Origin of the sequence: Psychrobacillus sp. NPDC096623, from assembly GCF_044762655.1 — a bacterium.
GTDB lineage: Bacteria > Bacillota > Bacilli > Bacillales_A > Planococcaceae > Psychrobacillus.
Window position 1 is genome coordinate 576,715 of record NZ_JBIWER010000002.1, and the last position, 115,343, is coordinate 692,057.

Annotated in this window: 106 protein-coding genes and 1 other RNA gene (2 of these 107 only partly in view); 75 read left to right on the forward strand and 32 right to left on the reverse strand. The window is 35.9% G+C overall.

All coding sequences use genetic code 11. From position 1 onward, the window contains the following. The 5 genes from rnpB to ACIQX2_RS07645 all read left to right on the forward strand — a co-directional run. An RNA gene (gene rnpB / locus ACIQX2_RS07625) (RNase P RNA component class B) lies at positions 1-334 on the forward strand; it begins 50 nt to the left of the window's first position. Positions 335-437: 103 nt separating this feature from the next. Continuing rightward, a complete protein-coding gene (locus ACIQX2_RS07630) occupies positions 438-2,159 on the forward strand; it encodes a putative bifunctional diguanylate cyclase/phosphodiesterase (RefSeq protein ID WP_402848143.1) in 1,722 nt (573 codons plus the stop codon). Then, complete coding sequence (locus ACIQX2_RS07635) at positions 2,159-3,286, forward strand: THUMP domain-containing class I SAM-dependent RNA methyltransferase (protein ID WP_402848145.1); 1,128 nt, start codon at positions 2,159-2,161, stop codon at positions 3,284-3,286. Before ACIQX2_RS07630 ends, ACIQX2_RS07635 begins: the two co-directional genes overlap by 1 nt. A 58-nt stretch (positions 3,287-3,344) precedes the next feature. Continuing rightward, positions 3,345-5,243 (forward strand): ATP-dependent DNA helicase, encoded by a 1,899-nt coding sequence (locus tag ACIQX2_RS07640; protein WP_402848147.1) that lies wholly within the window; start codon positions 3,345-3,347, stop codon positions 5,241-5,243. A 20-nt stretch (positions 5,244-5,263) separates the two neighbouring features. Beyond that, positions 5,264-6,763 carry a carboxypeptidase M32 gene (locus tag ACIQX2_RS07645; protein ID WP_402848149.1) on the forward strand — a complete coding sequence of 500 codons (1,500 nt, stop codon included), beginning with the start codon at positions 5,264-5,266 and terminating at the stop codon, positions 6,761-6,763. Between the two features lie 244 nt (positions 6,764-7,007). Here the strand turns inward: ACIQX2_RS07645 and ACIQX2_RS07650 are convergent, their stop codons facing one another. The 4 genes from ACIQX2_RS07650 to ACIQX2_RS07665 all read right to left on the reverse strand — a co-directional run bounded on the left by ACIQX2_RS07650 (position 7,008) and on the right by ACIQX2_RS07665 (position 9,950). Then, entirely contained in the window at positions 7,008-8,675 is a 1,668-nt protein-coding gene (locus ACIQX2_RS07650) for a b(o/a)3-type cytochrome-c oxidase subunit 1 (protein ID WP_402848151.1), read from the reverse strand. Next, positions 8,676-9,152 (reverse strand): cupredoxin domain-containing protein, encoded by a 477-nt coding sequence (locus ACIQX2_RS07655; RefSeq protein ID WP_402848153.1) that lies wholly within the window; start codon positions 9,150-9,152, stop codon positions 8,676-8,678. It abuts the gene before it with no gap. A gap of 22 nt (positions 9,153-9,174) precedes the next feature. Beyond that, positions 9,175-9,297, reverse strand: a complete 123-nt coding sequence (locus tag ACIQX2_RS07660) for a cytochrome c oxidase subunit 2A (RefSeq protein WP_402848155.1) — start codon at positions 9,295-9,297, stop codon at positions 9,175-9,177. Positions 9,298-9,497: 200 nt separating this feature from the next. Beyond that, a complete protein-coding gene (locus ACIQX2_RS07665) occupies positions 9,498-9,950 on the reverse strand; it encodes a chemotaxis protein CheX (RefSeq protein ID WP_402848158.1) in 453 nt (150 codons plus the stop codon). A 579-nt stretch (positions 9,951-10,529) separates the two neighbouring features. Between ACIQX2_RS07665 and ACIQX2_RS07670 the strand changes: the two genes are divergently transcribed. The 3 genes from ACIQX2_RS07670 (at position 10,530) to rlmN (ending at position 16,127) form a co-directional block, all read left to right on the forward strand. Further along, complete coding sequence (locus ACIQX2_RS07670) at positions 10,530-14,120, forward strand: dynamin family protein (RefSeq protein WP_402848160.1); 3,591 nt, start codon at positions 10,530-10,532, stop codon at positions 14,118-14,120. A 12-nt stretch (positions 14,121-14,132) separates the two neighbouring features. Then, positions 14,133-14,945, forward strand: coding sequence for a sulfurtransferase (locus tag ACIQX2_RS07675; RefSeq protein ID WP_402848162.1), 813 nt, complete (start codon positions 14,133-14,135; stop codon positions 14,943-14,945). 108 nt (positions 14,946-15,053) lie between these two features. Continuing rightward, positions 15,054-16,127 carry a dual-specificity RNA methyltransferase RlmN gene (rlmN, locus tag ACIQX2_RS07680; protein WP_402848164.1) on the forward strand — a complete coding sequence of 358 codons (1,074 nt, stop codon included), beginning with the start codon at positions 15,054-15,056 and terminating at the stop codon, positions 16,125-16,127. A gap of 402 nt (positions 16,128-16,529) precedes the next feature. Here the strand turns inward: rlmN and arr are convergent, their stop codons facing one another. Both arr and ACIQX2_RS07690 read right to left on the reverse strand, forming a co-directional pair. Further along, positions 16,530-16,946 (reverse strand): NAD(+)--rifampin ADP-ribosyltransferase, encoded by a 417-nt coding sequence (gene arr / locus ACIQX2_RS07685; RefSeq protein ID WP_402848166.1) that lies wholly within the window; start codon positions 16,944-16,946, stop codon positions 16,530-16,532. Positions 16,947-17,362: 416 nt separating this feature from the next. Continuing rightward, the gene (locus ACIQX2_RS07690; protein WP_402848168.1) at positions 17,363-19,111 is read right to left on the reverse strand and encodes a GGDEF domain-containing protein; all 1,749 of its coding nucleotides are present in this window, start codon (positions 19,109-19,111) and stop codon (positions 17,363-17,365) included. A 238-nt stretch (positions 19,112-19,349) separates the two neighbouring features. Between ACIQX2_RS07690 and ACIQX2_RS07695 the strand changes: the two genes are divergently transcribed. From ACIQX2_RS07695 to ACIQX2_RS07705, 3 genes are read left to right on the forward strand one after another with little or no spacing between them, the layout of a single operon-like run. Further along, positions 19,350-20,342, forward strand: a complete 993-nt coding sequence (locus tag ACIQX2_RS07695; RefSeq protein WP_402848170.1) for an ABC transporter substrate-binding protein — start codon at positions 19,350-19,352, stop codon at positions 20,340-20,342. A gap of 18 nt (positions 20,343-20,360) precedes the next feature. After that, positions 20,361-21,392, forward strand: a complete 1,032-nt coding sequence (locus ACIQX2_RS07700) for an ABC transporter permease (protein ID WP_402848172.1) — start codon at positions 20,361-20,363, stop codon at positions 21,390-21,392. After that, positions 21,385-22,182: an ABC transporter ATP-binding protein gene (locus ACIQX2_RS07705; RefSeq protein ID WP_402848174.1), complete on the forward strand. Its 798-nt coding sequence runs from the start codon at positions 21,385-21,387 to the stop codon at positions 22,180-22,182. Before ACIQX2_RS07700 ends, ACIQX2_RS07705 begins: the two co-directional genes overlap by 8 nt. Before the next feature lie 299 nt (positions 22,183-22,481). Here ACIQX2_RS07705 and ACIQX2_RS07710 read toward each other — a convergent pair whose 3' ends face one another. Together ACIQX2_RS07710 and ilvA are read right to left on the reverse strand one after the other, a co-directional pair. After that, positions 22,482-23,960 carry a catalase gene (locus ACIQX2_RS07710; RefSeq protein ID WP_402848176.1) on the reverse strand — a complete coding sequence of 493 codons (1,479 nt, stop codon included), beginning with the start codon at positions 23,958-23,960 and terminating at the stop codon, positions 22,482-22,484. A gap of 164 nt (positions 23,961-24,124) precedes the next feature. Then, the gene (ilvA, locus tag ACIQX2_RS07715; protein WP_402848179.1) at positions 24,125-25,387 is read right to left on the reverse strand and encodes a threonine ammonia-lyase IlvA; all 1,263 of its coding nucleotides are present in this window, start codon (positions 25,385-25,387) and stop codon (positions 24,125-24,127) included. 232 nt (positions 25,388-25,619) lie between these two features. Here ilvA and ACIQX2_RS07720 point away from each other — a divergent pair, with 232 nt between their 5' ends. The 6 genes from ACIQX2_RS07720 (at position 25,620) to ACIQX2_RS07745 (ending at position 32,445) form a co-directional block, all read left to right on the forward strand. After that, positions 25,620-26,384, forward strand: a complete 765-nt coding sequence (locus ACIQX2_RS07720) for a DeoR/GlpR family DNA-binding transcription regulator (RefSeq protein ID WP_402848183.1) — start codon at positions 25,620-25,622, stop codon at positions 26,382-26,384. Next, on the forward strand, positions 26,381-27,682 hold the full coding sequence (locus tag ACIQX2_RS07725) for a four-carbon acid sugar kinase family protein (RefSeq protein ID WP_402848185.1): 1,302 nt from the start codon (positions 26,381-26,383) through the stop codon (positions 27,680-27,682). Before ACIQX2_RS07720 ends, ACIQX2_RS07725 begins: the two co-directional genes overlap by 4 nt. A 3-nt stretch (positions 27,683-27,685) precedes the next feature. Continuing rightward, complete coding sequence (pdxA, locus tag ACIQX2_RS07730) at positions 27,686-28,699, forward strand: 4-hydroxythreonine-4-phosphate dehydrogenase PdxA (protein ID WP_402848187.1); 1,014 nt, start codon at positions 27,686-27,688, stop codon at positions 28,697-28,699. A 72-nt stretch (positions 28,700-28,771) separates the two neighbouring features. Then, positions 28,772-30,148: a GntP family permease gene (locus ACIQX2_RS07735; protein WP_402848189.1), complete on the forward strand. Its 1,377-nt coding sequence runs from the start codon at positions 28,772-28,774 to the stop codon at positions 30,146-30,148. A gap of 617 nt (positions 30,149-30,765) precedes the next feature. Beyond that, positions 30,766-31,665 carry a DMT family transporter gene (locus ACIQX2_RS07740; protein WP_402848191.1) on the forward strand — a complete coding sequence of 300 codons (900 nt, stop codon included), beginning with the start codon at positions 30,766-30,768 and terminating at the stop codon, positions 31,663-31,665. A 15-nt stretch (positions 31,666-31,680) separates the two neighbouring features. Next, positions 31,681-32,445 carry an IclR family transcriptional regulator gene (locus ACIQX2_RS07745; RefSeq protein ID WP_402848193.1) on the forward strand — a complete coding sequence of 255 codons (765 nt, stop codon included), beginning with the start codon at positions 31,681-31,683 and terminating at the stop codon, positions 32,443-32,445. Positions 32,446-32,454: 9 nt separating this feature from the next. Here ACIQX2_RS07745 and ACIQX2_RS07750 read toward each other — a convergent pair whose 3' ends face one another. Together ACIQX2_RS07750 and pxpB are read right to left on the reverse strand one after the other, a co-directional pair. Continuing rightward, the gene (locus ACIQX2_RS07750) at positions 32,455-33,435 is read right to left on the reverse strand and encodes a 5-oxoprolinase subunit C family protein (protein ID WP_402848195.1); all 981 of its coding nucleotides are present in this window, start codon (positions 33,433-33,435) and stop codon (positions 32,455-32,457) included. Then, complete coding sequence (pxpB, locus tag ACIQX2_RS07755) at positions 33,432-34,160, reverse strand: 5-oxoprolinase subunit PxpB (RefSeq protein ID WP_402848197.1); 729 nt, start codon at positions 34,158-34,160, stop codon at positions 33,432-33,434. The genes ACIQX2_RS07750 and pxpB overlap by 4 nt, the downstream gene beginning before the upstream one ends. Before the next feature lie 249 nt (positions 34,161-34,409). Here pxpB and pxpA point away from each other — a divergent pair, with 249 nt between their 5' ends. Genes pxpA through ACIQX2_RS07770 form a run of 3 tightly spaced genes read left to right on the forward strand, consistent with a single transcriptional unit; the run spans position 34,410 to position 37,210 of the window. Further along, positions 34,410-35,171 (forward strand): 5-oxoprolinase subunit PxpA, encoded by a 762-nt coding sequence (pxpA, locus tag ACIQX2_RS07760; protein WP_402848199.1) that lies wholly within the window; start codon positions 34,410-34,412, stop codon positions 35,169-35,171. Between the two features lie 12 nt (positions 35,172-35,183). After that, positions 35,184-36,401, forward strand: a complete 1,218-nt coding sequence (locus ACIQX2_RS07765) for an NRAMP family divalent metal transporter (RefSeq protein ID WP_402848201.1) — start codon at positions 35,184-35,186, stop codon at positions 36,399-36,401. A 35-nt stretch (positions 36,402-36,436) separates the two neighbouring features. After that, positions 36,437-37,210 (forward strand): putative hydro-lyase, encoded by a 774-nt coding sequence (locus tag ACIQX2_RS07770; protein WP_402849150.1) that lies wholly within the window; start codon positions 36,437-36,439, stop codon positions 37,208-37,210. A 286-nt stretch (positions 37,211-37,496) separates the two neighbouring features. Here ACIQX2_RS07770 and gltC read toward each other — a convergent pair whose 3' ends face one another. Beyond that, on the reverse strand, positions 37,497-38,399 hold the full coding sequence (gene gltC, locus ACIQX2_RS07775; protein ID WP_402848203.1) for a glutamate biosynthesis transcriptional regulator GltC: 903 nt from the start codon (positions 38,397-38,399) through the stop codon (positions 37,497-37,499). A gap of 121 nt (positions 38,400-38,520) precedes the next feature. On the opposite strand from gltC, the gene gltB reads away from it, so the two are divergent. The 4 genes from gltB to hisF all read left to right on the forward strand — a co-directional run bounded on the left by gltB (position 38,521) and on the right by hisF (position 46,038). Next, a complete protein-coding gene (gene gltB, locus ACIQX2_RS07780) occupies positions 38,521-43,053 on the forward strand; it encodes a glutamate synthase large subunit (protein ID WP_402848205.1) in 4,533 nt (1,510 codons plus the stop codon). A gap of 17 nt (positions 43,054-43,070) precedes the next feature. Then, on the forward strand, positions 43,071-44,555 hold the full coding sequence (gene gltD, locus ACIQX2_RS07785; RefSeq protein WP_402848207.1) for a glutamate synthase small subunit: 1,485 nt from the start codon (positions 43,071-43,073) through the stop codon (positions 44,553-44,555). Positions 44,556-44,648: 93 nt separating this feature from the next. Then, entirely contained in the window at positions 44,649-45,260 is a 612-nt protein-coding gene (gene hisH / locus ACIQX2_RS07790; RefSeq protein ID WP_402848209.1) for an imidazole glycerol phosphate synthase subunit HisH, read from the forward strand. 1 nt (position 45,261) lies between these two features. Beyond that, entirely contained in the window at positions 45,262-46,038 is a 777-nt protein-coding gene (gene hisF, locus ACIQX2_RS07795; RefSeq protein ID WP_402848211.1) for an imidazole glycerol phosphate synthase subunit HisF, read from the forward strand. A gap of 173 nt (positions 46,039-46,211) precedes the next feature. Here the strand turns inward: hisF and ACIQX2_RS07800 are convergent, their stop codons facing one another. From ACIQX2_RS07800 to ACIQX2_RS07820, 5 genes are all read right to left on the reverse strand, one after another. After that, complete coding sequence (locus tag ACIQX2_RS07800) at positions 46,212-46,874, reverse strand: HAD family hydrolase (RefSeq protein ID WP_402848213.1); 663 nt, start codon at positions 46,872-46,874, stop codon at positions 46,212-46,214. Between the two features lie 91 nt (positions 46,875-46,965). Then, the gene (locus ACIQX2_RS07805) at positions 46,966-47,604 is read right to left on the reverse strand and encodes a spore coat protein (protein ID WP_402848215.1); all 639 of its coding nucleotides are present in this window, start codon (positions 47,602-47,604) and stop codon (positions 46,966-46,968) included. Between the two features lie 135 nt (positions 47,605-47,739). Further along, entirely contained in the window at positions 47,740-48,204 is a 465-nt protein-coding gene (locus tag ACIQX2_RS07810; protein ID WP_402848217.1) for a branched-chain amino acid aminotransferase, read from the reverse strand. Beyond that, entirely contained in the window at positions 48,201-48,764 is a 564-nt protein-coding gene (locus ACIQX2_RS07815) for an SLOG family protein (protein ID WP_402848219.1), read from the reverse strand. The genes ACIQX2_RS07810 and ACIQX2_RS07815 overlap by 4 nt, the downstream gene beginning before the upstream one ends. A gap of 348 nt (positions 48,765-49,112) precedes the next feature. After that, positions 49,113-50,276 (reverse strand): pyridoxal phosphate-dependent aminotransferase, encoded by a 1,164-nt coding sequence (locus ACIQX2_RS07820; RefSeq protein ID WP_402848221.1) that lies wholly within the window; start codon positions 50,274-50,276, stop codon positions 49,113-49,115. 84 nt (positions 50,277-50,360) lie between these two features. On the opposite strand from ACIQX2_RS07820, the gene ACIQX2_RS07825 reads away from it, so the two are divergent. The 3 genes from ACIQX2_RS07825 (at position 50,361) to ACIQX2_RS07835 (ending at position 52,445) form a co-directional block, all read left to right on the forward strand. Further along, positions 50,361-51,137, forward strand: a complete 777-nt coding sequence (locus ACIQX2_RS07825) for a carbon-nitrogen family hydrolase (protein ID WP_402848223.1) — start codon at positions 50,361-50,363, stop codon at positions 51,135-51,137. A 70-nt stretch (positions 51,138-51,207) separates the two neighbouring features. Beyond that, positions 51,208-51,687, forward strand: a complete 480-nt coding sequence (locus tag ACIQX2_RS07830; RefSeq protein WP_402848225.1) for a PaaI family thioesterase — start codon at positions 51,208-51,210, stop codon at positions 51,685-51,687. A gap of 302 nt (positions 51,688-51,989) precedes the next feature. Then, positions 51,990-52,445 carry a hypothetical protein gene (locus ACIQX2_RS07835; protein ID WP_402848227.1) on the forward strand — a complete coding sequence of 152 codons (456 nt, stop codon included), beginning with the start codon at positions 51,990-51,992 and terminating at the stop codon, positions 52,443-52,445. A 38-nt stretch (positions 52,446-52,483) separates the two neighbouring features. Here the strand turns inward: ACIQX2_RS07835 and ACIQX2_RS07840 are convergent, their stop codons facing one another. After that, complete coding sequence (locus ACIQX2_RS07840) at positions 52,484-53,764, reverse strand: MFS transporter (protein WP_402849153.1); 1,281 nt, start codon at positions 53,762-53,764, stop codon at positions 52,484-52,486. A gap of 189 nt (positions 53,765-53,953) precedes the next feature. On the opposite strand from ACIQX2_RS07840, the gene ACIQX2_RS07845 reads away from it, so the two are divergent. Then, positions 53,954-55,498, forward strand: a complete 1,545-nt coding sequence (locus ACIQX2_RS07845) for a Ppx/GppA family phosphatase (RefSeq protein ID WP_402848229.1) — start codon at positions 53,954-53,956, stop codon at positions 55,496-55,498. A 1-nt stretch (position 55,499) separates the two neighbouring features. Next, positions 55,500-57,602, forward strand: a complete 2,103-nt coding sequence (locus ACIQX2_RS07850) for an RNA degradosome polyphosphate kinase (RefSeq protein WP_402848231.1) — start codon at positions 55,500-55,502, stop codon at positions 57,600-57,602. A 38-nt stretch (positions 57,603-57,640) separates the two neighbouring features. Here ACIQX2_RS07850 and ACIQX2_RS07855 read toward each other — a convergent pair whose 3' ends face one another. Further along, positions 57,641-57,916, reverse strand: a complete 276-nt coding sequence (locus ACIQX2_RS07855) for a hypothetical protein (RefSeq protein WP_402848233.1) — start codon at positions 57,914-57,916, stop codon at positions 57,641-57,643. A 12-nt stretch (positions 57,917-57,928) separates the two neighbouring features. After that, on the reverse strand, positions 57,929-58,798 hold the full coding sequence (locus tag ACIQX2_RS07860; protein WP_402848235.1) for a TetR/AcrR family transcriptional regulator: 870 nt from the start codon (positions 58,796-58,798) through the stop codon (positions 57,929-57,931). Positions 58,799-58,978: 180 nt separating this feature from the next. On the opposite strand from ACIQX2_RS07860, the gene ACIQX2_RS07865 reads away from it, so the two are divergent. From ACIQX2_RS07865 to ACIQX2_RS07875, 3 genes are all read left to right on the forward strand, one after another. Further along, positions 58,979-60,460, forward strand: a complete 1,482-nt coding sequence (locus ACIQX2_RS07865) for a DHA2 family efflux MFS transporter permease subunit (protein ID WP_402848237.1) — start codon at positions 58,979-58,981, stop codon at positions 60,458-60,460. 907 nt (positions 60,461-61,367) lie between these two features. After that, a complete protein-coding gene (locus ACIQX2_RS07870) occupies positions 61,368-63,674 on the forward strand; it encodes an ABC transporter permease (protein ID WP_402848239.1) in 2,307 nt (768 codons plus the stop codon). A 4-nt stretch (positions 63,675-63,678) separates the two neighbouring features. After that, a complete protein-coding gene (locus ACIQX2_RS07875; RefSeq protein ID WP_402848242.1) occupies positions 63,679-64,437 on the forward strand; it encodes an ABC transporter ATP-binding protein in 759 nt (252 codons plus the stop codon). A 244-nt stretch (positions 64,438-64,681) separates the two neighbouring features. On the opposite strand, the gene pepF is transcribed toward ACIQX2_RS07875, so the two are convergent. Next, a complete protein-coding gene (gene pepF / locus ACIQX2_RS07880) occupies positions 64,682-66,496 on the reverse strand; it encodes an oligoendopeptidase F (RefSeq protein ID WP_402848245.1) in 1,815 nt (604 codons plus the stop codon). Positions 66,497-66,922: 426 nt separating this feature from the next. Between pepF and ACIQX2_RS07885 the strand changes: the two genes are divergently transcribed. From ACIQX2_RS07885 to ACIQX2_RS07910, 6 genes are all read left to right on the forward strand, one after another. Next, on the forward strand, positions 66,923-68,104 hold the full coding sequence (locus tag ACIQX2_RS07885; protein ID WP_402848249.1) for an ABC transporter substrate-binding protein: 1,182 nt from the start codon (positions 66,923-66,925) through the stop codon (positions 68,102-68,104). 86 nt (positions 68,105-68,190) lie between these two features. Next, on the forward strand, positions 68,191-69,066 hold the full coding sequence (locus ACIQX2_RS07890) for a branched-chain amino acid ABC transporter permease (protein WP_093060953.1): 876 nt from the start codon (positions 68,191-68,193) through the stop codon (positions 69,064-69,066). Between the two features lie 13 nt (positions 69,067-69,079). Beyond that, a complete protein-coding gene (locus tag ACIQX2_RS07895; protein ID WP_402848254.1) occupies positions 69,080-70,030 on the forward strand; it encodes a branched-chain amino acid ABC transporter permease in 951 nt (316 codons plus the stop codon). Further along, positions 70,020-70,808: an ABC transporter ATP-binding protein gene (locus tag ACIQX2_RS07900; RefSeq protein WP_402848257.1), complete on the forward strand. Its 789-nt coding sequence runs from the start codon at positions 70,020-70,022 to the stop codon at positions 70,806-70,808. The genes ACIQX2_RS07895 and ACIQX2_RS07900 overlap by 11 nt, the downstream gene beginning before the upstream one ends. After that, positions 70,801-71,508, forward strand: coding sequence for an ABC transporter ATP-binding protein (locus ACIQX2_RS07905; protein WP_402849156.1), 708 nt, complete (start codon positions 70,801-70,803; stop codon positions 71,506-71,508). The genes ACIQX2_RS07900 and ACIQX2_RS07905 overlap by 8 nt, the downstream gene beginning before the upstream one ends. Positions 71,509-71,618: 110 nt before the next feature. Beyond that, positions 71,619-73,154, forward strand: coding sequence for a sensor domain-containing diguanylate cyclase (locus ACIQX2_RS07910; RefSeq protein WP_402848259.1), 1,536 nt, complete (start codon positions 71,619-71,621; stop codon positions 73,152-73,154). Positions 73,155-73,178: 24 nt separating this feature from the next. On the opposite strand, the gene ACIQX2_RS07915 is transcribed toward ACIQX2_RS07910, so the two are convergent. Continuing rightward, complete coding sequence (locus tag ACIQX2_RS07915) at positions 73,179-73,556, reverse strand: hypothetical protein (RefSeq protein ID WP_402848262.1); 378 nt, start codon at positions 73,554-73,556, stop codon at positions 73,179-73,181. Between the two features lie 87 nt (positions 73,557-73,643). On the opposite strand from ACIQX2_RS07915, the gene ACIQX2_RS07920 reads away from it, so the two are divergent. Further along, a complete protein-coding gene (locus tag ACIQX2_RS07920) occupies positions 73,644-74,090 on the forward strand; it encodes an OsmC family protein (RefSeq protein WP_402848265.1) in 447 nt (148 codons plus the stop codon). 35 nt (positions 74,091-74,125) lie between these two features. Here ACIQX2_RS07920 and trhA read toward each other — a convergent pair whose 3' ends face one another. After that, the gene (gene trhA / locus ACIQX2_RS07925) at positions 74,126-74,773 is read right to left on the reverse strand and encodes a PAQR family membrane homeostasis protein TrhA (RefSeq protein WP_402848268.1); all 648 of its coding nucleotides are present in this window, start codon (positions 74,771-74,773) and stop codon (positions 74,126-74,128) included. 134 nt (positions 74,774-74,907) lie between these two features. Here trhA and ACIQX2_RS07930 point away from each other — a divergent pair, with 134 nt between their 5' ends. The 7 genes from ACIQX2_RS07930 (at position 74,908) to ACIQX2_RS07960 (ending at position 79,460) form a co-directional block, all read left to right on the forward strand. After that, positions 74,908-75,474, forward strand: coding sequence for a DUF1836 domain-containing protein (locus ACIQX2_RS07930; protein WP_402848271.1), 567 nt, complete (start codon positions 74,908-74,910; stop codon positions 75,472-75,474). Then, complete coding sequence (locus ACIQX2_RS07935; protein WP_402848274.1) at positions 75,474-76,991, forward strand: amidohydrolase; 1,518 nt, start codon at positions 75,474-75,476, stop codon at positions 76,989-76,991. Before ACIQX2_RS07930 ends, ACIQX2_RS07935 begins: the two co-directional genes overlap by 1 nt. Positions 76,992-77,042: 51 nt before the next feature. Further along, positions 77,043-77,351 (forward strand): DUF4870 domain-containing protein, encoded by a 309-nt coding sequence (locus tag ACIQX2_RS07940; protein ID WP_093060962.1) that lies wholly within the window; start codon positions 77,043-77,045, stop codon positions 77,349-77,351. Between the two features lie 26 nt (positions 77,352-77,377). Next, positions 77,378-78,208 carry a type II pantothenate kinase gene (gene coaW / locus ACIQX2_RS07945; protein WP_402848278.1) on the forward strand — a complete coding sequence of 277 codons (831 nt, stop codon included), beginning with the start codon at positions 77,378-77,380 and terminating at the stop codon, positions 78,206-78,208. A gap of 154 nt (positions 78,209-78,362) precedes the next feature. After that, the gene (locus tag ACIQX2_RS07950; RefSeq protein WP_053589685.1) at positions 78,363-78,563 is read left to right on the forward strand and encodes a cold-shock protein; all 201 of its coding nucleotides are present in this window, start codon (positions 78,363-78,365) and stop codon (positions 78,561-78,563) included. Positions 78,564-78,619: 56 nt separating this feature from the next. Beyond that, entirely contained in the window at positions 78,620-78,961 is a 342-nt protein-coding gene (locus ACIQX2_RS07955) for an MOSC domain-containing protein (protein ID WP_402848280.1), read from the forward strand. 22 nt (positions 78,962-78,983) lie between these two features. Beyond that, complete coding sequence (locus ACIQX2_RS07960) at positions 78,984-79,460, forward strand: hypothetical protein (RefSeq protein ID WP_402848283.1); 477 nt, start codon at positions 78,984-78,986, stop codon at positions 79,458-79,460. Between the two features lie 33 nt (positions 79,461-79,493). On the opposite strand, the gene ACIQX2_RS07965 is transcribed toward ACIQX2_RS07960, so the two are convergent. Continuing rightward, complete coding sequence (locus ACIQX2_RS07965) at positions 79,494-79,892, reverse strand: reverse transcriptase-like protein (RefSeq protein WP_402848286.1); 399 nt, start codon at positions 79,890-79,892, stop codon at positions 79,494-79,496. A gap of 114 nt (positions 79,893-80,006) precedes the next feature. Between ACIQX2_RS07965 and ACIQX2_RS07970 the strand changes: the two genes are divergently transcribed. Continuing rightward, the gene (locus tag ACIQX2_RS07970) at positions 80,007-80,192 is read left to right on the forward strand and encodes a zinc-finger domain-containing protein (protein ID WP_402848289.1); all 186 of its coding nucleotides are present in this window, start codon (positions 80,007-80,009) and stop codon (positions 80,190-80,192) included. A 39-nt stretch (positions 80,193-80,231) separates the two neighbouring features. Here ACIQX2_RS07970 and ACIQX2_RS07975 read toward each other — a convergent pair whose 3' ends face one another. The 4 genes from ACIQX2_RS07975 to ACIQX2_RS07990 form a co-directional block, all read right to left on the reverse strand. Further along, positions 80,232-80,435: a cold-shock protein gene (locus tag ACIQX2_RS07975; RefSeq protein WP_093060968.1), complete on the reverse strand. Its 204-nt coding sequence runs from the start codon at positions 80,433-80,435 to the stop codon at positions 80,232-80,234. A 378-nt stretch (positions 80,436-80,813) separates the two neighbouring features. Next, positions 80,814-81,020, reverse strand: a complete 207-nt coding sequence (locus ACIQX2_RS07980; protein ID WP_402848294.1) for a spore coat protein — start codon at positions 81,018-81,020, stop codon at positions 80,814-80,816. A gap of 196 nt (positions 81,021-81,216) precedes the next feature. Then, entirely contained in the window at positions 81,217-81,645 is a 429-nt protein-coding gene (locus ACIQX2_RS07985; RefSeq protein ID WP_402848297.1) for a spore coat protein, read from the reverse strand. Positions 81,646-81,673: 28 nt separating this feature from the next. Beyond that, positions 81,674-82,180 (reverse strand): spore coat protein, encoded by a 507-nt coding sequence (locus ACIQX2_RS07990; protein WP_402848300.1) that lies wholly within the window; start codon positions 82,178-82,180, stop codon positions 81,674-81,676. 315 nt (positions 82,181-82,495) lie between these two features. Between ACIQX2_RS07990 and ACIQX2_RS07995 the strand changes: the two genes are divergently transcribed. The 4 genes from ACIQX2_RS07995 (at position 82,496) to ACIQX2_RS08010 (ending at position 86,680) form a co-directional block, all read left to right on the forward strand. Then, complete coding sequence (locus ACIQX2_RS07995) at positions 82,496-83,128, forward strand: HD domain-containing protein (RefSeq protein WP_402848303.1); 633 nt, start codon at positions 82,496-82,498, stop codon at positions 83,126-83,128. Continuing rightward, positions 83,125-85,005, forward strand: coding sequence for an ABC-F family ATP-binding cassette domain-containing protein (locus tag ACIQX2_RS08000; protein WP_402848306.1), 1,881 nt, complete (start codon positions 83,125-83,127; stop codon positions 85,003-85,005). The genes ACIQX2_RS07995 and ACIQX2_RS08000 overlap by 4 nt, the downstream gene beginning before the upstream one ends. 24 nt (positions 85,006-85,029) lie before the next feature. Then, a complete protein-coding gene (locus ACIQX2_RS08005; RefSeq protein ID WP_402848309.1) occupies positions 85,030-86,145 on the forward strand; it encodes a conserved virulence factor C family protein in 1,116 nt (371 codons plus the stop codon). Between the two features lie 124 nt (positions 86,146-86,269). Beyond that, positions 86,270-86,680 (forward strand): GNAT family N-acetyltransferase, encoded by a 411-nt coding sequence (locus ACIQX2_RS08010; RefSeq protein WP_402848312.1) that lies wholly within the window; start codon positions 86,270-86,272, stop codon positions 86,678-86,680. Positions 86,681-86,699: 19 nt separating this feature from the next. On the opposite strand, the gene ACIQX2_RS08015 is transcribed toward ACIQX2_RS08010, so the two are convergent. Then, positions 86,700-87,575: a LysR family transcriptional regulator gene (locus ACIQX2_RS08015; RefSeq protein WP_402848315.1), complete on the reverse strand. Its 876-nt coding sequence runs from the start codon at positions 87,573-87,575 to the stop codon at positions 86,700-86,702. 137 nt (positions 87,576-87,712) lie between these two features. Between ACIQX2_RS08015 and ACIQX2_RS08020 the strand changes: the two genes are divergently transcribed. The 3 genes from ACIQX2_RS08020 (at position 87,713) to ACIQX2_RS08030 (ending at position 89,521) form a co-directional block, all read left to right on the forward strand. After that, positions 87,713-88,462 (forward strand): alpha/beta hydrolase, encoded by a 750-nt coding sequence (locus ACIQX2_RS08020; RefSeq protein WP_402848318.1) that lies wholly within the window; start codon positions 87,713-87,715, stop codon positions 88,460-88,462. Between the two features lie 117 nt (positions 88,463-88,579). Beyond that, positions 88,580-89,005 (forward strand): hypothetical protein, encoded by a 426-nt coding sequence (locus ACIQX2_RS08025; protein ID WP_402848321.1) that lies wholly within the window; start codon positions 88,580-88,582, stop codon positions 89,003-89,005. Between the two features lie 24 nt (positions 89,006-89,029). Continuing rightward, complete coding sequence (locus ACIQX2_RS08030; protein ID WP_402848324.1) at positions 89,030-89,521, forward strand: GNAT family N-acetyltransferase; 492 nt, start codon at positions 89,030-89,032, stop codon at positions 89,519-89,521. A 96-nt stretch (positions 89,522-89,617) separates the two neighbouring features. On the opposite strand, the gene ACIQX2_RS08035 is transcribed toward ACIQX2_RS08030, so the two are convergent. Next, complete coding sequence (locus tag ACIQX2_RS08035) at positions 89,618-89,794, reverse strand: hypothetical protein (RefSeq protein WP_402848327.1); 177 nt, start codon at positions 89,792-89,794, stop codon at positions 89,618-89,620. Between the two features lie 714 nt (positions 89,795-90,508). Here ACIQX2_RS08035 and ACIQX2_RS08040 point away from each other — a divergent pair. The 10 genes from ACIQX2_RS08040 (at position 90,509) to msrB (ending at position 97,463) form a co-directional block, all read left to right on the forward strand. After that, positions 90,509-90,946, forward strand: coding sequence for a BrxA/BrxB family bacilliredoxin (locus ACIQX2_RS08040; protein ID WP_402848330.1), 438 nt, complete (start codon positions 90,509-90,511; stop codon positions 90,944-90,946). Further along, positions 90,943-91,725: a class I SAM-dependent methyltransferase gene (locus ACIQX2_RS08045; RefSeq protein ID WP_402848333.1), complete on the forward strand. Its 783-nt coding sequence runs from the start codon at positions 90,943-90,945 to the stop codon at positions 91,723-91,725. The genes ACIQX2_RS08040 and ACIQX2_RS08045 overlap by 4 nt, the downstream gene beginning before the upstream one ends. 297 nt (positions 91,726-92,022) lie before the next feature. Further along, a complete protein-coding gene (locus tag ACIQX2_RS08050; protein ID WP_402849159.1) occupies positions 92,023-92,598 on the forward strand; it encodes a YpjP family protein in 576 nt (191 codons plus the stop codon). 41 nt (positions 92,599-92,639) lie between these two features. Next, positions 92,640-93,584 carry a thymidylate synthase gene (locus tag ACIQX2_RS08055; protein ID WP_402848336.1) on the forward strand — a complete coding sequence of 315 codons (945 nt, stop codon included), beginning with the start codon at positions 92,640-92,642 and terminating at the stop codon, positions 93,582-93,584. Positions 93,585-93,603: 19 nt separating this feature from the next. Beyond that, complete coding sequence (locus ACIQX2_RS08060; protein WP_402848339.1) at positions 93,604-94,092, forward strand: dihydrofolate reductase; 489 nt, start codon at positions 93,604-93,606, stop codon at positions 94,090-94,092. Positions 94,093-94,229: 137 nt separating this feature from the next. Further along, the gene (locus ACIQX2_RS08065) at positions 94,230-95,069 is read left to right on the forward strand and encodes a DegV family protein (protein WP_402848341.1); all 840 of its coding nucleotides are present in this window, start codon (positions 94,230-94,232) and stop codon (positions 95,067-95,069) included. Positions 95,070-95,127: 58 nt separating this feature from the next. Next, entirely contained in the window at positions 95,128-95,934 is an 807-nt protein-coding gene (locus tag ACIQX2_RS08070; RefSeq protein ID WP_402848344.1) for a GDSL-type esterase/lipase family protein, read from the forward strand. Positions 95,935-95,946: 12 nt separating this feature from the next. After that, positions 95,947-96,519: a YpmS family protein gene (locus ACIQX2_RS08075; protein WP_402848347.1), complete on the forward strand. Its 573-nt coding sequence runs from the start codon at positions 95,947-95,949 to the stop codon at positions 96,517-96,519. Positions 96,520-96,530: 11 nt separating this feature from the next. Then, entirely contained in the window at positions 96,531-97,052 is a 522-nt protein-coding gene (msrA, locus tag ACIQX2_RS08080; protein WP_402848349.1) for a peptide-methionine (S)-S-oxide reductase MsrA, read from the forward strand. After that, positions 97,053-97,463: a peptide-methionine (R)-S-oxide reductase MsrB gene (gene msrB, locus ACIQX2_RS08085; protein WP_402848352.1), complete on the forward strand. Its 411-nt coding sequence runs from the start codon at positions 97,053-97,055 to the stop codon at positions 97,461-97,463. It abuts the gene before it with no gap. 837 nt (positions 97,464-98,300) lie between these two features. Here msrB and ACIQX2_RS08090 read toward each other — a convergent pair. Then, entirely contained in the window at positions 98,301-100,166 is a 1,866-nt protein-coding gene (locus ACIQX2_RS08090; protein WP_402848354.1) for a methyl-accepting chemotaxis protein, read from the reverse strand. 120 nt (positions 100,167-100,286) lie between these two features. On the opposite strand from ACIQX2_RS08090, the gene ACIQX2_RS08095 reads away from it, so the two are divergent. From ACIQX2_RS08095 to ACIQX2_RS08120, 6 genes are all read left to right on the forward strand, one after another. Further along, positions 100,287-100,511, forward strand: a complete 225-nt coding sequence (locus tag ACIQX2_RS08095) for a YozE family protein (RefSeq protein ID WP_402848357.1) — start codon at positions 100,287-100,289, stop codon at positions 100,509-100,511. Positions 100,512-100,579: 68 nt separating this feature from the next. Beyond that, the gene (deoD, locus tag ACIQX2_RS08100) at positions 100,580-101,284 is read left to right on the forward strand and encodes a purine-nucleoside phosphorylase (RefSeq protein WP_093060992.1); all 705 of its coding nucleotides are present in this window, start codon (positions 100,580-100,582) and stop codon (positions 101,282-101,284) included. A gap of 144 nt (positions 101,285-101,428) precedes the next feature. Beyond that, the gene (locus tag ACIQX2_RS08105; protein WP_402848361.1) at positions 101,429-102,910 is read left to right on the forward strand and encodes a lmo1851 family serine protease; all 1,482 of its coding nucleotides are present in this window, start codon (positions 101,429-101,431) and stop codon (positions 102,908-102,910) included. Between the two features lie 61 nt (positions 102,911-102,971). Then, positions 102,972-103,877, forward strand: a complete 906-nt coding sequence (locus ACIQX2_RS08110) for a CobW family GTP-binding protein (protein WP_402848364.1) — start codon at positions 102,972-102,974, stop codon at positions 103,875-103,877. Further along, entirely contained in the window at positions 103,870-104,130 is a 261-nt protein-coding gene (locus ACIQX2_RS08115; protein ID WP_402848367.1) for a hypothetical protein, read from the forward strand. Before ACIQX2_RS08110 ends, ACIQX2_RS08115 begins: the two co-directional genes overlap by 8 nt. Positions 104,131-104,289: 159 nt before the next feature. After that, entirely contained in the window at positions 104,290-105,150 is an 861-nt protein-coding gene (locus tag ACIQX2_RS08120) for a CAP domain-containing protein (protein ID WP_402848370.1), read from the forward strand. A 195-nt stretch (positions 105,151-105,345) separates the two neighbouring features. On the opposite strand, the gene ACIQX2_RS08125 is transcribed toward ACIQX2_RS08120, so the two are convergent. Next, positions 105,346-106,695: an MATE family efflux transporter gene (locus tag ACIQX2_RS08125; RefSeq protein ID WP_402848373.1), complete on the reverse strand. Its 1,350-nt coding sequence runs from the start codon at positions 106,693-106,695 to the stop codon at positions 105,346-105,348. 47 nt (positions 106,696-106,742) lie between these two features. Between ACIQX2_RS08125 and ACIQX2_RS08130 the strand changes: the two genes are divergently transcribed. Continuing rightward, positions 106,743-107,819, forward strand: a complete 1,077-nt coding sequence (locus ACIQX2_RS08130; RefSeq protein WP_402848377.1) for an undecaprenyldiphospho-muramoylpentapeptide beta-N-acetylglucosaminyltransferase — start codon at positions 106,743-106,745, stop codon at positions 107,817-107,819. Positions 107,820-108,028: 209 nt separating this feature from the next. Here ACIQX2_RS08130 and ACIQX2_RS08135 read toward each other — a convergent pair whose 3' ends face one another. Further along, positions 108,029-108,574 carry a GNAT family N-acetyltransferase gene (locus ACIQX2_RS08135; RefSeq protein ID WP_402848380.1) on the reverse strand — a complete coding sequence of 182 codons (546 nt, stop codon included), beginning with the start codon at positions 108,572-108,574 and terminating at the stop codon, positions 108,029-108,031. A 357-nt stretch (positions 108,575-108,931) separates the two neighbouring features. Here ACIQX2_RS08135 and ACIQX2_RS08140 point away from each other — a divergent pair, with 357 nt between their 5' ends. The 4 genes from ACIQX2_RS08140 to ACIQX2_RS08155 form a co-directional block, all read left to right on the forward strand. Continuing rightward, positions 108,932-110,584 carry a sensor domain-containing protein gene (locus tag ACIQX2_RS08140; protein WP_402848383.1) on the forward strand — a complete coding sequence of 551 codons (1,653 nt, stop codon included), beginning with the start codon at positions 108,932-108,934 and terminating at the stop codon, positions 110,582-110,584. 53 nt (positions 110,585-110,637) lie between these two features. After that, complete coding sequence (locus tag ACIQX2_RS08145) at positions 110,638-111,312, forward strand: response regulator transcription factor (protein ID WP_402848386.1); 675 nt, start codon at positions 110,638-110,640, stop codon at positions 111,310-111,312. Next, positions 111,309-112,688: a HAMP domain-containing sensor histidine kinase gene (locus ACIQX2_RS08150; protein ID WP_402848390.1), complete on the forward strand. Its 1,380-nt coding sequence runs from the start codon at positions 111,309-111,311 to the stop codon at positions 112,686-112,688. The genes ACIQX2_RS08145 and ACIQX2_RS08150 overlap by 4 nt, the downstream gene beginning before the upstream one ends. Before the next feature lie 259 nt (positions 112,689-112,947). Next, positions 112,948-115,343: the 5' portion of a 2-oxoglutarate dehydrogenase E1 component gene (locus tag ACIQX2_RS08155; RefSeq protein WP_402848393.1), read on the forward strand. Its footprint extends 406 nt past the window's final position; 2,396 of the gene's 2,802 nt are visible here — the first part of the coding sequence; its start codon is at positions 112,948-112,950; the stop codon falls past the right edge of the window.

Sequence of the window (115,343 nt, forward strand, 5' to 3'; positions counted from 1 at the left end):
TCACACAATTCTGAGATGAATGTAGTGTTCGTGCTTAGTGAAAAAATAAACTAAGGCAGCTAGATTTAGCTGACGGCGGGATGAAGGCCTAAGTCTTAGGATATGGCTGAAAGTCTCTGAAAGTGCCACAGTGACGGAGCTGTATAGGAAACTATACAGGTGGAACGAGGTAAACCCCACGAGTGAGAAACCCAAATTATGGTAGGGGCATCTTCTTGAAGGAATTGAACGGATAGAAGAACAGATTTATTCTGTAGATAGATGATTGCCATCCACATACGTACGAGGTAAAGCACCGTTTGAGTACCGTGGAAACAAAACATGGCTTATTGAGTGTATGAGTGGCTATATTTAATAACTAAGAAGCTCTCCAGAAACGGAGAGCTTTTCTATTACATAAATGATTATTAAAGTACGTTATATGGGAGGGAAGGATTGTGGAAAAACTACAACCACCCACAAAAATACAGACATTTCCCGTTGAATTGGTGGAACAGATTTTTCAATCGACTGTAGAAGGTATAATGATTACAAATGAGAATATGCAAATAACACTTGTAAATAAAGCTTTTGAAACAGTAACCGGCTATAAGTCTTCCGAAGTGCTTGGGAAATTTCCAAGTATTTTGCAGTCAGGTAAACAGGATGCGGACTTTTATAAAGTAATGTGGTCCGAAATTCGTACGAAAGGATTTTGGAAGGGCGAAATCTGGAATAGACGAAAAAATGGAGAGGTATATCCAGAAAATCTCGCAATTTATAGTGTTATAGATGAAACTGGTACACTAACAAATTATTATGGTATATTTTCAGATATTTCCTTTGAAAAAGAGACTGAAAAAGAACTAGAAGAACTTAGTCAAAACGACTTTTTAACAAATATAGCGAATCGACATGCCTTCCATGAATTACTATTTGACAAGGTAAATTATTCAACTGAAAGTCATGCTATTTTATTTATTGACTTAGATCGTTTTAAACAGATAAACGATACGTTGGGAAATGAAATAGGTGACCTTATTTTAAAAGAGGTTGCAACTCGTATTAACTCGCTTGTAGGTCCATCTGATATTTTTGGTCGTTATGGCTCTGATGAATTTATATTTTCCAGATCTAATATTTTTTATCAAAAAGATGCTGCAGTTCTCGCTAAGGAAATAACGAAACTCTTCAGTAAACCATTTTTTGTATGTGGTTCAGAGGTTTATATTAGCGTAAGTATAGGAATTAGCTTATTTCCGCAAGATGGTAAACAGATTGGGAAGTTAATATACAAAGCGGACAAGGCAATGTATTTTGCTAAACAAAATGGCAGAAACCAATATGCCTTTTATTTTGAGGAATTGAAAAAGGATTCCAAGATAGAAATAATCATGGAAGCAGAGCTAAGGAAAGCCATACAAAACAAAGACTTTTTTATCCAATACCAGCCTAAAATTGACCTAGAAAAACATGAAATTATAGGTGTAGAAGCTTTAGTAAGATGGAAAAATGATCAGTTAGGTTTTGTTTCACCCGCTGAGTTTATACCTATTGCTGAGGATACAGGTCTTATAATTCCTTTAAGCGAAGTTATTTTAGAAAAAGTTTGTATGGATATACTAGAGGCAAGATCCCGAGGCAAAATACATATATTGCCCGTATCTATTAATATTGCTTCGCTCCATTTTCAGCAGGATGATTTTATCGAGCGTATAAATTCTATCCTAATGCAGTATAATTGTAGTCCTCAGCTTTTGGAGCTAGAGCTTACAGAACGCACAGTTATGAAGGATTCCATCGATATAGTAAGTAAACTGGTAAAACTAAAAGGGATGGGATTCAAGATTTCTATTGATGATTTTGGAACTGGATATTCATCCCTAAGTTATTTAAATAGATTTCCGCTCAATTATTTGAAAATTGATAGAAGCTTTGTCCAACAAATTACTAATTTACAAGACAAGCAAGCTATAGTAGAAGCAATCATTTTAATGGCTCATCGTCTGCGTATAAAAGTAATTGCAGAAGGCGTAGAAACTGAGGACCAAGCGAAGCTTTTAAAAGAGATGGGCTGCGATATCATTCAAGGGTTTTATTATAGTAAATCTCTTGCGATTAATGAGCTTTTGGATTTTATCGAGTTATGGGAAATTTATAAACAAGAAAGGAATATATAATGACAACTTTTAAATTAGTAGCAACTTCAGCTATGGGGCTAGAATCCATCGTTGCAGATGAAGTAAAAGCACTAGGATATGAAACTACAACAGAAAACGGCAAGATTTATTTTGAAGGGGACGAGCGTGCAATAGCACGAGCAAATATTTGGTTACGTGTTGCAGACCGAGTGAAGATTGTAGCTGCTCAGTTCCCAGCCAAAACATTTGATGAGCTATTTGAACGTACAAAAGCAATTCAATGGGAAAAATTCTTGCCAGTGGATGCAGCTTTTCCTGTTCAAGGAAAATCAGTAAAATCAACCTTATTCAGTGTTCCAGACTGTCAGGCAATTGTAAAAAAAGCAGTAGTGGAACGCTTAAAATTAGCTCATAAAAGAATAGGTTTTTTAGACGAATCTGGCGCAACATTTAAACTGGAAATTAGTATATTGAAAGATATTGCTACTATTACAATTGATACAAGTGGTGCAGGCCTTCATAAACGTGGATATCGTCACGGCCAAGGGGAAGCTCCATTGAAGGAAACACTTGCAGCAGCTTTAGTGAAAATTTCAAAATGGAGTCCCAACCGACCATTTGTAGATCCTTTTTGCGGTTCTGGTACTATTCCGATTGAAGCAGCAATGATTGGACAAAATATTGCACCAGGCTTTAATCGTGACTTTCATAGTGAAGCATGGCCATGGATGCCAAAAACAATTTGGGAAGAAGTGCGTAATGAAGCAGAATCATTAGCTAATTATGATCAAGAGCTTCAAATTATTGGATCAGATATTGATCATAAAATGGTTCAAATTGCTGAGCAAAATGCATTTGAATCTGGATTTGCTGATTTAATCACATTTAAACAAATGCATGCAAAGGATTTTACTACTACTTTGACGGACGGAGTAATGGTCAGTAACCCACCTTACGGAGAGCGTATTGGTGAAGTGGAAGTAATTGAGCAGGTAATTAGTGAACTAGGACATTTGATGGAAAAATATCCATCGTGGTCCGTATATATGTTGTCGTCTATGGAAAACTTTGAGAATGTATACGGTAGAAGAGCAACCAAAAAGCGTAAATTATTTAATGGATTTATTCGAACGGATTACTATCAGTTCTGGGGTAAACGTTCATAACAGTAAGGGAGACTGGTTTCTCCCTTGCTGTTATATTATTATTTAAGGGAGTTTTTATATGAAACAAGCTTTACCATTCCAACTATCAAAAGACCGTTCTTTCTTCGAATCATTAGGAGATTGGATGGGTGATGTCTTATATGATGAATTACCTGAAAAAGGTTTTGAATGTCGTGATGAACAAATTTTCATGGCTTATCAGATTGAAAAGACTTTAAAAGAGAAAAATGTACTATTCGCAGAAGCTGGAGTAGGTACGGGTAAAACAATTGCTTATTTACTTCCTGCTATTTCGTATGCTCGTTATACCGGAAAACCAGCATTGATCGCATGCGCAGATGAAACGTTAATAGAACAGCTAGTTAAAGAAGCTGGAGATATTTTTAAGCTTCAAAACTATTTGGATATTAAAATCGATGTACGTTTAGCAAAATCTCGTGATCAATATTTGTGTTTGAAACGACTAGAAGAAGCGCAAAAAGATGATGAGAATGAATACTTTTTAGAAGAAATTGAAGACCAAGTTCCTGATTTTGTTTATGCGCATTCATCTATGCAAAAAATTTATCCATATGGGGAACGCAGTCAATTTGCTGGTGTAAGCGATGAGGATTGGCAAAAAGTAAACTATCATCCTACCCAACAATGTATGGTATGTGATCTGCGAAATCGTTGTGGCCAAACAATTCACCGTCAGCATTATCGTGAGTCTACAGACTTGATCATTTGTTCACATGAATTTTTAATGGAGCATATTTGGACAAAGGAATCGCGTATTAGAGAAGGTCAAATGCCTTTATTGCCAGAAGTATCGATGGCTGTTTTGGATGAAGGACATTTACTTGAATTTGCTGCTCAAAAAGCATTAACGTATGAAATTCAAAGTGAAACACTTATTCGATTATTAGAAAAAGTAATGGTCGATGGTGTAAGAGAAAAAACGTTAAATTTGATGGAAGCTCTACAAGATTTACATGACAAGATTTTTGGATTATTACGTATTGGTAGTAATATGGAAGAAACAGACCGGATGAAGGTTGATAAATCTCCAGAGTTAATGCAATTATGTAAACAGGCTATTAAAGTAACAGATAGCTTACTTGAAGAATTTGTATTCGAGTCGGAGTTATTTACAATTCCAGAATATGAGTTACGTATGGTGGAAGAATTTTTAGAGCAATATACATTCTCACTTCGTTTATTTACCGAAAAAGGGGATGGCATTGAATGGTTAGAAATTATTGATGGTTATGAAACATTAATCATTATGCCTAGATTAGTTACAGATATCTTACATGAGAAATTATTTACTTCTAAAATTCCGATTGTCTTTTCATCTGCTACATTATCTATCGAAAAAGACTTTACGTATATTGCGGATTCATTAGGAATTGAGAAATTCCAATCGTTCTCCGTTGCATCACCATTTGATTATGATGAAGTAATGAAGATATATGCCACGGAAATGGAACAGCAGGAGAAACCTTATCATGTGGAAAAACTATTAAAAGACTCGATGCAAACACTTATTTTGTTTAAATCGAAAGCTGCAATGGCATCCTTTAGAGCAACTATTGGAGATAGAAATGATATCGTCTTTGAAGGTGATCGTGAACTATCAACCATTGTGAAGGAATTCCAAAATGGTGAGTACTCGACTTTATGTTCTTATCACCTTTGGGAAGGTTTGGACTTACCATTAGAAGCATTAACGAGAGTTATTATTTATGATCTGCCCCTTCCACCGGTAGATCCATTATTTGATGCAAAACGATCTTTCTCTAACAATCCATTCGAGGAAGTAGAATTGCCATTTATGCTACTAAGATTACAACAGGGTATTGGACGATTGATCCGTACCTCTAGTGATTACGGGGAAATTCATTTATTGTTAAATGAAGAGGAAGCACAGCTAAAAAACAGATTTACAGGGGTATTACCTACATCTATTTCATAATGATACTAGGGGGAAAAGAAATGTCAGTAGAACAAAGTTTTTTAGATTATGTTAAAAAGATTGGTGCTTATCAAGAAGCATTAGGGGTGCTTTATTGGGATATGCGAACTGGTGCACCGAAAAAGGGAATTGATCAGCGCTCAGAAGTTGTTGGGGTACTTGCAACAGATGTATTTAATTTATCGACTTCAGATGAACTAAAAGGATTACTTGACGAAATGGAAGTGGAGCTAGATTCCGTTACTGAAGTAACTAAACGTGTTTTTGAAGAAGTTAAAAAAGAATATAATTTAAGTAAGAAAATTCCTTCAGATGAGTATAACAAGTTTGTCGTGCTTCAATCTAAATCAGAATCTATTTGGGAAGAAGCGAAAGCTAAAAATGATTGGTCCATGTTCCAACCGTATTTAAATGAAATGGTAACAACTTTGAAGAAATTTGTGGATTATTGGGGAGTAAAAGATAACAATCCATACAATGTGTTGTTAGATCAATACGAACCAGGGATGACAACAGAAATTTTAGATGGAGTTTTTAGTGAATTAAGAGAAAAAATCGTGTCTTTATTGAAGCGGATTTCAGAATCACCAAACCAACCTAAGACTGATTTCCTGTTTGAATCTTTTGATAAAAAGAAACAGGAGGCATTTAGTTTAGATATTCTTAAGCAGCTTGGCTATGATTTTGAAGCTGGAAGATTAGATGAAACAGTACATCCATTTGCAACTGGCTTAAATAGGGGGGACGTACGAATCACGACTAAATATGATGAGTACGATTTCCGTTCTGCTGTGTTCGGTACTATACATGAATGTGGTCATGCAATATACGAGCAAAATGTTGCAGAGGAGCTAACAGGAACTCCTTTAGCAGGTGGAGCTTCCATGGGTATTCATGAATCCCAATCATTATTTTATGAAAATTTTGTTGGACGAAATCCAAAGTTCTGGGAACAAAACTATGAAAAGCTACAAAGTTACTCTCCTGAACAATTTGGAGAAGTTCCGATGGAAGATTTTCTCCGGGCAATCAACGAAGTCAAACCTTCCTTAATTCGTATCGAAGCAGATGAGCTAACATATGCTCTTCATATTATGATTCGTTATGAAATCGAAAAAGGGTTGTTTAACGGAGATTTAAAAGTAGAGGACTTACCAGACATTTGGAATTCCAAATATGAGGAATATTTAGGTGTTAGACCATCTACAAATGCAGAAGGTATTCTTCAGGATGTACACTGGGCAGGTGCAAGCTTTGGTTATTTCCCATCCTATGCACTAGGCTATATATATGCATCTCAGTTTAAAGCAGCAATGCTAAAAGATATTCCACAGTTTGATAGTTTACTAGAACAAGGCGATCTGGCACCTATCAAGGAATGGCTTACACAAAATGTGCATCAGTATGGAGCGCTTAAAAAGCCTTGGGAAATTCTTAAATCAGCAACAGGTGAAGGGCTTAACGGTAAATACTTAGCAGATTATTTAGAAGAAAAGTACACAAGAATTTATAAGCTTTAATAAGAATGGTTAAGCGATTTTGTAGATATTAGAGCTCAAGGCGGCGACTACAGTGGCAAAAGAAAGCTGAAGATCCCACAAGCCAGGCAAGGAGGGTAAAGCAACGCCCGCGGAAATTGTTCGGCCGGAGCGGGAATCAACTTTGCTTGAAATTCACCATTGAAATAGCCTTTTGTAAAATTAGTTATACTAAATAAAATGGTTAGTCTTGACATAAGTCTCGACTAACCATTTTTCAATTTTACTACCAGAATTTATATCCTTTTGAGCCTGGAGGGGCATTTTGGATCATATCTATCACTGGAACTGTATAGGCAAACAAGATTAATGCTATACAAATTGTTAACCAAATTTTCCAGTTTTCCAACCACATAGGTGACTTTTCAGCATGCTCTGAAACTTCTCCAATAGGGAACTCTGTTTCCCCTTTAGGAGCAAAGAATAATAGATTTACGACAATATATAGTACTAAAATAATACCTACGAAAAGAATTGTTCCACCAACTGCTTGTGCAATTTGGTACGGAATCCAATCAGTTGCTTGCGTTGCACCACCATAAGTAGAGAAGTCAGAGCGGCGAGGTGCTCCCATCAAGCCTACAATATGCATTGCAGCTGACATAATAGTCATACCGACTGCCCAAACAATACCTTGAATAATAGCTAATTTGTTCATTTGTTTTGTCAGCACTCTACCAGTTAAGTGAGGTAGTAACCAGTAAGATGCGCCAAAGAAAGTTAGGACTACAGTTGTTGCTACTGTTAAATGGAAATGACCAGTTACCCAGATCGTATTATGAATTAACTGATTCATCTGGTGAGATGCGTTAATAATACCACCTGCACCAGCAGGTACAAACGCGACCATTCCGATGAATGGAACTGTAAATCTAGCATCATTCCACGGAAGTTTTTTAAACCAACCAAATAATCCTTTAGCACCAAGCTGTCTTCCACGTAATTCAAATGAAGCAAACATTGAAAATGCTGTTAATAGGGAAGGAATAACAACCATCATCGTTAATACTACCTGTAAGAACTTCCAGAATGACTGAATCCCTGGTTCTGTTAACTGATGATGGAACCCAACCGGAATAGAGAATAGTAAGAATAGCATAAAAGAAAGTCTAGCTAAAGCATCAGAGAAAATTTTTCCACCAATAATTTTTGGAATGACTACGTACCAAACCATATATGCTGGTAATAACCAGAAGTATACTAATGGATGCCCGAAATACCAGAATAACGTACGAGAAAGCAATACATCTACTTTATCAACCCATCCTAAAGACCACGGTATAAGCTGGAATACTACTTCTACAGCTACTCCTAAAGAACAGATTTGCCACATAGCCATATTGACAACAACCATAAACGACAAAAGAGGACTAGGTTGACCAGGATTCGCTTTACGCCATTCAACGTACTTCATAAATAAAGCAATACCAACAATCCAAGATCCTACAACTACTAATGCCATACCCACATAAAAAATCCAATGTGCTTGAAGAGGGGCGTAGAATGTATACAATACAGAAGCTTCGTTTAATAAAACCATTGTTGCAGCTGCAACCGTACCAATAGTCATTACCCAGAAACCAATCCAACCGAGTAAGCGTTGTTTGTCTGTAAACGTACCAGAAGTTCTGCTCATAGCAGCGATTTGGAAACCAAGAATAAAATATGTTGTTAAAATAAGACCTAATAACACACCATGAACAGTTAAAACTTGATAATACCCAATTTCCCAAGGGAGTGTAAATTTACCAGAGCGTACTAAAACTTGTAGTAATCCACAAAGACCACCGATGAATAATGCGATAAATGCTACATACATATTAGCAAGAGCTAATTTACCATCACGACGATCAACTATAGTAAAACCTAATGCTTTTTCTTTAATCGTTGTCATTTACTCCACCACCTTTAGCATAGACGTCATAGAAGAATGTCCTACGCCACAATATTCATTACATAAGATTAAAAACTCCCCGGCTTTGTCTACTGTTGTTACGTACTCCGAAACATAACCTGGTTCAAGAATCATATTTATATTTGTTCCTGCAACTTGAAATCCATGAACAACGTCTTTAGTTGTAGATATGAACTTTACAGTGGAACCTAATGGCACCTCAATCTCAGGAGGATTATAGAAAAAGACAGAAGCTACTAGAACTACTTCATAGTCCCATTTTTTCCCTTCTACTTTATGAACCCCTGGATTATTAAATGGGGCTATTTCATCCACTCGCTCTGGATCGATGTAAACCTTACCTGTTGGGGGATGTGAACCAAAATGGAATGCACTATAACCAACTATACCTAAAAATAATACCAACGAGCTAATCCCAAAAGTTAGCCACCACTTTTCATACTTATGGATATGCATAAGTCCTAAACCTCCAATTAAATTAAAATCTGTCTATGAATAAGTAAAATGCCATGAACCAAGTAACTAACATAAATATGCCAACAAAACCAACTGAATAAAGAGTACCTTTTAAATCAGAATCTTTTTCTTTCTTTTTTGACATTTACTTACACCTCCTCAAATTCAACTTGTATAATTCCATAATAAATATATTAGTAGTGAGAAGATGTGATAAAAATCACACTCACGCATGTAAACTGTGAATTATATGTGAAATGTGATCGCTAACTTGGATAATTACAAAATTAGAATCATTTTTAAAAATAAAAAAAGAACCTTCCTTCAAATAGGAGGTTCTATTCCTTATTCATCTATTGTTAATATAATTGTCATTGCACCAATATTTTCAATCACTACAGGTAATTTAAATGCATGTTGAAATCCAAATAAACGGGTAGAACCGACAATAACAGTAGGGGGAGTTATATCAACTTGAACTCCACTACTTGCAACCGATGTACATATATTTCCTGCGACCATATTCCCGAGCTCGCCAGTAAAGGACTCGAGCATTTCACCTTCTAATGGCATTCCGAACATAGTTGCACCAATAGCAGAGAAGCTTTCAGCAGTAGAATCAATAATTATTCTTCCTTTAATATCACCGATAATTCCAATAAGTACACCCATTTCTTTTTGTTCAAATGGTTGCACCATCAAGGAAGGGGGTTTAATGTCCATTGAGATTGGTATAACTGATTTAAGGGATTGGATTGTCCCATTTAAAACTGTTTGAATATGTTTAGAAGTACTCATTTTTTCCCCTCCATCTAGTATAGATGTAACAATTTTATCATGTGGGATAGGAAAAAAGAATAGATTTTGTAGAATTTTGAAATATAATGTGGTATCATATGAATGAGAATGAATATCAAATTCAATTGGGAGGATGATTTATATGTTAGCTATTATCATTGGTTCGTCCATTATATTGTATAGTGGAGTAACAGCATATATTTTAAAATCTACCGCACCTAAGGCCAAAATCATATAAATAATCGTGATGACATTATTGGTGAAAGCAAAAAGATAGCAATATACCGTTTCAATTCTGAATAATATTATTATTTACTAGGTGACCGCCGATTTTGGTGGTCTTTTTTTGGTGATTTTTTACTATTCCAACTTACATGTTCATTTTTCCAACTAAATTTAAAAAAATTCCAACTAAACTGCCCATAATTCCAACTAGAGTATCAACCCCTCCAAAAATAGAATTAAAATTTCTCTTTTCGAGATTAAATACTTGCTGAATCGAAGTTTATTGTTATAGACGTTAAAATTTTGCTATGATAGGTATACATTGTCGAATTATGAAGGAGATAAACTTTTTATATGCAGAACTCAAAGGAATTACAAACGATAAAAGAACAAAATGCATTACTTGCAGCTATTTTCCAAAAAAACAATGACGACGAACGTTATCGTAAATCTAAATTATTTGCTAGTAAACTGGAAAAAGGCACATTTACTATTGCCTTCGCAGGTCACTTTTCCGCTGGTAAATCGAGTATGATCAATGCGTTAGTAGACGAACAATTACTTCCAACCAGTCCGATTCCAACATCTGCAAATATCGTAACAGTCCAAAATACGGCAGATAACTATGCACTCGTTCACTTCGTAGATCAGCCGCCTGTCAGATTTTCTGGAGAGTATGATATACAACTAGTAAAAAAATATTCAAAAGATGGCAGCAAGGTTTCTCAAATTGAAATAGGACATGCCACTTCAAAGCTCCCAAAAGGTATCACTATAATGGATACTCCCGGAGTAGACTCAACAGATGATGCGCATCGAATTTCTACTGAATCTGCCCTGCACTTAGCAGATATTGTTTTTTACGTAATGGATTATAATCATGTTCAGTCAGAGCTAAACTTTCAATTTACGAAGCAATTACTTCATTATAATAAAAATGTATATTTAATCGTAAACCAAGTGGATAAGCATCGAGAAGAGGAATTACCATTCGCTGCCTATAAGCAATCAGTCTCAGATGCTTTCAAATCTTGGTCTGTTGAGCCGAAAGCGATTTTTTATACTAGCTTAAAAAATAAGGACTTTATACATAACGACTTTCCACAGGTTCAACAAATCGTGACTAGCTCTATTGAAAACAAAGAGGATTATTATTTAACGCTTGCACAAGCTACGTTAGAAAAATTGAAGGATGAGCATGTAGATTTCCTAGAGGATGAAAAAGCAGCATGTTTTGAAACCTTTGATAACCAGCTTAGTGAAGAGGATTGGAACAATAAAGAAGATATTAAAGAACAATTGGAACTTGCTCAAAAACAAGTAAAACTCCAAGACGTTACTCTATGGAAAAAGACTTTCGAGGAACTTCGTAAAAACATATTAGAAAATGCTTCTATTATGACGTTTGAGATGCGTGAAGCATTGAAATCGTATGCGGAGAGTAAGCAAACAACTTTTAAAGTAGGCTTTTTAGGAAGCAAAAAGAAAACCGAGGAAGAGAGACAAAGAAGACTAAACGATGTAATAAGTCAGTTAGATAAAATTATTTCCACGAATATAACAAATCATTTGAAGTTATTGATGAAGCGGATGTTAAAAGACGTTTCCTTACTAACTGAGGAAAAAACAACCCAAATCGATGAAATCCAATTTAGCATACCAACTAGACTTATCGACAATTCTTTACATGAGGGTGCAAGTACGACCGGTAATGCAATCTTGAATTTTGCTAATCGTGTTACCGAAGCTGTTAATCGTTATTACATCAATGAAACAGATTTATGGAAAGAAGAAAGTATACTTTATATTGAAGAAAATCCGATTGAGGATGAAGACCATATAGCATCAAAAACAAATGAATTAACCGAAAAGAAATTAGCGATACATGCATTAGAAGAAATAGATACACGAATCCAAACATTCGAAAAAACAGTTTCTACTCCATCCTTGCCACTGCGGAAAGATCGAGATGAATTGTTAAAAAACTGGGAACAGGAACGACTTCAATTTGAAAATTCAATTACTGCCTATGAGGAACAAGAACACACTTCGGAGCAGCCAGTTGAAAATGTGGCGCAGGTTGAAGAGGTAAAGAACAAGGAAGTTCTTCTTTCTGCAGAGGCTGTAGTTAGTCGTGCAAAAAGAATTGGAGAAGTATTAGCTGAGTTGCCAGCTTTTGAACAGGCGGCTGCAACTATTAAAAGGAAGGCTTTAAGAGTTGAAAACCAACAATTTACTATTGCTTTGTTTGGAGCATTTAGTGCTGGGAAATCTAGCTTTTCCAATGCATTAATGGGAGCAAATGTATTGCCGGTTTCCCCTAATCCTACAACAGCTGCTATCAATAAAATCCATCCTATATCTGAAAAACATCTGCATAATACCGCTGATGTTGTGTTGAAATCAGAGGGACAAATATTAGCTGATGTGTCGCATGCATATGAGCAGCTTGGTATAACTGTCCATACCTTAGAGGAAGCTTATGAGAAGGCTAGTTCTGTTATGAAAGAGAAAGTAGTTGAAGAGGTTCATAAGTCGTTTGTTACAGCTTTTTATAAAGGATATCCAACATTTAAGGCACAGTTAGGTAATGTTCTACACGTTTCTGGAGAAGAATTCGGCCAATTTGTCGCAGACGAATCCAAAAGCTGTTTTGTTGATTTCATCGATTTTTATTATGATTGTGAACTAACAAGATTAGGCGTTACACTCGTAGACACTCCTGGAGCCGATTCGATTAATGCGAGACATACAGGAGTTGCATTTGACTATATTCGCAATGCGGATGCTGTATTGTTTGTCACTTATTTTAATCATGCATTTTCTAAAGCGGACCGTGAGTTCCTTATTCAGCTCGGTCGGGTAAAGGATGCATTCGAGCTAGATAAAATGTTCTTCGTGGTAAATGCAATCGATTTAGCAGACTCTGAAGAGGAAGCTACTTTAGTAAAGCAATATGTTCAGGATGAACTTCAACGATTTGGCATTCGTTTCCCAAGAGTTTATGGTGTTTCAAGTTTACAAGGATTAAAAGAAAAACTAAGTGGTTTATCGGTCCATAAAGGAATGCAACAATTTGAAGAATCCTTCCATCATTTCCTTGAAAAAGACTTAAAACAAATTTCTATTACTGCTCTCGAAGAGGAAGCGACACGTCAACAATCGAAATTATTAAGCTTAATCGATCAAACAGAAGCAAATCTTGCAAGGAAAGACCAACGATTAATCGAGCTCCGAAATTATGAACAAAATATTCGTAAAAGGTATTCAATTGGGAAGTCCACACAAATTGCAAAAGATGCAAAACAGGAGTTAGATACACTCCTTTATTACGTTTTACAACGTGTATTTTATCGTTTCAATGAATTCTTCAAAGAAGCTTATAATCCGTCTTTATTTGCCAATAACTCTGCATCTGTCGCACTGGACCTTGCCTTAAAGGATATTCTCAAAATGATTCGTTTTGATATTGAACAAGAAATGCGTGTATCTAATTTCCGCATTCTCCAGTTTATTCAACAGCAAATCCTTCAAATGGAAAAAGAAGAAATTCGTGTGCTTAAAGATTGGAACGCAAGCTTTACGTTTAGTCCTCATGAAGTAATGGAGAGAGAGTTGCTAGATTTTGTAGGACCTTTTGAAAGCGTTGCGAAATATGATCAAGTTAAATCCTACTTCAAAAATACAAAAAGCTTTTTTGAGAACAATGAAAAAGAAAAACTTCGCGATGCGTTAGCTGACCTTTCTAAAATAGAAGCAGATGGGTATTTAACGAAGGAAAAAGATCGTTTAGGTAATTGGATTGAACAATATTCAGATATTGAATCTGAGGCATTACGATTAAAGTTATTACAGGAATCGATAACTCAAATAGATGCAGAACGAAAATTATTAGAGCAGGAAGAAACACTTCGTTTGTGGAAATCAATATACGCACGACTATAAAGGAGTGATCAAATGGCTAAAGTTTTTATTGAATTACAGGAGATTTTAGAGTATAACCCCCGTTTTATCGATACTCGATTTGATTTAACTGATAATACCGCTGGACGAAAATCGTATAATGAGGAGCATTTAGAAGGCGCAATCTACTGGGATTTAGAAGAGGATTTATCCGATATGACCAGTCAAAATGGTCGACATCCGATGATCTCGAAGGAAAAAATGACATGTCTTGTTCAGAAATCTGGTTTAAATGTAGATGACTTTATCGTAATTTACGACCAGGGAGCAGCTCCATTTGCATTGCGCGCATATTTTTTATTGGATTGGGCAGGTTTCACTAATGTATATGTATCCCGTGCTGGATTTGGGGATTTAAAGCGTGCGTTGCCAGTTTCAAAAAGCGAACCTGTCTATACAAAGACGACAACTATACCTAATTGGACCAACCGTAAATTACTTACTATGGATGAAGTGAGACAAGTTGTTGCGGGAATTACAGAGGGCCAATTGATAGATGCGAGATCTAATGTTCGTTTTAAAGGTGAAAGTGAACCTATCGATTCAATCGCGGGTCATATTCCTACTGCTATTAACTTTGACTGGGAGTTGCTTAAAAAAGACGGGAAATTTTTAGAGCAAGAAGAGTTGAAGGGAAAATTGGCAGACTTAGCTCCGAAGGACAAACCGGTTATAGCTTATTGTGGAAGTGGTGTTACAGCCGCACCGTTATATAGCTGTTTAAAAGAAGCTGGTTACGAAAATGTTCAACTATACGTAGGTAGCTATAGTGATTGGATAAGAGAGAATGAAGTTGAAACTGAATAATAGAGCATAAATATTTCATTTGAACCTTTTTTCTAGTATAATAAGTTGTCTTGGGTAAATAACTATAGTATAATAGGCAAATTGTATACGCTGAAATGAGGGCTAATAATGAAAAAATCTATATATGGTCTAACTAGAGATCAATTGATCGAATGGTTAATGGAACATGGCCAAAAGAAATTCCGTGCAGAGCAGGTTTGGGACTGGTTGTACATTAAAAGAGTACAAAGCTTTGCAGAAATGACAAATGTAAACAAAGATTGTCTTCAAATTTTAGAAGATAACTTTGTCATTCAAACATTGAAAGAAAGTGTGAAACAAGAATCAGCAGATGGGACGATCAAATTCCTTTTTGAGATGCAAGATGGAAACTTAATCGAAACAGTGTTAATGCGCTTTAAATATGGACTTTCTGTTTGTGTTACGACACAGGTTGGATGTAATATTGGATGTAGCTTCTGCGCTAGTGGATTACTTAAAAAGAGCCGTGACCTTGACGCGGGTGAAATAGTGGAACAAATTATGAAGGTTCAGTTCCATTTAGACCAAATGCAAAAAGAGGATCGTGTTAGTCACATCGTTGTTATGGGTATCGGAGAGCCGTTTGATAATTACAAAAACCTGATGAATTTCTTACGTACTGTGAATGACCAAAAAGGGCTTGCAATCGGTGCTCGTCATATAACAGTTTCAACTAGTGGTCTTGCAAAAAAAATTATGGATTTTGCAGAAGAGGATATTCAAGTGAATCTTGCCGTTTCATTGCATGCACCAAACGATGAACTACGTTCCAAAATCATGGTTATAAATAAAGCATTCCCGATTGAAAAAGTTATGGCAGCTGTAGATTATTATTTAGAGAAGAAAAACCGTCGTATTACATTCGAATATATTCTTCTCAAAGACGTAAATGACCATGTAGAGGAAGCGCAACAATTAGCAAAACTTCTTGAGAATAAACGTCATCTGTCTTATGTAAACTTAATCCCATACAATCCAGTGGATGAGCATGGACAATATCAACGTAGTAGTGAAAAGTCCATTAGTGCTTTCTTCCAAACATTGAAAAACAAAGGGATCAATTGCGGTGTCCGTATGGAACAAGGTACTGATATCGATGCTGCATGTGGTCAATTGAGAAGTAAGCAAATTAAAAAAGATAAAGAAAAGGTTTCTAACTAACAATCAGATATGAAAAAAAACGCATTTGCCATTGTGAACTGCACCCCAATTGTTAGACACATCTAACAAATGGAGGTGTAGTTTTTTATTTAGGCTCTGTTAAACGAAAAGGCTTATTAATCGTTAATGATTTTGGAAAAAAGGGTTCCCGATATAATTTTCCGCTGGATATTTTTGTTAAAATTAATAAAAGATTATGCAAGTGTTCACTTAAATTAGCGCGGCAGTTTAATTCAATAAGAACATTTAATGATGTAACAAATTTACATCTGAATGGTCTATCAATTATGGCGAATATTGAGGGAGGTAACAATTGAAGAAATTTCTGCTCCGGGTTCAGACAGTGTGCCAAAGTAAATTGGTTTTTGGTTTCTTACATCATTACCTTATAGATATTATGGATTAATCGTATATTACATTTTTACCTTGTTCAGTTAACTTTTTTAAAGATGTAAGCATATGATTTATTTCTTCATCGGTATGTCTTTCCCATGAACTTAATTCAGCTTTTATTTTCAAAGGAGATTTAGACCGATAAGAACGTGTTGGGTTTCCAGGAAATCTCTTGTCAGTTAAGTTCGGATCATTTTCAAAAGAACCTATTGGTTCTACAATATAAATTCTTTCTTTTGAATTAGATCTTGCTAATTCAGCACCCCATTTTGCCGCATCTAGTGTTGCAGTAAAATATATATAGTTAGATTTTTTATCTTGGTAATTTGATAAGTGTTGAGCTTCTAATAAATCTCCAATTTTTAGTTCTGCTTTAGTACCATGAAAAAAAGGACCATTATCTAGGACATCTGGTTTGCTATTCATACTGATACACTCCTTATATGTTTAGATTTGTGCATAACAATAACAGTATAGTATGCGATTTATAAAAAGAGTAGTCTATAAATAACCTGTAAGTAATGGTATAATGTAAGTAGAGAGAATGGTATCGAACGAAAATTACCTATTTTTTACGTTTTAATTAGCAGTCTTTTTTTGTGAAAAATCATACTTAAACTACCTTTGTGCTTTAGTAAAAAATAGACAGGAAAAAAGAGCTTGGATCTCCCGGCTCTTTTTTCTATACAAAATCATCTATTAACTTAAACATTTGAAAGTATACTTGTCCGGTAAACACTGAGTGTACATCAAAATGTCTATCCAAAGCCCTTCAAAATCGATAGGAACAGGTTTTGAGTTTAAAGAATCGGGCCTTTTAGTGCACAGTTTTTCTTATTTACCTAATACTGGATTAAATAATTACTTCCTAGCAGCTGTTTGCATTGTTTTTTTACTTTAGTTGCATTCTCAGATAATTCGTAAATAGTTTGAGATTCACGATTTGTTAAGCCTGCTATGGACATTGTTAATAGCGGAAATTGTTCCTCAACTCCGTGCCTATTTTTTGAAATTATAAAACCCCTCATAATATCATAGGCATAGTAGTAATTTTCAATGGCTTTACTGAACCTTTCAATAATCTCTTCACAAATTTCTTTGCATCTTGCTACATCTATAATTAGGATGAAATCATCTCCACCAATATGGCCGATAAATCCATTGGGAGGACAGATATTTTCTAATATTTTTGCGAGATCCGTTATTACCTTATCTCCTTTTTCAAAACCATATACATCATTATATGGTTTAAAATTATCAATATCCAAATACAGTACAATAAGTTCGTTTTTATCTTCAATACATTTTTGTAGCTGCTGTTCAATAATAATATTCCCGGGTAATTCCGAAAGAGGATTTAAGTGCTTGGCATAGTCAATTTCAAGCTGCATACTTTTTTCTAATAAATCCTTAACGGTGACAATTCCAAAATAATACTCGTCTTTCGTAATAGTGATGAAATCATATAAGTGTAATGGATCCCGTTTCATAGCGATTTTCGCAACGACATCAATAGCCGTCCCAGCATCTACCTTCATAAAATGTCTGCTCATGATTGCCGAAACTGGTTTTTTATTGTATAAACTGAAACCGTACGGGCCACTGAATTTCAGATGCAGTTTGTTCCTTGTAATTACACCTATAAGCTTATTGTTTTCCTTAATACAAAAACCAGGTAAGGAATCGTTGGAATCCATTAATTTACTTACTTTGGAAATCGGCATATCACTCGAAATCATATGAAGAGGGGTAGCGATATGTTCAATCGATGTGTCCGTTAAGCGGTTAGAAATAATATTGTTTTTTCTATTATTTTCTTTCTTAATAATACTGATCAATTCACTTCGAACAGGAAACAACATGGAATTTGGCTTTTGAATATAATAGCCCTGACCAAAGTGTACTCCAATTTCGATAAGTGTTTGTAATTCCTCTATTGTTTCGATACCTTCAGCAATTATATGTATTTGTGAATAATTAGCAAATTCACATAGACTTCGAACGAGTAATTGCTTCGTTCTATCCTTATCTATATTACGGGTTAGTTTCATGTCTAATTTAATAAAGTGAGGGCGCACATCCGTTATAATGTTTAATCCAGAATATCCAGAACCTACATCGTCAATTGCTATTTGATAATATTGTTTTTTATAGTGATCTATCGTATTGATAAAATCTTTTAAATTGTTTATAGCCTCTCGTTCTGTGATTTCAAAAACAATGGAGTCAGAGTCCATCTGAAAAAGAGACAAAAACTCTTTCGTAAATCCTTGTTTAAACTTAGGGTCATTCATAATATTTGGGTTAACATTTAGAAAAAGTTTTCCTTCTGCTTGTAATTCGTAAGCACGCTTCAAAGCGTTGGCTCTACAAACATTTTCAAGCTCCCAAAGCTTACCATTTTTCAGTGCATAATCAAATAAATTCTCAGGATTATGCAATACTGTATTGCTAGGTCCTCGTGTTAATGCTTCATAACCGTATATTTGACCAGTTTGTAAAGAAATAATTGGTTGAAAAACTGTTTCTATCGCTTTTTTATCAATTATATAGCTAAAAAGGTCCTGATAAACATCTTCTAAAATCGCCATCCTGTGCTCCTCCTAAAATTAAGCAATATATCCTACCTTATAGTTTATAACTGACTTGTCACTGAGATATGATTCCTATGTTAAGAAATTGTAATAGTTTCATATTAGCTATTGCAGTTGTTGAATAATTCAAAATGTTATTGACTATTCTCCATTTCCAGTGTAATATTGCTATTACTAAATACTTTAGCGAGTTGAATCGCTGATGTATTGGATGTATAAATGGGGGTTTAAAAAGATGAAAAGTAAAAAGAAAAAATTTGGTATGGTTTTATCTGCTGCTGTATTAATATTAGCTGCATGTGGTGGAGAAAAATCCACTTCAACAAATAATACGGGGTCCGAGGATACAAAAATATTTAAAATAGGGGTTACCCAAATAGTTGAACACCCATCATTGAACGCTGCTTTTGATGGTTTTCAAAAAGCGATTGAGGATGCGGGTCTTGAAGTCGAATATCAAAAAGAAAATGCACAAAATGATAATAATTTAAATACAACAATTGCTAATAATCTAGTAAGCTCAGGGGTAGATTTAATATTTGCCAATTCCACACCTAGTGCACAAGCAGTAGCGGCTCAAACAGAAGATATTCCAATTGTATTTACTTCCGTAACAAATGCTGTTGATGCTGAACTTGTAGATTCAATGGAGAGTCCAGGTGGAAATGTTACCGGTACGGTTGATACACAACCAGACGCAATTCCGAGTACGATCGCTTTTCTAAAGGATGAGCTAGGTGCCAAAAATGTAGGGATGGTCTTCAATTCAGGAGAACAAAATTCTCGTTCACAAGTGGACGCAGTAAAAGAACAAATGGCTGAGGCTGGACTAAATGTAGTGGAAGCTTCGGTTTCTACTTCAGCAGAGGTTAAACAAGCAACAGAGTCATTAATAGGTAAAGTAGACTCACTTTACATCATTACAGATAATACAGTTGTGTCGGCACTGGAATCTGTTGTTGAAGTTGCCAACGAGCACAAGCTTCCTATGATGGTAGGGGAGTTCGATTCAGTAAAACGCGGCGGTCTAGGAGCTTATGGATTTGAGTACTACGATATCGGTTATGAAGCTGGTGAAATGGCAGTGAAAATTCTAAAAGGTGAAAGTACTCCCTCAGAATTACCAGTCCAATATCCACAAAACATAAAATTTGTTTTAAACAAAAATACAGTTGATGCCCTTGGAATTGAAGTAAAAGATGAATGGGAATCAGAATTTGTGGAATAGATAGGAGTTTGATGTATTATGTTTTCAGCAATCTTTGGCTCAGTTGAACAAGGATTTATATATGCAATTATGGCACTCGGCGTTTATTTGACATTCCGAGTGCTAGATTTTCCTGACTTAACTGTAGATGGTAGTTTTGTCACAGGAGCGGGAACTGCAGCAGCCATGATTGTGCTCGGTTATCATCCAGCAATTGCAACAGTAGTTGCTATTTTAGCAGGTTTTTTAGCAGGATGTATGACTGGTCTGTTACACACGAAAGGAAAGATCAACCCGTTACTATCCGGAATATTAATGATGATTGCTTTGTATTCCATCAATTTACGAATAATGGGGTTCACTGTTGAAAATTCTGTTGGACGACCAAATATTCCATTAATGAACTCAGAAACGCTGTTTAGTCAATTTTATGGTTGGTGGGGAAGTTTAGGAATAGATGAAGGAATCAATGGTTTCTTGTCTTCATTAGGAGTTCAATACGTACCTAAGACGTGGGGAACTGTAGTAATAGTAGCTATTTTAATAATTATCATTAAAATGGTTTTTGATTGGTTCCTAAAAACAGAAATTGGTTTGGCAATTAGAGCTACCGGAGATAATAAAAAGATGATTCGTAGCTTTTCTGCCAATACAGACATTCTTGTCATTTTAGGTTTAGGTCTTTCCAATGCACTCGTTGCATTTTCTGGTGCTTTAATAGCGCAGTATACGAAAGCTGCGGATATAGGATTAGGTATTGGGATGATTGTAATCGGTCTTGCTTCCGTTATTATTGGAGAAGCGATTTTCGGTACGAAGACAATTGTTCGAACGACGCTTGCTGTAATTGCAGGAGCTATTATTTACCGTATCGTTTTAGCTTTAGCGCTTCGAGTTGAAATAATGGATCCGGGTGATATGAAGCTTATCACGGCGGTCATTGTAATTATAGCTTTAATTTTACCGCAGTATTTTGAAAAACGTCGTGAAAAAAGCAGGAAAGTAAAACGACATGCTTTACGTGAATCTAAACAATTGATCAAGAGTGAGGAGAGTGAAAACCTTGCTTAAAATAAAAAATATTAACAAGATTTTCAATGAGGGTACTGCAGATGAGAAAATTGCATTAGATCAAATAAATTTGCATTTAAACGTTGGTGATTTTGTTACGGTAATCGGTAGTAATGGTGCTGGTAAATCTACGATGTTAAATATGGTTTCAGGTGCTCTTTCTCCAGACTTCGGACAAATGATAATCGATGGAAATGATGTAACAAAACTACCGGAGTTTAAACGTTCACGTTTTATCGGAAGAGTGTTTCAGGATCCAATGTCCGGTACTGCACCTACGATGACAATTGAGGAAAATCTAGCAATCGCCTACTCTAGAAATAAAAAAAGAAGCCTGAAAGTTGGAGTAGATAAGCAAAGAAAAGAATTCTTCCTTCACTCACTGGAAAGCTTGCATTTAAATCTAGAAAATCGATTAAATGCAAAGGTTGGTTTACTTTCAGGTGGCGAGCGTCAGGCATTATCGCTCTTAATGGCTACATTCACAAAGCCTTCTATACTATTATTAGATGAACATACTGCCGCTCTCGATCCTTCCAGAGCCGAGCTAATAACGAATTTGACGGAAAAGCTTGTCAAAAAAGATAATCTAACGACACTCATGGTCACACATAATATGCAGCAGGCATTAGACTTGGGCAACCGTTTGATTATGATGGATAAAGGGCAAATTATTTTGGAAGTTGGAGAAAAAGAGAAGAAAAATCTAACGATTGAAAATCTAATGGAAGAATTCCAACGCATTCGCGGTGAGAAATTTACAAGTGACCGTACATTATTATCATCCTAACGAAGTAATAGAGTAGCCAAGTGCTGCTCTTTTATTTTGCTGAAAAATCGGATAAGATTTCGTTTCCTCGATTAAATAGGATGCAAACGCAAGTAAAAGAGGATGAAGCGAGAGTAACCTATAATGATCAGCAATTATACTCCTTATGAAAGCAAGTAAATATAACAAAAGCATTGGAGTCTGGACAGGTAATGACTTGTAGAAAGTTTTCCACATGCCATAGTATTATAGTCTCCTAAAGAACATAAAAAGTGGCGAGACGTAACATTTGTTACACCCGCCACTTTACAAATTTCAAATTATGCCATTGCAGCTTCGATATTGCCCCATGGAATTTCCATTGCTTGTGCAAGTCCTTGTCCATAAGCAGGGTCAGCTTTGTAACAGTGAATAATGTGACGAATCTTAATAAATTCTTCTACGCCATCCATGTTACGTGTTGTGTTATCAATAAGAACTTCTTGTTGTTCTGGGCTCATCAATCGGAACAGTTTACCAGGTTGCTCGTAATAATTATCATCATCTTCGCGGAAGTCCCAAATGCCAGCGTCCCCGTGAAGTGGTAAACGTGGTTCTTTATATTCTGGTTGAGCTTTCCATTGACCATAGCTGTTTGGCTCGTAATGAAGAGTTGCACCTTTGTTTCCATCCACACGCATTGCTCCATCTCTATGGAAAGAGTGTACTGGGCATTTTGGTGAGTTTACTGGAATTTGGTGATGGTTAACACCTAAACGATAGCGCTGCGCATCTCCATATGAAAATAAACGACCTTGAAGCATTTTATCTGGAGAGAAGCTTATACCAGGTACAACGTTTGCTGGTGTGAAAGCAGCTTGTTCTACTTCTGCAAAATAGTTTTCAGGGTTACGGTTTAGTTCCCATTCTCCAACTTCGATAAGAGGGAAGTCTTTTTTGTACCAAACTTTCGTTAAGTCAAATGGATTGTACGGCATGTTATTTGCTTGCTCTTCTGTCATAACTTGAATGTACATTTTCCATTTAGGGAAGTTACCTTGCTCGATATTATCGAAAAGGTCACGTTGGTGGCTTTCGCGGTCTACACCAACTACTTCAACTGCTTCTTGGTCCGTTAAGTTTTCAATACCCTGTTGAGAGCGCATATGGAATTTAACCCAAACGCGTTCGTTGTTAGCATTGATCATACTGAATGTGTGACTACCAAATCCGTGCATTGTACGATAAGATTTCGGAATACCTCTATCACTCATTACGATTGTTACTTGGTGAAGTGCTTCTGGTAGGGAAGTCCAGAAATCCCAGTTATTATTAGCACTACGCATATTCGTGCGTGGGTCACGTTTAACTGCATGGTTTAAATCCGGGAAATTAAGTGGGTCACGGAAGAAGAAAACAGGAGTGTTGTTACCAACTAAATCCCAGTTACCTTGCTCTGTGTAGAAACGCATAGAAAATCCTCTGATATCACGTTCTGCATCAGCAGCTCCACGTTCACCAGCTACCGTTGAGAAACGAACGAACATTTCAGTTTCTTTACCGATTTCTGAGAAAAGAGCCGCTGAAGTGTATTGTGTAATATCATGAGTTACAGTAAATTTACCGTAAGCACCTGATCCTTTAGCATGCATACGACGCTCAGGTATTACTTCTCTATCAAAATGAGCAAGCTTTTCTAATAACCACACATCTTGTAATAGTAATGGTCCACGTGGTCCAGCTGATTGCGAGTTTTGATTGTCTACTACTGGTGCACCAGCTGCAGTTGTCAATTTGTTGTTGTTTTGATTTTCTGTCATTCAATTTCCCCCTAGATTAGAATATTTATAATACAATAATGATTATATCAAACGGAAGAATATATTGCCAGATTTGAAGTATGGAGATTTAAAAAACTTTAGTTTATTATAATAAAAAATGTAACATCAAATCGTTATAAACGTTGATGCTACACGGGTTTTCGTCAAATAAGTAATTCAAATAATGTACTGTCCTTGTTTACTTCCTTATAAGAAAAACCATTCTCATTCATGCGTGAAAGAATGCCGGAATAATCGTTTTTATTTTTCAGTTCAATGCCTACAAGAGCAGGACCACTTTCTTTATTATTTTTCTTTGTGTATTCAAAAGTAGTAATATCGTCATCTGGACCAAGAACTTTGTCAAGAAACTGGCGTAAGGCTCCTGCTCTTTGAGGGAACTTTACGATGAAATAATATAGTAATCCTTCATAAATTAGAGACTTTTCTTTAATTTCTTGCATACGACCAATATCATTGTTTCCTCCACTAATAATACAAACTACAGATTTTCCTTTAATCTCTTCTCTAAAAAAGTCCAATGCTGAAACGGAAAGCGCACCAGCAGGTTCTGCAATAATGGCATGTTTATTGTATAAATCTAAAATAGTTGTACATACCTTTCCTTCTGGCACAAGGACGATATCATCTACGTATTTTTTACTTAGTTCATAGGATAGTTTTCCGACACATTTTACGGCTGCGCCATCGACAAATTTATCAATTGAATCTAACATGACAGGCCCTTCGTTTTTAAAAGCAGCTTTCATACTAGCAGCACCCGCAGGCTCCACTCCAATAACTTTAGTGGATGGAGAGACGTTCTTTACATATGTAGAAAGTCCAGATATTAACCCTCCACCCCCGATGCTTCCAAAAAGAAAATCTATTGGCACTTCGATATCATTCATAATTTCCACTGCTACAGTAGCTTGACCAGCAATAATATCAAGATCATCAAAAGGATGTATGAAAATTCTATCCTCTGCTTCTGCGTAAGCTGTTGCACTTTCTGCAGAATCATCAAAAGTATCTCCTGCTAGAATAATTTCTACAAATTCACGTCCAAACATTCTCACTTGATCTATCTTTTGTGAAGGTGTTGTTAGCGGCATGAAAATTTTCGCTATGATTCCCAATTGTGCACATGCGTATGCTACTCCTTGGGCGTGATTGCCTGCGCTTGCACAGACTACACCTTTTTCCTTAGCCTCTTTTTCAATGGTTTTAATCTTATAGTAAGCACCACGTAATTTAAAGGAGCGGACATGTTGTAAATCCTCCCGTTTGAAATAAATAGATGCTCCATATTTTTCAGATAAATACTCGTTTTTTTGTAAGGGAGTATGGTAGACGACATCTTTTAAAAACTGATGTGCAATAAGTACGTTTTCGACCTGAATAGATTTTATATCTGTTAATTGCATAATAGGGACGTACCTCCAATTTTTTTGTAAAAATCATTACTATAGTTTAACACACTACATCACTGAAATGCTAGGTTTAATACCAATAATTCTAAATAGTTTAATAAATTTAAAGATTATTTTGTTCGTATTTAACATTTTGTGTATTAATTAAGCAAATTATATTGACATTAATGTTTGAATCGAACATACTATGTTCATAGTAAACGTTTTTATGAAAAGGAGAATAAGTATGACTCCAGTTTTAAGAAAGAAACGTATCCTTGAAGAGCTTGCTGTAAAGGGAAAAGTGGATATTATAGATTTAGTAAATTTACTTGATGTTTCTGCCATGACAATTCGTCGCGATTTAGATGAACTAGAAAAGCAGAAAAAACTTATAAGAACGCACGGGGGGGCTGCAATACCTGAGACTATTATTGCTGAACAGAGCTACCTGCAAAAAATTTCAGAGGCTCACCCACAAAAAGTAGAAATTGCCGAGATAGCTATAAAATTAGTTAAAGATGGCATGAAAGTATTTCTAGATTCTGGAACAACAAACTTTGAGATTGCCAAACGTTTAAAAGGAAAAGAAAATCTTACTATCGTTACAAATGATATCAAAATTGCTGCGGAATTGATGGACAGTAAAGTTGAAGTCATAATGCTAGGCGGAAAAATACAAAATGGTGTTGGAGCCGTTTTTGGAACTTACGCAGAAAACATGTTAAAAGAAATCCATGTAGATATTTTATTTCTGGGTGCACATGCGGTTCATTCAACCTTAGGTATTACTTCTGCTACATTGGAAAAAGCTTCTATTAAAAGAGAGATGATTAATAGCAGTGAAGTAGTTTATCTAGTAGTAGATGCACTGAAGTTTGGAAAGAAAGCGTTTGCTAAAATTGCAAGTATAGATTCAGTCACCGCTATAATAACTGATCAAACACTTCCAGTAGAAGTGGAAGAAATATACAGTGAAATGACTAGCTTTATAAAGGGTGTGAAAAAATGAAAGTTGGAATTATTGCAGATGATTTAACTGGAGCTAATGCAACTGGAGTGCTACTCTCTAAAAACGGGTTTAATAGTGCTACCGTTGTATTTGGTGGGGAAGTACCAACAATCGGTGGGTTTACCTCCATCAGTGTAGATACAGATAGCAGATACTGTGCACCTAGTGCAGCACAAACAAGGGTTTTAAGTGCATATGAACAGCTTTCAACATGGGGTGCAAGTGTGTTTTGTAAGCGTATCGATAGTACTGTACGTGGAAACCTTGGGGTAGAAACTGACACATTATTAGATGCTTTAGGTGAAAAAAGTGTAGCAGTAGTCGTTACTTCTTATCCGGATTCAGGACGAATTGTATCTGGAGGGTACCTATTGGTAGATGGTGTCCCTGTGGAATCTACAGATGTTGCAAAGGATCCGATGAATCCGATTACAATTTCTCATGTACCAACGATTATGACTGAACAAAGCAAGTATCCAGTTTCTCATATTGGATTAGGAAGAGTTTTAAAAGGGAAAAATAGTATTCATTTAGAGATGATGAAACAAATTGAGGCAGGAAATAGAATTATTATTGTGGACGCTGTGACCAATGAAGAGATAGATCATATAGCTGAATCGATGGCCGCTATTGATGGTGTAGTTTTTGTACCAGTAGATCCAGGTCCATTATCCGCATCATACAGTCGTATGATTGCTCATCAACATGTATTAACGAACAAATTCATCGTGACAGTAGGTAGTATAACTCCATTAACTGGTAGACAGCTAAATTACTTAATTGATAAGAAAAATGCTAATCCAGTGTATGTTAATACGGAGGCGCTAGCTTCAATTACTAATACATGGGACGAAGAAATCGAACGGGCGAGGAAAGAAGCAATTAGTAAACTGGATGACCAAGAAGTTCTGATTATCACTACTTATGCACCTGGCGCAGGGAAATTAAACTTAAATGAAATTGCTGCTAGGGAAGGGGTAACAGAAGAAAAGCTTGCCAAACGCCTGACGGAAGGTTTGGCTCGTGTTACTCATAGTGTTATTGACCAAACAGAGCATACAATAGATGGAATGTTTTCCAGTGGTGGAGATGTGACAGCTGCTTTATGTTCTGTCAGTAATGCGCAAGCTATAGGTTTGCAGGATGAAGTACTGCCTTTAGCGGCGTATGGTCATTTTATAGGAGGGGCCTTTGATGGCATTCCTGTAATAACTAAAGGTGGCATGGTAGGGGATAAATACTCTATCTATAAATGTGTAAGGTTCTTAACAAACAAAAAAGAAGAAGGAAGTGTTTAGGAAATGACTACAGTTAGAGAAATTATTGCGATTCCTATGGGAGATGCGGCCGGTATTGGTCCAGAAATTACTGTTAAATCCTTGGCAAAAGAAGAGCTTTATACAATGTGTAAACCGCTAGTAGTTGGAGATGCGAACATTATTCGTAAAGCAATTGAGGTAACAGAAGTAAATTTAAAGGTTAATGTAGTTACATCGCCTGCTGAAGGTTCTTATGAATTTGGAACAATTGATGTAATCGATTTAGCTAATATCAGTATAGATAATTTTGAGCCTGGACAAGTTTCAGCAGAAAACGGACAAGCCGCATTCGAATTTATCAAACGTTCAGTGGAACTTGCGATGGCTGGTGAAGTTAAAGCAATTGCTACTACACCGATCAACAAAGAATCATTAAAAGCAGCTAATGTTCCATATATCGGTCATACAGAAATGTTAGAGGATTTAGGTGGGGCTCCAGATCCGCTTACAATGTTCCAAGTAAATGGAATGCGTATTTTCTTCTTGACTCGTCATGTGTCGGTAGCAGAAGCAATCACACAAATGACAAAAGAAAGAGTTCGTGATTACTTAAACAGATGTGACAAAGCTTTACAACGTCTAGGCGTTGAAAATCGTAAGCTTGCAGTTGCAGGTTTAAATCCCCATGCAGGTGAAGGCGGGCTATTCGGTATGGAGGAAGTGGAAGAAATTAAGCCAGGTGTTGAGCTTGCGAAAGCAGATGGAATTGATGCATATGGTCCAGTTCCAGCTGATTCAGTTTTCTTCCAAGCATTAAATGGGAAATATGATGCGGTTCTTTCTCTATATCACGATCAAGGTCATATTGCAGCGAAGATGACGGATTTCCACCGTACTATTTCTATTACAAATGGTCTTCCATTCCTACGCACATCAGTTGACCATGGTACAGCATTTGATATTGCTTGGAAAAATATTGCATCTGAAGTGAGTATGTACGAATGTATCAAACTTGCTGCTGAATATGCACCAAAATTTACTCGTGAATCATTGTAAGTATTTTAATAGAAGGAAAGCATAAGGCTTTCCTTCTCCTTTAAATAGAGAAATGGAAGGGGTTACATGGGAATGACTTTAGAAATGCAAATGTTACTGGGTTTAGCAATTGGTATTACAGTTCTAATTTTACTTGTATTAAAAACTAAAATTCATGCATTCTTAGCTTTAATAATTGCTGCATCTATTACTGGATTGATAGGAGGTATGGAACCACTTAAAGTTGTAAACTCCATTACTACTGGTTTTGGTAATACTCTAGCTTCAATTGGTATTGTTGTAGGCTTAGGTGTTATGATGGGACGCATTTTAGAAGTTACTGGAGCAGCAGAAAAACTTGCATATTCTTTAATCCGTTTGGTCGGAAAGAAAAAAGAAGAATGGGCAATGGCTATTGCTGGTTATATCGTTTCGATACCGATTTTTGTAGACTCTGCTTTTGTTATTTTAAATCCATTAGTTAAGTCTTTATCACGTAAGACTGGAAAGTCGGTTGTTACTTTAGGTGTTGCATTAGCTATCGGTTTAGTAGCCACTCACCATGCAGTGCCTCCAACGCCTGGTCCTTTAGGAGTTGCAGGGATCTTTGGTGTTGATATAGGGGAAATGATTTTTTGGGGTCTAATTTTTGCTGTGCCAATTATAATTGTTGGGGTCCTATATGCTAAGTGGCTTGGTAAAAGAATTTATCAAATCCCTGAAGAGAATGGAGAAGGGTTTATTCGTAAAGAACCATCTGAAATGGTGTATAACGACTTTTTAACGGCATCTGCTGATCGTGAAAAAGAACTTCCTTCACTATTTAAATCTTTTTTCCCAATTTTATTACCTATTATATTAATTTTCTTAAACACTACTTTGTCTGCATTAGAGTTCACTGGTGGAGCTTGGGATTATGTATTATTCTTAGGACAACCAATTATTGCCTTGGCTTTAGGGTTAGTGGCAGCTATTTACGGCTTGGCAAATTACATGAAGCGTGAAGAAGCACTAGACAGAATGGAAGAAGGCATGACTACTGCAGGTATTATCTTACTTGTAACAGGTGCTGGTGGAGCTTTAGGTACAGTGTTACGTGAGAGTGGTACTGGTGATTACCTTGCTGAAATAATTGCGGGATTACCCCTTCCAGCAATATTAGTGCCTTTCTTCATCGCATCCATTGTACGTTTAATACAAGGGAGTGGTACAGTTGCAATGATAACAGCTGCTTCCATCTCAGCGCCAATTCTTGCAAATTTAGATGTTAATTTGGCTCTTGCTGCACAAGCAGCTGCGCTAGGTGCAATGTTATTCTCTTATTTTAATGACTCCATGTTCTGGGTCGTTAACCGTATGCTTGGTATTTCTAAATTGAAAGAACAAATTTTAGTTTGGTCAGTACCAACAACATTAGCTTGGTTTACAGCATTAATCATGTTAGTGATTGCTAATACAATTGCTGGTTAATGGTATATAAATTCAATGAAGTTGGGATCGCAATATAGTTTGCGGTCCTATTTCTTTGTGTTTGCAACAGCAAGCTCTTTTTATTATAAAATATTGTGTTTATTATTGAATGGAAATGTCATAAGAAATCATACATTATTTTCTTGACTATCACTGTGAGAAGCGAGAAGAAATAAATGATGAAATCGTGAAATTTCTTCTGACGAATATTTGGCATCTCTATTGGGTTTTTTCCTGAATCTCGGTGTAGAATCATAAAAAGTGCTTTCAGGTAATAGTGTAATTTCGCAGCACAAGCGGATCCACTTAGTGCTATAGTAATCTCTTACTTTAGTGATACATTTTTCTGGGTTGTTAACCGTTCTCTTGGTATTACAAATACGAAAGAACAAATTATGGTGTAGTCAGTTCTAGTAACATTAGCATGAGATGCTTCACTAATAGCTATATTAATTGCAGATATTTTTGTTTAACTAATATGACAGAGGACGTTCATTGCGAGCGTCCTTTTTTTGTCGTTTGAAGAAATATTTTATAGATGGTTTGATTTAAAAGGTGTATAGTGTTTTAGAGTGATTATTAAGTTCGGATGTATTTATTGAAAGGAAGTAGTAGGTTTGAAAAACGTTTTTAAAAAGTCCACAATGCTTCTCTTGTTTTTAATCTTTGTTTGGGGAGCAAGTTGGCCAATATATAAAATAGCTTTACCGTTTACACCACCTATATTGTTTGCTGGTATGAGAGCTACACTTGGAGGTGTTTTTTTAGCAATTATTTTATATAACAAAAGAGATAAGATAAAATGGCGTGAAAATTGGCGCTTTTATAGTATTTCTGCATTATTAAATACAACTTTATTTTTTGGGATTCAAACAGTAGGGTTAAACTTTTTACCTGGTGGATTATTTTCCATTCTAGTTTACTTTCAACCTGTTCTTTTAGGTCTCTTTGCGTGGATTTGGTTAGGAGAATTTATGACCCCCGGAAAGATTATTGGGTTGTTAATAGGGTTTATCGGAATTGCCATTGTAAGCCTGGATGGGTTGACTTTTCATGTATCTGTAATTGGTGTAGTTCTAGGGTTAATGACTGCCATCTTTTGGGCATTAGGTGTGATTTACGTTAAGAAAGTGAGTCAGCAGGTTAATGCATTCTGGATGGTTTCCATGCAATGTATAATAGGTGGATTTGTGTTAATCATATTCGGTGGTATTTTCGAAGACTTTTCTGATATCGTTTGGAATAGTGAATATGTTGGGGCATTAAGTTTTGGTTCCATCCTTGGAATTCCTCTAGCTCAGTTAGTTTATTACAAGCTTATTAGAGAGGGGGAAGCTAGTAAAGTCGGATCCTTTACTTTTATGGTGCCAATTATTGCGGTAATTTTAGGAGCGGTATTCCTTGATGAGCCAGTTACCTATCTACTTGTTCTTGGTCTAATTATGGTTGGATTGAGTATTTTTATAGTAAACTATAGAAGTAAAAAGAAACTTATCGATTATAAGAAGATAAGCTAATAAGAAGGTGAGTATATGAAAAATAAGACCGTCGTTCGTTCACTGGATATTTTAAATTTATTTATTGAACATCATGAACTGACTTTCCAAGAGATAATTGAACTCTCTATGATACCAAAAACTTCTGTCTATCGAATGCTGCTTACATTAGAAGAAATGGGTTTTGTGGAAAAAGGTGCTGATTCCAAATATCGTTTAGGTTTATTGTTTCTAACATATGGTAACCTTGTTGCTTCCAGATTAAATCTAAGACAAATTGCTTATAATATCATGCAAGAATTACATAAAGAACTTAAAGAAGCGATCAATTTAATCATTCGTCAGGGGAATGAAGCGATTTATATTGAAAAAGTGGATGTATACCAAAAAGTTCGTTTATATACTGCAATCGGTAGAAGAAGTCCGCTTTATGCAGGTGCATGTGCTAGGGTTATTCTATCCTACTTACCGGATCAAGAAATAAATGAATACCTTAGTCAAGTGGAGATGGAAAAGATTGCGAGTGGAACAATATCCAGCAAAGAAAAATTATTAAATACTATAAAAGAAACTCGGATAAAGGGATATACCATTAGTCATTCTGAGTTAGAAAATTACACATCAGCAATTGCGGCTCCTATTTTCGATTTTAAAGGAGAGATAATAGGAGGTCTAAGCATTGCCGGCATCGAGGCAAATTACCAGAGTGATAAAATTGATTTTTATGCTGATAAAGTAATAAAAGCTGCAGATGAAATTTCGAAAAAGTTAGGATACAGAAAACCCCTCAATAAAAATTGAAGGGTTTTTTCATTGGTTGAGTTTATAATTTATTGCTTTTTTAATTAGATTGATCTTTTGTTCATTTTGCATCATGGCATTCTCAGCTTCTTCTAGTGTGACCTTTTTAAACTGAATAGTCGATGTCGGTTGAAGTTGTGCTAGTGTTGGCAAATCTGCAGTAATCACTTGACCAATTTTAGGGTAACCTCCAGTAGTTTGTCTGTCAGCCATAAGTATAATAGGCTGACCATTTGGAGGTATTTGTATTGTCCCAAATGTAACTCCTTCAGAAAGAAGCTCAAAGTTTTCCGAAAGTGAGAGGGAGGGTCCTTCTAATCTGTAGCCCATTCGATCTGACTGAACAGATACAGTATAAAGTTTTGTCCATAGATTATTTTGGCTTTCTTGATGGAAACGATCATATTCTGTCCCTTGCATAACTCGAATAACTTGGTGTTTTCCAAATTTTATTAAATCATTGTAATTTATACTCCATTGAGCATTATCATTTCTTTTATTCAGCTCATTGTCCAAACTAATGGCCTTATTAAAAGTTAGAATATCACCTTTTTGTAGTGACCTTCCTTTAAAGCCTCCAATATTAGCACGCAAGTATGTGCTTTTACTTCCCATAACCTCTGCTAGATTAAGTCCACCTGCAAATGAGACATAAGATCTGCTTCCTTTAATGGCTGAATGAAATTTTAAAACAGAATCTTTCGTGACAACAACTGGGCTCCATGAAGGTACCGGGACACCATTGAGAGTAGGAGAGAAGTCCCCACCGGTAATTGCGATTTGCGTATCTGTTTTAAAGTGTAGGGTAGTTCCGTACAATGTGATTTCAAGAGCGGCCTCATTTTCAGCGTTTCCTACTATGATATTACCAAGCCTTAATGAGTAAGTGTCCATTGCTCCACCTACAATCACACCATATCTCTGGGATCCATATCTGCCTAAGTCCTGTACAGTAGTCAACAGACCTGGATGGAGTACTTCTATAGTCATTTTTTTCGCTCCTCATATGCTACGTATTCCTCATGTGTAATGGATACAAAATGTATTTGGTCACCAGCTTGTAAAAGAGTAGGAGGGGACTCCGTTGGTAGAAATAAATCAAATGGTGTCCTACCAATAATCTGCCACCCACCAGGTGTTTCTAAAGAATAAATGCCGGTTTGTTTGCCTGCTATTCCAACAGATCCCCTCGGTATAGATAATCTAGGAGTCTCTCTTCTAGGAGTAGCTATTCTTTCATCCATACCACCCATAAAAGGGAATCCTGGTGCGAAACCAAGCAAATAAACTATGCATTCACTATTTGTATGAATATTTATAACATCTTCGGGGGACATACGATGTAATTCTGCTACATGCGCTAGGTCAGGACCATATTCACCTCCGTAGCAAACTGGAATCTCAACAATTCTTTTCTCAGTATTTTCCTCTTCTGTTATTTGCAATGCTAGTTTTTTAATATGGTTTGCTACTTTATCAAAGGCACCAGTCGATCCAGGATAGGAATTGTGCACTACAAAGGGATTGTAATAGACAGTTATATTGTTATAGGCAGGAACAAGTTCGATAATTCCACCAAATGGTGTTCTCGAAATGATAGCTGATAGACTTTTTACTTTTTTATTTAGTGTTAAACTTATTCCTTCTCCTAATTGGACGATTAAAGCTGAATCCCCTAAAGGTTTTATGTGGAGTTCTAATGGCTGATAGTTCATGAAGTAAGGAACAGCTCCTTTAGTTTCGAATTTCGGTACATAGGTTCTTAGAAATGAATTATATAAATTATTATAATTGTCTAAACATAAATTACAAGCTTTGATAATATATCCTATCAAAATAGATTACTTAAAATAATATCTATTCAGAATAATCGAACTGTGTTAAACTTTTTTTAAGTTTCAAAACTATAGTTCCGTAATTCGGAATTAATTATAGGGAGTAGACCAACTAGGAGGGGATTAAAATTGTTTCGAGTAGATTTAAACTGTGATCTTGGTGAAAGCTTTGGTCGTTACAAGCTAGGTGAACAAAAAGAAATATTGAAATATGTTACATCTGCAAATATCGCATGCGGTTTTCACGCAGGTGATCCAAGTGTAATGCGTGAAACAGTAAAACTAGCAATAGAACACAAAGTGAAAATAGGTGCACATCCAGGATTACCGGATTTGAATGGCTTTGGACGCAGAGAGATGAAAACTTCTCCACAAGAGGGTTATGATATGGTGGTTTATCAAATTGGAGCATTGCAAGCATTTTTAGATACCTTTGGTGAAAAGATGCAACATGTAAAACCTCATGGAGCTTTATATAATATGGCTGCAAAAGATAAAGAACTTGCAGAAGCCATAGCAAAAGCAGTTTATGATGTCTCTTCATCTTTGGTACTATTTGGACTAGCTAATAGTGAATTAACTTTAGCTGGTGAAAAAATTGGTTTACAAACTGCTCATGAAGTGTTTGCAGATCGTACCTATCAATCTGATGGTACACTGACATCTCGTCAGAAAAGTGATGCAATGATCACGGATACCCAAACAGCAGTTGAGCAGGTTGTGAAAATGGTCAAGGAGGGGAAAGTTACTTCCCAACAAAACTCCGAAGTACTTATAAAAGCCGATACAGTTTGTATTCATGGGGATGGACAACATGCTGTGGCATTTGCTCAGCAGATTAAAGAAACGTTAGAGAGAAACAGTATTACTATTTCTTCATTAGTAGACTAGGGGGTAAGGAAAATGTCTAAACAAAATATTTTGCCGGTGGATAATAAGAAAGCTACAAATAGCGTCCTGTTAGGCGCAGCCTTTTTAATGGCCACTTCATCCATTGGACCAGGATTTTTAACACAAACAACTGTATTTACTCAACAATTGGCAGCAAGCTTTGGGTTTGTTATTTTAATTTCCTTAATATTAGATGTGTTTGCCCAATTAAATATTTGGCGAATTATTACTGTTTCTGGTCTTCGTGGACAAGAGATTGCAAATAAAGTAGTACCTGGCCTTGGAGTATTATTGGCCATTCTTATTGTAATGGGTGGATTGGCTTTTAATATTGGAAATGTTGCTGGTGCTGGATTAGGGTTGAATGCTATGCTTGGAATCGATCCGATTACTGGTGCGGTAATAAGTGCAGTGTTTGCTATTTTCATATTTGTCGTTAAAGAAGCAGGAAAAGCAATGGATAAAGTGGCGCAAGTTGCGGGCTTTGTGATGATATTGCTTATGCTATATGTAGCATTTACAACTTCACCACCAGTTGGAGAAGCGATTGTTAGAACATTTGTACCTAGTGAAATTAGTATTTTTGCAATCGTTACATTAGTTGGAGGTACTGTTGGTGGATATATTACATTTGCTGGAGGACATAGACTTCTTGATGCGGGTGTAAAAGGAATTGAATCTATACCAGATGTAACGAAGAGTTCGGTAACGGGAATTGCAGTAACCGGTATTATGCGTATTGCTTTATTCCTCGCTGTACTTGGCGTAGTTTCACAGGGGCTGTCAATCGATCCAGCGAATCCACCTGCATCTGTTTTTAATCTAGCAGCAGGTGAAATTGGGTATCGAATATTTGGTGTAATCATGTGGGCAGCAGCTATTACTTCCGTTGTAGGGGCAGCTTATACTTCTGTTTCATTTATTCGCTCATTCCATCCAATGATCGAAAAATATCATAATTGGGTAATTATATTATTTATTATTGTATCTACTTTTACTTTTGCATTTATAGGAAGACCTGTTAACGTCCTATTATTAGTTGGTGCACTTAATGCATTAATTTTACCTTTAGCATTAGGTACTTTATTAATAGGAGCTTATAAAAAAGAAGTTGTGGGAGAATATAAACATCCTCTTTGGATGGCAATCGGTGGGGGAATGGTAACGATAGTTATGGGTGTATTAGGTATTATGACGCTAATCGAACAAATTCCACTGCTTTTCAAATAAATAGGAGTGTGATTTTAGTGAATAGATATAATTCTATGTCACCTAGTGAGATTCGAAGATTGATTCGGACGGGTAAAATAACTGGACCAACAGCGGGTATGTCGAAAGGATACACACAAGCAAATTTAGCTATATTGAAGAAGGAATATGCTTTTGACTTCTTATTGTTCTGCCAACGGAATCCAAAATCATGCCCCTTAATTGATGTGACTGATTTAGGGTCTTTTAGACCAAATGGCATTGCTGATGGCGCAGACTTACGCACAGATATCCCAAGTTATCGAGTATATAAAGACGGTGAATACGTAGAGGAAGTAACCGATATTACAAATTACTGGGAAGATGATATGGTAGCATTCCTTATAGGTTGTAGCTTCACTTTTGAAACACCGTTACTAGAAGCTGGAATTCCTATAAGACATATCGAAGAGAATTGTAATGTGCCGATGTATAAAACGAATATTCAGAGCATAAAGGCGGGTATTTTTGAGGGGCCGACTGTAGTTAGTATGAGACCTATGTCTTCCGAGGATGCAATTAGAGCCGTACAAATTACATCGAGATTTCCTGGCGTACATGGATCTCCTATTCATATTGGGGACCCATCTCAAATTGGAATTACTAACATATCAAAACCAGATTTTGGTGATTCGGTTACGATAAAAGATGGGGAGATTCCAGTGTTTTGGGCTTGTGGAGTTACTCCTCAAGCAGTGGCCATGCAAAGTAAACCTTCGATTATGATTACGCATGCACCGGGTTGTATGTTCATTAGTGATCTGAAGGACGAAAAACTTAGTGTTCTATAATAAGTAAATCAATAATTTCAAAAAATGCTGTTCATGCCAGTAGTGATGAACAGCATTTTTTTTGATACTAGTAACAACGAATAATCCTATGATTTCCGTTACATGTGGACGTTTTTGCAAGATGAGTGATTAGCTATCATCATTTTTTGATTGGAGCACAGGGCGGCGACTCAAGTGGGAAAGCACGAGGGAGAGACTTTAGGCTCGAGCCGTGCCCCACGGAAAGCGACCGACTAGAGCGGAAATCATCGTCATTTAATTTTTATTTATTCAAGGACCAAAGTTACTATTGGTATTGCCCAAGCAGTGAGAAGAAATGAATGACGAAATCGTGGAAAATTTCTTCGGAAGGCGATAGATTGCGTGTCGCTGGGCTTATGATACCGACTGTTCTTCGTATATTTGGCATCTCAATTGGGATTTTCTTCGTAAATCTCGGGGTAGAATCATAAAAAGTGCTTTCAGGTAATAGAGTCAGTCCGATTCCTGCAGCGACTAATCCTTTAATCGCATCCATATCCTCACCTTCCGAAGAAACCTTTGGAGAAAATCCTACAGAATTACAGGCTTCCACAACTAACTTTTGCATAATATAACCCTCGGGAAAAAGAACAAAATCTTCCTTTCGCAAATCAATAAGTGGAATTTTATCTCTTTCAGCAAATGGATGATTGGCATTCACTAAAATCGAGAATTTTTCCGTAAAGAGAATCGTGTTGTTTAAGCTATTGTCCTTTGGAGGCAATGGACCCAGAAAAGCCAAGTTTAATTCTCGCTGCTTCACAGCTTCTATTAAATAGTTGTATGATCCCTGACGCAAATGAAAGGCAACATTTGGATGCTCTTTCTTAAACGCAGAAATTACGGTTGGTAATAAGTGTCCTGCTAAACTTGTTGGGAAGCCGATTTTAATCGTTCCTTTTTCAGGATTTAAATAATCATCAATTTGATTCTTTGCGAAATCAATGGCTTGGAGCGCAGATAGGGTATGCTCTAAGAAAATCTTACCAATAGGTGTAAGCTTTACATTTCTACCAATTCGCTCGAATAATTGTACTCCCAGCTCATCTTCTAAATTCGCTATTTGTCTGCTAACTGCGGACTGTGCAACATGTAAATGGACTGAAGCATCTGAAATATGCTCCCTTTCTGCAACTTCTTTAAAGTACCTCAATTGGCGTAGTTCCATCGAATTCTCCTTATCTATCTCGAAATTAGATGATTTATATCCAAATTATATATTGTTTATATTATTTTGAAAACATACAATATTCCTAAGATATTTTTTTAGTTTAAAAGGAGGTATAAACATGACATTTCACCAACTACCGCAAGCACAAGGTATGTATGATCCGACTTTTGAACATGACGCATGTGGAATAGGTTTATACGCACATATAAAAGGTAATGCAACACACGATATCGTAAAAAAAGGACTTGAGATGTTATGTCGCTTAGAGCATCGCGCTGGAAGAGGTGGAGATGGGAAAACAGGTGATGGAGCTGGATTAATGGTTCAAATACCTGACATCTTTTTTCGTGTTGTATGTAACGAATGGGATTTACCGGAAAAAGGTAAATACGGAGTCGGTATGATATTTTTTACAAACGATTCTAACGAACGTAAACAAATTGAACAAAAAATAAACGAATTGATAGCTGCGGAAGGGCAAGTGCTTATCGGATGGAGAACTGTGCCAATCGATGTAAGTGGTTTAAGTGATAAAGCGAAGGAAACTGCACCATTCGTTCGTCAAATTTTTATCAGGTCAAATGATGAAATGGAATCAATGGCTTTTGAACGTAAATTATATATCATACGCAAACAAGCCGAACATTGGGCTGAACTTCAAAGTCTTAAATTTTATTGTGCTAGCTTTTCAAGTCAAACGATTGTTTATAAAGGACTGTTAACTCCGGAAGAGGTCGATTTGTTTTATGTCGATTTACAGGACGAATTATTCACTTCTTCGTTTTCACTTGTTCATTCTCGATATAGTACTAATACGTTTCCGAGTTGGGAGCGAGCACATCCCAATCGCTATATTGTTCACAACGGTGAAATCAACACATTACGTGGCAATATAAACTGGATGAAAGCTCGAGAACAACAATTTGTTTCAAAAGCTTTTGGTGATGACTTATCGAAGTTGCTTCCAATTATCGATACAAATGGTAGTGATTCATCAATGCTCGACAATGCTTTTGAATTATTTGTTTTAGCTGGCAGAACTCCTGCTCACACCGCTATGATGCTTATACCAGAGCCGTGGACCGAGAATCCCCATATTACGGAAGAAAAGAAAGCTTTCTATGCATATCATAGCAGTTTAATGGAACCATGGGATGGTCCAACCGCAATTTCCTTTACAAACGGAAAACAGATTGGTGCCATTTTAGATCGTAATGGATTGAGGCCAGCACGTTATTTTGTAACAAAAGACGATTATATCGTGTTTTCCTCTGAAGTTGGAGTAGTGGACATAGATGAAGAGAATATTTTGTATAAAGAACGTCTAAGCCCTGGAAGAATGCTGTTAGTTGATTTGGAGCAAGGAAGAATAATATCTGACGAAGAAATAAAAACGGAAATAGCAAAAGCTCAACCTTATCAACAATGGCTCACAGAAAATATGTATAAGCTTCCTGTATCGGAAGAAAAAATAGAACAGCTAGATGACTTGTTATTCCGTCAAAAAGTGTTTGGTTATACGTTTGAAGATGTGCATAAGTATATGATTCCGATAGCAATTGAAGGAAAGGATCCGATCGGGTCGATGGGGAACGATACTCCCTTAGCGGTGTTATCAGATCGTCCGCAGTCGTTGTTCAATTATTTTAAACAGCTTTTTGCTCAGGTTACTAATCCCCCTATTGATTCGATAAGGGAACATATTGTAACTTCAACGATGACACTGCTTGGAGCGGAAGGAGATTTGCTACATCCAAATGCCTCAAATGCTAAAAGGATTTTCTTAGATACGCCTATCTTAACAAATGGTCAATTAGCACAATTAAAAGAGAATAATATAGAGTCCTTTACTAGTACAGTTCTCCAACTAAATATGTCGGAATATTTAGAGTTGGATTTAGAAATTCTTTCTAAAAAAGTAGATGAGTTGATAGAACATGGAACCTCCCTATTCATACTTTCGGATAGACAAATTTCAGAACAGCAGCAAACAATTCCGGTTTTATTGGCAGCTAGTCATATACACCAGTATTTGCTGCGAACCGGCAATCGCACGAAAGTAAGTATTATTTTGGAGTCTGGTGAAGTGCGTGAGGTACATCAGTTTGCTACACTCATTGGATTTGGTGTAGATGCGATCAATCCTTATTTGGCTTATGCCACGATTGGAGAAGCTATACAAGATGGACATATAACGAGTAGTTATTCAGAAGCAGTTGCTAAATATAGTAAAGGAATTGCAGATGGTGTTGTAAAAGTGATGTCTAAAATGGGGATTTCCACTGTCCAGAGTTACCGTGGGGCTCAAATCTTTGAGGCTGTTGGTATTAGTAAAGACGTAATTGAGCGTTATTTTACTGGTACAGTTTCCCAACTAGGTGGAATTGATTTAGCTACAATTGCGAAGGAAGCTATCAATAGACATGAACAAGCAGTTACTTCTGCAGGTAAATCACTAGAATCAGGAAGTGATTTTCAGTGGAGAAGTACGGGAGAACATCATGCATTCAATCCTAAAACGATTCATACGCTCCAATGGGCAACTAGAAGAGGCGATTATGGATTATATAGACAGTATGCAGAAATGGCCAATGAAGAGCGTATTGGTTTCTTAAGAAATCTACTTACTTTTAAAAAAGGGATTAAAAAAATTCCACTCGAAGAAGTAGAATCCGTTGATAAAATAGTTAAACGCTTTAAAACAGGGGCCATGTCATATGGTTCACTTAGTCAGGAAGCGCACGAAACATTGGCTATTGCGATGAATCGAATCGGTGGAAAAAGCAATAGCGGAGAAGGCGGAGAACACCCGAGCCGTTATGAACTTGATGCAAATGGAGACAATCGACGTAGTGCTATTAAACAAATTGCATCTGGCCGATTTGGTGTAAAAAGTCATTATCTCGTTCAAGCAAATGAATTACAGATCAAAATGGCTCAAGGTGCAAAACCTGGAGAAGGTGGGCAATTACCAGGCAATAAAGTATATCCTTGGGTTGCGGATGTCCGTGGTTCTACAACTGGAGTTGGTTTAATCTCTCCACCACCACATCATGATATTTATTCCATTGAGGATATGGCTCAATTAATACATGATTTAAAAAATGCCAATAGAGCAGCTAGGATTAGTGTTAAACTTGTTGCAAAATCAGGCGTAGGAACAATTGCAGCGGGGGTGGCTAAAGGAGCAGCTGACGTAATTGTAATTAGTGGATATGATGGTGGAACTGGGGCATCACCTAAAACGAGCATTAAACATACCGGCCTTCCATGGGAGCTAGGACTTGCTGAAGCACATCAAACGTTAATGTTGAATGGCTTGCGAGATCGCGTAGTGTTAGAAACGGATGGTAAATTAATGACAGGTAAAGATGTTGTAATGGCAGCTTTACTCGGTGCCGAAGAGTACGGGTTTGCAACGGCACCACTAATTGTAATGGGTTGTATTATGATGCGTGCGTGTCATTTAGATACTTGCCCCGTAGGAATTGCCACGCAAAATCCAGAACTACGTGAAAAATTTACAGGAACTGCAGATTATGTCGTTAACTTCATGAAATTTGTAGCGGAAGAAGTTAGAGAATACATGGCATTACTAGGATTTAGAACGGTGGAAGAAATGGTTGGTCGAACTGATGTGTTAGAGGTCAGCGAACGTACTAAATCGCATTGGAAAGCTAAACAACTAAACTTAGATTCTCTGTTGTATCAAGCTAAAGGTCCGAGAACATGGAAAACACAACAGGATCATCAAATTGAAGAATCATTTGATATGAAGATTTTACTACCCAAACTGAAAAAAACAATAGAAAGTCAGTCTAAGGCGGAACTCAATTTCCCTATAACTAATAGAGACCGTGTTGTAGGAACAGTAATTGGAAGTGAAATTTCCAAACAATATGGCGCAAGAGGGTTAGCTGATGATTCCATCGTTTTAAGATTTACAGGGGCAGCAGGTCAGAGCTTTGGTGCATTTGTTCCAAAGGGAATGACGATGTATATTACAGGCGATGTAAACGATTATTTTGGAAAAGGACTATCTGGTGGGAAATTAATTGTAACAGCCCCGATTCAAGGTAAAGCTGAACAAAATGTGATTGCTGGAAATGTTGCGCTTTATGGAGCAACAAGTGGAACTGCATTTATCAACGGACGTGCTGGGGAGCGCTTTGCAGTTCGAAATAGTGGAGTAGATGTTGTCGTAGAAGGTATTGGGGATCATGGCTGTGAATACATGACAGGTGGCCGCGCTGTAATTTTAGGGGATGTAGGAAAAAATTTCGGGGCAGGAATGTCTGGCGGGATTGCGTATGTACTTGTGGATGACGTGAATGGGTTTAAAAATAAGTGTAATACAGAAATGATAGGATTTGAACAAATTCAAACTACAGGTGAACTACACTCTGTACGCCAATTAATAATGGATCATTATTATTACACGAAAAGTACAAAAGCAATGAATCTATTGGATAACTGGGATGAAGCATCTAGTCGATTTGTAAAGGTTGTACCAAATGATTATAAAAAAATGCTGGATAAAATCCAGTCATTTAAAGTGCAAGGGTTAACAGACGATGCTGCTGCTATGCAAGCATTTTTAGCAACTTCAAATGTGAAGAATGAAGATTCGAAAGCTCTAGCAAAAAAATAAGGAGAGGGGAGATACTAATGGGAAAACCTACAGGATTTATGGAATTTAATCGTGAGAAAGGTAAAGAGGTGGCCCCTCTCAAACGTATTAATAACTGGAAGGAATATTCTTCTAAATTGTCGGATGATTCGCTACAAAAACAAGGGGCAAGATGTATGGACTGTGGAACTCCGTTTTGTCATATGGGATTTGAGGTAAGGGGGGCAACTTCTGGTTGTCCTATAAATAACCTAATTCCGGAATGGAATGATTTAGTCTACAGAGGGAAATGGGAGGAAGCATTAGAAAGATTGCTAATGACTAATAATTTCCCAGAATTTACTGGAAGAGTTTGTCCGGCTCCATGTGAAGGATCATGTACCCTTGCTATATCAGATCCAGCGGTATCGATTAAAAATATAGAGCGTACTATAATTGATAAAGGTTTTGAGAATGGGTGGATCGTTCCAAGAATTCCTCTATCGAGAACTGGTAAGAAGATAGCCATAATTGGCTCTGGCCCTGCTGGTCTAACAAGTGCAGATGATCTCAATCAGGCAGGGCATTCAGTTACGGTATTCGAACGAGCAGACCGAGCAGGGGGACTTCTCATGTACGGAATTCCAAATATGAAGCTTGAAAAAGCTATTGTAGAACGTCGAATTCATTTACTCCAGCAGGAGGGTATTGATTTTGTTCTTAAAACAGAAGTTGGAGTGGACATTTCGGTAGAGCAGTTAAAGGAACAATTTGATGCGGTAATCCTATGTATCGGAGCACAAAAACAACGTGTTCTTCATATGGAGGGCAGTGAATCTAAAGGGATACATCTTGCAATGGATTATCTTACAACCACTACAAAAAGTTTATTGGACTCTAATTTTAAGGATGGCCAATTTATCAATACTAAAGGTAAAGATGTCATCGTTATTGGTGGTGGAGATACAGGAGCTGACTGTGTGGCGACAGCACTTCGTCAAAAATGTCGCAGTGTAGTCCAATTTGGTAAGCATCCACAGCTGCCATTAACTCGAGCAGAAGATAATCAATGGCCAACTGATCCAACTATTTATAAACTAGAATATGCTTATGAAGAAGCAGCTGCAAAGTTTGGAAAGGATCCGAGAGAGTATTTAATTCAAACAAAGAAAATCATTGCAGATGCGAATGGAAACGTTAAAGAACTGCATACGATTCAAATGGAAAAGATTCTTGGAGAAGATGAATTTTACTATTTTAAAGAAATTCCAGGTACCGAGAAAGTATGGCCAGTTCAATTCGTATTTATAGCAATTGGATTTGAAGGACCAGAGACTACGTTAGCAGATCAATTTGGAGTTCGGATTACAAATAAAAAGATTGCTGCAACCACTAAAGATTACTTAACAAACGTTGAGGGAGTCTTTACAGCTGGTGATGCTAGAAGAGGGCAAAGCTTAATTGTTTGGGCTATTAAAGAAGGGCAAGAAGTAGCAAAACGTGTAGATGAATATGTTAGTAAAAAACCGGTCATAATTTCATGACCGGTTTTTACTGTGCTAGTGTACTAAAGTTTTTGTTTTATTTTTCATCATCAGATGGCATAATAGAAACATAACGATATTGGGGGCAATTACATGATTGGAATTATTGATTATGGAGCAGGTAATTTACATAGTGTTTTAAAAGCGATTAAACAGCTTGGATATAAAACGAAACTCATTACGAAAGCAAGCGATCATACCGATGAGATTACTAAGTTAATCCTACCAGGGGTAGGAAATGCCAAAGTGGCTATGGATGTTTTGAATAATACAGGTCTGAGTGATTATTTAAAAGCGAGAGTTTCTGAAGAGACTCCACTATTGGGCATTTGCCTTGGTATGCAGCTTTTATTGGAAACGAGCGAAGAAGGAAATGTGCCTTGTCTTGGATTTCTAAAAGGAACTGTACCTGAATTTACTGATGAGTCGGAGAAAATCCCACATATGGGCTGGAATCAAGTGAAAGATGTTCACAATCATTTTCTATTTGAAAATATTCCGGATGAAACCGATTTTTATTTTGTTCATTCCTATTTTGCAAAACCAGAGAATGAAGAAGATATTTTAGGTGAAACAAACTATGGGGTAGATTTTGCATCGGTTATTGGGAATACACAGGTGATGGGTGTTCAGTTTCATCCCGAAAAGAGCGGTAAATATGGCATCCAGCTGCTAGATAATTATTGTAAGCAAGGAGATAAATAATATGTTAAGAAAACGAATTGTACCAGCCATTGATGTATTAAATGATCAAGCTGTGAAATATGTTCAATTTAGAAATCCTACTTTTATAGGGGATCCGGCGGAACTTGGAAAAAAGTATTCCGAAGATGGTGCGGATGAATTAATCTACCTAGATACTACTGCATCGTTGAAAAACCAGGATCTGAAACTGGAATGGATTCAGCGAGTAGCGGAGCAAGTAAATATTCCCTTTTCGGTAATCGGTGGTGTTCGTACAGTAGAAGACTTCAAAAATCTACTAAGAGCAGGAGCAGATAAAGTTGGAGTCAACTCAGCAGCCGTTCAGCGTCCGGAATTACTCAAAGAAGCTGCTGATATATATGGCAAACAATGCGTCGTACTAGGATTAGATGCCATGCCAATTTATAATGACAACGAAGAAATTATTCGATGGGAAGTTTACACTCACTCAGGTCATGAGAAAACGGGAATGGATGTCGTGGAATGGGCGCAGCAAGCTGCTGACTTAGGTGCTGGGGAGATTATTTGTACAAGCATCCATAAAGACGGCATGAAAAATGGCTATGATGTAGCGCTGATCAAGTTATTATCCGAAAAAGTTAATATCCCAATAATTGCCTCTGGCGGAGCAGGGAAAATCGAGCATATAGAAGAGGTTTTTACAGACGGCAAAGCTGATGCTGCGTTAATAGCTTCCATGATTCACTATGGGGATTATACAATAGGGGAAATCAAATCCTACCTGCAAACTAAAAATATTAATGTGCGTCTTACTTAATAGAAACGATCTAGTCTTGGTTCAGACTAGGTCGTTTTTTTACAGCTTTAAATGATGAATCAGACGAATACAATAGTAATCGGTCGAATAGCTCGAACAATCGGTTGAATCCTACTGAAAATCGATGGAAGAGCACGTATAATCGGTCGAAGCTCCTCTTCACATATAAGCATTCAGTCCATAATCTCCCAACCACGCTCACTAGCTAGTTTCTGAAGCTTTTCTTCGGGTCTTACAGCGACAGGATTTCCCACTAGCTCGAGAACTGGCATATCTGAAAAGCTATCTCCATATGCATAGCTGTTATCCCAATCTATTTGGTGACCTTTCAAGGCTTCCTGCACCTTTAGTCTTTTTTGTTCCCCATTAATATGGGTGAGTTCAGTTTTTGTATAAACTTTGTCGTCTTGATAGAATATTTCAGTTCCAATTATTTGATTGAACACAATTCCATCTGTCACACGCTCTAAAAACTGAGTATAGGCACCTGATACAAGGAGAATATGTACGTTTTCTTGCTGATGAAGCTTCAATCTTTCTAACACATTATTATTAAAATCCTGCTGCATTTTAGTTCTGATTTCCTCGAAGTATGCATCCATTTCCTGTTTCGAACGACCTTCAAAAGCTTCTAAATAAAGCTGCATAGAGCGTTTTTTCATTTTGCTAGATGGATATAATTTAAGCTTGTGTGCTATATACGGCGGTACTATTGAACGATAAAAGCTTTTGTAGGATGAACGATAAGTAGGGTGTTCCTTTAAATGCTTCATCAATAATGTAAATGTTTCTTCAGCATAGATAGTTCCATCAAAATCAAAAATTGCAACGCGCATACATTTCACCCTTTTCATAAATAATAATAGATAAAATTATTATACATGAACAAACAAAAAATCGCCCCACACAATGGGGCGAAATGAAATATTAACTCATCATTTTCCCTTGAGCAGGTGCAAAGGAGTTCAACATTGCTTGCATACTTTGCTGATCTAACTGTGGTACTTGATAGTAATGGTGCTTGTTTTGATAAATAGAAAGTTCATAAGCCATTTCTATACAGTTTGGAATAGAATCAGCTAACACACGGCGTACAACGGGATTCGTTGTTTCTAATGCTGCACCGGTTTTAATAGTAGCAGAGGCTTTGGCAGCACCTAGCAGAAAACCAGAGATTATCTCGTCTGAAAGCTCATTGGCAGATTGGATCGGTTTTTTAGGCTGTGAAGGTTTAACCCCATATATAAAATCATTACCTGTTTGCATTTTATAGCTAGTAGTCGGGTGAGATGGGTCTGCACCTGTTTTAAAGCATTCCACAGTAATATTATATTCATCTAATGCAAAAGCATATTGTCTGTCTAAAATAGTGAGCAATTCTTGATCTTTTACATGTGGACGTAGTAACGTTTTTAAGTTTAATCCAGATACAACTGTCGATAGTACCTCATGCACGTCAAAAGCTTCATGCCCACCATGATTCATGTTTTGTGCGATATTGCCAGTTTGCATATTTTGATGAGTTTGACCTTGACCTTGTCCTTGTCCGAATGGGTTTTGTGTCATTTCAGTATTTCCTCCTCATAAAAAGTGTGATGAAACATCCTTTGTAGCTTGAACAAAACCAATCAGAATATGCAACAGAAGTTAAATAAAAAACAATCCCAGCACTATTACTTTGGGATTGTTTGACGGTTAAATTTATTTAATGCTTGCTACTAGCTTAAAGATTATAGCATAAAGAAATTGATATGCTTCTTCAATCGTAAAGGAATCATTGAATCCTTTTAAATAATCGATTGGGAGATTTATTTCCCATAAACCTTCATTACCTGCAAACATTATACTATACTGCATTTTCTCTGCATTGTAATGTTCATCTAAAAATGCTCTAATTTCATTTGTATATTTTTTTTGAATGAATAAACCAAACATTGCTGTATATACTTCAAATACTTCGTCGTATTCAATTGCAATTGCATCTACACTGACATCGTCTAATACTTTTGTCTCTAAAAAAGTATACTCCTGTAAATTTTCTTTATAAAATGTTAAAGGATTTTGTAAAAATTCATTCGTTTCTTTTGCTATTAGTTCATCTGTTTCTTTGTTGTATCGCTCAATAATGGCTTCGTAAAATAAATTTTCTGCTTTGTTTGTAATCATTGAAATTGATTCCTTTCCTCTTCAGCTAATTCTTCTGCTACTACTTGTAAATTGTATGCATCGATAATAATCAATCGATAATCATTTTTTTCAGCGTATTGCTCTGCTAGTTTTTTAATAAACTTTGGTGAGCCCTCATTTTCTTCATCATATATGATTAGCATACCATCTGTATTGCGTATAACGAATTTATTTCGCTCGATAAATTGCCAGGGAGCTTCATACGGTTTTTTCGTAACACTTGTATGATAATCCGCTTGCATTAAGAGGCGTTCATACTTTTCTTTCTTTTGTTCATTCCAATTCTTTTCTTGCTCCAAAAACGGGGTAATAATAGCATATTTTAGATGTGGATATTCATCCTTAAGGTCAATAATTAGTTCGGCAGTCCATGTTTCTATACCTTGTTGACCACCTAGAATAATCCATTCTAATCCTTCATCTAATAACACTCGTAGTTGATTTTCAAGTGCTTTTTTAATGATTGGAATTCCTGCATGTAAATCATTAAATATACCTAATTCATGTGCTTTATAGCCTGTAACTAATAATCTTTTCATTAATTTATCACCCAACTTATTAAAACGTCTTCGTTCATCATAGCATGTTATCGGCAATTCTTGGAGAGGTGATTAAGGATTAGCGTAAAATACTCATTGAAGAGGGAATTCCCTAGTATTCATTTTTTGTTTACAAATTACGATGAGGTTGTAGACATTTAAAGAAAGGAACGAAGTAAAATGACTGTATTATCTGTAGAAGCAAATGTTTCAGAATGTACCGCAAGTACTTCCTGGAGATGTAAAAAACTATAATAACCCATAAACAAATTATCCATTCATCACTTTACCTACAAAGAATGATTGTAATTAATAAAGACCGCAGCCCTTATAAAAGGACTGCAGTTTTTAAAATAAATTAAGATTTCCGATACGCATTACTGCTTCTTTCAACCGATCTTCATCGACTAATAGACCGACTCGAACATAACCTTCGCCGTACTCGCCAAACCCATTACCAGCAGCAACGGCTACATCTGCTTCGTTCAAGAGCAAATCGGAGAACTCTTCACTTGTGTAGTTTGCAGGAACAGGTAACCACGCAAAGAAAGAACCCTTTGGAGCACTTACATTCCAACCTATTTGATGGCATGATTCGATGAGTGCATTTCTTCGGCGTTCATATAACTCGACCAATTCTCTTACACATTGCTGACTTTCATTCAAAGCCACAGTTGCAGCATCTTGAACGGCGGGGAAGAGACTAACAAATAAATGGTCTTGAATAATATTAATCGCTTCAATCATTTTAGCGTTTCCTACGGCAAATCCTACTCTCCAGCCAGCCATATTATACGTTTTAGAAAGAGTATACATCTCTATGCCAATTTCTTTCGCACCATCTGCCTGTAGAAAGCTGACTGGCTTCAAACCATCAAAACCTATTCCTCCATAGGCAAAATCATGAACAATAGCAATATCTGATTCTTTTGCGAGTCGAACAGTTTCTTCGAAAAACTCTTTATTAGCAATAGCACCAGTTGGATTATTAGGATAATTTAAATACATTAGTTTTGCTTTTTGCTTTTGTTCCTCTGTTAAAGAACTGTAATCAGGAAGGAAATCATTTTCCTTGATTAATGGCATTGTATTAAACTCGACATTTGCCAAACTTACTCCAGATAAATAGTCAGGGTAACCAGGGTCTGGTAGCAGCATTAAATCATTATCATTCATTAATGCTAACGGAAGCTCTACTAATCCAATTTTTGTTCCGAATAATATCGCCACTTCTGTTTCAGGATCAATATCAACGTCATATTCTCGTTTATAGAAATTTGCTGCCGCTTTTTTAAAATCACCTGTTCCACGAAATGGGCTATATTTATGATTTAGTGGGTTTGCTGCTGCTTCTTGAAGTGCTTGTACAATATGGTTCGGTGTAGGCTGATCAGGATTACCTTGACCTAAATTAATAACATCTCTGCCTTCTAGTACTGCATTTCCTACTTTTTTTACTAGCGTAGCAAAAAATTGAGGAGGCAGATTTTTTAAACGGTTTGAAAATTCCATGTACATAACCTCGTTTTCTAATAAGTTGCATTTGTTAGTCAAATCTTATAACCTTTTTAGTATTATGTCTATAGGAGTGTCGAGATGAGAATTGCTTGTGTTCAGTTAAATATAGCTTATGGGAACCCTCAAGAAAATTTCAAAAAAGTAGAAGAGAAGATTCGAAAAGCAGCTATGTTAAATGCGGAAGTCGTTGTGTTACCTGAAATGTGGAATACGGCTTATGATCTGAATCGTCTAGAAGAAATAGCCGATGTAGACGGAAAAGAAACGAAAAATCTTCTAATTCGTTTAGCAAAAGAATTACATATTCATATTATCGGTGGCTCCGTTTCAACGAAAAAAGACAATCATTTTTATAATACGATGTACATCGTAAATAGTATTGGAGAAATTATTTCTGAATACGATAAAGTACATTTGTTTAAATTGATGGATGAGCATCTATATTTAAAGGCGGGAACAAATAAAAATATTTTCACGCTAAATGATGTTAAAATGGGTGGTGTTATTTGTTATGATTTACGTTTTCCTGAGTGGTTCCGTGTACATTCATTGGCTGGCGCAAAAGTCATTTTTGTCCCTGCACAATGGCCTTCCACAAGAGTGGATCATTGGAAAATATTATTACAGGCTCGCGCAATTGAAAATCAATGTTTCATCGTTGCGGTAAATCGAGTTGGGGATGATCCGAACAATTCATTTAATGGTAACTCGATGGTAATTGCACCATGGGGAGAGGTTCTTTGGACTGGACCTGACGAGGAAACAATCGGTATAGTGGATATTAACATAGATGAGGTGGAGGAAGTGAGAAACAGAATTCCTGTATTTCAAGATCGAAGAGTGGATATATATTAAGAGAATACGGCTATCTGTATTGACGTACAGGTGGCTTTTTTGTATGGTTTTCTAAAGGGGGAATTTAATAATGGTAGAAAAAATTCACGCGATACAAGATGAGTACCCAGAGGATTTTGCATGGTGCTATGGCTGCGGGAGGATGAACAAAGAAGGGTATCACTTTCGTACAACTTGGGACGGGGAACAGACAGTGACATTATATGAACCAAAGGAAGAACATATCGCTATTCCTGGTTTTGTATATGGAGGACTAATTGGGGCATTAGTCGACTGTCATGGCACAGGTTCGGCATCACTTGCTTTACATAGGAAGAACGGGTTTGAACCAGGTAGTGGAGAAACACCACCTCGTTTTGTCACAGGTTCTTTGCATGTCGACTTCTTAAAACCAACACCTCAAAAGGTTGCATTAAAAGCAATTGGTCAAGTGGAAGAAATCCATCCAAAGAAATTTAAAGTGACTACAGAAGTATTCGCTGGAGACGAGCTTTGTGCACGAGGTGAAGTGATTGCTGTCTTAATGCCTGCAACTTTTGGTAAACAATAAATTATATTTTGAACCTACACTTAAAGCATTTTTTTAGTGTGGGTTCTTTTTTTTAGATTAGAATTTTATAAATTTGGGAATAAAATGAAAAGGAGGCGTTTTCATACTTTATGTATGCAGCTTTATATATAGCATTATTAATATGGGGATTATATGGAATAAGAATGTACGACTTAAAGAAATGAACGAGTGTAATTTATATTGTCATACTCCCACTAATCTATGGTAATGCAATACTTGCAACAGGTAAGAGGATTGGCGAAGGTGAATTATTGGAAAGTTTAAACTTTTCTCGTTTTTGATTGCATGCTTTAATTACACCATTACTTGTTATGTATTCTGTTGGCACATTGCGAGAAAGTGAGATCAGGTGGGCTAAGAAGAAATGGTTAGTTGTTGCTGGAATAATTTATATGACTGGTTTAATCGTATTAGAATTTTCTACAGAGGTTATTGGATTGGAACTCGAAGTCGTGAAGGAATTTGGTGTTGTTAGTTACTCAAACGTAGAAGAGGCAACCGGACCTCCAATTATGGTTCTGTTAGTTACAGTCATTCCTATTGTTGCTAGTGCGATTTTGTGGAAGAAAACGAAATGGCCGGTATTTTTTATTAGTGCAGTAGTAATGACTATTGGAAGTGCTGTACCTATAAATATAAAGAGTGGAGCCGTGACAAATGCCTTTGAACTTTTTCTGATTTTCACTTTGGTCTGGACTAAACGTCGTTTACTCGAAAAACAACTTTATGTTAAATAAATAATAGGCATACTAAATTCTAGTATGCCTTAACCAACTTAAGAGTTTGCTATTACATCTACAGGAGGTGCTTCTTTCGGCTCTGGCACTCTTGTTAGAATGATGAAGCCGATAATGAATAGAATTACTAAACTAAATACACCGTAAGCTGAATTCCCAGTTATTTGAGCGGTAACCCCTACTAGTAATGGTCCCAGAATAGACGCAAATTTACCGAAAATATTATAAAACCCGAAAAACTCATTGGAATTTTCTTTTGGTACTAGTTTACCGAAATAGGATCTACTAAGCGCTTGAATACCACCCTGTGAAGTAGCTACGAGCATTGCTAAGATCCAAAAATCTACAATCGTATCTAAGAAAAATGCATACGTACACACAATAATGTAAACAATGATTCCCACGTAAAGCATTTTCTTCTCAGAAAATTTAGTCGCTAGTTTTCCGTATAAAATTGCAAATGGAGCAGCTACAACCTGAGTGGCAAATAAAACAATCAGTAAGCTCTCAGCACTCAACCCTAAATCAGAGCCATATGCTGTAGACATGGAGATAATCGTTCCTACGCCATCAATATAAAAAAAGTAAGCGATTAAAAATAAAAATAAAGTCCGGTATTGTCTTATTTCTTTAAAGGTATTTCCTAGTCGTTTAAAGCCTTCTACGATTAAATTTCCATCTTTTTCGATAAAGTGAATTTGTTTAACGTTTTTGAACATTGGAATGGAGAATATCACCCACCAGGCTGCAGTGATTATGAATGCAATTCGGCTTGCGTTTGTGGTGGAAATAGGAATTATTTCTTTACCAGCTAACAAAATGATGACGATACTAAGTAAAAATGGAATTGTAGAGCCAATATAGCCTAAACTGTAGCCACGTGCTGAAACTTTGTGCATTCGTTTATTGGTTGTGACGTCTACGATAAAGCCATCGTAAAAGACATTTGCTCCCGTTGCACCGAGAGCAGCAAGGGTATAAAAAATTAATAATAAAAGCCAATTTTCAAATGGTACGAATGCGAGCATAGCTGTAAATGTAACGCCTAATACAAAGAAAAAAGTAAAAAACTTCTTTTTCATTCCGCGATAGTCTGCGATTGTTCCTAAAATCGGTCCTATTAAAGCAAGAATAAAAGTAAAAATGGCAATCGTATATCCGAGATAAGCAGTGGAATCTGCAGCATCTACACCTCCAGCAGTTGCCGAAGCCTTGTAAAAGATAGGAAAAACAGCTGTAGTAATAGTGATTGAATACGCGGAAGAGCCCCAATCATAAAGAGACCAGCTATTCTCTTCTTTTGTGAATTTTTTCAAGATATTCATCCTTCCTACCATTGTTATCCATTATTGTACATGAAAAAAATCTTTGATAGTATATTAATTTAAAAATGATGCAATGTTTACACTATTAAATTAACTTTTTTAATATTCCAATTTAAAATTTACATACTTTTAACAATTTAGGGGACATATAAGTAATAAACTAAATAAGAAGGAGTAAAATCTATGGTAACAAACAACACGCAAAAAGCGATAATAGATATTGGATCCAACTCTATTCGACTAGTAGTATTTAGTTATAGCCAAGCAGAAGGTTTAATAGAGCATTACAATTTTAAAACGGTTGCTCGCTTAAGTATGCATATTGATGCAAAAGGAAACTTGACTGAAGAGGGTCAACATATATTAATAGAATCATTATTGAAATTCAAAAAAATATTAAATGATATTCATGTAACCAACGTGTTTGCAGCTGCAACAGCTGCTATTAGGCAGGCAAAAAATCGTGAAATTATATTACAAGAGGCAGAAATACAAACTGGAATCACGATTACTTTAATTTCTGCAAATGAAGAAGCGAAATACGGATATTTAGCGGTAATTCATTCTACTAATATTCCAACTGCTGTAACGATTGATATGGGTGGAGGAAGTACCGAGGTTACCTATTTTGAAAATAAAGAAATAAAGTTTTTACATAGTTTTCCGTTTGGAGCAGTTTCGCTAAAAAAGCAATTCATAACGGGTAGTTTAATTACAAAAAATGAAAAAGAAAATCTTATTGAATATGTTAGAGAGCAATTTCAATCACTTGTGTGGTTACATAATTTACAAGTACCAATCATCGCTATCGGCGGGAGTGCTCGTAATATAGCGCAAGTTGATCAGCAACGTAAAAATTATTCGTTATATGGCACACATCAGCACGAGTTAAGTAGAACAGATTTGCACGAGCTTAGCTATGAATTTTCCAACGCTTCATTGGAAGGTTTAAAGAAAATAGATGGTCTTTCCAGTGATCGTGCAGATATTATTGTGCCTGCATTAGAAACGTTTCGTGTATTTATGGATGTCGTACAGGGGACCTCATTTATATATAGTAAAAAAGGGTTGCGGGAAGGCTTAATTTTAGCTCAGCTAATAAAGCAATTTCCATCTGATTTTAATGTTAATGGTGTTACGTCAAATGCTATACGACATTTGTTAGGGAAATTTCATGTAAAGGAAGAAAAATCTCTTCATTTGTATGAATTATTTTCATCTATATATGAAACGTTTGCACGGTGGGGCTATATAACTCCACTAAAAAACAAGGAATTACTTCGATATGCTTTCCAATTATTTCACATTGGCAAAGAAATAGACCAAGATGCGTTCAGTCAGCACACTTTTTATCTTATAACGAATTTGACAATCGATGGTATTTCTAATAAAGACAGATTGAAGCTTGCCTTACTATCTTCATATAAAAATAAAGATACTTTTAAACAATATATAGAACCGTACCAACATATTATTACTAATATAGAAAAAAAGCAGCTACGTGATATTGGAGCACTTATCCGTTTTACGAAAGGCATGGATATACTCGGAAGGTCTAATATAAAAAATGTATCCATTAAAAAATCTGACAACATAATGGAATTTGCATTTTCAGTTGTTGGCAATTATTTATTGGAGCAATACCAAGCAGAAAAATTAAAAAAACATATAGAAAAAATTGTGCAAGTAGAAGTGAAGTTGACGTTTGTAGACATGGAGGAACTGTAAGATGAGTGACAGTAGGGTAGAAAAACATCCATTTAACGACTATGCATATTATAACAACAGAGAGATAAGCTGGCTTGCTTTTAATGAACGCGTGCTTGAAGAAGCCGAAGATGAAACGAATCCATTGTTGGAACGCTTAAAGTTTTTAGCCATTTTTAGTTCGAATTTAGATGAGTTTTTTATGGTTCGAGTTGCTGGATTACAAGATCAGGTGAGAGCTGGATTCAACAAACCTGAAAACAAAGCAGGACTTACACCGAAAGCACAGTTAAACAAAATTGCGTCTATCACAAAGGAATTGGTAAGCAGACAGATGAAAATTTATAAAGAGCTTATGGAAAAGCAACTACCTAAGCAAGGTATTTCTTTAGTGAAATATGATGAATTGTCAACTGCTCAAAAGAAGGAAATGGAAAAGCTATTTGAAGAAGAAATATTTCCTGTTTTAACACCGATTGCAGTAGACGCGTATCGTCCATTTCCAATCTTATTAAGTAAAACAATGAATATTTTAGTAATGATAGAAGATCATCAAGATGATCAAATGGAACAAAACAAAATCGCAATTGTTCAGGTTCCTTCTGTCTTAAAGCGTTTCATCCAAGTTACTACAGAGGATGATTCATTTGTGGCAGTGTTATTAGAGGATGTCATCATTGAGCATATTTCTAAGCTGTTTCATGGGTTCCATGTGAAGCATGCCAATCCTTTCCGAATTACACGCAATGCAGATTTAACTATTCATGAAGAGGGTGCACGTGATTTACTGATTGAAATCGAAAAAGAGTTAAAGAAGCGAAAATGGGGAGCAGTTAGTAGGTTAGAAGTTAAACTAAGTGAAATCAAGCCGAAACTCCTAAATTATTTACTAGATGAGCTAGAAATAACTTCCGAGGATGTTTATAAAGTAGATGGACCATTAGATACGACGTTTTTATTTTCCTTTATTAAAACGTTTGAAGGAAAATATATGGAGCTATTCTATGAACCTTTCATCCCCCAGCCACCTTTAGATATAGCTAGTGATGAAGATATTTTTGATAAAGTACAGAAACAGGATCTGTTTTTTCATCATCCATATGAATCCTTCCAGCCGATTATAGACTTTATTGAAAAAGCAGCAGAGGATCCCTCTGTTTTAGCTATTAAGCAAACATTGTACCGAGTTAGTGGGAATTCTCCCGTAATACTTGCGCTGAAACGGGCTGCAGAAAATGGAAAACAGGTGACGGTTTTAGTAGAATTAAAGGCTCGATTCGATGAAGAAAATAATGTCCAATGGGCCAAAGAATTAGAGAAGGCGGGCTGTCTTGTTATTTATGGGATCCATAATTTAAAAACACATTCAAAAATTACTTTAGTGGTTCGTAGACGGAATAACAAAATTGAGCAATATGTGCACTTGGGAACTGGAAACTATAACGACCAAACAGCAAGAATATATACAGATATGGGGATTATAACAGCGAACAAAAAAATCGGATCGGATGCTACTCAATTTTTTAATTTTCTTAGTGGCTATACAGATAAACCAAATTATGACAAACTAGTTGTTTCACCATACGATATACGTGATAAATTTTTAAGTTTAATAGACGAGGAAATCGAGTACCACCAGGCATTTGGAAATGGACATATAAAGCTCAAGATGAATTCTTTAACGGATAAGGATTTAATATTAAAGCTATATGAAGCTTCGTATGCTGGGGTTAAAGTGGATATGATTGTAAGAGGAACATGCTGCTTACTGCCACAAATACCTGGAGTTAGTGAAAATATTACTGTAACGAGCATTGTTGGTAGATTTTTGGAGCATTCAAGAATTTATTGGTTCCATCGCAATGGAGCATCAAGATTATATCTTTCGTCTGCGGATATGATGACAAGAAACATGGTCAAACGTGTGGAAATATTATTTCCAGTTTTGTCACCACCTATTAAAAAACGGATAATGGAAATTGTGGATCTGGAATTGCAAGACACTGCTAAAGCTAGAGTACAGGATGAAAAGGGAAAATATCATTATAAGGTAGCAGATGGAGTCAAAATAGACAGCCAACAAATTCTATTGGAGAAATCTCTAAAGCATATACCCGAGGATTAGAAAGAGCTGTACCCAACAATTATTTTGGGTACAGCTCTTTATTTGAAAGTATTTGCTACTTTGGAAACCTCGAAAGCTAAATCATCATTCCCGAATAACTGTAGAACATACATAACTGCTTCTGTATCAATATCTAAAGCGTGTTTTTCTGTATTTTCTTTTAGCTCAATTAAAATCTCATTGGAAGCTTGATTTGAATAAGCTTTTTCGTAAAGCTCAATAGGATCTATACCATGATTAGCACACCATTGCACATAAATTTGGATCATCATATTTTCATCTGCTTCATATTGTTCAATAACTTTATTTTTCATGTCAAAACCTCCTTAGAGAGAGTCGATTACTTGCCATATATTCGAGGATATTTCTTTAATCTCTATTGATTGAGCTGTGTTCTTCATCGTATTCGAAAAACTATTTACGACAGCTTCCAATAAAAATTTTCTAGGACTGTTGCTTGTGAGTTCCTCCAAGATGAAATTAATCATTTCTACTTCGGAAATATTCATTTCCTTTTCGTTTGATTGTTTGAAATTCTTCAGCAGTTGAATTACATGATCTTTTGTAATTCGTACTTCATCATAAAAATGGTTAAAAACAAATGGGTCGATAAGAACTTCTTCAGATTCTACCAAATTAGGCATTAGTGAATCTATTCGCTTCATTACATAATTTACTAATTCCTTTGTAGAGACCTCTTTAGACCTTACTGTCCAAGGGTGCTGCATCTGTTGTATCATTCCTAACAATAAGATAGCACTATCAACTGAATATTTCCGTGATTTTGCTCCATAAACATCAACTATTCGTTTTGATAACCATTTTACTTCTTCGTAATGATTTTTCTTGATAATATTCCTCAGCTCCGAATCTTGAGAGTGGAAGATAACTAAAAAGATTGGGACCAAATTTCGTTCTTTGTATACGTCCATACGTACAATCAATTGTTGTATTAATATATCTTTCTTTGATACATCTTGATGAATTAATAATTCTCTCCGTTTGAGATCAGTTTCTTCCTTAGCATTATCTAAAATAGCGATAATACATTCATTTTTTGATGAAAAGTAATTGTAAAATGTCCCTTTCGATATTTTACTTTCATTAATAATGTCTTGAACAGAAGTGGCGGCGAAGCCTTTTTCTATAAACAATTTTTGAGCAGTCAATAATACCTGATGCTTTCTAATCTTCATAATTACACACCTTTATACTTGAAGTCTAAATATTATAATACAAAACAAATACCGTAAAATCAATAAATTTGAGATGTAAGCGTTTTTCCTTATTGCATTTTTTGGACTGAGGGTATAAAATGTTCAAAGTAGTGTACCCCGTGCAATTATAGTCCCAAAATATTAGGAGGATAAAAGAGAATGAACGAAACGCAACATAAACCACCATATGCCATGATTGCTATCCTATTTGTTGGAGCATTCATAGCTTTTTTAAATAATACGTTATTAAACGTTGCATTACCTACGATTATGACTGAATTTAAAGTCGAACCTTCTGTTGTGCAATGGTTAACAACTGGATATATGCTTATAAACGGTATTTTAATACCAGCTAGTGCGTATTTTGTAACTAAGTTTTCCAACAGAAAACTATTTATTACCGCAATGACATTATTTTCAGTAGGTACATTTTTAGCTGCAATCGCACCAGAATTTTGGGTGCTTATTTTGGCTCGCATGATTCAGGCGGCAGGCTCAGCCGTAATGATGCCATTACTTATGAATGTTATGCTGACTGCATTCCCTATAGAGCGAAGAGGGACAGCGATGGGACTATTTGGGTTAGTTATGATAATGGCTCCAGCTATCGGACCAACATTGTCTGGTTTTATCATTGAGCACTATAACTGGAGAGTGTTGTTTGAGCTAATATTACCATTAGCTGTAATCGTATTATTATTTGCGATTTTTAAACTAAAAAATATTACACCAAATAATGATATGAAACTTGATGTTTCATCACTTGGCTTATCGACTATTGCTTTTGGTGGTCTTTTATATGGATTTAGTACTGCAGGAAGTAAAGGCTGGGATGCACCGATTGTATATAGTACGATTGCAATTGGATTGATCGCCCTTGTGGTTTTTGTCATTAGACAATTAAAACTAGATGAACCATTGTTGAATTTACGTATTTATAAATATCCAATGTTTGCTTTATCTTCTATTATTTCAGTAGTTGTTTCAGCTGCAATGTTTTCAGGAATGATTTTAACACCTATATACGTTCAAACTATTCGTCACATTACACCACTAGATTCAGGATTGTTGATGCTCCCAGGTGCTCTGGCGATGGGATTAATGTCGCCAGTTACTGGGAAACTGTTCGATAAATACGGAGCACGCTCATTGGCGATTATTGGTTTAACTATAACAACGATTGCAACCTATATGATGAGTAATTTAGCTGCAGATTCAGATTATTACTATATTATGATTGTTTATACATTCCGTATGTTTGGTATGTCAATGGTAATGATGCCAATCATGACAAATGGTTTAAATCAATTACCTATGAAGATGAATCCGCACGGAACTGCAGTGAATAATACTTTACAACAAGTATCAGGTGCTATAGGTTCTGCGATATTCATAACAATTATGAATGCGAGAATGGAATCGAGAGGTGCTAGTTTATTCGAAGAAGCTATGAAAGCGGGCAATGTGCCGACAGCTCCGGATGCATTAGAGCAGTTTAAACTTCAACTTAGTAGTCAAGCAATGTTAGAAGGTATCAATTTCACTTTCTTTATTGCAACGCTTGTTACAATCTTAGCTTTAGTGTTATCACTATTTGTAAAACGCGTGGATGTATCTAAAAAACAAACAAATGCAGAATAAACACAAAAGCACTTGCGGATAGCAAGTGCTTTTTTATATGGAAGAGAGTATATACAATGAATCATACTGATTTTTTTAGCTATAAGAGATAGCTTGTGTAATCATTTTATTTCTATATTCATTTTTTTATTATATGTTCCTGTCTTATACTCGGTCCCAACACAAAAAAAGTCGTTACAAACTGCTAAATATTTGTTGGTACATTAGAGGGAAAGGTATTAAGTAAAATATGTATTTAATAGTAATTCAACTGTTTTTTTCAATCAAAAATCAATAAAAACCAGGCTGGATCTAATATGATCCAGTCTTTTTACTTAATTCAATTTTTCTTGGATTCCTTGAAATAAAAGGTTGCTCTAGACAAACAAGACTATTTGAATGGTCTATTTTTTATCCAAAACTCCCAGTAAATCCGAGAAGTCTATTGTGAAATGTTGCATTTAAACTACTTTAGTAAGTTAGTTGAATAAAAATATTTACAAATTCTTATTAAATAACTGTTTCATTGAATTGTATAATTAGTTAGTATATTCAAGCTCTATACAAAATTAAAAGGAGGGGGATTTATTTATTTAATAATTTAAGTTAAGAAAGACATATTGCAAGGTATTTTTAAAAACATAAAGGAAAATTATTCCTATAACCTTTCTGGTGCTTCATTGGCTATCAGGAAGGGAGTCTAGTTAAGTACATACAATGGTATGCAAATCCACATGGGACAAATATTAAAACCCAAAATCGCCAGTCTGACAGTTAAGTATCTTAATGCCTTTATATTAAACAGAATAAGTATGACAAATAATTTCAACCTTAAGATGCAATAAATCTCGGTCTTGAGACGTACTATAAATCTTTAATTATCTGTTAGTTTTAAATTGTGAAAGAAAAACTTATATCGAGGTGACTTATGTATAACAGAATAATAGGCAATGACATCTTAAAGAGTAAAGCAATAACGTTGACAACAATGATATTTGTTGCTGCTGCAGCTATGCTTGTTTCGCTCGCAGCGATACTCATCGTTAATCTTTCAGGCTCGTTAGATACACTTATGAAACATGCCAAAACCCCTCATTTTATGCAGATGCATTCGGGTGAAATTGATACTGCACGGCTTGCATCATTTGCGGAGCAAAATAATAATGTAGATGATTATCAGGTGGTTGAATTTCTTAACATTGATAGTGCGCAGATTATACTGGGCGAAAATTCGCTTGCGAATAGTGTTCAGGATAACGGTCTCAGCGTACAAAACGAAAAATTCGATTATCTTCTTGATCTTAACGGTAACATCATCAACGTATCTGATGGTGAAGTTTATGTTCCAATAAGTTATATGAGGGACAACACCGTAAAAGTTGGTGACAAGGCTGTAATTAGTGGAAAGCAATTTACTGTTGCAGGATTTCTCCGAGATTCAACTATGAATTCCTCACTCTCCGCTTCTAAGCGATTTCTTGTAAGCACAAATGATTTTGTGGATATTAAAGACCTTGGAAGTATCGAGTATCTGATTGAGTTTAGATTAAAAGATTTCTCTGCGATAGGCGAATTTGAAGCAGCTTATGCTTCCGCAGGACTTGAAGCGAACGGTCCAACAGTTACATATACACTTTTCAAAACGATGAACGCCATTTCTGATGGGATGATGATTGCGGTTATCCTTCTTGTAAGCGTACTTGTCGTTGCCATCGCATTTATGAGCATACGTTTTACCCTCCTTGCAAAAATTGAAGATGACTATCGTGAAATTGGTGTTATGAAAGCAATAGGGATTCATCTTTCTGATATAAAGAAGATTTATCTTGCGAAATATGGAGCTATTGCAGCGGCAGGTAGTATTCTTGGTTTTATTCTTTCTCTTATGTTTCAAGGCTTTCTTCTCGAAAATATAAGGCTTTCTATGGGCAAAAGCGAAAACTCTTCTTTTGCAATAATTTTAGGAATCATTGGAATACTGGTTGTATTTCTTACAATTGTTGCTTATGTAAACGGAGTGCTGAAACGTTTTCGGAAAATCTCCGCCGCAGAAGCTATACGCTTTGGTACTTCTCAGGAAAAAAAAGCTGGAGCTAAGCGGTTTTCCTTAATAGAAAATAGACTGTTTAATACGAATATTTTTCTAGGAATGAAGGATGTCTTAGTAAGAAAAAGACTTTACGCCACTATGCTTGTAGTACTGGTGATTTCTGCATTTATAATTATTGTTCCACAGAACCTCTACAACACGATTTCTGATAAAAATTTCATTCAATATATGGGAATTGGAAACTACGATTTGCGCATACAGACCAACATACCAGACAAAAGCGATGAAATTGTGAAGGCAATAGACAGCGACAGTGCCATTTCAAAATATGCTGTTATGACAACTAAGACTTTCAATGTAAAAACAAGTAATGGGCTAAAGGAAAATATAAAAATTGAACTGGGTGACCATTCGACATTTCCTATAGCGTATTCTGAGGGCAGAGCTCCTGCTTCAGAAAACGAAATCTCTCTTTCGTCTATAAACGCGGAAGAACTGGGCAAAAAGGTCGGAGATGTCATTACGTTGGTTATTGAAGGGCAGGAGAAAAATCTCACGGTAAGCGGAACATATTCGGATGTCACCAACGGCGGAAAAACAGCGAAGGCATTATTCACCGACAATTCGGCGAGTGTCATGTGGACCATCTTCTGTGTTGAACTTTCGGATAAATCTCTGGTGGAGAGCAAGGTTTCAGCGTATTCGGAAAAATTCGGTTTTGCAAAGACATCCGATATAGATGAATTTGTTTCTCAGACCCTAGGCTCGACAGTAAGTTCCGTTGAAATGGCTTCCTACGCAGCAATTGCCATTGCATTGGTTATTACGGTACTGGTTACTCTGTTGTTCATGAAAATGCTTATTGCAAAGGATAGATATTCCATTGCCGTCATGAAAGCGCTCGGTTTTACAAATTCGGATATTAAGGCACAGTATGTTTCTCGGTCGGTTTTCGTTTTGATTGTTGGAATTATTCTGGGGACACTTCTCGCGAATACTTTCGGAGAGGTACTTGCTGGTGCGCTTATCTCTTCGTTTGGAGTATCAACTTTTAATTTTACAGTAAATCCGCTTTCAGCGTATTTGTTTAGTCCGTTGCTAATGATAGTCGCGGTGCTTATCGCTACAATGTTGGGCACATTAGGCGCTGGGCAAATAAAAATTTCTGACAATATTAAGGAGTAGGCATATGAAAAAAATAATTATCGGTGAACACATTGTAAAATTTTTTGGTATAGACGATGAACAGCGTAATGTTCTTGACGGAGTGTCCGTTGAAATAGGTGAGCGTGAATTCCTTGCAGTTATGGGACCATCGGGATCGGGAAAATCTACACTAATGTTTGCCTTAAGCGGAATGGACGGCGTTAATGGCGGAAAGGTCATTTTTGATGACATGGATCTAACAGAGGTCGGGGAGAAAGAGCTTTCAGAAATACGCAGAACAAAAATGGGATTTATATTTCAGCAACCTACTATGCTGAAAAATCTAAATATCCTCGATAATATTATTCTTCCGTCAATGCGCGACAACAGAAAAAACGCACCAAAAATATCTGAAAAGGCTAGAATGCTAATGCAAAGGGTAGGCATTGGTGAGCTTGAAAAGCGCGATATTACGCAGGTTTCGGGAGGTCAGCTTCAGCGTGCGGGAATATGCCGAGCGCTTATGAATAATCCAGAAATCATCTTCGGTGACGAACCTACAGGCGCGCTCAACTCAAAATCTTCAGAGGAAATCATGGATATATTTTCGGAAATTAACGCAGATGGAACTGCACTTATGCTTGTTACTCATGATGCAAAAGTTGCTGCGCGAGCGGATCGAATTATGTTTATGCGTGATGGAAAAATCGTGAGCGAGTTGAAACTCTCGAAGTTTGATGGGAAGGATATTGAAGATAGAGTCGATGAGGTCGCTGTTAAAATGAGGGAAGTAGGAATATGAGTTGTTGTTTTACCTCTAGAGAGAATCCAGAAAGAGAAGAGTATTAATTTTCATCCTCTGTGGTGTAAACATTAAATTTATTTTACGCTAAATGGCTGGCTTACGGGTGCTTTAGCAGAACAAGACCATCACCTTCGATGGTCTATTTTTACGTCCATAAGGTTATGTAGAAAAGAGATGCTGGATGTGACGTAAGTCACGACCAGCATCTCTGTAAAATCAATAAAGCACATGCATGAAATTTTTAAGCGTTTTTATTTATTTCCTCTGTTAACGTTTCCAACTCATCGATCAACGAACCAATATATGCGATTGTATCTTTTAACGGTTCATCCGTCGTAATGTCGACGCCAGCCATTTGTGCAAGCTCTACAGGAGATTTAGTGCCGCCAGCTTTCAAAACTTTCGTCCATTGATCTACAGCAGTTTGACCTTCAGTCAATATACGCTTAGACACCTGAGTAGAGATTGTTAAACCTGCGCTATATGTGTACGGATACAATCCCATATAATAATGTGGTTGGCGCATCCAAGTAAGCTCTGCACCCTCAGTAATTTCTACCGTGTCGCCCCAGAATTCTTCTAATACAGTGCGTTTATATTCGTTTAAAATTTGTGCATTTACATTTAAGCCTTGATCGATGCGATCATAAACTTTGCGTTGATATGCTGCTTCCAATAGATGCGTTACAAAATTATGATAATATGTGCGAGCTACTATGGAGGAAATTACCCAACGCTTAAATTTAGGATCATCAGAACTTTTCAGTAGATGATTTGCAACGAGCATTTCATTCATCGTGGAAGGCGCTTCGATGAAATATAAAGATGGGCGAGCATTGAAAATGTTCTGCTCTTTGTTTGCATAATAAAAATGACCAGCATGGCCTAATTCATGAGCGAGAACAAATACTTCATTCATTCTACTAGACCACGAGATGAGAATATATGGGTGACTTCCGTATGGGCTAGAACAAAAAGCACCTGTTGATTTTCCAACGTTTTGAGGGAAATCAATCCACCGTTCTTCATATGCGCGGTTGACCATTTCGATATATTCTTCCCCCATCACAGAAAGGGCATCATCAATATACTTTTTAGATTCTTCCACAGAAATTGTAGGTTCATATGTTGGATCTAAAGATATTTTCAAATCTGCAAACGTCATCTTCTCCAAGCCATGTTCCTTTTGAAGTAATTTTGCGTATTTCCGCATATGAGGTGCAAGTTCTTTCGTGATTAAATCGATTTGTCTATTGTATAAGGAACGATCTACCTCTTGGTTGAATAATAAGTAATCATAAATAGAGTCATAGCCACGTATATCTGATGTAGTTTTTTCCATTTGTAAATGCATATCGTATGTTTTAGCCGTTGTATGCTCATATTCTTTTAACTTTTTAGAAAAGGCTTCGAATGCTGCTCTTCTTTTTTCAGTGTCTGATTCAGCTTCCCAGTCATTCTCGAATGAGACATAGTTAAGCGGATATTCTTTTTCATTAACTTTGAAGTTATCAAACTTAATATCAAGCATCTTAGTTGTATCATACAATTTGTATGGTGCTCCAAAAGAAGCAGAGTAGGCTGCAAGTGTTTTTTCTACTTCAGGATGAAGCTGGAATTTCTTCTTTTTAAGTAACTTTTCTAGGTAAAGCTGATGATCTGGAGATTTAGAAATTGCTTCTTCTATAGTATTGTCAGGTAATTCTACAAGTTCACTGTTTAAGAAAGATAGCTGACTGCTCACCTTAGCGGACAGAGAACCAAATTTACTTGCTCTCATTTGAGCATCCGTATTTGTTTGGTCAGTACTCAACGAAAGACTAGCATATGTTCCTGCTGGTACTATTATCTCGTACAGTTTCGTATATTCTATTAGGGCATTAACCACCTCATCAGCTCTTTGGATGGACCCCTTAAAACGATTATTAAACTCGAGAGACTTGCTTTCGATTTCTTTTAATGCATCTTCAAAATCTTTTTCAGATTGAAACAAATCATGTAAATTCCATGTTTCTTCCAATTTTACTTCTTCTCTATTAGGCATTTGGTTTACCATTATATCTCCCCTTAATATTACGGATTTCGAACTAATATTAGTATATATAAAAATAACTGAAAAGTAAAAACAATTAAATTTCACTAATATTTTTCTCTAAAATCATTTGAATATCAGTATAAATAATAAAATAAGTGACTAAAACATAAAATATAAAAAATATTTTTTTAAAAAAAATGCGAGTAATTTGTCCTATTAATCCTTATATTATCAGTACTTTAAGCCTGTGTAATAAAATTATTCTAAAGTAATATTGGTAATTTTCTAACTATAGGGAAAAATTAGTATAGACTGAATTTAAAGTTTGTTTTACAATAGGGTTGTTCTTACAAAATGATAGTTTTTGAGTTTATGCTTGTTAGAGGGAGAAAGCAAGTAGTATAACTTATAAATTCAGAATTATCAATTAAAACGGGGGTTATGTTTATGAAGAAATCGAAATTTGCTTCACTGTTCCTATCATCATCATTGTTGATTGGAATCCTAGCTGGTTGCGGGAGTGGCGGAGAAACAGGAACTAGTTCAGAAGGTGGAGACACTATTAAAATTGGTGCCAATCTTGAGCTTTCGGGAGGTGTAGCATCTTATGGTACATCAGAAGCAGATGCTATTGATTTAGCTGTGGAAGAAATCAATGCCGCTGGTGGTATTGATGGCAAGAAAATTGAACTTATCAAGGTGGACAATAAATCGGATGCAGCCGAAGCAACTAATGCGGCTATTAAATTAACAAGTCAAGACAAAGTAACAGCTATTATTGGGGCTGCGACAAGTGGTAACTCAGTTGCACAAGTTCAAATAGCAACAGATACTAAAACACCTATGATTTCGCCTTCAGGTACAAGTACAACAGTTACTGTTGGAGAAGACGGAAAAGTAAATCCATTTACATTCCGTACAGCGTTCATCGATCCTTTCCAAGGAACGGTAGCTGCTAATTTTGCTGCTAACGAGTTAAAAGTAAAAACAGCTGCAGTATATGCAGACAATGCAAGTGATTACGCTAAAGGTCTTGCTGCTGCTTTTATTAAAGATTTTGAAGCAGCCGGAGGCAAAATTGTTGCAGAAGAATCCTATGTTGCCAAAGATACTGACTTCCGTTCAAATCTAACTCGTATTAAATCTTCTAATCCTGAATTTGTCTTTATCCCTGGATACTATGAAGAAGTGGGACTAATTGTTAAGCAAGCCCGTGAATTAGGAATCACGGTTCCATTAATGGGGGCCGATGGATGGGATTCACCAACAATTGTCGACTTGGCTGGAGCTGATGCGTTAAATAATACTTTCATTATTACTGCTTATTCATCTGAAGATCCAGATAGTAAAGCGAAGGAGTTTTCAGATAATTTCAAAAAGAAATACGGTAAAGAGCCTAACTCATTCAATGCACTTGGATATGATACGGTTTATTTACTAAAAGACGCTATTGAACGAGCGGGATCAACAGACGGAACTAAAATTAAAGAAGCAATTGAAGCTACTGATCAATTAGAACTTGTAACAGGATTATACTCTGTTGATGAAAATCATCATCCGATTAAATCAGCTGTAATAATTGAATTCGTAGATGGAAGTCAAAAATTTAAAACGAAAGTTAATCCTTAAGATTTGTAGGTTTTAGGGGGGGATTGATATCCCTCCTTTTCTATTTCTAAACTAATTGAAATCTTAAGCTATAGGAGTGAAAATTTATGGAATGGATACAGCAATTGATAAACGGCATTTCACTCGGGAGTATTTACGCATTAATTGCCCTTGGTTACACGATGGTTTATGGAATTATTAAGCTGATCAACTTTGCACACGGAGATGTGTTCATGGTTGGTTCGTTTATTGGGTTTTATTCTATTACCGTGTTCCATTTAGGTTTTTTTCCAGCTCTTATTATTTCGATGGCAGCATGTGCATTGTTCGGTGTAATTATTGAGCGTATTGCATATAAACGATTACGAAATGCTACTAGAATTGCAGCACTTATTACGGCAATCGGAGTGTCGTTATTAATTGAGTATGGAGTAATTTATATTAGAGGGGCTCAACCAGAAGCATATCCAGATGTGTTTTCAAATCGGTCATTTGCATTTTTAGGTGCCCAAATTAGTATGCAATCTATTCTTATTCTTTCGGTTTCTGTTGTATTAATGATCTTGCTACAGTTCATCGTACATAAAACAAAAACAGGAAAAGCGATGAGAGCTGTTTCTCATGATACAGAAGCTGCAAAACTAATGGGGATTAACGTTGATAATACAATATCTGCAACTTTCGCAATTGGTTCAGCTTTAGCTGGAGCAGCTGGTGTTATTTTCGGAGTATATTATACAAAGATAGATCCATTGATGGGAGTAATACCTGGAGTGAAAGCGTTTGTTGCCGCAGTTCTTGGTGGAATTGGCATAATCCCTGGTGCAATGGTTGGTGGATTAGTACTTGGAGTGGTTGAAACGGTTGTTAGTGCTTTAGGATTCTCTTTATGGAGAGATGCTGCAGCATTCATCATTTTAATTTTAATTCTAATCTTTAGACCATCTGGAATCTTTGGAAAAAATACACGAGAGAAAGTGTAGGTGATACATAATTATGAAAAAGTCAAAACAGTTTTGGCTATTTATTATAGCGGCTATATTAGTATACACTGTGGTTCAATTTTATATTGCAAACGGAACAATGAATCAATTTTATTCTAATACACTTATATTTATAGCTATCAACATAATTTTAGCGGTCAGCCTACATCTAGTCATTGGTATAACAGGACAGTTTTCTATTGGTCATGCTGGTTTCCTAGCTGTAGGGGCATACGTTTCAGCTATCGTGACAATGAAATTGGATCTACCCTTTTTCGTCGCTATTATTGTCGGAGGAATTGTTGCTGCTTTAGCGGGACTGATAGTCGGTATTCCAAGTTTAAGATTAAAAGGGGATTACTTGGCAATTGCAACGCTTGGTTTTGCTGAAATTATTCGTATTGTATTTTTGAATATTGACTATGTTGGTGGGGCTGCAGGGATGCAAGTTTCTCATTTGACGACTTGGACATATGCATTTGTTTGCCTTGTCATTACCATTGTAGTAATAGTGAACTTTACTAATTCAAGACATGGAATAGCTGCTATCTCTGTTAGAGAAAATGAAATTGCATCTGATGCGATGGGGATAAATACAACTTATTATAAAGTAGCTGCATTTGCAATTGGTTCCTTTTTTGCTGGGGTTGCAGGTGCTCTATATTCTCATAACTTTTATATCATTCAACCGAGTCAATTCGGATTTTTAAAATCATTTGATATATTAATATTTGTAGTTTTAGGTGGTTTAGGCAGTCTTTCGGGTGCTGTACTTTCAGCAATTTTATTAACAGTGGTTTCTACATATCTTCAGGGATATCCAGAAACTAGAATGATCATTTATAGTCTTGTATTAATTCTCGTAATGCTATATCGTCCGAAAGGCTTGATGGGTACGATGGAAATCACGGATTATTTCAAGCTTTGGAGAACGCCAAAAGGAGGCGATCAGCATGGAAAATAAACCATTACTTGAAGTGAAAAATGCTGGTATTCAGTTTGGTGGTTTAAAAGCAGTACAAAACTTAAACATGTTATTAAATCAAGGAGAACTTGTCGGTTTAATTGGACCAAATGGTGCTGGTAAAACAACTAGCTTTAACTTGTTAACTGGAGTTTACGTTCCGACTGAAGGAGATATTTTATTTAACGGTGAAAAAATTAACGGTTTACAGCCTTTTAAAGTAACGAGAAAAGGGATAAGTCGTACGTTCCAGAACATACGACTTTTCAATGAATTATCAGTATTAGATAACGTAAAAGTTGCATATCATTCTCTTGCGACACATTCCATGTTGAGTTCTATACTTCGTCTGCCTTCGCACTTCAAGGGTGAGAAAGAGATGGAAGAAAAATCATTAGAGTTTCTCAAGATTTTCAAGCTAGACAAGTATAAAGATGAACTAGCGAAAAATTTGCCTTATGGTCAGCAAAGAAGATTGGAAATTGCTAGAGCACTAGCTGCAGGACCAAAGCTACTATTATTAGATGAACCAGCCGCGGGTATGAATCCACAAGAAACACACGATTTAATGAAGTTAATTGGGTTTGTTCGTGAAAAATTTGATTTAACTATATTGTTAATAGAACATGACATGAACTTAGTCATGGGAGTTTGTGAAAGAATATATGTACTCGATCATGGTCAACTTCTTGCGGAAGGATCACCAGAAGAGATCCGTAACCATCCTAAGGTTATTGAGGCTTATTTAGGGGAGGAAGTTCGCGATGACAATGCTTAAAATAGAAAATATAGATGTGTTTTACGGAAATATTCAAGCGCTACGTGATGTTTCGATTACGGTTAACGAAGGGGAAATTGTTTCGCTAATTGGTGCTAATGGGGCCGGGAAAAGTACATTATTAAAAACGCTATCTGGCTTGTTAAAACCTAAAAAAGGAAAAATAGAATTCCTGGACAAATCGATCTCCGGTAAACAAGCACAAACAATTGTAAAAGCAGGTATTTCGCATGTTCCAGAAGGTCGTAGAGTATTTGCTAATTTAACAGTTGAAGAAAACTTGGAATTGGGTGCATTTCTTCGGAAAGATAAACAGGGAATTCATCAAGACATGCAAAAAGTATATGAAATCTTTCCAAGATTACTAGAGCGTAAAAAACAGCATTCCGGAACCCTTTCTGGAGGAGAACAGCAAATGTTGGCAATGGGAAGAGCTATTATGGCAAAGCCGAAGCTCGTTTTGTTAGATGAACCATCTATGGGGCTTGCTCCCTTAATGGTAAAAACAATTTTTCAGGTTATTGAAGACATTAATCGAGAAGGCACTACGGTTTTGTTAGTAGAACAAAACGCTAATATGGCACTATCTATAGCTAACCGAGGTTATGTAATTGAGACGGGAAGAGTTGTCCTTTCAGGATCTGCTCAGGAATTGCAAAATAGTGAAGAAGTTAAACTAGCCTATCTTGGCGGGCACTAATCGTAAACTACGACTAAGTTTAGTCGTAGTTTTTTTCATGCGAATCATATATGATAGGTATTAATTATTCACTCAAATTACAAAAGAATTCCTAGTAAAGGAGAGGTTAGTTGAAAACTTTAAGGTTTTGGATATTATCGCTAATATGTTTTATGATGTTAGGCATAATCGTTAGTACATTAACTTCAAGTTATCTCGTAACGAAAAAAAGCTTAATTGAAAATTCACTAGAACAAAATAGAATGTATTCGAAGAAATTAGCTCAAATGACAGATGAAGTTTTTTTAAATATGCAAAGTAACTTAGAAGCAAGAAAATCGGATGTAGTGGAGAATATAGAAAATCACATAGCTGTTACAAATATATTAAAACAGATAAATATTAGTAGTAAGAACTTCAACTCATTATCCGTTATTAACGCTCAAGGAATAGTAATAGCAACTACCCCTAATTTGGGTATTGTTGGAAATACAGTTAATTCTGCAGGGGTTAAGGAAGCTATTGCAAGAAAAGAAGCCTTTATTTCAAAACCGTATTATGCTCAAACGGGTAGATTGTTAATACTTATTACCACACCTTTATTTGGAAGTAATGGAGAATACTTTGGTATGCTGAACGGTACGGTATATTTGGAGGAGGATAATTTTATACATAATATTCTTGCAGAACATTATTCGAAAGACGGTTCCTACGTTTACGTGGTAGATCCAGAGGGAGTACTAATTTATCATCCTGATAAATCTAGGATAGGACAAGCTGTCAAAAGTAATCTAGTAGTTCAAAAATTAATAGAAGAGAAAAGTGGGGCTTTACAATTAGATAATACACTTGGAAATAACTTTCTAGCTGGCTATACATACATAGAGAAAAGTAGTTGGGGAGTAGTTTCACAGACCCCATTTGATAGTGCTTTAAAGCCTTTATCTGGAATCATGTTAACCATATTTTTATTCTCTTTGCCATTTATTCTTCTTATTTTCGTCGTAGCATTTTATGTATCCAACAAGTTAGCGGCTCCTTTACGAAAACTAGCCATTTACACTTTAACAGATGGCGAACAACGAGAAGGTAATATCGATATTCCAACCTGGTATTTTGAGGCAAAACAATTAACGGAAACGATTAAAAATTATACAAAACGGCAAGAAGAAACTGTCGATAATATGAAGGTAATTTCCGTTACAGACCCATTGACAGGATTGAAAAATAGGAGATATGGAGATATTTTACTCGACCAATTACTAGTCCAGAAAGTCACATTTTCTTTAATAATGATAGATGTGGATCATTTCAAACAAGTTAATGATAAATTCGGACATATTTCGGGGGATGTAGTTCTTCAATTTATCGCAACAAGTATGAAGGACTTATGTGTTGACCAGGAAGAGTGTATTCGACTTGGTGGAGAGGAGTTTATCATTATACTTCCGAAAAAGGATATCCAGGAAGCATATATTCTTGGAGAACGTATAAGAAAAATGGTAGAGAATTCTATATCACCTATCGATAAAACACTTACTATTTCCCTAGGAGTCGGTGAATATAATTCAAGTGAAACGCTGACACAATTTTTACAAAGAATTGACAGGGCTCTTTACGAAGCAAAATCTAATGGGCGAAATAATACTGTGATAGCAAAACAATAAAACGAGCAGGGAGGATCAGTTTATCTAATCCTTCTGCTCGTTCTTTCTTAGTAAGTAGAATATAGCTTCCACAAATAACCCGATAACAAACCCAAATGTAGTAAAAATAAATAAGGAGAGAATTCCTGCTAGGTCACCAAATTCTTGTGGACCAGCAAAAAATGAACGGTACATTTCAAAAAAGCCTATTATTAAACCAATAGTGAATATATAAAACGCTTTTTGCAGCTTATAAAGCAATAATGAGCCTGATAAAACTCCGATTACAATAGAAAATGCAGCGAACGCAAGCAGGTTCATAATAACTAAATCTTGACCAAGTACATATTTAATACCTAAAATAAGTAAAAACATTGAAATAAAAATAATTGAAATGGCAATCTTCCCATAATTTTTTAACAAATAATTCGCCTACCTTCATTAACTAATCATACTGGAACTTTACGATATTTCCAATAGAATATGCATAAACCGAGAGGAATGATAAGTATGACAGAACATTATTTTCATTTAAAAGCAGATTGGCCAGGTAACCGCAATGATATAGGAACTATTCATGCACAAAATCTCCAAACTAAGATTTCGATTCCAACAGAAATGGATGGTCCCGGAATTGGTACCAATCCCGATGAGATGCTGCTTGGAGCAGCCACTACATGCTATATTATTACTCTAGCTGCCATGTTAGAGAGAAGTCGAATAGAAAAGCGTTCACTCATTGTTGAATCATCTGCTGTTGTCGATGTAACGAATGGCATTTTTACCTATAAAAAAATTATCCATCGACCAACATTAGAAATAGTAAATGAAAGTGATGCCAAGATGGCAAATCGTTTACTAAAAAAAGCAGAGGATACATGTATGATCAGCAAAGCGTTAAAAGGCAATGTAGAAATTGTATTAGAACCAACACTTATTATTGCTCATCAAAAGTAACAAATAGCATATTGTGAGGAAGGTTTTTTCCTTCCTTACAATACATATCCATACACGCAAATAAAGTGAAATAATGTCCCTAATAATATAAATAGATGAAAGATTTCATGAAATCCTAACTTTTTTATAAACGGAATATTTGGCTTTACCCCATAAATGACTCCTCCAATTGTATAAGCTACTCCACCCAATACAAGGTAAAGTAAACCTACAGAGCCTAAAGATTCAGCTAGAGATGGTGCTAAGAAAATAATCATCCATCCCATTCCGATATAAATTGCTGTAGAAACCCATCTTGGACAATTAAACCAAATCATTTTAAACAAAATACCACTAACGGCTAGTGATACAATAATGACAAACAACACATATCCAGCAATATTGTTTAAGGTAATCAAACAAAATGGCGCATAGGTGCCAGCAATTAAAATATAAATCATCGAATGATCTAATCGACGTAAAAATTGTATATACTGAACTTTTCCTATCACCCAGTGATAAATAGCAGAAGCAGAATAAAGCAAAATCATGCTAACTCCAAAAACAACAACCGCAGTTAAAGTTAATGGAGCTCTCCCATCCTCTGTTGCCTTCATCCACATTAATACTAATCCTGCAATCCCCATTATCGCTCCAAGTAAATGCGAAAGACTATTAAACGGCTCTCTTATATAAGCATTCAAATGAATCTCTCCACCTCTCTATATAGTTATAATAACTACTTATAAATATATTGATATTATAAGACTTAGTCAAGGTTTACCTTGCATGTTTTATAAGTTATGATAAACGTAATATTCAAACTGGAGGTATTTTAGTGAGCAAATCTGAGGAAATTACACAAAAATTGAGTTTGGAGTCCACTATTCGTGAAGAGGATATTCCATCTATAGACTTATATATGGACCAAGTGATTCAGTTATTTGATGCAACTTATTCTGATTCTTTACGCAATGAAGATGAAAAAGTATTGACTAAAACGATGATCAATAATTACTCGAAAGGAAAATTGTTTATTCCCGTAAAAAACAAAAAATATTCTAAAGACCATATTATGTTAATCAGCTTGATCTATCAGTTAAAAGGCGCACTTTCCATTAAAGATATTAAATCTGTGTTAGAGCCATTAAATGATAAAATGAATACAAAAGATTTTTCATTAGAAAAGTTTTATAGTTCTTTAGTAAAGATCCAGCAAAAAAATGCACAGGATTTTTTGGGAGAAATGAAAAATCATGAAGTAGAAGTAGAGAACCAGGAAACGGATAAAATGGAAAGGCTAATTTTACTTATCGCGTCACTTTCGAATATGAGTAACGCTTATCGAAAAGCGGCGGAGCTCTTAGTAGATGAATTATCCGAACGAAGAGAGGGGACAAAGTGATGAAAACTCTATGGACAGAGGGCAAGATTTGTACGATGAAAGCAGACGAAGAGGTAGTCGAAGCAGTATTAGTTGAAGATGGAGTTATTATCAACACCGGATTAAAAAAGGATCTCCTTCCGTTTGCAGATCATATGGTATCATTAAATGGAAATGCCATGTATCCAGGATTTGTAGATAGCCATATCCATCTAATCGGTCACGGGGAAAAGCTTTCCTATTTAGACTTGTCTACATTTACTTCTATTGAAAAAATAAAAGAAACGATACCCGCTCATATTTCAACCGAACAGTGGTATGTAACAGAAGGCTGGGACGACAATAAATTGGTAGAAGGAAGAGAAATAACATGTTCCGACCTCGACTCCATCACTGAAACTGCAGTAGTGCTCAAAAGAGTGTGCCGACATGTCTTAGTAGCGAATTCAACAGCTATGAAACTAGCTGGAATATCTAAAGAAACCCCCAGCCCAGTTGGAGGCGAAATAGGCAAGGATGAAAACGGAGAGCTTAATGGTTTGTTTTATGATGAGGCACAGCAACTAATAACAGAGCATATCCCATTGCCAACTACCGAATATTTGAAGGGAATTATTACATCTAGTATAGAGGACTTAAAATCGAAAGGTTTAACAGGTGTTCATACAGAAGATATGGCTTATTATGGACATTATAAAGTCCCATTACAGGCATATCGGGAAGTTGTAAACAATGATTTTAGAGTGCACTTATTACGACATCATCAGGTATTTGAACAAATGCAAGGGGAGGAACCGTCCTCATCTATCGAATTAGGAGCAATGAAAATCTTTGTTGATGGTTCTTTAGGTGGCCGGACCGCATTATTATCGGAGGACTATTCTGACGAACAAGGAAAAAGAGGCGTGGAGGTACATAGCCCGGAAAAGCTAGAGGCTTTAGTAAAAATGGCTCGTAGCTATGATGAAAATATTGCGGTTCATGTAATTGGAGACAAAGCTGTTGAGAAAATTTTAGATTTAATCGAAAAATATCCAGTAGCAGAAGGTAAAAAAGATCGTTTAATACATGTAAATGTATTGCGTCCAGACCTTGTGGAGAGGATGAAAAAACTACCAGTTGTGCTAGATCTACAACCAATTTTTGTCCCTTCCGATTTTCCATGGGTAAAGGAAAGACTTGGATCTTCTAGATTACAATGGGCATACGCTTGGAAATCACTTCTTGAGCAAGGTTTCGAATGTTCCGGTGGATCTGATTCGCCAGTCGAATTAGCAGACCCGTTGCTTGGGATTGACGCTGCTGTTAATAATTCTTACTTACCGGAGCAGTCATTAACCGTATTTGAAGCAATATCGTTGTATACATCTGGGAGTGCAAAAGCTATTGGTAGAGAAAATAATCGAGGAATGATATTACCAGGTTATGTCGCCGATTTTACTATTTTAGATAACGTCTTAGATAATACAAACATACTTTCAACTTCGGTTGTAAAAACAGTTGTAGCTGGTGAAATTGTGTTTGAAAAGGAAAAGTGAAACTATTTTACTTGTTTGACCGTATAAATAAAAGGAGAGGAGTGAGAAGAAATGGAAAACACAGGACTGAAAATCTTGCTACATGCAAGTACATGGTTTGCCCCTTTTCTAGTTCCATTTATTTTGTATTTAGTAGTAAATGATGAAGAAATTAAAAAGCTATCCATACAAGCTGTACTGTTTCAATTAGTTATGGCTGCATTAATAACTATCTCTGTAATTTTAATTTTTCTATTAATCGGTATTCCGATGCTCATCATTTTTGGTATAATGGCATTTGTAGTTCCGATTATTGGAATTGTTAAAGCGATTACAGGAGACACTTTTAACTATCCTATTGTAGGATCGTGGATAAAGTAAGTGTCATAACATAAAGGGGAATTTGAATGACTACTAGAATCGGTATTGACGCAGGTGGAACATTAACAAAAATAGCTTATTGGAATGAACAAAATGAGATGATATTTGAACGATTTCTTTCATCGGATTTCCAAAAGGTTAAGGATTGGATTGAATCTAATCATCCGAATGCTTCTATCTGCGTCACTGGTGGTCGTGCAGAGCAATTAAAAGTACATTTTAGCTCCAGTGAAGACATACCATATATTGTTGAATTTGATGCAACGATGAATGGTGTGATGTATCAAATGAAACATGCATCAATTGAACCGAATGCGGCTATTATAGCGAATATTGGTACGGGTACATCAATTCATATTATGCAAGACAATACGCATAATCGATTAGGTGGTACAGGTATCGGAGGCGGTACACTCCTTGGGTTAGGCATGGCTTTAACAGGTATATCTGATTTTGAAGAGATTATAAAACAATCACGAGTAGGAAGTAGATCCGACGTTGATGTTTTAGTAAGTGACATATACAAAAACAATAAGCTTCCTATAAAGGGGACTTTAACAGCGAGTAATTTCGGGGGAATCGCATTGAATCCCAACAGCGATTCGAGTGCTACCGATTTGCTGGCGGGTGTCCAAGGAATAATTGGCGAAGTAGTTGCATCACTCTGTATTCAAGTAGCAGATGCGCATCATGTAGAAGACATAATATACATAGGTACAACCTTAGAGGATAATGAGTTACTCCAGCAAATTATTGAATCATATACGATATTAAAGCAGAAAAATCCAATCTTTTTAGACCATCACGGCTATAGTGGAGCGATTGGGGCATTATTAGAAAACACTAAAAAATATTAAGTATAATTGTTGCATTATTGGTAAGTGCATGTTATATTTAAAGAGGATTATTTTTGTTCGGTTAGTTAGTAGGTGGCAACACTTTTACTTAACAGTGTTGAGCAAGGATAGTAACACAATGTGTGCAACTGCTGCATACGAGGAGGATATACACATGGAACAAGGTAAAGTAAAATGGTTTAACTCAGAAAAAGGATTCGGATTTATCGAACGTGAAGGCGGAGACGACGTATTCGTACATTTCTCAGCTATTCAAAGCGAAGGTTTCAAATCTCTTGACGAAGGTCAAGAAGTAACTTTTGAAATCGAGCAAGGTCAACGTGGCCTTCAAGCTACTAACGTAGTTAAAGCTTAATTTTAAACCTAAAACTAAACTTTAACAGGCTCTCATTAGAGAGTCTGTTTTTTTGTATGGAAAAAACACGACTAATTCGAAAAATATGCTATGATGATGAAGTACCGCAAGGTAGAATTCCGTGTAATACAATAAACAAAAGAACGGAATTAAAACCACTAATTAAACGAATGATTGAAACTGGTCATACTGGTTATTTATGTCGTGTAATTCAAGAAGGACAAATAACAAATACAGATCGCATCACACGAATTCTCGAACGCCCAGAAAGAGTTACGGTTTCCTACGCTCATTCTATTTATTTTTATCAGAAGGACTCAAAAGAAGGAATTGAAAATATTCTGAAGGTTAATGAACTTGCAGAGAATGGAAAGTCAAGCTTGAAAAAACGTTGTTGAAGGCGGAATAGGGTGAATACAGATGAAAAAATGGAAAAAGGAAATTTTACTTGATGTTCCAATAGAATTTGCATGGTGCTACTTTTATGGTGATATTTCAAAAAAGAAAAGAATATTTCCTAAAGTAGTAGATGAGGAAATCATTAAACAAACCGAACCTATTGTAGGTACTATTATTAAACAAAGCTATCAAAATGGATCTGTTATCGAGCAATATGAAATTACGATAAAAAAGTATACGAACGAACCATTCTATAAAGCGATTCAAGAAAACTTTTTACTAAATGATCGCTTTAACATGACGACGGAATATGAGTTAGAGAGTCAAACTGATAATAAGACAAAATTCATCTATACTTCAATAAACAAACCGAAAAATCCACTGCTGTCTATATTTCAATTGTTTGGTAGCGATGAGATCATTGTTAACTTTTTGAATAAAGCAAAAATAGCAATCGAAAAGGATTATGAGCAACAGCGCGAAAATACGATAATTTAGCAGTCCAGTTTAATAGAGATAAAACAACTGCCTTTATTTCTTAGGCAGTTGTTTTGATACAGCCTCTCGTGCAAGTGCATGAGCTGCTTTGTTTTGATCGTCTGGAATCCATTTGATAAAAAATAAATCAAAAGTATCTACTATGGCCAAAATATTGTCTAGTATAGCGGCAAATTCAGCGTTTTTTGCATATCTTTTTTCTACAGCTGCAAATACAATTTGTGAATCAGTGCGTGCAGATACAATGGAGGGGGACAGTTTTTTAGCTTCCTCTAAACCCCTTTGTAACGCAATGAATTCGGTCGTGTGATTGGAATATTCTCCGATAAACTCACTCACCCTTACTTGATGGCCTTCACCTTTTATGAACACACCAATCCCACTTGGTCCAGGATTCCCAGTAGTAGAGCCGTCAATGTATACTTCTAACATATGATCACCTTTTTGAAAAATTAATGGATATATCTAGTTTGAATGATTAGATGGATAGTTGCAAAAAAAAGAAACATAATAGTACAATTATGAAACAGTGAGGAGAATAGATGCATGAAAAATATAGAGCTTATAAATGAAATTGATTATTTATCAGATACTTATTGTGATGGCTGCTTCGTTCGTAAACAATTGCGTAAAGAAAGTGGCAAAACGATTGCGTACAGATTTTGTTTAGAACAATGTACGGTTGGTGAAAGTATTAAGCAAATTGGTAGTAAGCTAAAGGGCTCCAAATAAAAAAGTCCCACGACTTATATGCCGCAGGAAGAAGCGTTTCTATTCGTTTTTTATAACGTTTGCAGCTTGAGGTCCACGGTTTCCTTCAACAATCTCGAACGTAACTTGTTGCCCTTCATCCAATGCTCGAAATCCTTCACCTTGAATTCCTGTAAAATGGACAAAAACATCTTCTCCATCGTTGTATTCGATGAAACCATAGCCTTTTTCATTATTAAACCATTTTACTTTCCCCTGTTGCATAAACGTTCCTCCCTTTAATCCACTGGAATTTCTATAAATGGATACATAAACTATACTTGAATTGTCAGTCTTCGTCAATAATATGTCGAATTTTAGCTTTATTTACAGAAACTATTCAAGTGGCTAGTGAAAAATCTGCAAGAAGCTAACTATAAATATTGAGAAAAAAAAGTTCCGTACAAAATGTCCCATTTTAATCCTTTATACTAGTTTTATAGTTGTGTATATAACAGTGCCTTATCCTGCCAGGGCTTTGGGTCATGGCTAGTGTAAAAGAAATATCATATCCATATAGCCAAATATAAAAGACTAGGAATGAGATTAATCTTTTATCCTAGCCTTTCATCTTTGACTGTTATCTATCATTTATCTGAAATTCTACTTATCTGTAGAAGATTGGTTATTAAATTTGTTTACTTGCGTTGTCAAATCCTCAACTAATTCCTTTAATTGTTGCTTTTGCTGATCTGATAACTTTTTTTTAATGTTGTCTGGATCAATACCATTTCTTCTAAGTGTATCATCCACTAGTAGATCAATTACTTTGTTTGAAATAGCATTTGGTTTTTCTGGTAAATTGCTCAAATTATTCACTCCTTCACTTAGTTTCCGCTCAATAGTAACATATGCAACTTTTGGGAAAATGAGCAGTATAATGAATAACTATTTCATTAAAGTAACGGATAATTATCTCTGTTATTTGGTCAAAATAAACTTTCCTCTGATACACAGAAATAATCCCCTTAAATTTTCAACTGTTTTGTATTTGTTGTCGTTAAAACTATAGGATATCTAATTTTGCGACGATTGCTACTAGGATTTGTAGCATAGCTTGGATATTAACAGCCAAATCGGTATCCGTAGTTGTCACGGAAATGTTTCTAGATCCTTCGACTATAGTTGTTTGTACGTTTCTTTGTTTTGTTTTAATAAATTGGTTTAGTTCTTGAGTTACTGCTTTACCTTGTTCAGAATCACCAATAGTAACACTTATTACAGCTGCAATAGCTGCTTGTATTCCTAGTTGTAGTGATATAGCAGCTTGTGTATCGGTAGAATGTATCTCTACACCTTCCGAATCCTTTACGATAATCCGTTCAAAGGATTGTTGTTTAGTAGACACGGATTGTTTTCCGTCCTGTAGCACATCACTTTCATTACCACTGGGATCATCACAATGATCTAAAGCTCTCCATTTTCTTTTCTCCATTGTATTGTTTCACCTCTTTTATTTTTGATTAAAGAATATCTAACTTTGCAACTAATGCTACCAATACTTGTAACATTGCTTCGATATTTACAGATAAGTCCGTATCTGTAGTAACAATATTGACGTCTTTTGAATTATCTACATAAATTTTTTGTTTGTTCGTTTGCTCATCATTAAACTGTTGGAACAATTCTTGTGATACAGCTTGACCTTGAACAGTATCGCCAATCGCTATGCTTATAACTAGCGCTATCGCAAGTTGTAAGCCTACTTGCAGGGAGACAGCAGCTTGTGTATCTGTAGATTGAACCGTTACGTTACAAGAGTCTTTAATCCAGATTAATTCGTCAGACTCCTGATCGACAGATGAAAACTGGCCACCACCTTGAAAGACTGTTTCATCCCCGCTATTACCATTGAAAGACCAACTGTTATTTTCTTCCTCCTGCTCCCAACGATGATTATTGCATCGTTTGCATTTTTTTGGAGGATCTTCACATGTATACCTACAATGTGTGCATTTCCAATGACTCATTATATAATCTCCTTCCTCATATTTTTCCGGTCGCAATAGTTTTACGACCGGTTTTATATAACATATGATCTTTTAAACGAAGGATATAGTTTATCTGACTAGACTAATCAAACTATTTAAAGTATGAGATAAATTTTTTTTGCTTTATACGAAAAAGCTAGGGAATATCTGTCCAATTATTAAAATTTAAATTTATTTTATATGTACTTAAGTGAAATTGGACTCTAATCCATTAAAATAATTGCAAATAATACAGTCAAAGAGCTTTATTGTATATAATAGAGAGGATGAATCAAACCTGAGGAGAATTAAGAGATGAATTCCATTAAGAACTGTGAGAATTTAGTCAAAGAAGTGTATATGCATTTCGATGCTAGTCACGACTTTCAACATATAGAAAGAGTACGAAGAAATGCTTTTGAAATTGCTGTTACAGAGCCGGCTGCTAATAGAGAGATTATCGAACTTGCGGTATTACTTCATGATGTCAGTGATCCAAAATACTCAACTGAAGATAAGCAAGAAGAGGATAGAATCATTCAACAATTAAACTTATCAGAAGAAAAAATAGTCCGAGTAAAAGCAGTGATCAAAGCGATTTCCTTCAATGGTGGTCATGAAGTAGAGGCGGATACGATTGAAGCAAAAATTGTCAGGGATGCGGATCGATTAGATGCAATTGGTGCGGTTGGTATCGCGAGAACATTCGCATATGGTGGGGCCAAAGGAAGACGCTTATATAACTCGGAAGAAACACCTAGAGAAAATATGACGGTGGAAGAATATCGCACGAAAGAAACGGCATCCGTTACACATTTTTATGAAAAATTGTTGAAATTATCTGATGGAATGCAAACAAAAAAAGGCAAAGAACTTGCTATAGAGAGACATGCCTTCATGGAATTATTTTTAGAAAACTTACGTAAAGAAACAGGTGAACAGCTATGAGTCATTTAATCATTTCGAATTTAACAAAGACGGTTGGAGAAAAAACTTTATTTGAAAATATATCCTTTACAATAAATAACCAAAATAGAGCCGGTTTAATCGGTATAAATGGAACAGGTAAATCTACCTTTCTATCCATTATTGCTGGTGAATTAGAAGCAGATTCAATTGATCGTGATCATCCGAACAAATATCGCATTGCGTATTTAGAGCAGCAACCAGCTTTTGAAAAAGACGAAACAGTTATTCAAACTGTATTTGGTGGAGATTCTCCTATATTAAAAATAAATCGAGAATACGAGGAAGCCTTACTAGCGTTAATGGACAACTCAGATTCAACGGAACTTCAAAATCGGTTGATGGACCTGCAGCAGAAAATGGACGATTTACAAGCGTGGGACGTCAATTCATTGGCTAAAACTGCTCTAACAAAATTGGGGATAACGCAATTCGAGGAATCTATTCTCCATCTTTCTGGTGGGCAGCAAAAAAGAGTAGCGCTAGCGAAAGTGCTTATTGAACCAGCAGACCTATTACTATTAGATGAGCCAACTAACCATTTAGACAAAGAATCAACGGATTGGCTACAAGATATGCTTCAAAGAGTAGAAGGTTCTATCATTTTTGTAACACATGATCGATACTTTTTAGATACAGTTGCAACACATATTTATGAACTCGCAGATAAGACACTATATACGCATACTGGAAATTATGCAGATTATTTAGAGTCAAAAGCATTGCGTGAAGAAATGAATGCTGCCTCACAACAAAAGTTGCAAAATTTATATCGCAACGAGTTAAAATGGATTCGAAGAGGGGCCAAAGCAAGGTCCACCAAACAAAAAGCGAGAAAAGACCGATTTGAAGAAATAGATGCAAGTATTGACCGGGACAATTCTGCCTTAAATCTAGAGTTGGAAATGGTTACAACTAGACTTGGTAAACAAGTATTAGAAGGAAAAGGAATCTCAAAAAGATTTGGTACTAAAAACATCGTGGAGGATTTTTCGTTCTTGCTTCAAGCCGGTGACCGGATTGGTATTGTAGGTCCGAATGGCGTAGGGAAAAGTACCCTTCTTAAAATGCTTGCTGGGGAAGTCCCGATGGATTCTGGTGAAATAATAAAAGGATCTACCGTTAAGTTAATGCACTTTACTCAGCAATTACCAGAGTTGAACCCGCAAACAAGAATGATTGAATATGTTCGTGAATCCTCTGATTTAATAGAAACAGGTTCTGGAGAAAAATTCTCTGCTGCTCAAATGTTGGAGCGGTTCTTGTTCCCGTTAAATACACATGGTACACAGATTGGAAAACTTTCAGGTGGGGAAAAGAAACGCCTAGTACTTTTAAAAATGTTAATGGAGCAGCCCAATGTTCTTTTCTTAGATGAGCCTACAAATGATTTAGATATTCAAACATTATCCGTTCTGGAAGATTTCATGGAATCGTTTCCTGGTGTAATTATTACCATTTCGCATGATCGTTTCTTCTTAGACCGAATTGCCAAAAAGCTATGGCTATTAAATGGTGATGGTACAGTAACTGAATGGCTTGGTGTATATTCCGATATGCTTGAAGCACCAAAGGATACTCCAAAAGAAATAGTAGAGCAAATAAAAGTCGAAATACCTGAAAAAGTAGTAAAAGAAAAGAAAAAGTTTTCGTACAAAGAGCAAAGAGAATGGGAAACTATAGGTCAAGAGATTGAACAAACTGAACAGTTAATAGAGCAATTAGAAGAAAAAATGCAAACAGCTGGATCTGATTTTACTTTACTGCAGGATATAACGAATGAGTTAGCAGAAGCAAACGCCAAATATGAGCAACTTATTGAAAGATGGTCCTATTTGGAAGAAATAGCATCTTCTTAACTTTACTTACTGGAGGTATGAAGCATGAAAATAGTAACGATTGAACCAACACCAAGTCCAAATACGATGAAAGTTGTCATTGATCAGGAACTTCCTTTTGGCAAAAGCCATAACTATAAAAAAGACAATGTAGCTGATGCTCCAAAGAAAATCCAAGATATCTTTGCAATTGAAGGTGTTAAAGGTGTATACCATGTGGCAGACTTCCTTGCGATTGAGCGTATTGCTAAATTCACTTGGGAAACAATTTTAGCAAGTGTGGAAAATGTGTTTGGAGCTGACAATACAGAGGCAAGCGACGTAGAAAAACCATTGGAGCACTTTGGAGAAGTATATGTCCATGTGCAGCAATACAAAGGAATTCCACTTCAGGTAAAGGTGTTCGATAGTGAATCCGAGTCGAGATATGGACTATCAGACCGCTTTATAAAGGCCTTAGATGAAGCAATGGAAGGCGATAAAGAAAACTATATTTTGCTACGTAAATGGGTAGATTATGGGGTTCGTTATGGCGATCAAAAGGAAATTGGGGAACAGTTAGTTAAAGAATTGGAAGCAACTTTCCCTCAAAGCAAGCTCGACCAACTTATTGCAGATAAAGATGTAAATGAAGAAGATAAAAAACCTATCAGAGTACCATTTACTTTAGAGCAATTCGAAGTGAGTGAATGGGAGCAACGTTTTCAGTTATTAAACAACTTAATCAATCCTGAAATTGACGATCTACCTATTTTGGAAAAAGCGGTACAAGATGAACAAGTATCAATTAGACGACTAGCTACAGTCTACTTAGGACTCATAGAGGATGAAGCAGTTGTACCTTATTTAGAAATTGCTCTGAAAGATAAAAGTTCGGCAGTTAGAAGAACAGCTGGGGATGCAATGAGTGATTTAGGATTTGAACAATTTGCTGATGCGATGAAGACTGCTCTATTTGATAAAAACAAACTAGTTCGTTGGAGAGCAGCAATGTACTTTTACGAAGTGGGCGATACTGATGCACTTCCAGCACTTAAAGAAGCAATGAATGATAAAGAATACGAAGTTAAGCTTCAAGTGCTAATGGCTATTGCTCGTATTGAAGGTGGCGAGGAAGCAAAAGGATCTGTTTGGAAACAAATGAGTGAAGCAAGAAAATAGAAGTTATTTCACACGCAAGAAAGTTGTTCGCTATTTTGAATAACATTCTTGCGTTTTTTTGAAAAGAAAGAAATTATAATATTTTGTGTTGTTCCTCGAGTAATAGGAATCGGAGGTAGGAAGAATGAGATTAATTGATTCAAACTTGATCCCACCTCAAATAGAGGAATTGTTGAGTTTTGCCACATCCAAAGAGAAGGTAGAAATGGAGTATCTTTCTTACTTATCAGCGACTAATAGATTGTTGTATGGAATGATTATTGAAAATGAAATCGTTGGTTGTATCGGTATAGAGTTTATTTCTTCGAGTAAATGTGAAATAAGGCATATTGCTGTAAGCCCAAAAAGTAGAAAACAGCAAATTGGTAGTAATATGATTTATTATATTATCGAGAAATTTCAATTAGATACTCTCTTTGCTGAAACAGATAAAGATGCGGTAGATTTCTATGCATCTATCGGATTTTCTATAACAAGTCTAGGAGAAAAATATCCAGGTGTAGAGAGGTTTCATTGTGTACTAGTAATTTGCTAATATTAAAGTAATCTTACTACTACCTTGCCAAAAAATAGTCCAAAACGAATTGCTGAAATAATTTAGCCGCGGGGGAAAGGTATCGATCTTTTACTGCTGCCATCCCTATCACACGTTCGTATGTAGCATCTTCAATTCTCAATTTAGTCATCCTATCCATTTCTCCTCCATACGGTAAAATGGAATATCCTAGCCCGGAAGCGATAAAACCTGCAACAGTTGCGACTTCATCCCCTTCAAAAGAGATTATGGGCTCTAAACCTTCAGCTTTGAAAATTTCATCTGTTGTTTTTCGAAGTGCATACCCTTTTTTCAGACCTATAAATGATTCTTTTGCTATTTCTTTTAGCTGAATGCTGGGACGTGATGCTAGAGGGTGGTTTGCTTCCACTATGACAAATAATTCATCTCTCCAAAGTTCTGTCCACTCAATTGGATTTTCGTTTTCCATAGACGCAAGTAGACATAAATCTAAGTTGCCATGTTTTAGTTCTTTCAACTGCATATGTGTATGATTTTGTTGAAATTTAAAAGTGATATGTGGATACTCTTTATGAAAAGCACGGATTATATTAGGAACAGTACTGGTACCTAATGTATGTAAAAATCCAAGAGATACTTCTCCATGCTCAGGGTTAATAATATGCTGGATTTCCTCTAAACCTTGCTCCATTTCTTTCATAATATTATTGACCCTTAATAAAAATAGCTGTCCGTATTTGTTCAAAATGATAGAGCGTCCTTGTCGATCAAATAAAGGAACGCCAATTTCCTGCTCCAAACTTGCGATAGATCTACTTAAAGCAGGCTGAGAAATAGATAGCATTTCTGCGGCTTTCGTCATATGTTGAATCTTTGCGAGAGTTTGAAAATATTCTAATCGTTGCCATTCCATTCAATCATCCCTCTTTGGTTTTATCATACCTAAAAGGTATCGTATTAATAAGAATAATAAATTATACATTATGAATAGTCAATGCTACTATTAATTCAACAGATTAATACTTTAATGAAATAAAGGGGATATTCAAGATGAAAGTTGTAGCACCTAAAGCTTTTACATTAGAAGGCGGGCAAAGAGCAGTATTATTGCTTCATGGATTTACAGGGAGTACGAAGGATGTAAAAAAATTAGGGCAATATTTACATAAAAGAGGCTATACTTGCCATGCACCAATGTACAGAGGCCATGGTGTTACACCAGAAGAATTATTATTAACTAGCCCAGATGAGTGGTGGCAAGATGTGGTTGATGGATACAATCATTTAAAAAACCTGGGCTATGAAGAAATTGCAGTAGCTGGAATTTCCCTAGGAGGAGTTTTCTCTTTGAAAGTGGCTGAAGAGTTCCCTGTAAAAGCTGTTGTATCTATGTGTGCACCTATAAAACGAAATAATACAGATGGGTTATTAGATCGACTTTACAATTATGCTAAAATCTATAAGTCATTTGAAGGAAAAACAAAAGAAGAAATTGTAGAGGAATTAGAGACTTTAAAAAATACAAACAGTGAATCCTTTAATGGTGTTCATGAAATAACAGAAATGACTTGTGATGGATTACAACTTATCAATTCTCCAACTCTAGTATTACAAGGCTCATTAGATGATGATATTTATCAAAAAAGTGCTTCCTTTATTCACGAGTCAGTAGTGACCAATGAAAAAGATATTATTTGGTATAAAGAATCTGGTCATATAATTACCGTTGGAAAAGAGAAGGACAAAGTATGTGAAGATGTATATGAATTTCTCAATCAAGTGGATTGGATTGCTTCCTAAAAAATTATTTATAAACCTTTTACTTTAGAGCGCAGATATGCGCTTCATTGGTAAAAGGTTTTTTCTTAGTGTGTTTGTAGTATGATAGGTAGTAATTATAAACTGGGAGGAATACTGGTGAAGTTTATCAAAGTACTTTTTAGCATCATCATTGTGGTAGGTATTATCTTAGTAGCTGTTTATTATTTTGTACCAACGCTAGTTGCCGATCAAGTGATAGATAAGGTATCTAGAGAATTGCAGGATAGTGGGCATTTGGAAACGATTAAAAAAGAAATTGAAAACGACCCAGAGCTCCAAGCATTCATAGCAGAGGGTAAGAATGTAGATAGTAGCAAACTACCTTTTCAAACGAAAGAAGAAGCCACAAGAGCATTGGTAACAAAGTTTGGCATAAGCGAAATTCAAGAAATCCAATCAAAAGCTCAAGATGGATTGACGGCAGAAGAAAAACAGGAAATTTTTAATAAGTTAGAAAGCAACTTGACTGAGGAAGAAATGCTTGCTTTAAAAGTATTAGCCTATAAGGAATTGTCAAAATGATAAACATAAAAGGGGTAACTTCAAATGAATATTATGTTGAAGGAAGTTTTAGAAAGAGAAAAAACTATATTAAAAAATCTTTATTCTTTGTATCTTCATGATCTCTCGAAATTTACTTCCCAATTAGATATTGGAGAAGATGGTTGCTTTGAATATGATGGATTAGATGAATTCTGGGAAACAGAAGGGCTTTCCCCATATTTTATTAATCTAGACAGTAACATTATTGGTTTTATATTGCTGGTGGAAAGACCTGTCTTGAAAAAAGATTATGACTTAGGGGTGAATGACTTATTTATATTAAATAAATACAAAGGGAATGGATTTGGCAGACAGGCAATAGAGGAATTATTCAAAGTTAAAAAAGGAAAATATTTTGTAATTGAATTAATCGAAAATAGTCCAGCTGTTTCGTTTTGGAAAAGGATATATAGCGGATTGGATATACAATTTGAAGAAAAGCAAGATGTAGTTGATGATGAACAGTGTTTGATTCAGACATTTACTATTAAATAGAATTTGGCGGAGCGTTAATTTAAGGGGAAATATTAATTTATGATTCCATGCTGTTATGTTCAGTAATAGAAAAAGCAAGTGGGATATCCCACTTGCTCAACTAATTACTAATGATTTGGAAACACTCCAATGCTTGGATGGAATAATATTTTGATTTAACCGTTTCGCAAACTTCAATGCTGAATCTATATCTGAAAAAGTTTTATCCACTTGACTGTTTGATGACTTTAAAATTTCTGTTGTTCCGCCAATGTTTCGTGTAATTACGAACATATACAACTCCAATTTATGACTTCAACAAATAAATTGTTGTAAGTTTATTATCACATTAGAAATGAAGGTTGTATACATTAATTGGAAATGGTAATCTAATTGAAATCTTTTAACCATATATTAGGAGGGAGAATTCAACCAAATTCCCCTTCATATAAAAAAGACCCTATTCAAGGTCTAATGGATTTTATTTCACTGGTTACAAATTCCTTCAGGATTAGTAATTCTAAAACGTCTTGCATCGAATATTTACTAGTGGAATGCTCAGGAATAAGTTCGTTGAATTGTTTAACTAAATCATTAAGCGTTTCAAAGTAAAAATTATTTAATGTTATTTCAAATTTAGTAATCGTGTTCACCTTCTTCTTTTTTAGAAGCATGAACCATTACTGTTTTTTTTATTCAAATACTCGGGATAATTAGATATTTTCGTAGGAAAAAATTCTTTAGTGTAATGGTAGTCCACCTAACTGTTCGAATGCTGAATTATTTGTTCTCCTCTACTTATTCATCGAAGGGAGTAACAAGAAAGTTTCAAACAATGGTTCATGATGTACTCCTATTCCACACTCAATACTGATATTTTTTAAATAACATTAATGAATAATGAAAGTTTAAAGTGAAAAAAGGTGAATTAATAGGATAACTTGAGTAGAATGATATTAGAAATCCCTTTGTATAAAGGGAAATTGAACTAAGAAAGTGGGCGAAATCATGAATGCATACGATGAGTATATGAAAGGCATTGTAGGACCGATGCGAAGTGAATTAACGGAGGCTGGATTTAAAGAGCTTACTACACCTGAGGAAGTACAAGATCATATGTCTACAGCAAATGGAGTTTCCTTAATCGTCATAAATTCAGTGTGTGGCTGTGCTGCCGGACTTGCACGACCTGCAGTTGTTCATGCGTTAAATGAGTTAGAAGTTAAACCAGAAAACTTAGTTACAGTATTTGCTGGACAAGACCAGGATGCTACTGCGACAATGCGAGGTTATTTTGAGGATGTTCCGCCGAGTTCACCGTCTATTGCTATATGGAAAGATAATCAGTTAGCATATTTCATCCCTCGTGAGCAAATCGAAAGTAACTCAATGGAGACGATTAAAGATCATCTATCTGGTGTTCTTTCACAAGTTGTTTCTTCATGAACACCGTAGTAACAACAGCTGGCAGAACAAATAAAGAATTTATATTAAAAGCAAAAGAAATTTCTATTAATTTAAATCTTCCATACTATGAACGTCAAAAGAAATCCGTTCTTACAATACAAAATGAGCAGCAGTCAAATGTTCTCGTTGTGAGTAAAGAGAGATTGGAACTGTATAAATACGGTTCCACTTCTCCTTTTTTCTTTCATCCAAATTCAGCAGCTTTTCGTATAAAAAGACTATTAAATGGGGAGCAGGATTCATTTTTAGAATCCGTACGATTAGAAAAGGGAAATCGTTTTTTAGATACTACAGCTGGCCTGTGCTCTGATAGCATAATCGCTTCTTATGCGGTAGGAAATACAGGGGTTGTACATGCATGTGAAAAAGAACCAATGATTGCATATGTGGTAGATGAGGGGTTAAGAAATTACGAAACGAATAATGAGGTATTACTAACAAGTATGCGGCATATTCATCTCATCCATCAAAATGCAGTTGACTATATGAAAACCGTAGCTTCCAATTTCTATGACGTTGTTTATCTAGATCCAATGTTTGAAGAAGTAATTGAGGAGTCTTCCAACTTTCAAGCATTAAGAGAACTTGGAGATCATGATTCTTTGAGTGATGAATGGGTAGAAGAGGCAAAGCGACTTGCAAGAAAAAGAGTGGTTTTAAAAGCGCATTTTCGTTCAAACCTATTTGATAAATTCGGTTTTGAACGAGATATAAGGTTATCCTCTAAATTTCATTATGGCATTATTGAATTATTATAAGGCGACACTACAGAACAAATAGAAAAGAGAGCCATGGCGATAGCCAAGACTCTCCATGAAACTTCATATCAATCCGTAAAGTTAAGTGATGTCAAATATGCTAATAAAAATAAAAATCCGATACCAATTACTAATCCTGCGTCCATCGTGATTTTCCTCCTTTGTGCAAAAAGCTCTGTGGTATGTTTACACATTTTATTGTACAATGAATAGGAAGAAGATGAAACCTTTAGTTCGTTAAAACGTTTAATAGAATGAAGAGTTTACTAAAATTTTTCAATATTGAAGGTGAATAACATTAAAAAATGGTTCCAGAAGTCAATAATTATCACTGTTGCATTGCTAACATTTGGTCTAATATCTCCTAGCCATTTCATATGGGAGCAAATATTAGATAGTAAAAGTCCCTCAAGGACTATAGCTTCTAATTCAACTGATTATGAACAAGTAACAATAACAGATGAAGATGAATCCTATGTATATGAAAACATGGCACATGCTGCCAGGGAACAAGCGTACATAAAGTTCGGTAATCGAATAGGGCCAGTTATTCAACATGAGTTTGACAATGTAATATTTCCTAAGATGCAGGAAGCTATTGATATGACTATTGCCAAAGCATCCAATCAAGTGATAACTCGTTTATCTATTTCTGAGCAGCCATCTGGAGATTATCACGAAAAGATTTTTAATATTTATAATGATTCAACTAAAAAAGACCTAATCCGTTTTCATGTAAGAACGGATAAGAAACCTCAAGAGGGTTATTATTTCAATTTCCATTATCACTTGGCGGAAGATAAGTATTCTAAACATTATGTGCTGGGTGACATATATTGGTCAAAAAACACACCACCAAAATGGCTCTCTTAGTGAGAGCTTTTTTTGCATGAAAAAGAAAAGAGGGATAGGATATGGAGCAATACCTTACTTTGTGTAAACATATTATGAATAGTGGAGTTGAAAAAGGAGATCGAACAGGGACTGGTACTAAAAGTGTCTTTGGCTATCAAATGCGATTTGACCTGTCAGAAGGCTTTCCACTTCTAACAACTAAAAAAACGGCATTTCGACTAGTGGCAACCGAGTTACTTTGGTTTTTAAAGGGTGATACAAATGTGAAAACACTTATTCAGGCGAATAATCATATTTGGGATGAGTGGGCATTTGAAAAATGGGTGAGCAGTGAGAAATATACTGGGCCTGACATGACAAATTTTGGAGTTCGAGCAGCAAAGGACCCTGAATTTAACGAAATTTTACAACAGCAAATGGATCTATTTTGTGAGAAAATCTTAAGTGATGATGCTTTTTCGGAAGAATTTGGTGATTTAGGTCCGGTATATGGTCGTCAATGGAGATCGTGGCCTTCTAAGGATGGACAAACGATTGATCAATTGCGAAATGTTATTGAGCAGATCAAGAAAAATCCTGACTCAAGAAGACATATAATTACTGCATGGAATCCAGCAGAGGTAGATGAAATGGCTTTACCGCCATGTCACGCATTCATGCAATTTTATGTGGCAAATGGTAAATTATCTTGTCAACTTTATCAGCGTAGTGCTGATGTGTTTTTAGGAGTGCCCTTTAATATTGCTTCTTATGCATTATTAACCCATTTAATAGCAAAAGAGTGTCAATTAGAAGTTGGTGAATTTGTACATACTTTAGGGGACGCTCATTTATATTTAAATCACATGGAGCAGGTCACAACGCAATTGGAAAGAGAACCACGTTCATTGCCACAACTTCTACTAAATGACCAAAAAGAGTCGATATTTAATTTTGAAATAGAAGATATTAAATTAGAGGGCTATGATCCACATCCAAAAATTAAGGCACCAATTGCTGTATAAAAATTGAAGGGGGAAGCTAATGATTTCACTAATAGTTGCACATGATCCTAACAGAGTAATTGGATTTGAAAACAAAATGCCATGGCATATTCCGGGAGACCTTGCTTACTTTAAAAAAATGACGATGAATAAAGCAATGGTAATGGGAAGAAAAACGTTTGAATCCATAGGGCGAGTGTTACCAGGACGTAAAAATATTATTGTCACAAGAAATCCTGATTATCGAGTTGAAGGTGCTGAGGTAGTTACTGACTTGGTTCAAGCAATTGAACTGGCTTCAGCTCACCATGAAGAAGTAATGATTATTGGTGGCGAACAAATTTTTAGAGCAATTTTACCTAAAGCAGATAGACTTTATATAACATTAATACAACAAACTTTCGAAGGGGATACTTATTTCCCAACATACGGTGATGAATGGGTGTTGGTAGAAACAACAGAAGAGATGACAACTCCCGAGGGAGTTGTGTATGTTTACCTCGTTTATGAAAGAAGAGTTGGTGAATAAGTTGTAGTTACTATGAAAGCTACATACACTATAGTGAGAGTATGTAGCTTTAATTACAATAAAGCGTGGAACTAAAAGTTTACAGAACACCGGTATTCTTCTTATAATAGTACTAAGTAGGAAGGAAGGGATAGCATATGCGGAAAGTTCACATAGTAACTGATTCCACAGCGGATTTAACAATAGAATTAGTAAAGCATTACAATATACATGTTGTACCTTTGACAATTCAAATTGATGGTGAATCATTTATTGATGGAGTAGATATAAAACCAGAAGAATTTTTAGAAAAAATGGCGAGATCTAAAGAATTACCGAAATCGTCACAACCATCATCAGGGGTCTTCAAGGAACTATACGACGAACTTGGTAAAGATGGTGATCACGTTATCTCTATACATATGACTGGTGGTATGAGTGGTACTGTAAAATCTGCACAGGCAGCTGCGGAAATGACAGAATCAGATGTTACAGTAATCGATTCGAAATTCATTTCCTTTGGTTTATCATTCCAAGTCGAAGAAGCCGCTAAAATGGCATTAAATGGTGAAGAAAAGCAAGCAATCATTCAAAAAATTGAAGAAATTCGTAGCAAGTCTGATTTGTTTGTAGTTGTAGATACGTTGGATAATCTTGTTAAAGGGGGGCGGATTGGTAAGGGGAAGGCAATGCTTGGTTCTTTACTTTCTATAAAGCCGATCGCGAGTTTAGCAGGTGGAGAGTATACACCAATTGCTAAGGTAAGAAGCCATAAACAAGTTGTCAATTATTTATTTGACCGATATCTTTCCGATACGAAAGGAAAAATCGTTAAAGCTGTGGGTATTTCGCATGCAAATGGGTTGTCGATGGCTACTCCTTTGATTAAACTCATAAAAGATTCGGGTTTTCAAAATATCCAGGTTTCCATTACTTCACCTGTTATTAGTACGCATACCGGACCTGGTGCTATTGGATTTATGTATATGACTGAATAGTAAAAAGGCAGGGAGGAACACTTTTCCCTGCTTTTGTTTTAGAAAAAAGGAGTCTCTAATGAAATATTTAATAATTATTATTAGTGTTATTTTTCTAATAGGGTGTAATTCCAATGAAATGGTAGAAGTAAGTTTTTCCGAAAAAGAGGATGTTCTTTTTGAGGAATATGTTATACCTTTTCAATTTTTTCCTAGAACGATAGAAGTTGTAGGACTTGGTGATTCCTTAACACAAGGAGTAGGGGATGAATTAAAGCAAGAAGGATATTTAGGGCGTCTACAACAACATTTTTCACAATATAAAGGAATAGAAGACGTTCCATTAACCAATACTGCAAAAAGGGGTCGTCGAAGCGATCAACTTTTAAAGATGTTAAAGGATGGAGAAATTGACCACCAAATTCGAAAAGCCAATTTAATTACATTAACTATTGGTGGCAATGATATTATGAAGGTTGTTAAGAAAGACTTGTTTAATCTTAAGGTAGAGACATTTGAAAAGGAACTTGTAAAGTTTGAACGGAATTATAAAAAAATTCTTCAGGAAATTCGAGAGGTTAATAGTACTGCTCCGATTATTGTGGTAGGTTTATATAATCCTATTACGATTGTCACAGATGAAAAAAGTGAATTTGATCAAATTTTAAATGATTGGAATAACATCATAGAAGAGACAGCTTCCAATGATAGGAATGCTTGTTTTGTACCAATCGATCAGCTTTTCATGACAAACAGTAATTTAGTTTATCATACGGATTTCTTCCATCCCAATAGCAAAGGCTATAAACTCGTTATTGAAGAAATAGTCGAGACGATGCAAGATTGTGGTTTAATAGATGCAGATAAGAGGGAATTGTTGTTTTAAGGAGTTGATGGGATGAATATATGGAAAATAGCATTTATTTTATTAGTAGTCGTTATTATTGGTAGTATTGGGACATTCTTTTATTGGATAACAACTCCTGCTGAACCTATAGTGATTGAGGAAACTAGTCCTTCACCAGAAGGGAATGTATTAACTGTAAATGCGACAAAAGAGGATTTTCAAGCTATTGCAAATACGTATCTCAAAAAAGCAATAGGTGGGAAACCTCTTCCACTTCAAATTTCAGTAGATGATCAAGTTGTTTTATCGTCAGAATTTACAGCTTTTTCTATTAATTTGCCGGTTAGAATGTTTTTTGAACCATATGTAGAAGAGAACGGCAATATTCGATTAGAGCAATCATCTGTTGAAATTGGACAACTACAACTAGATCCTGAAACTATTTTAAAGCTATTGAGGGATTCAGTTGAGCTTCCGAATTGGATGGTTGTAAACCCGGCAGAAGAGGAAGTACTCATCCAATTGTCCGAAATTCCGATGACCTCAGGCGTCCGTGTCCGAGCAAAAGAGTTGAATTTAGCAGAGGATATCATTACGCTTGAGATTGTAATACCTAAAGAATAGGGGGCGAAGCAATGGAAAAAGCAACTTTTGCAGGCGGGTGTTTTTGGTGTATGGTGAAGCCTTTTGATTCGTATGATGGAATTGAAAAAGTTGTATCTGGATATACGGGTGGACATGTACCTAACCCAACATACGAACAAGTTTGTTCCAACGCAACTGGACATTATGAAGCAGTTCAAATCACTTTTGACCCAGATGTATTTCCATATGATCGTTTATTAGAAATTTTTTGGCTTAATATTGATCCAACTGATGACAATGGTCAATTTTTCGACCGTGGCTCATCCTATCAAACAGCGATTTTTTATCATACAGAAGAACAAAAAGAAATAGCAATCGCTTCTAAAGATGCTTTGGATGCATCAGGGAGATTTAATGTTAAAATTGCAGTGAAAATACTACCTGCTTCTGAGTTTTATCCAGCGGAGGATTATCATCAGGATTATTATAAGAAAAATCCTGGTCATTATAATCGGTATTTCACGGGTTCAGGTAGGGCAGCTTTTGTAGAAAAAATGAAGGAGGGGTATTAGTTGAAAGAGAACTTAACTGAAATGCAATATTATGTAACACAACAAAATGGTACAGAGCCTCCGTTTCAAGGTGAATATGATCAGCATTTTGATGAGGGTATTTATGTCGATATAGTATCTGGCAAACCTTTATTCCATTCAAAGGATAAATATGATGCTGGTTGTGGTTGGCCGAGCTTTACTCGACCAATTGAAGAGCATGAGGTTGTGGAGAAATTTGATGATAGCCATGGGATGAGACGAGTAGAAGTTCGAAGCAAAACAGCTGACTCTCACCTCGGACATGTGTTCCCGGATGGTCCTAAAGAGGAAACAGGCTTACGCTATTGTATCAATTCCGCGGCACTTCGTTTTGTATCAAAAGATAAGTTGGCTAAAGAAGGCTATGAAGAATATAGTAAGTTATTTTAATTAGTTTAAGTGAACGATAAAAAATGGTTGTTTATGACGAGAGTCTAAAACAACCATTTTTATTTTAAGAGGTAGTATATCAAATAGTCTGTGAATTTTAGAACAAATAATACTACTGATTTCCGTTTCAGGCGGACGCTTTCCGCGGGCACGGCTTCAGCCTCCTCGTCGTTTCACTCCTGCGGGGTCTTCAGCTCGCGCTGTTCCCGCTGGAGACGCCACCTTGCACTCCAATCCATATAGTGTGTAATACTCAACTAATAGATTTAGCACAGCATATAAAAATGCTATTCAATGATGCATGAAGAAAACCGAATTTCATTTATACGATGAAGATAGAGAAAGATCGCTAATTTATGTGAAATTATATTCAACTTTTCTTATATTAAGTAGTTATTGTTGATTGAAGTGCAGGTCGGTGACTCCAGTGGGACAGCACGAGTGAGAGACTACAGGCTCGAGCCGTGCCCACGGAAAGCGTCCGACCGGAGCGGAAATCAACAGCATATAGGCTTTGTTTTTATATGACCAACCTCTTTTGTTCGATTTTTCTTTTTTAAAGAAAGCATATAAAATACCCTGTGAATTTTTAGAACAAATAATACTACTGATTTTCGTATCAGGTTGACGCGTTTTGGTAGGTGAGTGTAGGAGGCCGACGAAAGACAAACGCCATTAGATTACGAAAAAAAGATGCTGCTGGTAGTGACGTCAGTCACAACCAGCAGCATTAATAAAAATTCAATCGGTAATAATATAGCAAAACGTGTGTCCAAGCCCATATAAACAAAAGGAAAGGTTTTGAACCAAAAGATCATAATCTTTTTTTGTTTTTTCTTAAAGTTTGAATTCGTTTACGACTTTACTTAACTCATCTGCTTGGTGAGATAATTCTACAGCGGAAGCATTGATTTCTTGCATCGCAGCAGAACCTTGTTCAGCAGCAGCCGCTGAAGTTTCCGTGTTAGATGCTGTATTCTCAGCAATTTGCGTAACTTCTATAAACGATGCTGCCACCTCTTGACTGAAGTTAAGCGTTTCTTCGATTTGTTTCACCATTTTATCAATAATAGAAATTGTTTCATTAGTTTGTTTCATAATTTGATCTAGTGAAGTATTAGTTTCATTTGCAACTTCTACGCCTCGAATGACACTTTCTACACCTTCATGATTTTGTGCAACGATGGATGTGACTTCCGATTGAATAGAAGTCACGATTCCAGTAACTTCTTTCGCTGCTTTTTGAGATTGCTCTGCAAGTTTTCTAACCTCATCGGCAACTACGGCAAATCCTCTACCATGTTCACCAGCTCGAGCAGCTTCAATTGCAGCATTCAATGCTAGTAAATTCGTTTGCTCTGCTATTGTTGTTATCGTTTTTATAATGGAAGTGATTTCATTTGATTTGGTTCCAAGTGATTCTACTGTTTGTGTTGTATTGGCCATTGTTTCTTCGATACTCATCATTACATTAGATGAATGCTGAACGGATTTTCCACCCTTTTGTGCAGCCTCAATCATTTGGTCAGTCGCTGCTTTGACTGATTGTGCATCGTTATTCAAGTATCTTGTTGCTTCTTCTAATGAATTCATTTTTTGAATTGCCTCTGTCATGCTTCTTAACGTTTGATCACTCCCAGCAGCGATATCATTCGTAGAATCAGCGATAGACTGAATAGTTAAAGCAGTTTCATCGGATGAGGCCATCAATTCTTGTCCGCTAGCCGAAACGTTCACTGTAAGTTCTCTAACTCTTCTAACAAGATCTGCTATAGATGCTATTAATATATTTGTACTAGTAGCTATTTCAGAAAATTCATCTTTGGATCTAACTTTAACTCGTCTTGTTAAGTCTCCTCCGGCTTGTGCGATATCCAAAATAGAGCGGTTAATAGCATTTGTATTTCGTTTAATAGAATAGAATAGGAAAATACCAAAAGATAACGTAAGGACAACAGAGAATATAGTTAACGCAATAAAAATAATGAGAGAAGTTGTATTTTCTTTTTTCAATAACGCAATCTGATCTGCGTTATTTTTTTCAAGAAGTTCGTTCATAGCAGCTATATGTACATCTACATAATTCATAGCCGTTTTTCCATTTCCAGTATTGACTAATTTTTGAGCTGATTCAAGCCCATTTTCATCACGAATTTTGAGAACACGATCGGAATATTGCAAGTAAGTTGTGAAGAACTGATCAATCGACTGGATTTTTTGTAATTCGTCTGGTCGATTTTCGTACGTTTCATAAAGAGCTTTAATATTTGTAACAGTTGAATCTTTATATTTTCGATAGCTTGCCATATAATCATTCTTACCGGTAATTATGTAGCTTTGCTCGGCATTCGCAAGTTGGGCGATATCGGTTGCGATTTGGTTTACCATCATCTGCTCTTTAATGTCGACATTTGTAAATTTTTCTAACGCCTGTTGAGCGGAAAACATTTTGGTAGATGTAAGGACAAGCATGGATATTAATACTAATATAAGCACTGTGAAAATTATAAGTACTCGACCTCGGATGGAATGAAGAAAGCTAGCCTTAGTTGAATGGTTTACTTTGAGTTGTTTATCTTTGTTCTTAGATTTTTTGAATAACGATGTAGCTCTATTTCTCTGAGGATTTCCAAGATCCTGTTTAGGAGTCTTTATTTTAGGAAATTTCATTGATTTTAACTTGTTAAAAATGTTATTTCTCAATCATATCAATCCTTTCAATCTGTCGAACTATTAACATTTTTAAGTTTACTTGTTTTAGTTGTAATTATCTACACTTATTTTGCGTTTATAAGACTTCATGACTAAAGGAGGAAAATTATTATGCGACAATCGTTTTATTTATTTGCATTAAAATATCGCGGGGGTCAAAAGGATGATAAAAAGTCAAAATTTGCTAATAGCATGTTTGACCAACATGATTTTCCTAAAGCCGAAACTTCATTTCATAAACTGTCGTTATATATTGAAGAGCTTGCTGATGCGAATATGCCTGCAGCCGTCTTTGATGAGTTATGGGAATATTATGTCGAAGATTCAAAGTTGTAAGTTCATTGCAATTGAAGGGAAAAAACGGTATCATTAAGCCGAAACGTATTAGAAATGAGGTTATATAATTGAGTATTCATATTAGTGCTAAAAAAGGTGAAATTGCAGACACAATCTTACTTCCAGGCGATCCACTACGCGCAAAGTATATTGCGGAAACATTCTTAGAGGATGTTGTTCAATATAACGAAGTTCGTAATATGTTCGGATATACTGGAACATACAAAGGAAAAAGAATTTCTGTGCAAGGTACAGGAATGGGAGTACCATCGATCTCTATTTATATTAATGAATTGATGAATGAATATGATGTTCAAAAGCTTATCCGAGTTGGAACATGTGGAGCTATCCAAAAAGATGTGAAAGTACGTGACGTAATTCTTGCACAAAGTGCTTCTACAGATTCAACTTTGAACAAAGTTCTACTTGATGATATCAGCTTCGCACCTACAGCTGACTTTGACTTGTTATACAAAGCGTATAACGCAGGTAAAGAAGCAGGACTAAACTTAAAAGTAGGGAATGTATTTACAGCTGATCTATTCTATAATGATAATGCTCAAAATGAGAAGTGGGCTGAATATGGGGTACTTGCTGTAGAAATGGAATCAGCAGCTCTTTATACACTAGCAGCTAAATTTGGCCGTCAAGCTTTGTCGGTTTTGACTGTTAGTGACCATATAATAACAGGAGAAGCAACTTCTTCTGAGGAACGTCAAACAACATTTAATGAAATGATTGTTGTAGCATTAGAAGCAGCTATTCAAGACTAATTTATATTTTGGCTTTGGATAAACCAATCAATCATAAATAGACTGTCATTTATATGACAGTCTATTTTTAAAATATGCGATGACTTAAAGTATTAAATACTACATATATTTTAAGGGTAGTTTTTCTGAAAAGGGTGAAAGAAATTGGACGAACATAAGCAGAATAATGATGAACAGGCAACAGATGTTAAACCAGCTTCAAAATATATAAAAATGAAACCTTTTGTTTTACTTTTAAGTACTTTTGCTTTAATTGTGGCAACAGCTGCGGTCACTATGATCGCGTTAACATGGGGTGACGAAAAGGTTGTAAACGTAAATCCAGTAAGTCAGAATGAGCGTTCGGAATTCGCTAAATTGTATTTGGCCTATGATAAATTAGAGGAAGAATACTATAAAGAGGTAGACGAAGAAGCAGTGATAAATGGAGCTATAAATGGAATGATTGATGCATTAGAGGATCCATATTCTGATTATATGAACCAGGATGAAGCTTCACAATTCAACGAAAATATTTCCTCTAGTTTTCAAGGTATTGGGGCAGAGATTCAAGAAAGAGATGGCATTATAAATATTGTCTCTCCTATTAAAAATTCACCAGCTGAAAAAGCTGGGCTTATGCCAAATGACAAAATCATTGCCGTAGATGGTAAAGATATTAAAGGGTATAGTGCATCAGAAGCAGTGTTGCTTATTCGTGGTAGTAAGGGGACGGAAGTGACTTTGTCCATACAGCGTGGTAATAATGCATTAATGGAAGTTACAATTGTACGTGACGATATTCCGATTGAAACGGTTTATGCAGAAATGTTGGATGAGCAAGTTGCGCATATTATTATATCTAGTTTTTCGACTAACACGTATGATGAATTGCTAACAGCAATTGAGGCTATGGAAAAAGAGGGCATGAAAGCACTTGTGCTTGATGTTCGTCAAAATCCTGGTGGTTTGTTATCTTCTGCAATTGATATTTCTAATCTCTTTGTTGAGGAAGGGAAAAACATACTGCAAATTGAAATTCAAGGCAAAAAAGATATTACAGTTGCTACACCTGGCACTCGTGTTGATGTTCCTGTAAGCCTTGTAATTGATGAAGGTAGTGCATCAGCCTCTGAAATTTTAGCAGGTGCTTTAAGTGAGTCTGCAAAAGTTCCATTAGTTGGTTTAAAATCTTTCGGTAAAGGGACTGTCCAAACAGTGAATGATCTGCCGGATGGTTCAAATATTAAAATTACTACTGCTAAATGGTTAACTCCTGATGGAAACTGGATTCACGAAAAAGGAATTAAACCCGATTATGCAGTTGAATATCCATCCTATGCGATGCTGCCACCTTTAGACACTTCAGTAACTTTGAAGATCAATCAGTCATCTGAAGCAGTTCAAACAGCAGAAGAAATGTTAAAAGCAGTAGGCTATGATGTAGGTGTGGTTGATGGTAATTTTGATGAGCAGATGAATGCTGCGGTGAAAAAATTCCAAGCGGACAACAAACTGACTGTATCAGGAGATATAAATGGAGAAACGTCTTATCAATTGATGGATAAACTAAGAACAAAAATCTTAGAAGACGATCCGCAGTTACAAAAAGCACAAGAAATAGTGAGAGATTTGTTGAACAAATAATGTGTTGGAGAGAGCTGGCCTTTTTGGTCAGCTTTTTCAACGATAGTTAGGAGTAAATAATATGAAGGATGTCTATCTACTTAGTGGATTTTTAGGAAGTGGGAAAACTTCTTTATTATCTCATTTAATCGAGCAATTGAAAGCAGAGGGTTTAAAGCCAGCAGTTATTATGAATGAATTAGGGAAATTACCTTTTGATAGCAAATCAGTGGACGAGGATGTTCCGATTAAGGAAATGCTTGAGGGATGTATTTGCTGCACAGGTGCTGAAAAGATGGAAGCACAGTTACAAATGCTATTAGAGGGTGAAGAATTCGATGTGCTTTTAATAGAAACAACTGGCGCAGCTCATCCTGTGGAAGCGATGGATGCCGTTTTATCTCCTTTTTTTGCAAGCAGATTGAATATGAAAGGTATTATAACGGTTGCAGATTGTAAGCGGTGGCTGGATCGAGACAAAATGTCTCCTCAAACACGAATGTTATTTTTAGAGCAGATTAAACATGCTCATTTAATAGTAGCAAATAAAGTAGATTTACTATCTGATGATGAAGTAGCTGCGGTGACGATGCAAATCCAAGGATTAAATAGTCATGCACCAGTTATTCAGTCTTCCAATGCTAAATTGCCATTAAAAATGATAACCAATCTAGAGGCTACTTTTCACGGGCAAGAGGTGAAGCAAGCGGCAATAGGGAAACAATTAACTTTATCTTCCCGTTTACACACCTTCACAGAGTCTATTGAGCAAGAAGAGTTTGAACAGTGGGTTAAAGGTCTTCCAGACACAGTTTATCGTATGAAGGGGTATGTTCCATTAAAAGGTTATAAAAACCCATATTTGTTTCAATATGCATATGGAATGGTGCAGTGGCTTCCAGAATACATTAAAATGGAGCCTCAGATCGTTATTATTGGTGAAAATGTGGAAACAATCGTTGTAATAGGAGATACTCTAAATGATTAAAGCATTTCAGGTACTTTATCAAAATAGGCAATCAGTTAGGGATATCCAAACGGAAGACGAGGTTAGAGCGATAATTCATTCGGAGCTATTAGATGAATTTACTCACCCTAGAGCGAGGTTATCTATACAAAAAAAGTATAGTTTAGCAATGGATCGGATTAATAATAGCGGGCTATCTGAAAATGAGCAGATAATGATGCATAATCTTTATAAAGAAGAATTTAAAAAACTGTCAACAGCAGATCATAGCTAATATTTTAGCAAAGTGGTTAAGTTATCCAAAAATCTTACCTAGAATAGTAGATTTGAAGGTATAAAAGTTTCATTTGGTTTCTTTGGAATATTTTATGTGAAAATTTCCGTCTATTTTGTGTTTACAATAAGGGAGCACAAAAGAAGGAGGAAATGAAACATGAATAAAAAACATACGATTATGGCTGGAATTTTAGCGAGTGGGTTATTACTCTCTGCCAATACTGCTAGCGCGTCTATGAATACCGGGTTTTCACCAACTGCTTCCGAGGCAAAGACATCCGTTATATATAAATGGGGAGCAACAAATAATGTTTCCGCACAAGTAAACTTGGATCATATTATGCAATTAACATTTGCACAGCTTCTAAATCTTCAAAATGCAAATAAGATTAATATAAACGAAGTAGAGAAAAAACCAGTAGCAATAGATAAAGAAGTAGTCAAGCCAACTGAACCAGTTAAAAAACCAGAAGTGGTTACTCCAGCTAAGCCTGTTGAAGAAAAACCAGAAGTGGTTACTCCAGCTAAGCCTGTTGAAGAAAAACCAGAAGTAAAAGCGCCAGTAGCGCCAATTGAACAAAAAGTAGAACAAGTACCAGTAGTACAAAAACCAACTCCTGAAGTAAAGCAAGAGGTAAAAGTTACTTCTGAAATTCAACAGGTTGTTGATTTAACTAACAAAGAACGTGCTAAAGCTGGATTGAAAGCACTTCAAATTGATACAAAACTTACGCAGTCAGCACAAGCAAAATCACAAGATATGAAAAATAAAAACTATTTTTCTCATACAAGCCCAACTTACGGATCACCATTTGATCAAATGAAGTCAATGGGAATTACGTATAAATCTGCAGCTGAAAATATTGCAATGGGTCAACGTAGTCCTCAAGAAGTAGTAGAAGGTTGGATGAACTCTCCAGGTCATAAAGCGAACATTATGAACGCTTCCTTTACGCATATTGGTGTAGGTTTATCGGATAGTGGTTATTATTGGACACAGCAATTCATCGGAAAATAATTAACATAAAAAACGACGCATATTTAGCGTCGTTTTTTTATTTGTAGTTTGGGGAATAATACCCCCCTAAGAGGCTGAATCATTTTGAAAAAAGCCGAATTCTCTCGCTCAGTGTCCACTTACTCTAACTAGAAAATGACTTACTCTAACTAGAAAATGACTTACTCTCGAACGGGATTTTTATTCATTTCTAGCTCACTGCTCTTTCATCTTCCTCTGTATATAAATTAGCCTTGCGGTTAGGGTAATTGCCCCTATAGACAGGCCTACAATCAATCCAATCCAATATCCGAAGCGCTCAAAAGATGTGTAGTTGGCTAATATATAACCGGTAGGTAAACCAATTATCCAGTAAGAAATGATTGCCATAATAAATGTCATTGTTACATCTTTATAGCCACGTAATGCTCCTTGGACTGGCGCTTGAATCGCATCAGATAGCTGGAAAAGTGCAGCAAATAAGAAAAATTGAACTGTCAATTCAATTACATAACGATCGTCCGTATACACAGCAGCAATTTGTTCTCTAAATAACAGTAAAATTGAAATAGAAACTATACTAAAACAAATGGCAGTTGCAACACTCAACCAGCTAAATGTTTTTGCGTCCGCGAATCGTTTCGCACCAATTTCATGTCCTACTAAAATTGTTGCTCCCATTGCGATGCTCAGTGGCACCATGTACAGCAGCGAGGTGAAATTCATCGCTATTTGGTGAGCAGATATAACCTCAGTAGAATATACACTCATAAGAATAGTGACGGCCGAGAATATAGTCGTTTCTGCAAAAAGAGATATTCCTATTGGAACTCCAATTTTCATTATTGCTCGTATTTTACCTAAAGAAGGTTTAGTCCATCCTTGGAGAATTTTTAAATGTGCAAAGGGACTGATGCGTACAACGATTATTATTGCGATCAGCAATATTAACCAATATGTAATAGCAGAGGCTAGACCTGCTCCGACACCACCAAGCTCTGGAAATCCGAGTTTCCCATATATAAATAAGTAATTTAAAGCAATGTTAATGGGGGCGGATAGTAATGTGATGAACATGGAAACTCTTGTTTTTCCTAAAGCGTCAATAAAAGATCGCAACACACTATATAAAAATAAAGGAATCAGTCCGATACTTAGCATGAACAAATATTTCTTTGCTACGATGCGTACACTATCTTCAAGAGGTATTAAGTTCAGTACTGGATCAATAAGCAAGAAAATACCGAGAAAAACGATAATTGCTAGTACTATTGCTATATAAAATGCTTGTTGAACAAAGGTACGTACATCTTTCTTCTTTTTTGCTCCTATCAATTGTGCTACAATTGGCGTAATGCCTATTAATATACCAGTTAAGGCGGTGTACACAGGCAACCATAAGGATGAACCGATAGAAACACCAGCTAAATGGTCAATACTATATTTACTTGTCATTAAAATATCAAAAAACGTCATTAAATAGAGTGCAACTTGTGTGATTAATATTGGCAATACGATTTTAATCATATATTTACTTTTTTCTGGTAGAGTTCTCATTTCGTGCATTTGGGCAGACATCCTTTAAAGTTATAAAATTAGTTAGGAGATTATAGATGAATAATAACACAATCATTTTAACGGGTGGGGGAACGGCTGGTCATGTTTCGTTAAATGAAGCCATTATACCCGAGTTAATAAAGAAAAGATATAATGTCCATTATATTGGTTCATATAATGGGATTGAAAAAACAATAATTGGTGAGAAGTTTCCGGAAATACCTTATCATTCTATTTCAAATGGAAAGTTAAGAAGGTATTTTTCTCTAAAAAATTTCTCTGATCCATTTAAAGTACTATATGGAACATTACAGGCACTAACGGTATTGAAAAAAGTGAAACCATCTCTCATATTTTCAAAAGGAGGCTTTGTTTCTGTTCCTGTAGTACTTGCGGCAAAACTTGCGAACATACCAGTTGTGATTCATGAATCAGATTTAACCCCAGGGCTAGCCAACAAAATAGCTTCATCGTTTGCGGAGCATATTTTCACAGTATTTGACGATACGGTAAAGCATTTGCCTGAAAGTAAAGCTTCATCGATAGGGGCAATACTACGTCCTGATTTATTTCACGGGGATGACAAAATTGCCGAACAGCTAACGGGCTTTGATGCAACGAAACAAACAATTATTATTATGGGCGGAAGTCAGGGCTCCGCGAAAATCAATGATGTTATTAAGCAAAATATTGAACAGTTAACTAGTAAATTTCAACTTATCCATTTATGCGGAAAAGGTAACCTAGATGAATCTTTAGTTGGAAAAACGAACTATATAGCATTTGAATATGTTACAAACGAACTGCCTCATCTGATGAAAATGTCTGATTTTGTCATTAGTCGAGCTGGCTCCAACTCTATTTTTGAGTTTCTAGAACTAAAAAAACCGATGTTACTCATTCCTTTATCCATACATGCGAGTAGAGGAGACCAAGTATTGAATGCCAAATACTTTGAGAAACAAGGATATGCTTATGTACTAGAAGAGGAAGATCTTACTGCAAGCACGTTTATCGATTCATTCCAACGCATGGTGGGCGAGAAGGAAGAAATGATTGATCGAATGTTCGAGGTAAACCCATCAAAGACACCGGAGCAATTTGTTGAGTTATTACTAACCTATCAAAAATAATACACTCCCGTCACTATTGTGAAGTGACGGGAGTTTTTTAGAAGAAAGTATGATTCAAGATTATTTGATACTTAACTTTGAAAAAATAAGGATGCTGGTTGGTTGTGATAGACGTCACAACCAACCAGCATCCCTAAAAAATCACTCCGTAATCTATATAGCGAAACGACTGTCCAAAGCACATCGAGAACTATAGGGACAGGTTTTTCTTACATTGCTTGCTCCTCTTCGTTTTCTTGTTGCATTAGTACTAAGTGGAAGAGGTCCTTTGGAATATAATATAAATCAAATACTTCCTCTTTCGCATTAATCTCTCTATAGATGGAAGGATGAGACTCATTGGCATTTAGTGCATAGCCTAATTTTTGAGTAGCGCGAATACTTTTGCTATTATTTTTACGAATTCGCAAAAATACAGTATGGATATCTAATTCAAAGAAAAGCTCCTGCAAAAATGATTCTTTTGCTTTTTTGTTATAGCCAAGACCTTGAAATGGACAACCTATCCATGTGCCTAAAAATCCTGCACCATCTTCAACATCGAAAAGATTAATCGTCCCGATTGGTTGACCAAAATCGCTTATAATTGTCCGAGAAATAACTGTTCCTTTTTCTTCTTCTTCCATTAACTGTTTCGTAATAAACCAGTATTCATCTGCCGAACTTGCTTTTTGTCGTACGAAAGGCAAAATGGTTGGATCTGACATAAGTTCATAAAGAGATGTACATTCGAATAAATCTCGTTTTTTTATCAAAAAAAGCGCCCCCTAAAAGAACCAATAAATGAGCAGAGTCATCCTAGTTCCCCTGAAATTTTTCACTTCATCGTGCATAAAAAATTTCGGGGTAGGAATCGAACCTACTAGGACCAGCTCAAAACTGGTGGCGCACCATTTGCCTTCCCTCGGCAAAGCGAACTTTGCCTTATAAAATTATTTGCATTAATAATATACTTTGTTTTTTCGTTTTTGCATAGTAGAAAGTTTTTTAAAAATAATTTAATTTTTGTAAAAAATATTTCAATTAATAAACGTAATTTACTTGTAACTTTCACCTTAAATACATATGATTAAACTAGCTTAGTATAGAACTTGATAGGAGTTATTAAATAGATGCCTCAATCCTTCTTAAACCATACTCAATTCCATTTATTATATGATTTAGCCGATGATTATGTGTTCTTTATGCGTAAGGTAGATTCTACTTATGTGTATGAGTTTATCAACAAAAAGGCCGAGGAGTTATTCTCGGAAAATCCTATAGGAAAATCGCTAGATGAATGCTTTAACGAATTTCACAATAAAACAATAGTCCAACATTATAATCGTGCATGCAAGCAGAAACAATCCGTTTGCTATCAGGATCATTATTGCGTTAAATCAGAAACATATATAAATGAGACTACAGCTATTCCTATTTTTGAAAATGGATATACGTATATTTTAGCCACAACAAAGGAAGTTTCCCGGACGGCACATATGCAAGAATCTATGTATGTTTTAGAGACTTTCCGCAAAGCTATTAATGAGGTTGCACTAGTTGCAATGACCAATGAAGATGGAGTAATTGAAGTAGTAAACGAATTATTCGAAACAACAACGAAGTTTAGCAAGGAAGAGTTAATCGGAAATACTTTCCATATGATTAATTCAAATTATCATGACGAGGCTTTTTTCGATAATATGTGGGAGGTAGTTAATAATGGAGGTATTTGGCATGGTCAAATACGTAATCGAACGAAATATGGCTCGTTCTATTGGGTAAACGCAATCGTTGTACCGATAAAAAATGATTTTGGACAAATTGAAAAGTTTTTAACAATTCAATTCGATAACACAGAAAAGAAACGTATGATGAGCGAACTACGAAATATTGAGCGCTCCTTCAAATTGATAACTGAACATTCCAATGATTTAATAGCTATAACGGATGCAGAAGGTTACTTACTTTACTCCTCACCTAGTCATGAAACAATCTTAAAGTATGATAAAGAAGAATTACTAGGTAGTTATTATTTTAATCTGATTACAGATCAATCGGAATTAGTAAATTACTCTAAGTTAGAACTGATAGAAAAGTACCGAGTGGAGCTACTTCTACAAACAAAGGATGGAAATTCTATTTGGACGGATACATCTATTACAACAGTAGAAAGTACAGTAGATGATGAGGAAGAAAAATGGTTTGTTATTGTATCTCGTGAAATTACAGAGAAACGGGCTTTGGAAGATCAACTGATGTTTATGGCATTTCATGACAGTTTAACTAGCCTGCCTAATCGACGTTCTTTTTATGAAGATTTTCCAGTTTCGATTTCGTCAGCAAGTGTTGAATTTCCAAATGTCGCATTACTCTATATAGATGGAGATAATTTTAAAGGCATTAATGATTTGTATGGACATGATGTGGGCGATCAGTTTTTAACGCATTTTGCGGATAATCTCCAGATTAGCTTAAACAACAAATACAATGTCTATCGTATTGGAGGCGATGAGTTTGTCGTCATTATTGATCGAATTGCAGATTATGTGAATGGTAGAAGTCAGACAGTCGATGAAATTGTCCTGGTAATTCAGCAAAACTTACGTAGAGGCTGGATAATAGATGACATTAATTTTTCGCCAACGTCATCTATCGGTATCGCTATTTTCCCAAATGATGGGTCTTCCACCGACGAACTATTAGATAATGCTGACCAAGCACTATATACTGCGAAGAAAAACGGGAAGAACAATTATATTTACATCAACGCCGTTCATACCTGATGGAACGGCTTTTTCTTCATGTAAAGTAAGCCAATAATGAGGTGGGTGAATTAATGATTCAACATATTCTTTTAATCGAAGATGAAGTAAATATTGCGAAGTTTGTGGAGCTAGAGTTACAGCATGAAAATTTTCAAGTCACTGTTTCACATGATGGTCGCGAGGGAGCAGATTTAGCTTTAAACCATGATTATGATCTAATGTTAATTGATGTCATGCTGCCAAGTCTTAATGGATTAGAGATTTGTCGAAGAGTTCGCAAAAAGAAAAATACACCTATTATTTTAATCACTGCAAGAGATGCGATTATTGATCGAGTATCAGGTTTAGAGGCAGGTGCTGACGATTATGTAGTGAAACCTTTTGCTATTGAGGAGCTATTAGCTAGAATTCGTGCAATTTTTAGAAGGGTTGAGCCTACTTTAGAAAGCAAAAAAAGTGAATTGACTATTAAAGGATTGGTAGTGGATCAAAAGGCACATCAGGTTTTCTATTCTGGAAAGGAAGTCGAACTAACTAAAACAGAATACGATATGCTTGTCTATTTAATGGAGAATTTTAATATGGTCTTGTCTAGAGATGCCATTTTGGAAAAAGTATGGGGATATGATGTAGAGGTTGAAACAAATGTTGTGGATGTATACATAAGGCATTTGAGAAAAAAACTCCCCTCTGAAATTGCAGCCACTATTGAGACAGTTAGAGGCGTAGGGTATGTTATGAGATGAAAAATAATCCATGGACTTTACAACGGAAATGGACATACGCATCCGCGATTTCCATCTTTTTAAGCTTCCTGATGATGTGTATTATACTATATTTTTCTCTCTTCAATTGGCTGCAAATCTCGGAGGAAAAAATTGCGCAAAATACATTGGATGAAGTTACGCACTTTTTTAAAGCAAATGGTCCCATTATCTCCATTCAGGATATTCAAAAAAACAGAACATTACTCAACCAATTGGTCAATCAAAAGCAATCTATTCGCGTGTTGAATCAAGATGGAATCGAAATTCTACGTATCAATGATGCTAGCGATTTTCCGAAATCGGCTTCGCTCCAAACAGAGGAATTTGTAAGAGAAGAAATCAATGGTAATGAAGTTTTTCATAAAGTAGCCGAAATAGACTTCGGTTTGTTTAAAGGGTACGTTCAAATCTCTCATAGTTTAGAAAGCTTTTCTCAACTTATGAATTATATATTAATTGCGATGGGCATATTCGCATTAATTGCGCTTGTGTTATCTGCACTAATTGGTTATATGTTATCCTCCGTATTGTTAAGACCTATGAAGGAACTACGGGATGAAATGCAACTGGCAAAACAAACAAAGTTTTCGAAAATAGTTAGCTTTCAATATGAAAAAGAAGATGAAATTGGAGAGCTTCTTAAAATTTACAAGGAACTGATGGATGAAGTATCCAAAACGATTACGAGACAGGATGAGTTTATTCACAATGTCTCACATGAATTGCGCACCCCGGTACAAGTGGTGGAGGGGCATTTATCATTATTAAATCGCTGGGGCAAAGAGGATCGCTCAATATTAGATGAGTCCCTAGAAATCTCTCTACACGAAATACAAAAAATGAAGCTTTTAATCGAAGAAATGTTAAAGTTAGCGAAAAATGAGCTTAGTAATAAGAAGGAATCTACTTCTGTCGTTTCTATCCTGCAACAGCTGCAACAATATTATTTGCAATTGTCACCAGAGGCAATAATCGATATTCAAGGACAGGAACAAGTAAAAGTACTCGTTCCTGCAACCGCACTAGAGCAAATATTGCGAAATTTAATCGAAAATGCGCTAAAATATAACGATAACCGACCTTATATAAAAGCAACCGTCCAAAATATCAGAAATCAGGTGCAAATAACGGTGGAAGATAATGGTGTTGGTATCCCAGAAGCTGCATTGTCTAAAATTTTTGAACGCTTTTACACGGTTGAGGAAGCAAGAACTAAAAATAATGGTGGTTCTGGCTTAGGGTTAAGTATAGTAAAAAGCTTGGTAATTGAATATGCTGGTACTATTTCTGTTACTAGTGAAGAGGGGAAAGGGTCAAAATTTTACATTTTATTCCCTAAATTTACAAGTGAATAATCATTCAGTGAGAAAGTCTAAAAAATAAGCCATTTTCCTAATTTTTTTGAAAAAAACCATTGTTTTTTTTTCCTATAGTAGTAAGATTGAGAGGGAAAAATTGTCCTTATATAAGGATAGTTTGTGACTATTTAAAAAAGTGGTAAACTATATACAGATATATGCATGGACTTTGTGTAGATATCATGAAACTTTTTTAACCATTAATAAGAATTTTTGATAAATGCCTAAAGGCACAAAATGTTGGAGGTTTTTTTAAATGTCGAACAATCGAACACCTTGGTCAGCTTTTTCTGGTCCTAACCTTGGTTATGTGATGGAGCAGTATGATGTATTTTTACAGTCTCCTGACGATGTAGATCCTGAATTAGTAGAGTTATTTCAGCAGTATGGTGCACCAAAGATTCCGACTTCAATATTAGCTAGCAGCTCTGGGACACAAGAAGTAGAGCCGAATAATATAGAGAAAGTGATTCATGCAATTCAGCTTGCAGACGCAATACGCACACATGGTCACTTAACGGCTAATATTTATCCATTAAATGATGGACCAAAAGAAGATTCGAAAATCAATCTAAGTACTTATGGTTTAACGGAACAAGATTTACGAGAAGTACCTGTTTCTTTTCTAATAAAAAATGCACCAGCAAATATTACGAATGGTTTGCAAGCAATTGAACATTTACGTTCTATGTATACAGATAAGATTGCATTTGAAATTGCTCATATTGTCAATTCAGATGAACGTGTTTGGCTACAAGAAAAGATTGAAAATGGTGCTATAAAAGAAAAACTTTCAGCTGAAGACAAAAAACAATTACTTAAACGTTTAACACAGGTAGAAGGATTTGAAAAATTCATTCACCGTACGTTTGTAGGAGCAAAACGTTTTTCTATCGAAGGTTTAGATTCTTTAGTTGTATTAATGGATGAGTTAGTTCGTCAATCAGATTTAACAAACACAAAACAAGTTAATATTGGGATGGCTCACCGTGGTCGTTTAAATGTGCTGACACATGTTCTAAACAAGCCTTATGAAATGATGTTTGCAGAATTTGCACATGTTCCTACTGACTCATTTTTACCAAAGGATGGTTCGCTGAAACTTTCTGAGGGATGGTTTGGAGACGTAAAATATCATAAAGGAGCAAGTTATCTTTCACATTCAGGTTTAAAAGTGAAACTTGCGTATAATCCTTCGCATTTAGAAGTTGTAAGTCCAATTGTAACGGGTCAAACCCGTGCTGCACAAGAAACAACTGACGCACCTGGATACCCTATTCAGGACAAAAACGCTGCTTTTGCTATTCTTGTACATGGCGATGCTGCTTTCCCAGGACAAGGAGTAGTAACCGAAGTATTAAACTATAGTAGAGTTCGTGGATTCCAAACTGGTGGTTCAATCCATATTATTGCGAATAATATGATTGGTTTCACTACGGAACATTATGATTCTCGTTCAACTAATTATTCTTCTGATCCTGCAAAAGGGTATGAAGTACCTGTTATTCATGTAAATGCAGATGATCCAGAAGCAGTGATTGGTGTTGCAAAATTTGCACATGAATACCGCCAAAAGTTTGGAAAAGATATTGTTATCGACTTGTTAGGCTATCGCCGCTATGGTCATAACGAAATGGATGAGCCATTAGTTACGAATCCAACAATGTACCATTCGATTCATAAGCATCCAACTGTTCGTGAATTATATGGTCAGCAATTAGTGGAAGAGAGCTTAATTGAATCTTCAGAAGTAAAAACTTTAGACGAATCGATTTTCGCTGAAATGCAACAAGCTTATGATCGTGTGAAGGAGCTTCCGCCATCCACTGTTCATGATATCGTGATACCACAAGTAGTATTAGATGGGATGCCAGAAATTCAAACTGGGGTAGAAGAAAGCAAGCTTGCCAAAATAAATGAAGAGCTACTTACTTGGCCAGCAGACTTTAGTGCATTTAAAAAGCTTGAAAAAATATTAAAACGTCGTGAAGAGCCATTCAAAGGTAAAGGTAAAGTTGATTGGGGTCATGCTGAAACTCTTGCATTTGCAACTATTCTACAAGAAGGTAATTCTATTCGTTTGACTGGTCAGGATGCACAACGTGGGACATTCTCTCATAGACATTTAGTGCTTCATGATGAGAAAACCGGAGCAGAATTAACACCAATTCACGCAATCAGTGATGGAAAAGCATCTTTCGTCGTGCACAACAGTCCACTGACAGAAGCTGCAATTTTAGGGTATGAATTCGGCTATAATTTAGAAGATAATAATTCTTTAACTATTTGGGAAGCACAATACGGCGATTTCGCTAATATGGCTCAGGTTATGTTCGATAACTTTATCAGTTCAGCGAGAGCTAAATGGGGTCTTAAATCGGGCTTGGTTATGCTATTGCCACATGCTGCTGAAGGACAAGGTTCTGAGCACTCTAGTGCCCGTTTAGAACGTTATTTACAATTAGCAGCTGAAAATAACTGGACGGTTGCCAATCTTTCAAGTGCGGCTAACTATTTCCACATTTTACGCAGACAAGCAAAAATGTTAAAAGAAGATGCTATTCGTCCGTTAATAATTGTTTCGCCAAAATCATTATTACGTCATCCTCTAGTTGGAGCTGATGTAGCTGATTTGAGTTCTGGTCAATTTGA

Bases quoted from the DNA above. Each gene is read 5' to 3' on its own strand.
- ACIQX2_RS07770 (WP_402849150.1), top strand. From the start codon at position 36,437: ATGTCACCTAGTGAGATTCGAAGATTGATTCGGACGGGTAAAATAACT.
- ACIQX2_RS07635 (WP_402848145.1), top strand. From the start codon at position 2,159: ATGACAACTTTTAAATTAGTAGCAACTTCAGCTATGGGGCTAGAATCC.
- ACIQX2_RS08065 (WP_402848341.1), top strand. From the start codon at position 94,230: ATGCGGAAAGTTCACATAGTAACTGATTCCACAGCGGATTTAACAATA.
- ACIQX2_RS07890 (WP_093060953.1), top strand. From the start codon at position 68,191: ATGGAATGGATACAGCAATTGATAAACGGCATTTCACTCGGGAGTATT.
- ACIQX2_RS07690 (WP_402848168.1), bottom strand. From the start codon at position 19,111: ATGGCGATTTTAGAAGATGTTTATCAGGACCTTTTTAGCTATATAATT.
- ACIQX2_RS07885 (WP_402848249.1), top strand. From the start codon at position 66,923: ATGAAGAAATCGAAATTTGCTTCACTGTTCCTATCATCATCATTGTTG.
- ACIQX2_RS08005 (WP_402848309.1), top strand. From the start codon at position 85,030: ATGAAAATAGTAACGATTGAACCAACACCAAGTCCAAATACGATGAAA.
- ACIQX2_RS07675 (WP_402848162.1), top strand. From the start codon at position 14,133: ATGGCTAAAGTTTTTATTGAATTACAGGAGATTTTAGAGTATAACCCC.
- ACIQX2_RS07985 (WP_402848297.1), bottom strand. From the start codon at position 81,645: ATGGAGAAAAGAAAATGGAGAGCTTTAGATCATTGTGATGATCCCAGT.
- ACIQX2_RS07710 (WP_402848176.1), bottom strand. From the start codon at position 23,960: ATGACAGAAAATCAAAACAACAACAAATTGACAACTGCAGCTGGTGCA.
- ACIQX2_RS07975 (WP_093060968.1), bottom strand. From the start codon at position 80,435: ATGCAACAGGGGAAAGTAAAATGGTTTAATAATGAAAAAGGCTATGGT.
- ACIQX2_RS07865 (WP_402848237.1), top strand. From the start codon at position 58,979: ATGAACGAAACGCAACATAAACCACCATATGCCATGATTGCTATCCTA.
- ACIQX2_RS07870 (WP_402848239.1), top strand. From the start codon at position 61,368: ATGTATAACAGAATAATAGGCAATGACATCTTAAAGAGTAAAGCAATA.
- ACIQX2_RS07735 (WP_402848189.1), top strand. From the start codon at position 28,772: ATGACTTTAGAAATGCAAATGTTACTGGGTTTAGCAATTGGTATTACA.
- msrA (WP_402848349.1), top strand. From the start codon at position 96,531: ATGGAAAAAGCAACTTTTGCAGGCGGGTGTTTTTGGTGTATGGTGAAG.
- ACIQX2_RS08015 (WP_402848315.1), bottom strand. From the start codon at position 87,575: ATGGAATGGCAACGATTAGAATATTTTCAAACTCTCGCAAAGATTCAA.
- ACIQX2_RS08035 (WP_402848327.1), bottom strand. From the start codon at position 89,794: ATGTTCGTAATTACACGAAACATTGGCGGAACAACAGAAATTTTAAAG.
- ACIQX2_RS08120 (WP_402848370.1), top strand. From the start codon at position 104,290: ATGAATAAAAAACATACGATTATGGCTGGAATTTTAGCGAGTGGGTTA.
- ACIQX2_RS08145 (WP_402848386.1), top strand. From the start codon at position 110,638: ATGATTCAACATATTCTTTTAATCGAAGATGAAGTAAATATTGCGAAG.
- hisH (WP_402848209.1), top strand. From the start codon at position 44,649: ATGATTGGAATTATTGATTATGGAGCAGGTAATTTACATAGTGTTTTA.
- gltC (WP_402848203.1), bottom strand. From the start codon at position 38,399: ATGGAACTACGCCAATTGAGGTACTTTAAAGAAGTTGCAGAAAGGGAG.
- ACIQX2_RS07920 (WP_402848265.1), top strand. From the start codon at position 73,644: ATGACAGAACATTATTTTCATTTAAAAGCAGATTGGCCAGGTAACCGC.
- ACIQX2_RS07855 (WP_402848233.1), bottom strand. From the start codon at position 57,916: ATGAAAAATAAAGTTATTGAACAATATGAAGCAGATGAAAATATGATG.
- ACIQX2_RS07825 (WP_402848223.1), top strand. From the start codon at position 50,361: ATGAGAATTGCTTGTGTTCAGTTAAATATAGCTTATGGGAACCCTCAA.
- ACIQX2_RS07660 (WP_402848155.1), bottom strand. From the start codon at position 9,297: ATGTCAAAAAAGAAAGAAAAAGATTCTGATTTAAAAGGTACTCTTTAT.
- ACIQX2_RS08030 (WP_402848324.1), top strand. From the start codon at position 89,030: ATGAATATTATGTTGAAGGAAGTTTTAGAAAGAGAAAAAACTATATTA.
- ACIQX2_RS08070 (WP_402848344.1), top strand. From the start codon at position 95,128: ATGAAATATTTAATAATTATTATTAGTGTTATTTTTCTAATAGGGTGT.
- rlmN (WP_402848164.1), top strand. From the start codon at position 15,054: ATGAAAAAATCTATATATGGTCTAACTAGAGATCAATTGATCGAATGG.
- ACIQX2_RS08040 (WP_402848330.1), top strand. From the start codon at position 90,509: ATGAATGCATACGATGAGTATATGAAAGGCATTGTAGGACCGATGCGA.
- ACIQX2_RS08055 (WP_402848336.1), top strand. From the start codon at position 92,640: ATGGAGCAATACCTTACTTTGTGTAAACATATTATGAATAGTGGAGTT.
- ACIQX2_RS07820 (WP_402848221.1), bottom strand. From the start codon at position 50,276: ATGGAATTTTCAAACCGTTTAAAAAATCTGCCTCCTCAATTTTTTGCT.
- coaW (WP_402848278.1), top strand. From the start codon at position 77,378: ATGACTACTAGAATCGGTATTGACGCAGGTGGAACATTAACAAAAATA.
- pdxA (WP_402848187.1), top strand. From the start codon at position 27,686: ATGACTACAGTTAGAGAAATTATTGCGATTCCTATGGGAGATGCGGCC.
- ACIQX2_RS07815 (WP_402848219.1), bottom strand. From the start codon at position 48,764: ATGAAAAGATTATTAGTTACAGGCTATAAAGCACATGAATTAGGTATA.
- ACIQX2_RS07900 (WP_402848257.1), top strand. From the start codon at position 70,020: ATGGAAAATAAACCATTACTTGAAGTGAAAAATGCTGGTATTCAGTTT.
- ACIQX2_RS08140 (WP_402848383.1), top strand. From the start codon at position 108,932: ATGCCTCAATCCTTCTTAAACCATACTCAATTCCATTTATTATATGAT.
- ACIQX2_RS08075 (WP_402848347.1), top strand. From the start codon at position 95,947: ATGAATATATGGAAAATAGCATTTATTTTATTAGTAGTCGTTATTATT.
- ACIQX2_RS07940 (WP_093060962.1), top strand. From the start codon at position 77,043: ATGGAAAACACAGGACTGAAAATCTTGCTACATGCAAGTACATGGTTT.
- pepF (WP_402848245.1), bottom strand. From the start codon at position 66,496: ATGGTAAACCAAATGCCTAATAGAGAAGAAGTAAAATTGGAAGAAACA.
- ilvA (WP_402848179.1), bottom strand. From the start codon at position 25,387: ATGCAATTAACAGATATAAAATCTATTCAGGTCGAAAACGTACTTATT.
- ACIQX2_RS07970 (WP_402848289.1), top strand. From the start codon at position 80,007: ATGAAAAATATAGAGCTTATAAATGAAATTGATTATTTATCAGATACT.
- ACIQX2_RS07965 (WP_402848286.1), bottom strand. From the start codon at position 79,892: ATGTTAGAAGTATACATTGACGGCTCTACTACTGGGAATCCTGGACCA.
- ACIQX2_RS07655 (WP_402848153.1), bottom strand. From the start codon at position 9,152: ATGCATATCCATAAGTATGAAAAGTGGTGGCTAACTTTTGGGATTAGC.
- ACIQX2_RS08150 (WP_402848390.1), top strand. From the start codon at position 111,309: ATGAAAAATAATCCATGGACTTTACAACGGAAATGGACATACGCATCC.
- gltB (WP_402848205.1), top strand. From the start codon at position 38,521: ATGACATTTCACCAACTACCGCAAGCACAAGGTATGTATGATCCGACT.
- gltD (WP_402848207.1), top strand. From the start codon at position 43,071: ATGGGAAAACCTACAGGATTTATGGAATTTAATCGTGAGAAAGGTAAA.
- ACIQX2_RS07695 (WP_402848170.1), top strand. From the start codon at position 19,350: ATGAAAAGTAAAAAGAAAAAATTTGGTATGGTTTTATCTGCTGCTGTA.
- ACIQX2_RS07860 (WP_402848235.1), bottom strand. From the start codon at position 58,798: ATGAAGATTAGAAAGCATCAGGTATTATTGACTGCTCAAAAATTGTTT.
- ACIQX2_RS08020 (WP_402848318.1), top strand. From the start codon at position 87,713: ATGAAAGTTGTAGCACCTAAAGCTTTTACATTAGAAGGCGGGCAAAGA.
- ACIQX2_RS07745 (WP_402848193.1), top strand. From the start codon at position 31,681: ATGAAAAATAAGACCGTCGTTCGTTCACTGGATATTTTAAATTTATTT.
- ACIQX2_RS07950 (WP_053589685.1), top strand. From the start codon at position 78,363: ATGGAACAAGGTAAAGTAAAATGGTTTAACTCAGAAAAAGGATTCGGA.
- ACIQX2_RS07905 (WP_402849156.1), top strand. From the start codon at position 70,801: ATGCTTAAAATAGAAAATATAGATGTGTTTTACGGAAATATTCAAGCG.
- ACIQX2_RS08010 (WP_402848312.1), top strand. From the start codon at position 86,270: ATGAGATTAATTGATTCAAACTTGATCCCACCTCAAATAGAGGAATTG.
- ACIQX2_RS07990 (WP_402848300.1), bottom strand. From the start codon at position 82,180: ATGAGTCATTGGAAATGCACACATTGTAGGTATACATGTGAAGATCCT.
- ACIQX2_RS07960 (WP_402848283.1), top strand. From the start codon at position 78,984: ATGAAAAAATGGAAAAAGGAAATTTTACTTGATGTTCCAATAGAATTT.
- ACIQX2_RS08060 (WP_402848339.1), top strand. From the start codon at position 93,604: ATGATTTCACTAATAGTTGCACATGATCCTAACAGAGTAATTGGATTT.
- ACIQX2_RS07725 (WP_402848185.1), top strand. From the start codon at position 26,381: ATGAAAGTTGGAATTATTGCAGATGATTTAACTGGAGCTAATGCAACT.
- ACIQX2_RS07750 (WP_402848195.1), bottom strand. From the start codon at position 33,435: ATGACTATAGAAGTACTCCATCCAGGTCTGTTGACTACTGTACAGGAC.
- hisF (WP_402848211.1), top strand. From the start codon at position 45,262: ATGTTAAGAAAACGAATTGTACCAGCCATTGATGTATTAAATGATCAA.
- ACIQX2_RS07895 (WP_402848254.1), top strand. From the start codon at position 69,080: ATGAAAAAGTCAAAACAGTTTTGGCTATTTATTATAGCGGCTATATTA.
- ACIQX2_RS07955 (WP_402848280.1), top strand. From the start codon at position 78,620: ATGGAAAAAACACGACTAATTCGAAAAATATGCTATGATGATGAAGTA.
- ACIQX2_RS07805 (WP_402848215.1), bottom strand. From the start codon at position 47,604: ATGACACAAAACCCATTCGGACAAGGACAAGGTCAAGGTCAAACTCAT.
- pxpB (WP_402848197.1), bottom strand. From the start codon at position 34,160: ATGAACTATCAGCCATTAGAACTCCACATAAAACCTTTAGGGGATTCA.
- ACIQX2_RS07830 (WP_402848225.1), top strand. From the start codon at position 51,208: ATGGTAGAAAAAATTCACGCGATACAAGATGAGTACCCAGAGGATTTT.
- ACIQX2_RS08130 (WP_402848377.1), top strand. From the start codon at position 106,743: ATGAATAATAACACAATCATTTTAACGGGTGGGGGAACGGCTGGTCAT.
- ACIQX2_RS07875 (WP_402848242.1), top strand. From the start codon at position 63,679: ATGAAAAAAATAATTATCGGTGAACACATTGTAAAATTTTTTGGTATA.
- ACIQX2_RS07800 (WP_402848213.1), bottom strand. From the start codon at position 46,874: ATGCGCGTTGCAATTTTTGATTTTGATGGAACTATCTATGCTGAAGAA.
- ACIQX2_RS07670 (WP_402848160.1), top strand. From the start codon at position 10,530: ATGCAGAACTCAAAGGAATTACAAACGATAAAAGAACAAAATGCATTA.
- ACIQX2_RS08115 (WP_402848367.1), top strand. From the start codon at position 103,870: ATGATTAAAGCATTTCAGGTACTTTATCAAAATAGGCAATCAGTTAGG.
- ACIQX2_RS07640 (WP_402848147.1), top strand. From the start codon at position 3,345: ATGAAACAAGCTTTACCATTCCAACTATCAAAAGACCGTTCTTTCTTC.
- ACIQX2_RS08045 (WP_402848333.1), top strand. From the start codon at position 90,943: ATGAACACCGTAGTAACAACAGCTGGCAGAACAAATAAAGAATTTATA.
- ACIQX2_RS08095 (WP_402848357.1), top strand. From the start codon at position 100,287: ATGCGACAATCGTTTTATTTATTTGCATTAAAATATCGCGGGGGTCAA.
- ACIQX2_RS07720 (WP_402848183.1), top strand. From the start codon at position 25,620: ATGACTCCAGTTTTAAGAAAGAAACGTATCCTTGAAGAGCTTGCTGTA.
- ACIQX2_RS07665 (WP_402848158.1), bottom strand. From the start codon at position 9,950: ATGAGTACTTCTAAACATATTCAAACAGTTTTAAATGGGACAATCCAA.
- ACIQX2_RS07845 (WP_402848229.1), top strand. From the start codon at position 53,954: ATGGTAACAAACAACACGCAAAAAGCGATAATAGATATTGGATCCAAC.
- ACIQX2_RS07645 (WP_402848149.1), top strand. From the start codon at position 5,264: ATGTCAGTAGAACAAAGTTTTTTAGATTATGTTAAAAAGATTGGTGCT.
- ACIQX2_RS07810 (WP_402848217.1), bottom strand. From the start codon at position 48,204: ATGATTACAAACAAAGCAGAAAATTTATTTTACGAAGCCATTATTGAG.
- ACIQX2_RS07995 (WP_402848303.1), top strand. From the start codon at position 82,496: ATGAATTCCATTAAGAACTGTGAGAATTTAGTCAAAGAAGTGTATATG.
- ACIQX2_RS08125 (WP_402848373.1), bottom strand. From the start codon at position 106,695: ATGCACGAAATGAGAACTCTACCAGAAAAAAGTAAATATATGATTAAA.
- ACIQX2_RS07850 (WP_402848231.1), top strand. From the start codon at position 55,500: ATGAGTGACAGTAGGGTAGAAAAACATCCATTTAACGACTATGCATAT.
- ACIQX2_RS07700 (WP_402848172.1), top strand. From the start codon at position 20,361: ATGTTTTCAGCAATCTTTGGCTCAGTTGAACAAGGATTTATATATGCA.
- ACIQX2_RS07650 (WP_402848151.1), bottom strand. From the start codon at position 8,675: ATGACAACGATTAAAGAAAAAGCATTAGGTTTTACTATAGTTGATCGT.
- ACIQX2_RS07935 (WP_402848274.1), top strand. From the start codon at position 75,474: ATGAAAACTCTATGGACAGAGGGCAAGATTTGTACGATGAAAGCAGAC.
- ACIQX2_RS08000 (WP_402848306.1), top strand. From the start codon at position 83,125: ATGAGTCATTTAATCATTTCGAATTTAACAAAGACGGTTGGAGAAAAA.
- ACIQX2_RS08110 (WP_402848364.1), top strand. From the start codon at position 102,972: ATGAAGGATGTCTATCTACTTAGTGGATTTTTAGGAAGTGGGAAAACT.
- ACIQX2_RS07765 (WP_402848201.1), top strand. From the start codon at position 35,184: ATGTCTAAACAAAATATTTTGCCGGTGGATAATAAGAAAGCTACAAAT.
- arr (WP_402848166.1), bottom strand. From the start codon at position 16,946: ATGAATAGCAAACCAGATGTCCTAGATAATGGTCCTTTTTTTCATGGT.